This window comes from Klebsiella sp. CN_Kp104 (assembly GCF_040064515.1).
In the GTDB taxonomy this organism is placed as follows: domain Bacteria; phylum Pseudomonadota; class Gammaproteobacteria; order Enterobacterales; family Enterobacteriaceae; genus Klebsiella; species Klebsiella aerogenes.
Genome location: NZ_JBEAII010000004.1, coordinates 57,300 through 169,888 on the forward strand (window position 1 = coordinate 57,300; position 112,589 = coordinate 169,888).

Here is a 112,589-nt window from a genome sequence, read left to right on the forward strand (position 1 = left end):
CGTGATCGGAGCGCTGCATACCGATGGTCCCACCGGTGTAGGCAACGTAAATCGATTTCTTTTGCATAGCATCGCTTAGGTTGGACGTGAACAGGCGCAGTATAAAGTGGCAGGCAAAAAAATAAAGCGCTAACCCTGGGAGTTGCAGAGAAGCGCTTGAATTTAATGTCGTTGAAACGCTGCCCCACGGCGGGGGCAGACGGGGGATTAACGAATATTGGCGCAGGTCAGACAGAAGGCGTAGCGATTCTGCGGATCGTTAAATGCCGCCAGTTTATCGCTTTCCGTTTTCACAACGTCCGCGGCTGCCGCAACCGGCGCAGGCAGGTATGCTTGAATCGCGGCCGGCAGAGCCGCGCGCACTGAACCGGTCAGGCTATCCATCACCATCGCGAAGAACGTGGGTTCTTCCTGGTACCAGGTGATATGCCACTGTTTCAGTTTCGCCAGCTCCGCGGCTTTCGCCACCGCATCGTCGAAATCGCCGAGGCTATCTACCAGACCATTGGCCTTGGCATCTTCACCGGTCCAGACGTGGCCTTGCGCGATTTGGTCAATCTTCTCCGGCGTGCTCTTACGCGCATTAGCCACCAGGGTGATAAAGCGCTTATAGCCATTTTCGATGCTCAGCTGTATTAACTGCTGCACTTCCGGCGGTAGCGATTTGGTGGTTGAGACATCGGCCAGTGGCGAAGTGGCGACGCCATCGGTATGAACGCCAATCGAACCGAGCGTATTTTCCACCGTGTTAATCACGCCGAAGATACCGATGGAGCCGGTGAGGGTGCTCGGGTTCGCCACGATGTAATCCGCCGGGGTGGAGATCCAGTAACCGCCGGATGCCGCCATGCCGCCCATTGAGACCACCACCGGTTTACCCGCCGCTTTCGCCGCCGCCAGCTCTTCGCGGATGACCTCCGAGGCGCTGACGCTGCCGCCCGGGCTGTTGACGCGCAGGACGATCGCTTTTACTTTCGGATCCAGGCGCGCGTCGCGGATTTGCGCCGCGGTGGTGTCGCCGCCGACGTTACCCGGCGTTTCCTCACCGTCCATGATGGCGCCATTAGCAAAGATAACCGCAACCGCCGAACCCTGTTCAGTTGGCGCTTTGACGTTGTAATCGTAGTAGCTGATGGCGCGATAGTTGTTATCCGCTTTGCTCCAGCCAAACTGCTTAGTCAGCGCTTTTTCCACTTCCGTCGAGGTGGCCAGCTCGTCGACCAGCTTGTTATCCAGCGCGTATTTCGCGGTATCGCCATCAACTTTACGCAGGCCGTCGATCACGCCCTGAGCGCCGGGGAACAGCTGCTGCGCGGTGATCTGGCGGTTAGCGGCAATGGTGTTGAGATAGTTCTGCCACAGTTCGCCGATCCAACGGCTGTCCGCTTCACGCGCAGCCGGCGACATGTCGTCGCGAATAAATGGCTCGACGGCGGATTTGTAAGTACCGACGCGGAAAACGTGGGTCGAGACTTTTAGTTTATCCAGCAGCGACTTGTAATACAGGCCGTTGGTGGCAAAGCCGTGCAGGTCGACTTCACCCTGCGGCGAGAGCCAAATTTTATTGGCGAAACTCGCCAGATAGTATTGCCCCTGGGTGTAGCTGCTGCCGACGGCATATACCGGTTTACCGCTGTCGCGGAACTCGCGTAGCGCTTTACCGATATACTGCATCGAGGGCTGATCGCCGCCGACGAAGTTTTTCAGATCCAGTACGATACCGGTGATATTACGGTCGTCTTTCGCCTGGCGAATCGTCTGTACGATATCGAACAGCGAGTTCTCCTGCAGACGATCGGAACTGGCGCCGAACAGCTGGCGGCCGATGACCCCGAGCTTGCTGCTGGCGGAAGGCTTATCAACGACCACGCCGGTGATGTCCATCAGCAGCGCGCCGCGTGCGGTATGTTCCGCGGTGCTGCTGCTAAACTGTGCCCAGATGCCGACGCAAATCAGCACTAACACCAGGAACACCAGGTTCAGCGCGAATTGGCGAATGAAATTGAGTATTCGCCATGTCCATTTAAAAAATCCGGCAAGAAATCGCCAAAGGGTTCGCATGTATTCTCCCTAATATTTTGATGATGGGTCAGCCGCAGGGGCTGCCGCGTCTGGCTATCCTAAAGAGAGTGCCGACGCTTGTCAGCAGGAATCACCCATCGGGCTGTAACAAAATCCATGCGCATGTTAATTTTATGCAAAATGACATCACAGGAGTTACACAGATGGATGCTCTCGAACTACTGGTAAATCGCCGCAGCGCGTCGCGCCTGACCGATCCGGCTCCGGCTGGTGAACAGCTGGAAAATATCCTTCACGCGGGGATGCGTGCGCCGGATCACGGCACGTTACAACCGTGGCGGTTCTTTATTATTGCCGATGATGGCCGCGAACGCTTTAGCCAACTGCTGGAAAAAGGGGCGATGGCCGCCGGGCAGGATGAAAAAGCCATTGAAAAAGCACGTAATGCGCCGTTCCGTGCGCCGTTGATTATCGCGGTAGTCGCACGCTGCGAAGAACATCCGAAGGTACCGCTGTGGGAACAGGAGATGTCCGCAGGATGTGCGGTGATGGCGATGCAAATGGCCGCAGTGGCGCAGGGCTATAACGGTATCTGGCGTAGCGGTGCGTTAACCGAGAGTCCGGTTGTCCGCGAAGGCTTTGGCTGCCGCGAACAGGACAAAATTGTCGGTTTCCTCTACCTTGGCACGCCGCAGTTAAAAGCATCAACCACGTTTACGCGTCCGGATACCGCGCCGTTCGTCACGCGCTTCTGAGTCAGTGCTTGTTACGCCGGTGGCGCTGCCGCTTACCGGGGCTACAGCGCTGTGCGATTTAGTAGCCCGGAGAAGGCGCAGCGCGCCGCCTCCGGGAAAAAACCTTAAAAAAGTTGCAAACCGATAACAGTATCCACGGTCCGTGCGGCCTGCCTTTAATTTATTCACCATGCTGGCTGAAACTACTGGTGCTGGCTATCTCAAAATCCCCGGTGGCGCTGGCGCTTACCGGGGCTACAGCGTTTTGCGATTTGGTAGCCCGGAGAAGGCGCGTTAAGCGCCGCCTCCGGGAATGCAACGGCGATGACGTTACTTCTGCGTTTTGGCGAATTCATCCTTTGCTTTCTGCAACTGCTGTTGGAAGGCCGGGTTGGTATGCAGGGTCGCCACCACCGCCGAGCCGACTATCCGCGCCGCATCGACGTCGCTCTGCCAATGATAGCCGCAGATAACCCGGCTTTCGCCCAACTCATAGCCGCGTTTGAGAATTTCGTTTTGCCGCTGCGGATTGATCTCCGACAGTACCAGCGCGGTTGCCCAACCGATAGAGGTATGGCCGGAAGGGTAAGATCCGTTTTTCGACAGCTTGTCCTGCTCGGTAGTGTTACAGGTTGAAACGCCGTAGAACGCAAACGGGCGAATGCGCATATATTTCTCTTTCGCGCTGCGGGTGGCCAGATCGCCGGCATCCTCAATCATATTTGTCAGCAGCTTATGTAACTGCGGCGCGTCTTTTTCGGTGATGGGCGAACCAAAAGCGCTGGAGAAGGCATTCGCGACGCCGCCGGCGCTCAGGTTAGCATCTTCAGCCGCCAGCTTGCCGCGTTCGGTATTGCGCAGCAGCCGTCCTTTCTCATACATCGCCTGATCGTTTAAAAATGCGATGCTGCCAACTTCCGGCGGCGGCGGCAACAGCGCCAGACTATCGATGGCCTGTGCATTTTTCAGATAATAGAGATCCGGTTTGGTGGTTGCATCATTGCCGGCAGGGACCAGCGCGAAAGCGTTAACGGAAAACAGGCTGGCGAGGCAGAGGGCGAGAACGCGCTTTTTCATCTACATTTCCTTACGGTGTTATATGTCCAGAACAATGGTTTTGTTTTTAGTCACATTTTTGTCATCTGTAAGTAAAAGTTAAAATGGCGTTGAAAAAATTGTTCGGTATCGCAAAAACGCATATTTGTCTGCTTAATGAGCAACCACTCGCGATTTCGGACTGTCGCACTTATCACCTTGCCGTTTGGGCGCTACCATAGCGGGATTGCAATGACAGGAGATGTCCATGAGCGAGCAAGCTATTCGTTTAACGCAATACAGCCACGGAGCCGGTTGCGGTTGTAAAATTTCCCCTAAAGTGCTGGAAACCATTCTGCATAGCGAGCAGGCGAAGTTTGTCGACCCGAACCTGCTTGTCGGCAACGAAACCAGTGACGATGCGGCGGTCTACGATCTGGGTAACGGGACGTCGATCATCAGCACCACCGATTTTTTCATGCCGATCGTCGATAATCCTTTTGATTTTGGCCGTATCGCGGCGACTAACGCCATCAGCGACATTTTCGCCATGGGCGGCAAACCGATTATGGCGATTGCGATACTTGGCTGGCCAATCAACACGCTGGCGCCGGAGATTGCTCGCGAAGTGGTTGAAGGCGGGCGTTTTGCCTGCCAGCAGGCCGGGATTGCGCTGGCGGGCGGTCACTCCATCGATGCGCCGGAACCGATTTTCGGGCTCGCGGTGACCGGCGTGGTGCCAACCGAACGTATCAAGAAAAACAGCACCGCGCAGGCGGGCTGCAAGCTGTATCTGACCAAACCACTGGGTATTGGCGTGCTGACTACCGCCGAGAAGAAATCGTTGCTGAAGCCGGAACATCAAGGGCTGGCGACGGAAACCATGTGCCAGATGAACCTTGCCGGCGCCGCATTTGCCAATATCGAAGGGGTAAAAGCGATGACCGACGTCACCGGTTTCGGCCTGCTGGGGCATCTCAGCGAAGTCTGCCGCGGCGCGGGCGTTCAGGCGCAACTAAACTACGCCGATATCCCTAAACTCCCGGGCGTTGAAGCTTACATTGCCGCCGGAGCGGTGCCGGGCGGCACCGGACGCAACTTTGCCAGCTACGGTCATTTGATGGGCGAGATGCCGGCGGAATGGCGCGATCTGCTGTGCGATCCGCAAACTTCCGGCGGCCTGCTGCTGGCGGTCACGCCGGAAGCCGAAGCCGAAGTCCAGGCCGCTGCCGCGGAATTTGGCATTAAGCTTGCCGCCATTGGCGAGCTGGTCACCGCCCGCGGCGGGCGTCCAATGATCGAGATCCGTTGATTAGATGCGGTTGTTTATTGCAGAAAAACCGAGTCTCGGTCGCGCTATCGCCGATGTGTTGCCGAAACCGCATCGCAAAGGCGATGGCTTTATTGAGTGCGGCAACGGGCAGGTGGTCACCTGGTGTATCGGCCACCTGCTGGAGCAGGCGCAGCCGGATGTTTACGACGGCCGCTATGCGCGCTGGAACCTGCTCGATCTACCTATCGTTCCGGAAAAGTGGCAACTGCAACCAAAACCGTCGGTCACGAAACAGCTGAACGTCATCAAGCGCCTGCTTGGCGAGGCGCAGGAAGTGGTTCACGCGGGCGACCCGGATAGAGAAGGGCAACTGCTGGTCGATGAGGTGCTGGACTACCTGCAGCTGGCGCCGGAAAAGCGCCAACAGGTGCAGCGTTGCCTCATTAACGACCTCAACCCACAGGCGGTTGAGCGGGCGATTAACCGCCTGCGCGCGAATAGCGAGTTTGTCCCGCTGTGCGTGTCGGCGCTGGCCCGCGCTCGCGCCGACTGGCTGTATGGCATCAACATGACCCGCGCCTACACCATTCTCGGGCGTAATGCCGGCTATCAGGGAGTGTTGTCGGTTGGTCGCGTACAGACGCCGGTGTTGGGGCTGGTGGTGCGTCGCGATGAAGAGATCGAGAACTTCGTCGCCAAAGATTTCTTTGACGTCAAAGCGCATATTGTCACGCCGCAAGACGAGCGGTTTATCGCCACCTGGGTGCCGAGCGAAGCCTGCGAACCCTATCAGGATGAAGAGGGGCGTTTACTGCATCGCCCGCTGGCCGAGCATGTGGTTAAACGCATTGAAGGCCAGCCGGCAATCGTGACCGGCTATAACGATAAGCGCGATTCCGAACCGGCGCCGCTACCGTTTTCACTGTCGGCGTTACAGATCGAAGCGGCCAAACGTTTCGGCTTCAGCGCCCAGAACGTGCTGGATATCTGCCAGAAGCTGTATGAGACCCACAAACTGATTACCTATCCGCGCTCGGATAGCCGCTACCTGCCTGAGGAACATTTTGCCGGCCGCCATGCGGTACTGAATGCGATTAGCGTCCATGCGCCAGATCTGCTGCCGCAGCCGGTGATGGATCCGGAGATCCGCAACCGCTGTTGGGATGATAAAAAGGTCGATGCGCACCACGCCATTATCCCGACCGCGCGCAGCAGTCAGGTCAAACTCAACGATAACGAAGAGAAGGTATACAACCTGATCGCTCGTCAGTATCTGATGCAGTTCTGCCCGGATGCGGTGTTCCGCAAGTGCCAGATTGACCTGGATATTGCTAACGGCAAATTTGTCGCCAAGGCGCGCTTCCTCGCCGAAGCGGGCTGGCGCGCGCTGCTTGGTAACAAAGAGCGCGACGAAGAGAACGACGGTACGCCGCTGCCGGTGGTCGCCAAAGGCGATGAGCTATTGTGCGAAAAAGGTGAAGTGGTGGAGCGACAAACCCAGCCGCCGCGCCACTTTACCGACGCGACGTTACTCTCGGCGATGACCGGTATTGCCCGCTTTGTGCAGGATAAAGAACTGAAAAAGATCCTCCGCGCAACCGACGGTCTGGGGACGGAAGCGACCCGCGCCGGGATTATTGAGCTGCTGTTTAAGCGCGGTTTCCTGAATAAAAAGGGGCGCTATATCCACTCATCGGATGCCGGTCGGGCGCTAATCCATTCTCTGCCGGAAATGGCCGCGCGCCCGGATATGACCGCCCACTGGGAATCGGTATTGACGCAAATCAGCGAAAAACAGTGCCGCTATCAGGACTTTATGCAGCCGCTGGTGGGGACGCTGTTCCAGCTTATCGATCAGGCGCGGAGCACGCCGGTGCGCCAGTTCCGCGGGCTGGTCGCGCCAGGCGGAGCGAAAAAGTCGTTTAGTAAAGGGAAAGGCAAGCCGAAAGGGAAAAAGCCGGCGGCGGACATCGCGCCGGAAAGTCCGCAATAATTTTCTTCGCCCCTCGCCACGAGGGGCTTAGCTAAAACGCACTTCCGCCTGAGGGCGCTAAACCCGGATGAGGGTTTTCCCACATATCATTTCCGCCTCCCTGCTCTAAAATAGGGTTATTGATGTTAAAGAAGGGATGAAAAGGAAAAGATGATGAGCGAACAAATCAGTAAACAACCGCAAGTTGACCACGCTGAAGAGAATGCTTTTTTCCCTTCAGCCTACTCCCTTAGTCAGTTTACCAGCCCAGTGTCCGATCTCAGCGGCGCTGATTATGCATCAGGGTATCGCGGGCGGCGGAAAGTGCTGGTTATCGCCGCCGATGAACGTTACCTGCCTACCGATAACGGCACGCTCTTTTCGACCGGTAATCATCCGGTAGAGACGCTGCTGCCGATGTACCATCTGCACGCCGCAGGTTTCGATTTTGATATTGCGACGCTCTCCGGGCAAATGGTCAAGTTCGAATACTGGGCGATGCCGCGCGAAGACCAAAAGATTATGCCGTTCTTCGAGCGTTATCTGCCGCAGTTCCGCCAGCCGCTGGCGCTTTCAGATGTTGTGGGGCAACTGGGGGCTGATAGCGACTATGCGGCGGTATTTATTCCCGGCGGCCACGGTGCGCTTATCGGCCTGCCGGAGAGCGAAGCCGTCGCCGAAACGCTGCGCTGGGCGCTGCGGCACGATCGGTTTGTGATTTCGCTCTGTCACGGCCCGGCGGCGTTTCTCGCATTACGTCATGGGGAGAATCCGTTAAACGGTTATGCCATTTGCGCGTTTCCGGATGCCGCCGATAAACAAACGCCGGATATCGGCTATATGCCAGGTCACCTGACCTGGTATTTTGGCGAAGCGCTGAAAGCGATGGGGCTGGAAATCGTAAACAGCGATATTAAAGGTCGTGTGCATCAGGATCGTAAAGTGCTGACCGGGGACAGTCCTTTTGCGGCAAATGCGCTCGGTCAACTGGCGGCAAAAGCGTTGCTCGACGAATATGCAAAGTAACAGCAATCTGATGAGGGGGAGCAGTGAAATATATCTCAATTAGTCACCCGGGCGGCCCGGAGGTTCTTCAGATTGGTGAAGGCGACATCCCTTCGGTTGGTGATAACGACGTCCTGATCCAGGTGAAAGCCGCTGGCGTCAATCGGCCGGATATCTTACAGCGGCAGGGCGTTTATCCGATGCCGGAAGGAGTAACGCCGATACCCGGGCTGGAAGTCGCTGGAGTGGTCGCGGCGGTAGGATCGCAGGTGACGGATTTTCATCCCGGCGATAAAGTTTGCGCTCTGACCAACGGCGGCGGCTATGCGGAGTATTGCACGGTACCGGCGGGGCAAACGTTGCCAATACCGCCTGGGCTGAGCTTTAGCGAAGCGGCGGCGATACCTGAAACTTTCTTTACCGTGTGGGCCAACCTGTTTCAGATGGGCAGGGCGCAACCTCATGAAAGCGTGCTGATTCACGGCGGGGCCAGCGGCATCGGAACAACGGCGATCCTGCTGTGTCATGAGTTAGGTATGAAAGTCTATACCACCGTCGGGCAGGAAGAAAAAGTGGCGGCGCTGCGTCCTTATGCCACGGCTATCAATTACAAAACCGATGATTTCGCTGAGAAAATCAATCAGCTGACCGATGGTAAAGGCGTCGACGTTATTCTCGATATCGTGGGTGGCCCCTATTTTAATCGTAATCTGGAACTGCTGAAGCGAGATGGGCGGCTGGTGATTATTGGCTTTATGGGGGGACGAATCGCCCATGATGTTGATATTCAAACCTTGATGCTCAAGCGCGCGACCGTGACCGGTTCAACGATGCGAGGACGAAGCGCGGAAGAAAAAAGGCAGATCGCTCAGGCGCTACAGCGCCATGTCTGGCCGCTGCTGTCGCAGGGTAAATGTAAACCGCTGATTTACGCCAGCTATCCGATGGCTGAAATCGCGCAGGCGCATGCCTGCCTCGATAGCGGTAATCACCTGGGGAAAGTGGTGATTACCATGGAGTAGCGTTGATATCCCCGACGCCGGGCGTCGGGGATAAAGACACAGATTAAATCACACCCTGCGCCAGCATGGCGTCAGCGACCTTGACGAAGCCGGCGATATTGGCGCCGCGGACGTAGTTGGTCTGCTTCTCTTCACCGCCGTATTCGACGCAGGCGTGGTGAATATCCAACATGATGTGATGCAGACGCGCATCCACTTTCTCCGCTTTCCAGCCCATACGCGCGGCGTTCTGCGCCATTTCAAGGCCGGATGTGGCGACACCGCCGGCGTTGGCAGCTTTGCCCGGCGCGAACAGCACGCCAGCATCGAGGAATAGATCGGTGGCGGCAATGGTGGTGGGCATGTTAGCGCCTTCGGCAACCGCTTTAACGCCATTGGCGATCAGCATTTGCGCGGCATCGACGTCCAGTTCGTTCTGGGTCGCGCACGGCAGCGCAATATCTACCGGCACTGACCACGGCTGCTGGCCTTCGAGGTAGGTTAGACCGAATTCGCGCGCGTAATCGGCAACGCGACCGTGGCTGCGCTCTTTAATGTCGATCAGACGGGCCAGTTTTTCTTTAGTGAAGCCGGCTTCGTCTACCACCGTACCGTTGGAATCGGAAGCGGTAATGACGCGCGCGCCGAATTCCATGGCTTTCTCAATGGCGAACTGCGCCACGTTGCCGGATCCGGATACCGCGACGCGCATCCCTTCGAAGCCCAGGCCGTGGCGCTTGAGCATCGCTTCTGTAAAGTAAACCAGACCGTAACCGGTAGCCTCCGGGCGGATGAGACTGCCGCCGAAGGAGAGACCTTTGCCGGTGAAGACGCAGGCGCTATTGTTGGAAAGCTTGCGCATCATGCCGGCCATAAAGCCGACTTCGCGGCCGCCAACGCCGATGTCGCCCGCGGGTACGTCGGTGTCCGGGCCGAGGTGACGATACAGTTCCGTCATCAAGGCCTGGCAGAAGCGCATCACTTCGCCGTCGCTTTTACCTTTCGGGTCGAAATCGCTGCCGCCTTTACCGCCGCCCATCGGCAGCGTGGTGAGGGCGTTTTTGAAGGTCTGTTCGAAGCCCAGGAACTTAAGGATCGACAGGTTGACCGACGGGTGGAAGCGCATGCCGCCTTTGTACGGGCCAATCGCGGAGTTGAACTGCACGCGCCAGGCGCGGTTAACCTGAACCTGATTGCGATCGTCAACCCAGACGACGCGGAACTGGATGACGCGCTCCGGTTCGACCAGGCGTTCCAGCAAATTGAGCTGACGATAGCGCGGATTCTGTTCAAGGAACGGCCACAGAGTGGTCATCACTTCGCGGACGGCTTGGGCGAATTCAGTTTGATGCGGGTCGCGCTGTTGAACGCGGGCGAGAAAACTTTCCAGAGTACACGCCTGATCCATAGATGTAATTTCCCCTTACGGTTGTGGTTGCTTGTTATTTTTTATACACGGCCTTGAAAAAGCCGATTTTCCGACTATAACACCGGAAATAGTTAGGCTGACAAGGAAAAATTGAGTGCGGAGAAAAATTTATAATCCGACAAGGGTCATAACTAAAAACGATGACCCAGGCCGAAGATGGGGGGAAGAAACTAACCTGCCTGTTGAGCGATAAAGGCATTCAGCAGAGGAATATCCGCCGGCGCCAGATCAAATTCTAATGCTTGCGACGGCGTACACCAGCGCAGTTCGCTATGGTAATGAGCGACCGGTTCACCGCTAAACTCGCCAATCCACCAGGCATGCAGGTGGATCAAACGTCCGGAGACTTCCCGTTGATGGCTGGCGATATAGCGGGTTGGCCTCGCAACGATAGCCAACTCCTCTTCCAGTTCGCGCGCTAACGCCTGCGGCTGGCTTTCGCCATGTTCGACTTTGCCGCCGGCGAACTCCCACAGCCCCGGCTGATCGGCATGCGGCGGGCGCTGCGCCAGCAGGATTTTACCGTCGCGTTCGATAATCGCGGCGACAACATCAATGATTTTTTGCATAGTTGTCCTGAATCATTCAAATACCGGCCTTGCTTATAATGGCGTATTATCTCCGTCTTTCCCCTGTCCCGACAACCTTTTAGCCTGATGGAGCGACACCGTGCTTGATAGCCGCCTGCATCCCCGATTGAAGCCCGTACTGAATGCCATCGCCCGCGTGCTCGATCGTCCGGGGATCTCCCCTGACGGCCTGACGCTTTTCGGTTTTGCTATCGGCGTGCTGGCGCTGCCGTTTCTGGCGCTCGGCTGGTACGGCGCCGCGCTGGCGGCCATTGTGCTGAACCGGTTGCTGGATGGCCTGGATGGCGCGCTGGCGCGGCGGCGCGGCCTCAGCGACGCCGGCGGATTTCTGGATATCTCGCTCGATTTTTTGTTTTACGCGCTGGTGCCGTTCGGTTTTATTGTTGCCGACCCGGCGCAAAATGCACTGGCGGGCGGCTGGCTGCTGTTTGCGTTTATCGGCACCGGCAGCAGCTTCCTGGCGTTTGCGACCCTCGCGGCAAAGCATCAAATTGCCAATCCGGGCTATGCGCATAAATCATTTTATTATCTTGGCGGGTTGACTGAAGGAACGGAGACGATCCTGCTATTTGTGCTGTGTTGCCTGTTTCCTGCGCACTTCACCTGGCTGGCGTGGTGTTTCGGCGCGTTATGCTGGCTGACGACCTTCACCCGTATCTGGAGCGGCTACCTGACGCTGAGGGAGGCGCAAAGCCAGCACCTCCCTCAGTAGGCGGATTATTTGCTGCTGTCCGGGCCGCGTTCGCCGGTGGCTACCGGATTTTGCGGATTACCGCTCCATTCGTACCAGCCGCCGTCGTAAACGGAGACGTTTTTCCAGCCCATCGCTCTGGCGTACATGAAGGTCTCCGAGGCGCGCCAGCCTGTGCCACAGTAAAACGAGACCTGCTGGTTGGGCAGAATGTTCCACTGTTTCCACATCGCCGCGATATCATCGGCGCTGCGCATGGTGCCGTCCGGATTATGGAAGTCTTCCATATGGGTGGAATCGCTGCCGGCATGACCCCAGCGGGCGCCAGCAATATCGCCCTTCGGCTTGATGTAGCTATAGCCGCTGGTGGTGCCGATAAATTCCGGCCATGAGCGTACGCTGACCAGCGACGCATCCTGGCGGTGTAGTAACCCACGCGCCTGTTCGGTATCGAGCATTAACTGCGGCTGACCGGGGATCGGCGCGCCGAAATCGGTCACCGTTTTTTCTTTCGCTGGCATGCCGCGCTCGACCGGCAGATTCGCGTCGGACCAGCTTTTCCAACCGCCGTCGAGCAGGCGGACATCTTTCACCCCGGCATACAGCATGATCTGCGCGACGCGCGCGGCGGCGTAGACGTCGCGGCCGTACAGAATCACCGTGGTGTCATGGCGAATACCGTGTTTAGCCAGCATCGCTTTTAGCTGTTCATCGGACACTTTGTTCCACAGCGGCTCGCTTTCCACTTCATTGGTATCGATATAACCGGCGCCGGGAATGTGATTCAGCAGATAAAATTTCGGCGCCCCCCAGGCCACTTCAAACAGTTTCCAGTCGCCCTGCGGGGCGGCGGTAACGGTTTTACCTTGCTGTAAATCGTGGATCCACTGCGGATATACCAGCTGCTCAAAGTGCGGCAGCTTCTGCAGGCGCTCGCCCTGACTGAAGGCGTCGCTAAGCGTGCTGAGTTTGGTGAATCCGGCTTCTTTCAGGCGCGCCGCAACCCTGGCGTTATCGTCAGCGCCGCCATATAACGCGATTGGCGTATCGGCCTGCAGCCGGTGCTGAGTAGCCCAGGCACGCAGTTGTTCGTCGCTCATTGCGCCAAGCCAGGTAGCGGAGAGGTTTAGCGCCTGCGGTTCATGGCCCTGTGGGCCGTTGGCGCTTTGCGGCCAACCGTTATAGAAAGCGCTGAGGCGGGTGTCTATCGCTACGCCGTGCAGCTGTTGCAGCGTTGAAAAGTCCAGCGTTGGCATGGTATCAGCAGCGAAAGTAGAGGAAGCAGCAAGCCCCATGAGCAGGGCGAGTGCGGTCAATTGAGAAACACGTTTCATCGAAATGCCCGACGGTAGAAAGAGGAGGGCTCATTCTCTGCTCCTGATAAGGGAATTTCTTTGCGATAACGCAGGTTAGGCGGAATTTGCCTGCCAGGCGGCAATATTAATACAGCGTCCGCCCGGCGGGAGATCCTGACTGTCGTGAGTCACCAGCACCGCCGGGATTGCCAGCCGGTCAATTTCCGCAAACACCCACTGGCGAAAATCGGCGCGAAGTTCTGCATCCAGGCGATTAAAAGGCTCATCCAGCAGCAGCGCTTGCGGCCTTGCCAGCAGGGCGCGCAGCAGGCTGACGCGCGCGCGCTGTCCGCCGGAGAGCGTGGCCGGATCGCGCGAGGCGAAGCCCGGCATGCCGGCGCGCGCCAGCGCTTGCTCAACTTCAGCCTGGCGCGCCGCGCCGCGGATTTCAGCGGGCAGGGCGAGCTGTAAATTGTGCCCCACGCTGAAGTGGTCAAACAGTAGCGCATCCTGAAACAGGATGCCAATGCGTCGCGCTTCAGTGGCGAGCCCGTCGCAGCGGCGTTTGTTGAGCCATAATTCACCTTCGGCGCGAAAGGTGTCGGCAAGCGCGCCGATCATCCAGGCGAAAAGGGTTGATTTACCGCAGCCGGAAGGGCCCATCAAGGTCAATACTTCGCCGGGGGCGACAGAAAAATTTACCCCACACAACAGCGGTTGGCGGTGGAGGGTTAATGTCAGATTGTGAACGGTTAGCATTAGCGTAATCCCCGGCGGCGACGGCCTATACACCAGGCTATCAGCGCAGTAACCATAAAACAGATCGCCGGTAGCAGCAATTGCCACAGCGCTTGTGCGGCAAGCCGCGTACTGTCGCCGCCGCTGCTCAGCGCGACCGCTTCGCTGGTCAACGTCGGCGTCCGCCCGCCGCCGAGCCACACGGTCGGCAGATATTGCGCGATACTCACCGAAAACCCGACCGCCAGCGCGGTAAGCAGCGGTCGTGCCATTGACGGCAGTTTGACCCACCAGAACTGGCGGCCGCGCCGCCAGCCAAGCGTACGGGCGATCAATAGCAACCGTGGATCAAGATTGCGCCACGCCGGGGAGAGGATAAACAGCATCCATGGCACGACCCATAACAGATGCCCCCATAATACCGTCATCAATTGACCGTCGAACCAGCCCACGAGCGCTAATTGATATTGACCATCGGCTAGCGGCAGCGTCGGGATGATTAATGGCAGCCAGAGTCCGTTATATCTGGCGGGACCGAACTCCAGCCACAGCAGGCACAGCGCGGCCCCCAGTATCGCCGCGCCTAACGCCAGCCAGAGGCTGTTGCCGATCGCCTCAGCCGTTGGCTGCGTCCATTGTGAAATGCCAGCCAACAACAACGCGCAAACCAGACCGCAGGCGGGTACCGCCTGCGCCAGGATATGTCCAGTCGTTGCGTTGGCGGGGGCGGCGCGCTTGCCGCATAGTGCGGGAATAGTTTGCCGCCAGCGGCGCCAGCCTACCGATGCGATGGCCGCGAAGATTAACGTGAACGCCAGCAGCAGCAGGCTGGCCAGCGCGCCTTTCGCCTGTTGCAGCGGATCGCCCTGATTAAGCCATTGCCACGCCAGTACCGCCAGCGTTGGCGGATTTCCCGGACCGATCACCAAAGCGACATCCACCGCCGACAAACTCCAGGCGACGGTGGCCAGCAGAACAAGGCTCATCGATGGCAGCAGTGCCGGCACAATAATCCACTGCAGACATTGCCAGCGGTTGTAGCCGAGGGTTTTCATGACTACGGTTTGGGCCGCCAGCTGTTTTTCACCCAGTACGCCATACGCCACCCACAGTAAAAAAGCGCTCTCTTTAACCGCCATTGTCAGGCCCAGCCCGATACCGTAGCGATCGACCGGTGGGCTCAATGCGGGAAACAGACGATACAGCCAGCCGCCTTCGGCAAATAGCAGCAAGGCGGCGGTGGCGAAGGCGACATGGGGTACCGCCAGCAGCAGCGGTAATCTTCTCGCCAGGCGCTGCCAGCCAGTAGCTGGCCATAATGCGCCAATCACCATCAGGGTGATGAACAGCGCGCCGCCCACCGCCAGCAGCGTAGAGACTAGCGTCGCCGCCAGCGCCTGCGGCAACTGCGGATCGCTAAATAGCGCCCGCCAGGCCGCGGCGTCGACGGCAGGTATCGCCATCAGCGCGGCGGCGGGAAGCAGAGGGAGATAGATAAGCGCTATCGCTCCCCACGTCAGCGCAATTAGTGGGTACCGTAGCGGCGCAACCATTCCTGCTCCAGCGCGTCAACCCAGGCGGCGTGCGGTTCAGCCAGCATCGGCGGCGTCGCTTTCGGCTGCACGGCGTAAAATGCGGCGCGCTGGGCGTCGTTGAGTTTTTCGGGATCGAGTACGCTGGGATCGCCCCAGATTTGCGGATCGGCTTTGCGTAGCTGAGCCTGTGGCGATAGCAGGAAGTTGGCCACCACCTGTGCGCCTGCCGTCGCGCGGGCGTTGGCGGGGATAGCGACAAAATGCACGTTGCCGAGCATCCCTTGTTTAAAACCGAAGCTATAACTGTCTGGCGGAAGTTCGCCGCTGGCGGCTTTTTGCTGCGCATGCAGCGGATTGAAGGTCAGCGATAGTTGTAGCGTGCCTTGCGCCAGCATCGCGTCCATCCGCGCCGGCGACAGCGGAAAATCGCGACCCTGGCGCCAGAGGTGGGGGTGTAGCCTGTCGAGATAGGCCCATAGCGGCGCGGTCACCGCGGCGAAACTTGCCGCCTGCGGCGGCTGGCGCAGGGCCTCCGGCCGATCGGTCAGCGCGATCAGCAGCTGCTCAAGAAAAGCGGTGCCGGTAAAATCCGGCGGCCGCGGATAGGTGACGCTGCCTGGATGCGCTGTGGAGAAAGCCAGTAGCGCCTGTGCGCTGTCCAGGGGGGCAGACAGCTGCGATCGGCGGGCGATAAAGGTCAGCTGCGCGCTGCCCCACGGGGATTCCGCGCCGTCGGTGGCGATGGAGAAATCTTCTCGAACCGGTTTTCGCGTATCGACGTAGCGCCAGTTAGGCAGCTTCTCGGCCCAGTCGCTGCGAAGTAAATTCGCCTGCTTCAATGTGCGGAAATTCTCGCCATTAATCCACAATAAATCGATTGAACCGCCGTGGGAACGCCCGGCACGCGCCTCGGTCTGAATACGCTTGACCGCATCGGCGGCATCGGCGATATGTACAATACGCAGATCGACGGCGTAATCCCGTTTCACCTCGGCGCTGACCCAGTCGAGGTAACGGTTAACCGCCGGGTCGCCGCCCCAGGCGTTGAACCACACCGTCTGGCCGCGCGCCTGCTGGCTGATGCTCTGCCAGTTCTCGTCGGCGTTGGCGAGAGTCGGGGCCAGCAGCAGTGCGGCAAGCCAAATTAAACAATAACGCAGACTGCGCATATTGACTCCTTAGGGATGAGTGTCGAAAACATCGGGCTTCGGGATTTGGCACAGGCCTTGCGCCGGGATCGCCAGCGCGGAATTAAAGCGTGCGGATAAATTTTGCAGGCCGATCAGCGCGGTTAGTTCGGTTAACGCCTGAGCATCGAACTGCTGCGCCAGCCGGGCGCGCAGTGCATCATCGACGGCGGGCGGCGTCATGCTCGCCGCTTCGGCATATTCCAGCGCCAACCGTTCGCTATCGCTGAATAATCCGCTATTGCGCCAGTCGTTAACCGCCAATAGTTTTTCGCTGCCGCCGGCGCGCTGCGCCAGTTTCATGCTGGTGATATCAATGCAAAATTCACAGTGACACAGCTGGGCGATACGGGCGCTCACCAACGAGCGTAGCAGCGGATCGAGCGGCGAGCGTCGGCGTTCCAGATATCCGACAAACATGGAGACCAGATAAAACGCCAGCGGGATGCGCCCCCACCAGCGGATAGGGCTGAGCACCGCGCCATAATGGCGACGGTGTAGCCACGCCTGCGGGCGCAGGATCAATGGAATCGACGTTAACGGCGGTAGATTCATGGCGATTTCCTGTTGTGATGCGCAACGTATTGCGCTTTGACTATCGCGACTACGATAGCTAAAGCGAACAAAATAGATAAACCGCTGAGCAGCCAGAACAGCCCCCCCGTCAGCAGGCTTCCGGCCCACGAGTAGACGATAGTCGCCGGTAATTGGCCGACGCCGGTGGCAAACATAAAATGGCGAAAGCGGATTGAGGTTAGCCCAGCGGCGTAACTCACCGGATCGAAAGGGACGAAGGGCAGCAGGCGGCAAACCAGGATGGTGTGCTTGCCGTAGCGCCTAAAAAAACCATCTACGCTCTGTAATACCGCCTTGCCGGTTAGTTTTTCTACCACTTCACGGCCCAGTACGCGGGCAATAAAAAAGCACAACGCCGCGCCAGCCATCGCGCTGACCCATGACAATACGCCGCCCCACAGTGCGCCGAACAGCGAAGCGTTGGCAAAGGTAATTAAAAATGCCGGCAGCGGCGCGACAATCGCCTGCAGGATCATCAGCCCGAAAGAGACCAGGGCTGCCAGCGGACCATAAGCGTGAATAAAACGCTCCAGCGCTTGCTGATCGAGGGTGGCAAACGCGCTGAAGCTATGTTGCACAAAGGAGCGTACGCCCGGTATTAACCACCAGCCGACGAGCGCTGCCAGTGCCAGCAGGATGATAGCGCCGCGTAAGAGCCACAGCCGTTTTCTGTTATCCATTTTTATCGCTTACCGCGGATGTTGCGACACTAATGCGTTTATAGCGGCCATAACGTCTGGCGGCCTGAGTTAATACAAAGAGCATCAGGCCGGCAATGCTGAGTTTGCCAATAAAAGCCAGGGTGATGCCATCGCGGGCCAGTTCGCTGGCCATAAAAGTATAAATAAACAATCCCGGTAGGGTGGCGATGGTGGAGATAAACGTAAAGGACCAGAAGGGGATCGCCGTCAGCCCATAGGCATAATTCTGCAGATTATAAGGGAACAGCGGCACCAGCCTGGTGAAAATCAGAAAATCGCAGCCGCTGCGGGCAATACCGCGCTCGAAAGCCTGAAAAACGGCGTGGTGACCGCAATAGCGCTGCAGCGCTTCGCGGCCCAGCCAGCGGGCCAGCAGGAACGACAGCGATGAGGCGACAGTCGCGGCGATAAGCGAGAGTAGCGTGCCCAACCAGGGGCCGAATATCATACCGCCGACGATGACTAACGCGCTGCCTGGCATCAGACATAAGGTGGCGATGATAAACAGCAGGATATAAAGCGCATAACCTGCGCTACCGCTGTGCAGAATAAGCAATTGAAGATCGTGAAGGTGGCTGAACAGTCTCGTCAGCCCGGCGTGCTGAACAAGCCATGCCAGCAGGGCAAACAGGAGTACGGCAAACAGCAGTTTATAGCGTGTCGGGTAACGGCTTCTTTTGCATGAGGGTCTCCTGTCTTCGTTTTGTCCGGCAGGAAACGCCGGGTGCGCGCGACAGTATAGTAAATTGCCGCGAGCGACAATGTATACCGTTCACTTTATTGATTTTGCTCAGGATAGCGGGGCTCCGCGCCGGAGCCCCAAAGAAGAGTTATGGTTTAAAGGTTGCCCATACCGGCGCATGATCGGAAGGCTTTTCCATCCCGCGGATGTCGTAATCGATGCCGGTTTCGACGCAGCGCTGAGCCAGCGGCGAGCTTGCCAGCAGCAGGTCGATACGCAGACCGCGATTGTCATCGAAACCTTTAGAGCGGTAATCGAACCATGAGAAGCGGTCATGATTATCCGGGTTGGCGTGACGCCAGGTATCGACCAGGCCCCAGCCCAGCAGGCGATCCATCCATTCACGCTCTTCCGGCAGGAAGGAACATTTACCGGTGCGCAGCCAGCGCTTACGGTTCTCTTCGCCAATGCCGATATCAAGGTCGGTAGGGCTAATGTTCATATCGCCCATGATAAGCACCGGATTTTCTTTGTTCAGCTCGGTATCGAGGTAGTTCTGCAGATTCTGATAAAACGCCGCTTTCGCCGGAAATTTAGTCTCGTGGTCACGGCTCTCTCCTTGCGGGAAATAGCCGTTAATTACCGTGATATTACCAAATGGCGAGGGGATTTCCGCCATGATGATGCGGCGTTGCGCATCTTCGCCGTCGCCCGGGAAGCCGCGACGCACGGCTATCGGAGTCTCTTTGGTCAGCAGCGCGACGCCGTAATGGCCTTTTTGCCCGTGGTAAAAGACGTTGTAACCCAGCTTCGCCACCTCTTCGAGAGGAAACATATCGTCGTGTACTTTGGTTTCCTGGAGGCCGATAACATCGGGCTGATGTTTATCGACGATGGCGGCCAGTTGATGGGGGCGGGCACGCAGGCCGTTGATATTAAAAGAGATGAATTTCATAGTCGCTGCCACTGTGCAAGGTGAATAGTGCAAGGATGTTAGCAGAATTTCATCATGGTGGCTGCCGGCAGGTGGTTAATTCTACCGATTACTGCGGTTGGCGAGCGAATCGCACAAATTATGCACCGTTTTGGCGCATGTCGCGCCAAAAAAGCGCAGATATCTACGATAAATTTCGTAGAGGATCACAATTACAGAATTATATCTTATCGCTGCATAACTTCTCGTCGTTTTCCTCTATCCAGCGCCGTTTATTTGATGACTATTCACTAATTATGCATTTTTATTGAATAATTAGTGTATGTAACTCATTGATATCGCGTGATTGAGCTCAATTTATGCATTTTTGCCTCTGGCTGGCACGATGCGTGCAATCTACATTTACAGCGTAATAACTCATAAATTTTAACATTGTGCTTACTTTTAATTTACCGGAAGAGGTCGATATGTCTCAGTCAATTACGCGTAGCAATTTTGATCAATGGATGATGCCGGTATATGCGCCGGCGGCTTTTATTCCGGTACGCGGCGAAGGTTCACGGTTGTGGGATCAGCAGGGGAAAGAGTATATCGATTTTGCCGGCGGTATCGCGGTGAATGCGCTGGGACACGCTAATCCACAGCTAGTAAAAGCGCTGACCGAGCAGGCGGGAAAATTCTGGCATACCGGTAACGGCTATACCAACGAACCGGCGCTGCGCCTTGCCAAACAGCTGATCGACGCCACCTTTGCCGACCGCGTTTTCTTTTGTAACTCCGGCGCCGAAGCCAACGAAGCGGCGCTGAAACTGGCGCGTAAATACGCCCACGATCATTACGGCAGCCACAAAAGCGGCATTGTCGCGTTCAAAAACGCCTTCCACGGGCGCACTTTGTTCACCGTGTCCGCTGGCGGCCAGCCTTCCTATTCGCAGGATTTTGCGCCGCTGCCGCCGCAGATCCAACATGCTACCTATAACGACCTCGACTCGGCGCGGGCGCTGATTAATGACGATACCTGCGCGGTGATCGTCGAGCCGATGCAGGGCGAGGGCGGCGTGGTGCCTGCGAAAGCGGAATTTTTGCGCGGCCTGCGTGAACTGTGCGATCAGCACAACGCGCTACTGATTTTTGATGAGGTTCAAACTGGCGTCGGTCGTACCGGCGAATTGTATGCCTATATGCACTACGGGGTGACGCCGGATGTCCTGTCGACGGCGAAAGCGCTGGGCGGCGGCTTCCCGATCGGCGCGCTGTTGGCGACGGAAAAATGCGCCAGCGTGATGACCGTCGGCACCCATGGCACGACCTACGGCGGTAACCCACTCGCCACCGCTGTTGCCGGGGAGTTACTGTCTATCGTCAATACCCCGACGCTTTTGAACGGCGTTAAACAGCGTCACCAGTGGTTTAGCGAACGCCTGAGCGCGATTAACGCCAAATACGGCCTGTTCAAGGAAATTCGCGGACTGGGGCTGCTGATTGGCTGTGTACTGAACGACGAATATGCCGGGAAAGCTAAAGCCATTAGTACCCAGGCGGCGGAAGACGGGCTGATGGTACTGATTGCCGGGGCAAACGTCGTTCGCTTCGCTCCGGCCCTTAACGTGAGCGAGGAAGAGGTGAACACCGGTCTCGATCGCTTTGAGCTGGCCTGCCGTCACTTCCTTGCGGGAGTTTCATCATGATGGTGATCCGACCGGTTGAAAAAGCCGATTTGCCGGGGCTGATGGCCCTGGCGGGAGAAACCGGCGGCGGCCTGACGTCGCTGCCGGCGGACGAACCCACGTTGGCTGCCCGCATTGAACGCTCCCAGCGGACCTGGCGCGGCGAACTGCCTAAAAGCGAGCAGGGCTATGTCTTTGTGCTGGAAGATAGCGTCAGCGGCGCGGTCGTTGGGATCTGCGCGATTGAAGTCGCCGTTGGCCTCAACGATCCCTGGTACAACTATCGGGTCGGCACGCAGGTACATGCATCAAAAGAGCTCAACGTTTATCACGCGCTGCCGACGCTGTTCCTTAGCAACGATCACACCGGCTGTAGCGAACTCTGCACGCTGTTTCTCGATCCGGCATGGCGTAAAGAGGGTAACGGCTACCTGTTGTCGAAATCGCGATTGCTGTTTATGGCCGGTTTCCGCGACCACTTTAATGACAAAGTGGTTGCCGAGATGCGCGGCGTGATTGATGAGCATGGCTATTCGCCGTTCTGGGAAAGCCTCGGCAAGCGCTTCTTCGCGATTGAATTTTCCCGCGCCGACTATCTCTCCGGCACCGGTAAAAAAGCGTTTATCGCCGCACTAATGCCAAAACATCCGTTATATATCGACTTTCTCTCCGATGAAGCGCGGGCGGTCATCGGCCAGGTTCATCCGCAAACGGCGCCTGCGCGTGCGGTACTGGAAAAAGAAGGCTTCCGTTTTAACAACTACATCGACATTTTCGACGGCGGCCCGACGCTGGAGTGCGAAATCGACCGGGTGCGGGCGATACGCAAAAGCCGCCTGCTGACGGTGGAAGAAGGGCAGCCTGCGCCGGGAGAGTGGCCGCAGTGTCTTGTCACCAACGAGCAGTATCAACAGTTCCGCGCCATCCTGGTCCATGCCGACCCGGATAGCGAAACGTTGCTGCTGAGTGCGCGTGAGCTGGATACGCTGAAATGCCATCCAGGCGACCGCGTACGGATGGTCCGCCTGATCCCGGAGGAGAAAGCATCATGAGTTTATGGATTAACGGCGAATGGCAAAGCGGGCGCGGCCCGCAGCGCAGTAAATATAACCCGGTCAACCAGGCGCTGCTGTGGCAGGGAAATGACGCCGACGCCGGGCAGGTCGCGCAGGCGGTTAGCGCCGCGCGTCAGGCCTTCCCCACCTGGGCGCGTCAGCCATTTAGCGCGCGTCAGGGGATCGTCGAGAAGTTTGCGGCGCTGCTGGAAGCGAACAAAAGCCAGCTGACGGCGATTATTGCCGCCGAGACCGGTAAACCACGCTGGGAGGCGGCCACGGAAATTACCGCCATGATAAATAAGGTGGCAATCTCAGTGCGCGCCTACCATAGCCGCACCGGCGAGAGCGAGACGGCGATGGCAGACGGCGCTGCCACGCTGCGCCACCGCCCCCACGGGGTACTGGCGGTGTTCGGGCCGTATAACTTCCCGGGCCATTTACCTAACGGACACATCGTACCGGCGCTACTCGCCGGTAATACCATCGTCTTTAAACCCAGCGAGCTTACGCCGCAAAGTGGCGAAGCGGTGGTTAAACTGTGGGCTGAGGCGGGCTTACCCGCTGGAGTCGTGAATCTACTGCAGGGCGGCCGGGAGACCGGCGAGGCGCTGAGCGGGCAGGCGGATATCGACGGTCTGTTGTTCACCGGCAGTTCCGCGACCGGTTTCCAACTGCATCGTCAACTGGCCGGGCAGCCGCAAAAAATCCTCGCCCTTGAAATGGGCGGCAATAACCCGCTGATTGTTGACGAGCCGCAGGATATTGACGCAGCGGTTCACCTGACTATCCAGTCGGCATTTATCACCGCCGGGCAGCGTTGTACCTGCGCGCGCCGCCTGTTGGTCAAGCGCGGCACGGCGGGCGACGCGTTTTTGCAGCGTTTAGTGACGGTGTCACAACGTCTTATTCCCGGCGAGTGGGATGCGCAGCCGCAGCCGTTCCTGGGCGGGCTGGTATCGCCGCAGGCCGCGCAAAAGGTGCATCAGGCCTGGCTTGGGCACGTGGCGAGCGGCGGACAGACGTTACTGGAGCCGCGTCTGTTGCGCGACGGCACTTCGCTGCTGACGCCGGGGATCATCGACATGAGCAACGTGCAGCAGGTGGCGGATGAAGAAGTCTTTGGCCCGCTGTTGTGCGTGTGGCGCTATGACGATTTCGCGCAAGCGATCGCGATGGCTAACGCCACCCGTTTTGGTCTCTCCTGCGGATTGATTTCCTCCGAGCGCGATAAGTTCGAGCGCCTGTTGCTGGAAGCCCGCGCCGGGATAGTCAACTGGAACAAGCCGCTGACCGGCGCCGCCAGTACCGCGCCGTTTGGCGGAACCGGCGCCTCGGGAAATCATCGTCCAGGCGCCTGGTACGCCGCCGATTATTGCGCCTGGCCGATGGCCAGCCTGGAATCTGCCGAACTGGCGCTACCGGAGACGCTCAGTCCGGGTCTGGATTTTTCATCGCAGGCAAGTTGATGAAAGTTCGCGGGGCCGGGATTCTCGGCCCTGCGAGTTTTCCTCGATCCGTTTCAGTAATAGAGGAGGCGTCGTGGACGACTTTCTGGCACTAACTCTGGCGGGGCGCTGGCCGCATCATTTTCATGGCGAAACCGCCCATTTTCGTTGGCACTGGATCGATTGCGGCATCCTGCTGCTGACCCCGCATGCGCGCTGCGAACGTTCACTGGTACTCTCCTGCGGTATTCACGGCAATGAAACCGCGCCGGTGGAGATAGTCAACGCTTTGCTTCAGCAGTTGTTTAGCGGCGAACTCCCGCTGCGCTGGCGTGTGTTGGTGATATTCGGCAACCCGCCGGCGCTGCGGCAAAATAAACGCTATCTCGATAGCGATATGAACCGCATGTTCGGCGAACGCTGGCGCAAGTTCGCGCCCAGTGGGGAAACGGTGCGGGCGCGGCAGTTGGAAAGCGCTGTGACGCGTTTCTTTAGCGATAGCCATGGCGTGCGCTGGCATCTGGATATGCATACCGCTATTCGCGGCTCGCTGCATCCGCGCTTTGGGGTGTTGCCGGCACGCGAGGAGCCGTGGAGCGAAGATTTTCTCAGCTGGCTTGGCGCGGCCGGGCTGGAGGCGCTGGTGTTCCATCAACAACCGGCGGGAACCTTTACCCACTTTAGTTGCGAACGTTTTGCCGCGCTGGCCTGTACGCTGGAGTTGGGCAAAGCGCTGCCTTTTGGCGACAACGATTTAACCCAGTTCTCAGCGACGCAGCGGGCGTTAAGCAGGCTGTTGGTGGGCGATTTGGCGGTGGAAGAAGCGACTGCGCCGCTGCGCTACCGGGTGGTGCAGCAGATCACGCGCCACAGTGACCAGTTCCAGTTGCATATGTCGGGGGAGACGCTCAATTTTACGCCGTTCAGCGCCGGGACGCTGCTGGCGGAGGATGGCGAAACGCGCTATGTCGTCGAAAAGGCGCAAGAGTACGTGCTGTTTCCCAACCCCGGCGTGGCGCCAGGGCTACGGGCTGGGCTGATGCTGGAGCGGTTGTAATTTCCTTTCTTAACTATTCACAGCCGTTGTCGTTCGCGGTTGTGAATATCGAGTGAAATATCACTGCGCGCCAATCTTATTTATTTGTGCCATTGATATGGTTTGCAGATTATTCCTGGTTAAATGCTTTGTTTTTAATCTCCACTGTTTTATAATCTTCACAGTTTCCTTATAAAACAGCCTGTTATTTATTTTTTGTTGCATATCCCTCCTCATTTTCCTTATTTTCTCCACAATTGGTGAGAAAATGTTTTTTACACTTTCATTGTTTTACGCTTGCACTGACTAATTGACGATAAAGCGCGTAAAGTTAATCTCGTCAACACGGCAATGCGCCGTCAGAATAACTGATAGTAAGGACATAACCATGAAGAAGATTACTGCTCTGTTTGTTGCCTCTACGCTGGCTCTGGGTGCTGCTAACCTGGCTCACGCAGCCGATACTACCGCTACCACCCAAACCGACAGCAAACTGATGATGCACCATAAAGGTATGCCGGGTCATCACGATATGATGTTCAAAGACCTGAACCTGACCGATGCGCAAAAGCAGCAGGTTCGCGACATCATGAAAAGCCAACGCCAGAACATGAAACGTCCGTCCCTTGACGAACGTCGCGCCATGCACGATCTGATCGCCAGCGATACTTTCGACAAAGCGAAAGCCAGCGCGCAGATTGATAAGATGGAAGCACAGCATAAAGAGATGATGCTTTCCCGCATGGAAACCCAGAACAAGATTTACAACATCCTGACGCCAGAACAGAAAAAACAGTTCAATGCGAATTTTGAGAAGCATCTGACAGAACGTAAAGCGCCGGAAGGTAAAATGCCTGCACCTGCTGAGTAACTCAGCGCGCGGAATGAAGACCGCCGGTCTTGCCCAATCATTGCCATTAAGGCTTTGGGCAGGGCCGGCGGTTTTTTACGTTTGCCATATCATTAGCCAAGAAGGTGCAGCGGATACTCACCGCTGAGCAATGGCTTACAAAGAATCTTGTAGCCATCGTGATCGAAACCGGCAGGCAATGTGGTGAGTTCAGCGGCTTGCGCCAGTGAATCTACCGCGCCCAGCCACAGCCAGTTATGAATGATATGGTACTGAACCATATCCGGGCCGCGCTCTTCCAGCGCCACCGGACCCGCCCACGGCCAGCATACCAGCTGAAGCTTACTCATTTGCGCCAGCAGCCGCTGGTTATGATCTTCGACGCTCTCTTTACCACAGCAGGCGCCGGCGCAGCGCCCCAGTGCGGAACGAAAACAGGCGCGCCCGCGACTCAGCGGCTCCAGCCCCAGAATGCCATAACACAGGCGGTGCTCATCGGCGATGGTTTGTAGCGCCTGTAATGCCGCGCGGCGGTTAGCGAACAGGCCGTACAGGTGCTGCTGATGGGAGAAATCGACTTCTCGCGCATACACAACTTGCGGTTTACCCGACTCCAGCAGCCAGGAGCAGAGCTGTTTATTACGCCGCAGTCGTTTATTAAACAGCGGCTGCTGTTCTTTAATTAACCGCGCTTCAAGTAACAGCGCGCCTAATTCACCGGCGGTGCGTTGCCAACTGATGCGTCGCGCCTGGCGCAACATGGAGGCCTCATCTGCGGTACGCAAATGCGACAGCACACGGCTGCGGATATTCACGCTCTTACCGATATAAAGCGGCAGCGTCTCGCTTTCACCATGGAACTGATACACCCCAGGCAGCTTTGGCAGGGCCTCCAGCCATGGGCGCAAATGTTCGGGATACTCATAGATTGCCGCCGCTTCAAACTCCAGACGCGGGGCAGATTGTTTTCTGGCCACAACAACTCCTGATACTGTTCATGCATCCAGTATAGCAGGCGAGTTTTGCGGCGAAAAGGACAAAAAATAACCCCGGCGCTGGCCGGGGTGTCGGGAAGTCGTTACTTCTTCCAGAAATCGTCGAAGACGGTGATTGGCGGGCGGCGCTTATGCTCGGTTTTCAGATACCAGCCTTCGATGGTTTTGGCGATGTTCTCATCCAGCGTTTTGCCTTCCAGATAGTCATCAATATTTTCGTAGGTTACGCCCAGCGCGACTTCATCCGGCAGAGAAGGGCGGTCATCTTCGAGGTCGGCGGTCGGCTGCTTCATATAAAGGTGCTCAGGACAGCCCAGCTGAGCCAGTAGCTGTTTGCCCTGACGTTTATTGAGACGGAAGATCGGGTTAATGTCGGTACCGCCATCGCCGTATTTGGTAAAGAAGCCGGTGATCGCTTCTGCGGCATGGTCTGTTCCCACGACCACGCCTTTGGTCATGCCGGCGATACTGTATTGCGCTTTCATTCGCTCACGGGCTTTCTCGTTGCCGCGAACAAAGTCGCTCAGCTCAATACCCGCTTCACGCAACGCCTGCTCGCTGGCCAGCACCGCGCCTTTGATATTGACGGTCAGCACACGGTCAGGCTGGATAAATTCGATGGCATCCTGGCAATCCTGCTCATCGGCCTGGATGCCATAAGGCAGGCGTACGGCGATAAATTGCAGGCTCCGATCGCCGCTTTCAGCCCGCAGCTCATCGATCGCCATCTGGCATAGTTTGCCGGTAAGGGTGGAATCCTGGCCGCCGCTAATGCCGAGCACCAGTGATTTAATGAACGGATAGGTCTGCAGATAGGATTTCAGGAAATCCACGCTGCGTCGAATTTCGCCTTCGACATCAATCTGCGGCTTCGCGCCCAGCGCCTGGATAATTTGTTGTTGAAGCGTCATTACGCCCTCCGGAAAGTGAGCCTGTATGGCAACCAGCATGGTCTAAAACTACCTCTTTGCTGCCGAAACGACAAGGCTGGTACCGCTGACTGACGGAAAAGAAGGCAACCAATGGCATAGCATTTATTTATGGTGCGGGAAAACATCGGTAGTGGAGTACGTTCCGTCGCTGATTTTTTGCTCACATCTGGTTACCAGAAAAGTTCTGAATTTACATGAATTCGACGTTTGGCTTGAAAAATAACGCTTTTTATTCCAGGCTTAAAACACGCCGATTACATAATGAGGACGGAATATGAACAAAAAATTAGCAGGATTGATGGGCGCAGCAGCAGTATTAACCATGCTGGCAGGGTGTACGGCCTATGACCGCACCAAAGACCAGTTCACACAGCCAGTTGTTAAGGATGTCAAAAAAGGCATGACCCGCAGCCAGGTTATGCAGATTGCCGGTAAACCGTCGTCTGAAGTCACCATGATCCACGCGCGCGGAACCTGCCAGACTTATATCCTGGGTCAACGGGATGGTAAAATTGAAACCTACTTTGTCGCGCTGGACGAGACCGGCCACGTGATGAACTCCGGCTACCAGACCTGCGCCGAGTACGACACCGATCCGCGTAACAACAAATAACTACGCGTCACAAGCTGAGAGCTACGAAAGCCCGACCATTGGTCGGGCTTTTTTATGGCGGCTAATGCTTATTTAATTGCGCGAATTATTTGGGGGAAATGTGAGGGTAGTCAAAACGCGAGGTCAATGAGAGACAATTCTGTTCAACAGGGAATTATCCTGCCGCCAAATGTTGCCGTATACTCAATGCATAAACAAAACTAACCGAAAGTTACCAGTCTTACCGGCTCTCAGCCATTGCTGAAGCCCAGGTCCTACACATTGAGGAAGCGTTCATGGAAAAGAAACATATCTATCTGTTCTGCTCGGCTGGCATGTCCACTTCATTACTGGTCTCCAAAATGCGCGCCCAGGCGGAAAAGTATGAAGTCCCGGTAATTATTGAAGCGTATCCTGAAACGCTGGCCGGTGAAAAAGGGCCGGAAGCTGATGTCGTATTATTAGGGCCACAAATTGCGTATATGCTGCCGGAAATCCAACGTTTGCTGCCGAACAAGCCGGTAGAGGTCATTGATTCCATTCTGTACGGTAAAGTTGATGGCTTAGGTGTATTGAAAGCGGCCGTCGCGGCCATTAAGAAAGCTGCTGCACAATAATTTTATTTTTTAAACTCGCGATATTCTGGCGTCTGGTCGTTAATTAATACTAGCCGCCACTATATTCAACAGTTTATTTTCCCGTCAAAGAGTAATTTCATACATCACCGCCGTAATGTTTTATTGCGGCTTTTAAGGGTATTGACTATGAGTAAAGTGATCGATTCGCTTGAAAAGGTACTCCTTCCTTTTGCAGTTAAAATAGGAAAGCAACCGCACATTAATGCGATTAAAAACGGCTTTATTAAATTAATGCCGCTGACCCTCGCCGGGGCCATGTTCGTATTAATCAACAACGTTTTTCTGAGCTTTGGTGAAGGTTCTTTCTTTTATTCAATGGGGATTCGCCTGGATGCCTCCACCATTGAAACATTAAACGGCTTTAAAGCCATCGGCGGTAATGTTTACAACGGTACGTTGGGCATTATGTCGCTGATGGCGCCGTTCTTTATCGGCGCCGCGCTGGCCGAAGAGCGTAAAGTCGACCCCATGGCTGCTGGTCTTCTGGCGGTCGCCGCTTTTATGACCGTCACGCCTTATAGCGTGGGTGAAGCCTACGCCGTCGGCGCCAACTGGCTCGGCGGGCAGAACATCATCTCCGGGATGATTATCGGCCTGGTGGTGGCGGAATTGTTCACCTTTGTCATACGCCGCAACTGGGTCATCAAACTGCCGGATAGCGTGCCGTCATCGGTATCGCGCTCCTTCTCGGCGCTGATCCCGGGCTTCCTGATTTTGTCGGTCTTCGGCATTATTTCGTGGATTCTGTCAAACTACGGTAGCAACTTCCATCAGATCATCATGGACTCCATCTCCACGCCGCTGGCGGCGATGGGCAGCGTCGTTGGCTGGGCGTACGTTATCTTTAACTCCCTGCTGTGGTTCTTCGGGGTGCACGGTTCGCTGGCGCTGACGGCGCTGGATAACGGCATTATGACGCCGTGGGCGCTGGAAAACATCGCGCTGTATAACCAGTATGGCTCTGTCGACGCGGCCATTGAAGCCGGCAAACAGTTCCACTTCTGGGCGAAGCCGATGCTCGACTCCTACATCCTGCTGGGTGGTTCCGGTGCGACGCTGGGTCTGATTATCGCCATCTTCATCGCTTCTCGCCGCGCCGATCATCGTCAGGTGGCTAAACTGGCGCTGCCGTCAGGCATCTTCCAGATTAACGAACCGATTCTGTTCGGCCTGCCGATCATCATGAACCCGGTCATGTTCATCCCGTTCGTGCTGGTACAACCGATTCTGGCCGCGATTACGCTGGCCGCTTACAGCCTGGGCATTATCCCACCAGTGACCAACCTGGCGCCGTGGACGATGCCAACCGGTTTGGGGGCCTTCTTTAACAGTAACGGTAGCGTTGCTGCCCTGTTGGTCGCGCTCTTCAACCTTTGTGTCGCTACTGCCGTGTACCTGCCGTTCGTCATCCTGTCGAACAAAGCGCAGAGCACCATCGAGCAGGAAGAAAGCGAAGAAGATATTGCTAACGCACTGAAATTCTGATGTCGAGCGGTACGGGCTCTCCCCGTACCGCCTGAGAAACGAGGGAAATATTATGTTTGATCTGGATAACATCGACGCGGTAGAAACCCCGGAAAATGACCTCGAAGAGGTGGTGATGGGGCTGATTATCAACTCCGGACAGGCGCGTAGCCTGGCCTATGCGGCGCTGAAGCAGGCGAAGCAGGGAGATTTTGCCGCCGCGAAATCGATGATGGAGCAATCGCGGATGGCGCTGAGTGAAGCGCATCGCGTCCAGACCCAGCTTATTGAAAGCGATGAAGGCGAGGGCAAGATGAAGGTGAGTCTGGTGCTGGTTCATGCGCAGGATCATCTGATGACCTCAATGCTGGCCCGTGAACTGGTGGCCGAATTGATCGAGCTGCACGAGAAGGTACAATAGGCTATCCGAACGATGAGGCAGCCGAAAATGATGACCACAGAGATCAGTACCGCCAGGGAACAACAGCTCTTCAACGGGAAAAACTTTCATGTGGTCATCTATAACAAAACGGAGAGCGTGAGCGGGCTTCACCAGCATGATTACTACGAGTTCACTATCGTTTTAACCGGGCGCTATTATCAGGAAATTAATGGCAAACGGGTGCTGCTGGAGCGCGGGGACTTTGTCTTCATCCCAATGGGGTCGCACCATCAGAGCTTTTATGAGTTTGGTGCGACGCGCATTCTTAACGTTGGCATCAGCAGACGCTTCTTTGAGAAACATTATCTGCCGCTGCTGCCGTTCGGGCTGGTCGCCTCTCAGGTCTATGCGGTGCAAAGCGCCTTTCTCAGCTATATCGAGTCGGTTATTGCTTCACTAAATTTTCGCGAGACTGAATTTGACGAATTTATTGAACTGGTCTCGTTTTACACCATTAACCGCTTGCGTCATTATCGTGAAGAGCCCGTTGAAGATGTGATCCCTCACTGGCTGAAAAATACCGTAGAGGATATGCACGATAAAAATAAATTTGGCGAAAGCGCGCTGGAAAATATGGTGCAATTGTCCGGGAAAACGCAAGAATATTTAACCCGGGCGACCCAGCGCTATTATGGTAAGACGCCGATGCAGATCATTAATGATATCCGCATCAATTTCGCGAAAAAACAGCTGGAAATCACCAACTATTCGGTCACTGATATTGCGTATGAATCAGGATATAGCAGCCCAAGTCTGTTTATTAAAACGTTCAAAAGGCTGACCTCATTTACGCCAAGCAGTTATCGCAAACAACTGACCAATATTAATTAACTCGCAGCGGTATTTACCGCGCGGTTTATTCATTCAAGTTAACTGTCCGCATTTATGCGGAGAGCGGTCTACGTCTACGCGTAGCGCCTAAGGGAGAAAGATATGAGCCAGAAATTAAAAGTCGTGACTATCGGCGGCGGCAGCAGCTATACCCCGGAATTACTGGAAGGTTTCCTCAAACGCTATCATGAGCTGCCGGTAACGGAACTGTGGCTGGTGGACGTGGAAGAGGGGCAGGAAAAGCTCGATATCATCCATGCACTGTGCCAGCGGATGGTGGAAAAAGCCGGCGTGCCGATGAAAGTCTACAAAACTCTCGATCGCCGCGCGGCGCTGGAAGGGGCGGATTTCGTCACCACGCAACTGCGCGTTGGCCAGCTGAAAGCGCGTGAAAAAGATGAACGTATCCCGCTAAGCCATGGCTATCTTGGCCAGGAAACCAACGGTGCGGGCGGTCTGTTTAAAGGTCTGCGTACCATCCCGGTGATTTTCGATATCGTCAAAGATGTGCAGGAAATTTGCCCCGATGCGTGGATCATTAACTTTACCAACCCTGCGGGTATGGTCACCGAGGCGGTATACCGCCATACCAATTTCAAACGCTTTATCGGCGTGTGCAACATTCCAATCGGTATGAAGATGTTTATTACCGATGTGCTGCAACTGAGTCCGAGCGATGAGTTAAATATCGATCTGTTCGGTCTCAACCACCTGGTGTTCGTTCGCGATGTGCTGGTCAATGGCGTGTCGCGCTTCGATGAACTGCTGGACGGCGTGGCTTCTGGCCGTCTGACCGCGAACTCGGTGAAAAATATCTTCGACCTGCCGTTTAGCGAAGGGCTGATTCGCTCACTGCGCCTGATCCCATGCTCATATCTGCTTTATTACTTCAAGCCGAAAGAGATGCTGGCGATTGAGATGGGCGAGTACTACAAAGGCGGCGCGCGCGCTCAGGTCGTACAGAAGGTTGAAAAGCAGCTGTTCGAACTGTACAAAAATCCGGATCTGAACATTAAGCCGAAGGAGCTTGAGCAGCGCGGCGGCGCTTACTACTCTGATGCCGCCTGCGAGGTGATTAACGCCATCTACAATGATAAACAGGCCGAGCACTATGTGAATATTCCGCACCATGGCCATGTTGATAATATTCCGGCCGACTGGGCGGTAGAAATGACCTGCACGCTGGGCCGCGACGGCGCGAAGCCCACGCCGCGAATCACGCATTTTGATGAAAAAGTGTTGGGGCTGATTTATACCATCAAAGGCTTTGAAGTGGCGGCCAGCCAGGCGGCAATGAGCGGTGAGCTCAATGATGTGCTGCTGGCGCTCAATTTAAGCCCGCTGATTCATTCAGATCGTGATGCCGAGCAGTTGGCGCGGGAGATGATCCTCGCCCATGAGAAGTGGCTGCCGAACTTTGCAGCGACTATCGAAAAACTGAAACAGTAACGGGAGCGGCCGATGGAACGCGTATTGATCGTTAACGCCGATGATTATGGCCTGAGCAAAGGGCAGAATTACGGCATTATCGAAGCCTGCAAGAATGGACTGGTGACGTCGACTACGGCGTTGGTCAACGGCGCGGCTATCGGCCACGCCGCCCAATTAAGCCGTAGCCTGCCTGAGCTGGCGGTGGGCATGCACTTTGTGTTGACGCTGGGCGAGCCATTATCGGCGATGCCGGGGTTAACCCGCGACGGGCGGTTGGGCAAATGGATTTGGCAGATGGCGGAAGAGGACAGCCTGCCGCTGGATGAGATCGCCCACGAACTGGAGTGTCAGTACCGGCGTTTTATCGAACTGTTTGGTTGCGAACCAACGCATATCGACAGCCACCACCATGTGCATATGATCGCGCAGATCTATCCCATTGTCGCCGCCTTTGCGCGCGAAAAGGGCGTCGCTTTGCGTATCGACCGCCAGGTGGCGGCGCTGAATGGCCTCGACCAGGATGCGGCGCGCAGTAGCGATGGCTTCAGCAGCGAATTTTACGGTGAAGCGGTTTCACAAGCGCAGTTCCTGCAGACGCTGGATGCGTCGATTGAACGGCAGGAAAACTCGCTGGAAGTGATGTGTCATCCGGCATTTGTTGATAACACCATTATGGGCAGCGCTTACTGCTATCCGCGGCTGACCGAACTGGACGTGCTGACGTCCGGCGAACTGAAATACGCTATTGCGGAACGTGGCTACCGGCTCGGAAACTATCGCGACGTATAAAGAGAGGAAAGCCCGGCAGCCATAAACTGCCGGGCTTTTTGTTACGCGGGTATGGCCGCAACTTTACTGCTTCTTGACCAGACGCGATGCGCGGCCAGTAGCGTCAGCAGTTTATCGACGCTAAGTGTGTTAATCGCGTCGCATTCGATAACCCCTTCTTCACCCGTAGCGGGCACCTGTAGCAGCGAACTAAACTGCCGCGCATCGCCCGCCAGTAAAATGGGCTTCAGATGCTTATAGGCTTCCAGCAGATAGTAGCGGGCATCGCCGTTATCGCTGATGCTGGTTAGGTCGCCGCCGGGAACGATAACCGCGTCAACCGTCAACGACGGCGAGCCGGCGAAGGTTCCGGCGATGGGTAGCTGCGATCCATCATCGGCGCTGACTTCGCCCATACGCGAATAGAGCAGTTTGCTGTGAACGCCTCTGGCCTGTAGCGCCTGTAGCAGGTTGAGTACATCCTGCGCGCAGGTCTTCTCGTTGAGTAATACCGCGACAATTCGTCCTTTTACGTCGCCATCGCCATCGGCGTAAAGGCTGAGGGTCGGGTCTTTCTCCACGCCGTTAACCGGCGCAGGCGGCGCTATGTTACGCTGCTCATCGCTCAGTTCGATACCGAGATTGTTGGCTACCGCTTCCGCCAGCCCGATATCAATATGCGCCAGATGATCGACCACCCGCTCGCGGATCCAGACTCTGACCACTTTGCTCAGCTCAAAACTAAAGCCGCCGATAATGTGCTGCTGCTCAATCGGCGTCTGGCTGAGCCAGAATAGGCGAGGATGGGCGTAGTACTCGCCAAACGAGGGACTACGGTTACGGATTTTCTCGCCATCAACGCGTTCCGCCAGCGATTCAAAGCCGCCGCGTTTCGGCGCCGGCGGCGTTTCACGGGGCCAGTTATCGTTTATAGAGTTTGGCTCATAGTTTGCCGGATTGGTATCAATCTCCATTCGGTGCATGCCGTCACGCTGGAAATTATGATACGGGCAGGTAGGGCGGTTAATTGGAATTTCGTGGAAATTTGGCCCGCCGAGGCGGCTAATTTGCGTATCGGTATAGGAGAAGAGTCGCCCTTGTAACAGCGGATCGTTACTAAAATCGATACCCGGCACAATATGACCCGGATGGAATGCCGCCTGTTCGTTCTCAGCGAAGAAGTTGTCGGGGTTACGGTTAAGCACCATTTTGCCGACTCGTTGCACGGGCACCAGCGCTTCCGGAATGAGCTTGGTCGGATCCAGCAGATCGAAGTCAAAATTGAACTCGTTTTCCTCCGGAATTAACTGCAGGCCGAGCTCGAATTCCGGATAATCGCCAGCCTCGATGGCTTCCCACAGATCGCGGCGATGGAAGTCCGGATCGCGGCCTGTTAATTTCTGCGCCTCATCCCATACCAGTGATGCTTTACCGGCCACCGGCTTCCAGTGGAAACGCACAAAGGTGGCTTTGCCTTCAGCGTTGATGAAACGGAAGGTATGAATACCGAAGCCTTCCATTGTGCGATAGCTGCGCGGCAAGCCGCGGTCGGACATGGCCCACATCACGTTATGCAATGTTTCCGGCTGCAGCGAAACATAATCCCAGAAGGTGTCATGGGCGCTTTGTCCCTGTGGGATTGCCCAGTGCGGTTCGGGTTTCACCGCATGGACAAAGTCAGGAAATTTAATCGCATCCTGGATAAAGAAAATCGGCGTGTTATTGCCCACCAGGTCGAAAATGCCCTCTTCGGTATAGAATTTGGTGGCGAAGCCGCGGATATCACGCACGGTATCGGCCGAGCCCGCGCCGCCTTGAACGGTGGAGAAGCGGACAAAAACGGGGGTGATTTTTTCCGGCGCGGACAGAAAATCGGCTTTGGTAATTTCTTTCAGGCTTTTGTAAGGCTGGAAATAGCCGTGCGCGGCGGAACCGCGAGCATGAACGATACGCTCGGGAATGCGTTCATGGTCAAAGTGGGTAATTTTCTCACGTAAGATAAAATCTTCAAGCAACGTTGGTCCGCGGTTGCCGGCGCGTAACGAGTTTTGATCGTCGGCGATGCGTACCCCCTGATTGGTGGTCAGCGGAAAGTTTTCACCGCCTTTACGCTGTGGCTCGAGGGTATCTAATTTTATGCTGTGAGTATCCGGCGCTTTCAGGCTGCCCGGCGCCGTCGGTTCCTCCCCGGGCGCGGTTGGCTGGGGGGTAGGGCGCCATTCACGGTCTTCCGGCGCCAGTGAATCGAGGCCCGGTTTTGCTTCATCACTATCATGTACCGGAGCCTGTCGGCTGTGTGGGTCGTGGTGCTTATCTGACATCTGCTCGTCTCCTGCTTTCATTGCTAAAAGTGGTCGTTGCTAAACCAAAACCCTTCTAACTATAGAACATTGTGCTGAGGATGCTGCTCAGGCAGGAATAGAGTTATCCTAAAATGCGCATCGTGCCAGGAGGGGCGACGAAAAGGGGGGCAATCGGCTATGATAGGGGTTTATGTTCCCGCTTTGCTTAGTGAATCCATCTGTTATGAAATCATTGCGCCAACAAAATCGCCCTATCATTAGCTACGTGCCGCGCGTCGAGCCTGCGCCGCCGGATCATGCCGTTAAAATGGACCATTTTCGCGATGTCTGGATATTGCGGGGCAAGTATGTCGCCTTTGTACTGATGGGCGAGCGTTTCCGCCGTTCACCGGCGTTCACCGTGCCGGAATCGGCGCAGCGCTGGGCTAATCAGATACGCCAGGAAGGTGAAATAGAGGCATGACCTCGTGGGTAAAAAAAAGCCGCTGAAATTCAGCGGCTTTTTTGTGGCTGTTAACGTTAGCGATGCGCCAGTTCGGCGTCTTCTTCGCTATCGAGGATGGCTTTATCCGTCTGGCGCAGCCACTGACTGGTCAGCGTGCCGGCGGTCATTGAACCGTTAACGTTGAGGGCTGTACGGCCCATATCAATCAGTGGCTCGACGGAAATCAGCAGTGCGACCAGCGTGACCGGCAGACCCATCGCCGGCAGCACGATCAATGCCGCGAAGGTGGCGCCGCCGCCAACGCCGGCTACGCCCGCGGAGCTCACGGTGACGATACCCACGAGGGTGGCAATCCACATTGGATCCAACGGGTTGATGCCAACGGTCGGGGCTACCATTACCGCCAGCATTGCCGGATAGATACCGGCGCAGCCGTTCTGACCAATCGTCGCGCCGAATGAGGCGGAGAAGCTGGCAATGGATTCCGGTACGCCCAGACGGCGCGTCTGCGCTTCCACGTTCAGCGGAATAGAAGCCGCGCTGGAACGGCTGGTAAAGGCGAAGGTAATCACCGGCCAGACTTTACGGAAATACTTCAGCGGACTGACGCCATTGACGGCTAACAGCAGACCGTGCACCACAAACATGATGCCCAGCGCGATGTAAGAAGCCACTACGAAACCGCCGAGCTTGATGATGTCGTGCAGGTTGGAGCCGGCAACCACTTTGGTCATCAGCGCCAGCACGCCGTATGGGGTCAGCTGCATCACCAGACGCACCAGCTTCATCACCCAGCCCTGCAGCGTGTCGATGGCGGTCAGGACGCGTTGGCCTTTCTCCACATCGTCTTTCAGCAGCTTCAGCGCCGCGACGCCAAGGAACGCCGAGAAGATAACGATACTGATGATCGAGGTCGGGTTCGCGCCGGTCAGATCGGCAAACGGGTTTTTCGGCACAAACGACAGGATCAGCTGCGGAACGCTCAGATCTGATACTTTACCGACATAGTTGCTCTGGATGGCGTTCAGACGGGCGGTTTCCGCGCTGCCCTGTACCAGGCCTTCAGCGGTGAGGCCAAACAGGTTGGTCACCAGTACGCCGACCAGCGCGGCGATAAGGGTGGTGAACAACAGCGTACCGATGCTCAGGAAACTGATTTTACCCAGCTGTGAGGCATTGTGCAGGCGCGCCACCGCGCTCAGAATAGAGGCGAAGACCAGCGGCATAACGATCATCTGCAGCAGTTGCACATAGCCGTTACCGACGATATTAAACCACTGAATAGAATCTTTCAGAACCTGGCTGTCGGAGCCGTAAACCAGCTGCAGGCCGAGACCAAAGATAACGCCGATAACGAGACCGACCAGTACTTTTTTAGCGAGACTCCACTGTTTGTGGCGGGTTTGAGCCAGCGCAAACAGTAAAACCGCGAACACGACAACGTTCGCTATTAATGGAAAATTCATCCCCGTTCTCCTGATATCTTGTTACCTGGGTTGGTCTGAAACCAACTCTTATGGCGCCAAGAGTAGCAGAAGGCCTTATTGCTTTCTTATACTCAAATGGAATGGGTTATAACCAAAAAATCATTTAGCGTATTTATCGTTCAGCCTGATGGCTAATAAAGCGATTAAAGGTTATTTGCAGCGAATTAATCATATTGGATGACCAGCGCACGGCGCTATTTTCGGCCATGCTCTGCGGCATCCAGACGGCGTAAATGAACAGCGCCATGCACAGCGCGCGTTCTAATTGATTGCCTTTGCGCGGCGCGAGGATCGGTAGGCGGAACCGCCAGCGGCAGGGCCACAACAGCGGTACGCCGGCCGGGGTGAGCATATCGGCGAGTATATGACTGAGGTAGCCGAGCACTAAACCCTGCAGCGCATCGGCCGGGATAATCCAGCTATCAGGCACTTTAAGATAGAACAGCGCCAGCGCGCCGAATACCGCCAGCAGGCTGTGGGTAAAACCGCGATGGCCGAAGGCGCGGGCTACCGGTTTTGAGACCCAGCTTAAACGCTGCCCGAGGAAAGATTTCGGATGATCGATATCGGGCAGCAGGCAGGTCAGCACGGCGGAAGGAACGATATGCCACCAGTCCCCCTGCGCCAGCACGGGGGTTAATTCTGCATTTTTTGCAAATACCGCACAGGCGATAGAAAAGAAGAGGTGGCCTTCCGCCGTCATGATAAAAACCCTAAACTGTCAATTCATACAGTATAGGGTTTTTATACAGTATACGGAAGAGGTGACGGTGTAACTCTTTGTCACAAGGTTGACACATTTTGACGACGCCAATGTCAGCGCACGCCGCTTAGCCGCGCAGATCTGCTACCGTCAGCTGCTGCAGAGACGTCAGTTTCACATCGGCCAGTACAAAACGCGGATCGCGGCTGTTTTCTGCTTCCGGAACCACAATTGAGCGCATTCGCGCCGCTTTGCTGGCGATCATGCCGTTAACAGAATCCTCCAGCGCCACGCAAGACATCGGCGCGATGCCAAGCTTAGCGGCGCAATCGAGATAGACCTGGGGGTGCGGTTTGCTGTATGGCAGATGTTCGGCGGAAGCCAGCGCGTCAAACTGGTCGCGTAGTTCAAACATTTCCAGCACTTTTTCCAGCATATGCAGCGGCGACGCCGAAGCGAGACCGATTTTTAGTCCCTGGGCTTTACACAGCGCCACGGCTTCACGCACGCCGGGCAGCAACGGCCGCGACTCCTCGACCAGTTGAATGGCGCGGCGGATAATGCTGGCGGTTACCTCTGCGCGGTCCGGGCCGCGCCAGGGCTGTTGCGCAAACCACAAATCGACCACCAGGTCGATGCGCAGCCCCAGCAGGTCCGGCAATTCATCACGGCGGCTAATATCCACTCCGAGGCTGTCCAGTACCTCCAGCTCTGCGCGGTCCCATAGCGGCTCTGAATCGATAAGCAGGCCATCCATATCGAAAATAGCGGCAAGAATCTGACGCTTCGCTGACATAAGTTCCTCTCCATTGGCGTAAGTAGATAACGAAATTGTCCATATGGTATATCATACCGCGCTGAAGCAGGCGAAATTCGCTGACGAAGATAGACTTATACCTGACTCTATGGCGGCATGGAGAGTCTGGCGTTTTAAACAAGGGGAACTCATGACGTATCAACAAGCTGGACGCATTGCGGTCATTAAACGCATTTTGGGATGGGTCATCTTCATTCCAGCCGTGCTGTCTACGCTGATTTCCGTACTGAAATTTATGTACGAGCATAGCGAAAAGAAACCGGGTATTGATGCGGTGATGATGGATTTCGCCCACCTGATGATTGAGATGGTGCGTTTTAATACGCCGTTCCTGAATTTCTTCTGGTACAACTCGCCGCTGCCGGAGTTCAAACATGCGTTGAACATCGGTTTCTGGATTATCTACGCGCTGGTGTTTGTTGGCATGGCGTTGCAGGCTTCCGGCGCGCGGATGGGCCGCCAGGCGAAGTTTCTACGCGAAGGGGTGGAAGATCAGTTGATTCTGGAACAGGCTAAAGGAGCGGAAGGCCTGTCTCGTGAACAGCTTGCCGAACGTATTGTCGTACCGCGTCATACCATCCTGAAGCAGTATTTCACGCTCTACGTGATGCCGATTGTGGTGATTGTGATTGGCTATGTTTTCTTCTCACTGCTTGGCTTCCTGTAAATAGACAAACGGCCCGGGTAACCGGGCCATTTATCATTCGGCAGGCAGCGCTCGCGGCTTGCCTTCATTGTCTACCGCCACATAAATAAACAGGGCTTCCGTCGCCTTGTAACGCTGGCCCAGCGGTTCCGTCGATACTTTTTTCACCCATACCTCAATATTAATGGTGATTGAGGTGTTGCCGCGTTTTACGCAGCGGGCATAGCAGCACACGACATCGCCAACGGCGACCGGGCGTAAAAAAGTCATACCATCAACACGGACGGTCACAACGCGGCCGCGGGCAATCTCTTTGGCCATAATCGCGCCGCCGATATCCATCTGCGACATCAACCAGCCGCCAAAAATATCGCCGTTCGCGTTGGTATCCGCCGGCATGGCCAGGGTGCGTAAAACCAATTCGCCCTTCGGGGCGAGATCTGTTGTTGTCATTCTATACTCTGTACTAGTCAAAGAAGATCAGGCGCGATGCTACTATGAAAACGGCGCAGAGAGAATAGGGGAATACGCCCGTCGGTACGGTTAAAACGGGGTTTTGGAAAAGGTCGGGACGCGAGTTGATAAAAGAAGGCGGTACGCGCCGGCCAGCGCGTACCGTTGAGAGGGATTAGTGCTTATCGTCCTGCGGCATGTGGCGGTAGATATAGACGCCGCTCAACAGGGTAAAGACCAGGGTCAATGCCGTTAAACCGAAGACTTTGAAGTTGACCCAGATATTTTGCGGCAGCCAGAACGCGATGTAGATATTGGCCAGCCCGCAGAGAATAAAGAACAGCGCCCAGGCCAGATTCAGCCGTGACCACACCTGCTGCGGCAGCGTCAGCTCTTTGCCAAGCATGCGTTGGATAAGCGGTTTTTTCATTACCCACTGGCTGAACAGCAGGGCGCCAGCAAACAGGGCGTAGATGACGGTCACTTTCCACTTAATGAATTCGTCGTTGTGGAAGAAGATAGTCAGACCGCCGAAGACGGCGACCAGCACAAAAGTGATCAGCGCCATCTTTTCAACTTTACGATAGCGCACCCAGCTATAAATGAGGACCACCGCGGTGGCGACGATCAGCGCGGTGGTTGCGGCGTAGATATCGTAAATCTTATAAAAAGCGAAGAAGACTACGAGCGGTAAAAAATCGAGAAACTGCTTCATACATCAATTCCGTCGTTCAGGAAGGGCCGGAATACCCGGCCCAGATTAAAGTTAGTTGCGAATAAGCATATACAAGCGGAACAAATAGATCAGCAACAGCGCAGAGAACAGATTGCTGATGGTATTAATGACCACCGCGGCGACGTTTGGCGACAGCGTTGCGAAGCTTGAAGCAAGCAGCAGCAGCGCCGTTTTTGCCAGCAGCCAGCCCAGTACCGCTGGCGCCACCAGACGCATATTAGCCCACGCCAGACGCATACTGCCGCGCATTGCGCTAAAGATGCCGATTTTATCCTGCACCAGCATCACCGGCGCGAACGCCAGGACAATCGCCAGCAGCACGCCCGGCACCAGCACCAGCATCATCCCCATCTGTACCACGAAGGTGGTGAACAGGATAAGCAGCAACAGTTTCGGCAGAACCGGCGCCGCGGCGCCGATCGCCCGCAGCGCGCTGACGCGATGCCCGGCGGAGATCAGCTGGATCAGCAACAGTACGCCGCCGACGAGGATGGCATTCCCCACCAGCCCCGAGAAGGTTGAGGCTGCCGACGCGCGCAGCAAGATCTGCTGCTGTTCCGGCGTCATGTTCTGCACCAGCTCAAACAAGCCGGCGCTGCCCGCCAGGTTATCGCCTTCGCTGAGGATCGATAACTGCTCGTCACTGGGCGAAAAGGCATGACCAATGACTACCGTGATGAACGCGCATAACAACGCAATCAGCAGAATAGTAACGAACTGATTACGAAAAAAATTCCCCGTGTCACGGTAGACGGACTTCGCCGTGATAGACATGCATTCTCCTTGAGTCTTGCAGGTGTTTTAACTAGCCGGGGATTGTACCGCAAAACGTGGTTGGGTAGCAGTCTCTGCCGCTGTCACGGTAAGTATATCTTTGTAAAGAGTTCCCAGCGGCGGCAGGCCGTAGCGGGCACGGGCGCGATCGCACGCTTCGTTGAGTTCGCCGCCTTCGCCTGACATAGCAAACTCGCGGCAGGGGGAAGGCCGCTGATGATAGATGGTGCAGTGCACCGATTCGCCGATTTCGCCGCTTAAGGCTGTGCAGCGGCTTTGCCGCTGATTGGTGCCGCTCATGCAGCGCAGAAAAGGGGTAAGGGGTTCGGTGAGCTGCGTAGGTACCACGCCGCCGGCGTCGTCGGCTTCAGCCCAATAGAAGGAGACTCGAAAATACGCACAACAGGCACCGCACGTCATGCACGGGTTGATTTCACTCATAATTACACCTGAAAAAAACGCATCAACACAAATTGTCGGCAATTAAATTAGCTATCCGCACGATCGGCGACAAGAGGGGGAAGCAAAAATTTTTCTCACGGGTAAAAATTGATGTAAAGACAAATCAGAACGTTACTGAGTGCTGCAAAAATTAATCTGGATCAATAAATGTTAAATCTAATGGCCTGGTGTGATCTAAAACAGATCAAAACTAACTCATTGTAGGTATATTTGCTGCCGCTGATAAAAACCATAATGGGGACATGGATATGAAGAAAATTGCAGCGGCGGCATTGATCTTAGGTACGCTTTCTGGTGGTAGCGCCTGGGCGCATGAAGCGGGGGAGTTTTTTATTCGCGCGGGTTCGGCGACGGTTCGCCCGACTGAGGGTTCTGACAACGTACTGGGTAGTCTCGGCGGTTTTAACGTCAGTAATAACACCCAGTTAGGTTTAACCTTTACCTATATGGCGACCGACAATATCGGTATCGAACTGCTGGCGGCAACGCCGTTCCGCCACAAGGTCGGTACCGGGCCGACCGGCACCATCGCTACCGTACACCAGTTGCCGCCGACGCTGATGGCGCAGTGGTACTTTGGCGATGCGCAAAGCAAAGTGCGCCCGTATGTCGGCGCCGGTATTAACTATACAACCTTCTTTAACAATGATTTCAACGATACCGGTAAGGACGCCGGGCTTTCCGACCTGAGCCTGAAGGATTCATGGGGCGCGGCAGGACAGGTTGGCCTGGATTATCTGATTGACCGCAATTGGCTGCTGAACATGTCAGTGTGGTACATGGATATCGACACCGACGTGAAATTTAAAGCTAACGGAGAGAATCAGACCGTCAGTACCCGCCTGGATCCGTGGGTGTTTATGTTCTCTGCCGGTTATCGGTTCTAATGGTTTAAAAAAACTGGCCGTTCGCGGCCAGTTTTATCCTCTTCAGACCAGCCGATGAGCGTGCAGTTTGGCGCTTTCCATAATGCTATCCATTATCACCTGCACGCGATGCGGCAACACGCCTCGTTGACGATAAATCAACCACGCCTGCATATTCACGCCGCGTTCTCGTGGCAGACAGGGCTGTAGCGTACCCGCTTCTAATTCCGCCGCGACGGAGTAAAAAGGGGCATATACGATGCCCAGGCCCTGCTTGGCAAGCTCGATAGCCGGCAAAATGTTATCGCATACGCTGGAACCGTTGACCTCTACCTGAATACTCTCACCCGCGGCGTTATAGCAATGCCAACTGTTGCGGATCCCGCCCAGCGTACGCAAAGTGATGCAGCGGTGCTGCGCAAGCTCATCAACATCGTGCAGAGGCGACTGCACAATATAATCCGCGCAGGCAAACAGCCCCATGCGAAAGCGAGTGAGTGGCCTTGCGATCAGGCTTTCGTCCTGCGGTTGGAAAAAGCTAATCAGCAGATCGCAATCGCTATCGAAAAGCGTCCCGTGTTTCTGTTCGCGCTCGTCGGGATTGCGGGTGAGAATATTGACGGTTAATTCCGGCGCCGAACGTAGCACCGGCGGCAAAAGGTATCGGGCAAGGAAAGCCTGAATGCCGATCGGCGCGCCGAGCGTCACCATGCCGTTGAGGCTGCGTTTCCAGGTACCGGACATATCAAGCAGATCATTATGCTTATCCAGCAGAATATCCGCCCGGCGCAGGAACTGCTCGCCAAACTCGCTCAGGATTAACGCCCGTGGATGGCGGATAAAGATCTCTAACCCCAGGCGCCGTTCCAGCGCATTCAGCGCCCGCGACACATTCGACTGCGGCATGTCAAGTAGTTGGGCGGCTTTGCTCACGCTTGCCGTTTCGGCAATCATGCGAACGATGCGGAGTTCGTCAATGCGCAGGTCTTTTTCTTTCATAAGGTTGGTTCTTTTGGTTTGCTATATCAAAAATGATATACATCTTTGCCGTCATTGTCATATGACTTCTGGCCAGTAGCTGGGTATTATTTGCGTGGATTATTTATTACAGCCGAAAAATACAGAGAAATAATTCGATGAAAATAACAACAATGGCTGCGTTATCTGCAATTTTGCTGCTGGCGGCGTGCGCTTCCAGCGTAACCGAAAAAGAAAAACATATTGAATATGACGATATTATCAAGGGACTATCGGTTTCGGCGGAAGAGATATTATACCGGAAAGATAAAAGTACTGATTTTTACCGTTATCAATATTTGGTCTATCAGTCGGAAAATGATTATTCTCGGAACAGCCGCACTATTACAGTGAGTGGCATTGCTAATTATAAAACAGCGTAGTTAGTACGGTTTACCTTTTTTATTACCAGGTGTTATTATGTTTCTCGACTACTTCGCCTTAGGCGTGTTAATTGCCGTGTTTTTAATTTTATTTTACGGCATTATTATTATTCATGATATTCCCTATTTATTGGCCAAGAAACGCCAGCATCCTCATCAGGATGCAATTCATGTCGCCGGCTGGGTGAGCCTGTTTACCCTGCATGCGATTTGGCCGCTGTTATGGATCTGGGCCACGCTGTATCGCCCCGAGCGCGGGTGGGGAATGGCGCATAAAGTCGAAGATAGCGCCGAAATGCATCAGCGAATCAGGCAACTTGAAAGCGAGCTAAAGCGTCTGCAGGAGCAACAGATAACTGTAACGACAAACTCGTCAAATAACCGCTGAGGCCAGTGTATGGATTTACTCATTATTCTTTGCTATGTGGCGTTGGCCTATGGCGTATTTAAAATTTTCCGTATCCCGGTAAATAAATGGACGGTGCCAACGGCAGTCCTTGGTGGGGTGGTTATTGTCGGTGCGCTAATTCTGACCATGAATTATAATCACCCGTATACCGACCGCGCGCAAAAAATAGCATTGTCGATCCCGATTGTACCGCAGGTGTCGGGGGCCATCGTAGAAGTTACCGATAAAACGAATGTGTTATTACGCAAAGGCGAGGTGCTGTTTCGTCTTGATGATAGCCGTTATCGTGCGCGACTGAATAAACTGGAGGCGGATCTCAGTGCCGCCGAAGCGGATATCAGAACCCGGAAAGCGGCATTAAGTGAATCCGCCGCCAACGTCCAGCGGATGACGGCGGAATATGAACGCGCCCGTCAGGATTATCAGCGCTATGCGAAAGGCGCAGCGATGCCGGTAAATCCTTTTTCCGAGCAGGATGTGAATCACGCCGAGCAGCAATATCAAGCGCAATCTGCGGCCCTGCGGGCGGCTAAAGCCCAGTATCAACAGGAGTTCGAAAGACTTTCGGCGCGTTTCAATGGCGAGGATGCGCAAATCGCCAGCCTGAAATCGCAGATTGCCGAGGCGCGTTATGACCTTGAACAGACGGTATTCCGCGCGCCCAGCGATGGTTATGTCACTCAGGTGCTGGCACGTCCGGGAACCACGGCAGTTCGTCTGCCGTTCAAACCGGTGATGATTTTTATTCCGCAGCAAAAACGCCAGGTGGTGGCGGTATTTCGCCAGAACGCCATCCTGCGCCTGGAGCAGGGGGACGAGGCAGAGGTTGTGTTTAATGGCTTACCGGGGCAGGTGTATGCCGGCAAGGTCACAAAGGTACTGCCAACCATTCCCGACGGTAGTTACCAGGCGAGCGGCGCATTACAGGGTTTAAGCGCCACGCCCGGTCGGGAAGGGGTTTATGTGATGATTGACCTGGCGGCGAGCCGCGATCTTGCCCATTTACCGGATGGGGTCAGTGCCCAGGCGGCGGTGTATACCGACCATTTTGCCCACGTGTCAGTGATGCGTAAGGTGCTGTTACGGATGACCAGCTGGTTGCATTATCTGTATCTCGACCACTAAAAGCTGAAGTTGAGTCAAAAAAAAGCCCGCGATAAACGCGGGCAAAAATACTGGAAGCAATGTGAGCAATGTCGTACCGAATACCTGAGTTGTTCACTCAACTATTCGGTAATGAGAAAGATAATATTTCTCATTTAAGATATCAACCCCAGAGTTTGTGCGGAGGCGCATTTTTTTAATCAAGGGTGAAAACCGTGCGTTTCTGGCTGTTATCACGCGGCCATGCCGCAGCGACATCGCGGAGCGGCTGCGGCGTGGTGGCGATGGTAAAATGACCGGGAACCGCCGCCTGCAGCATCTCCCCGGTTGCCGCCAGTAGTTGCGGCATGGTCAGGCTGCCGATGCCGCTACCCATGAGCTGTAGCGGCGCGGCGCGAAGCACCGCGCCATTTAACGCGATATCCGCCCCGGCAAGGGAACCCACCTGCACATAACGTACCGGCTTATCGCCAGGGGTGTATTTCGCCAGCATAGGCAGCAGCAACTCTGCGCTGCGGCCCCACAAATAATCCACAACCACATCTATTTGCCCGGCGCTGGCGGCGGCAAACTGCGCGTTTAGCGTCTGCTCATCGGCGGTTAAATCAATACACTCATCGGCTGCGAGGGCAGCCAGCGCCTGCGTATTACGCCCGGTAGCAATGATTTTTTTTGCGCCGAGGTAGCGGGCAATTTGTACTGCCAACTGCCCGGCGCTGCCGGTGGCGCCGTTAATCAGTACCGTTTCTCCGGCCTGGAACTGCGCCCGTTTGACAAGCGCAGCCCAGGCAGACATGCCCGGATTGGCCATGGCCGCAGCGCTGATGTCATCAAGTGCATCCGGAAGCGGCAGGCAATTCTGCAGCGCGACCGGCGCGCGTTGCGCCATACTGCCGAACGGCGCACTGGGGAAAGCAAAATAGACGCGCTGACCGTCAGAGGTCATACCGACGCCATCGATACCGACGACAAACGGCAGCGTGCCGTCAAAACTATAATGACGTCCCGATGCCCGGCCATTAACTACGTGGCTAATAGCGGCGGCGCGAACGTCGATCAGCGTGTATCCGGCTGCAGGCTGCGGTTCGGTAAAATCGGCCCATATCGGACCTTCGTTAAGATCAAACACCACGGCGGCTTTCATAACATTATCCCCTGATGATAATTATGTGTAATATGCACATATTCTTCAGGAGCACTATACGCGGTTAACTAATATATGCAAGATGCACATAATAATTACGACATCACCGACTTTCACGGCGCGCTGTTAGACATCATCAGCGTGATGAATCAACCGCTGCGCGATGAGCAAATATTGCAGGCGGCAGGGGTACAGCTTGAACAGATGCTGTTTCCACTACTGGTGGCGGTATGGCGCTATGGCCCGGTGGGGGTAGTTGAGCTGGCGGATCATTTAGGCCGCGATTACACCACCGTCAGCCGGCAGGTGAAAAAGCTGGAGGCTCAGGGCCTTGCCTGCAAGCAGGCCAATGCCAAAGACCGGCGGATTAGCGAGGTGACGCTTAGCGAAAAGGGGCAGCGGATGATCGACGTTATTGCCGTTGCGCGGCGGCGGTTAATGAATCAGGTGCTGGCTGGATGGTCAGAAGATGAGGTGCTGGCGCTGTTTCGCTTAACGCGAAAATACGCTAACAGCCTGCAGCGGAAATAGCCGCCCGGCGTGAGGCCGGGCGACAAAGGGTCAGGCGGTTTTGGTCGCTGCTTTCAAACTGTGCACGAAGGTTTTTAGCTCTGCGAGCATGTTTTGCGGCTGCTCAAGATTGCGCTCGATAATCTTGACGATGGCCGAGCCGGATATTGCCCCGGCGGCGCCGGCGTCAATAGCGGCCGAAACCTGCTCCGGCGCCGAGATGCCAAAGCCCTGTAGCGGCGGCGCGGCGTTGTATTCCGCCAGCTTTTCAATCAGATGATGCAGCGGCAGCGCGGCGCGGTTTTCCGCGCCTGTCACGCCAGCGCGCGATAGCAGGTAGGTATAGCCGCGGCCATAGGAGGCAATCTGGCGCAGTAAATCGTCATCGGCATTTGGCGGGCAGATGAAAATCGGCGCAATGTTATGACGCAGCGCTGCCTGGCGGAACGGGGCGGACTCTTCGACCGGCACGTCGGCGACCAGCACGGAATCCACGCCGACACGCGCGCATTCGGCGTAGAACTCATCAATCCCCGGGCTGAACACCAGGTTCGCGTACATCAAAAGGCCGATTGGGATTGTCGGATGCTTGTGACGGATTGCCGCCAGCATTTCGAAGCACTGCGCCGGGGTGACGCCGGCGGCAAAAGCGCGCAATGTGGCGCCCTGAATCGTCGGGCCGTCGGCCAGCGGGTCGGAGAAGGGGATCCCCAGTTCCAGCGCATCGGCGCCGGCTTCAATCAGCGCATCGATGATTTTCAGCGACTGCTCCGGCCCCGGATCGCCGAGGGTGACGAAGGGAACAAAGGCGCCTTCCTGGCGGTTTTTTAACTGTGCAAATAGCGTCTCGTAACGTTCCATCAGATTTCCCCTCGCGCTTTCAAAATGTCGTGTACGGTGAAGATGTCTTTATCGCCGCGGCCGGACAGGTTAACCACCAGCAGCTGCTCTTTATCCGGATTCTCGCGCATCATCTTCAGCGCGTGCGCCAGAGCGTGGGACGATTCCAGCGCCGGGATAATGCCTTCATGGCGGGAGAGCGCTTTAAAGGCATCCAGCGCTTCGTTGTCGGTAATTGACACATACTCGGCGCGCCCGGTGCTGTTCAGGAACGCATGCTGAGGCCCCACTGACGGGAAATCCAGCCCGGCGGAAATAGAATAAGATTCTTCGATCTGCCCGTCGGAAGTTTGCATCATCGGCGACTTCATGCCGAAGTAAATGCCGACGCGACCGTGCTTCAGCGGCGCGCCGTGCTCGCCGGTTTCGATACCGTGGCCGGCAGGCTCGACGCCAATCAGGCCAACGCGGGATTCATCAATGAAATCAGCGAACATGCCGATGGCGTTAGAACCACCGCCAACGCAGGCGATCACCGCGTCCGGCAGGCGTCCTTCTTTCTCAAGGATCTGCGCTTTGGTTTCTTCGCCGATCATGCGCTGGAATTCACGCACGATAGTCGGGAATGGATGCGGGCCAGCGGCAGTGCCGAGCATGTAGTGCGCCTTCTCGTAGCTGCCGGACCAGTCGCGCAGCGCTTCGTTACAGGCATCTTTCAGGGTGGCGGAACCGCTGTGCACTGGAATGACCTCCGCACCCATCAGGCGCATGCGGAAGACGTTCGGCGACTGGCGCTCGACATCTTTGGCGCCCATATAGATGCGGCATTTCAGACCGAGCAGGGCGCTGGCCAGCGCCGAGGCGACGCCGTGTTGGCCGGCGCCGGTTTCGGCGATAATTTCCGTTTTGCCCATGCGTTTGGCAAGCAGCGCCTGTCCCAGCACCTGGTTGGTTTTGTGCGCGCCGCCGTGGAGCAGATCTTCACGCTTGAGGTACAGCGTGGTGCGGGTGCCTTCGGTCAGATTGCGGCATTTGGTCAGCGCCGTCGGACGACCCGCGTAGTTTTTCAGCAGGTCGGTGAATTCAGCCTGAAACTCAGGATCTTTTTGCGCGCTGACGAAAGCTTCTTCCAGCTGGCGCAGGGCGGGCATCAGGATCTGCGGAACGTACATACCGCCGAATTCGCCGAAATACGGGTTCAGTAAAGTGCTCATTATTGCATTGCTCCTTAATATGCGCGCAGCGTCTGGAAAACGGCAGCCACCAGGCTTGCCTCTTTTATTCCCGGCTGCGACTCTACGCCTGAGTTGAAATCGAGTCCGGCACAGCCGCTTTTCGCGGCTTCTACGCAGTTATCGGCGCTAAGGCCGCCTGCCAGCATCACGTTACGCAGGTCCTGGCCCTGCAGCAGCGACCAGTCGAAGCGTTGACCGCTCCCGCCCTGACCGTTGTCAAAGACATATCTGTCCACATGATTGAGGTTACGCGGCGGTAAACTTTCGCCGACGCTCAGCGCCTTCCAGATTTGGATCTGCTCCGGCAGCGCCGCGCGCAGGGCATCAATCCAGGACTGGTCTTCGCTCCCATGAAGCTGGACCGCGGCGAGTTTCAATTTGGTCGCGCGGGTGACGACCTCTTCAACGGCTGCATCACGGAACACGCCAACGTAGCTAAGCGGCGCGGCGGCCATTACCGCCTGTGCCTGCTGATCGTTAACGGCACGCGGCGAACTATCGACGAAAATCAGGCCGCCGTAGATGGCGCCCGCCTCCCAGGCGACTTGCGCATCCTGCGGACGAGTCAGGCCGCAGACCTTGTTCTCACCTAACAGCACGCGCTTCACCGCAGCGCTGAGGTCCGGTTGTTCCATCAGCGCCGAGCCAATCAGGAAGCCGTTGGCGAAGTGGCTAAGCTCGCGGACTTCGCCATAGGTATGGATTCCGGATTCGCTGATCACGGTGACATCCGGGCCGAGACGCGGCGCCAATTGCCGCGTGCGGTTCAGATCAATCGACATATCGCGCAGATCGCGGTTATTAATGCCGACGACTTTGGCCTTCAGCGCAATCGCGCGCTCCAGCTCCTCTTCATTGCTGACCTCGGTCAGGACGCCCATATTGAGACTGTGGGCGACGGCGGCGAGCTGGCGATATTGATCGTCATCGAGCACCGAGAGCATCAGCAGGCAGGCATCGGCCTGGTAGTAACGCGCGAGATAAATCTGGTAAGGATCGATGGTGAAGTCTTTACACAGAATCGGCTGCGGCGCGACTTTGCTGACAATCGGCAAAAAATCAAAGCTGCCCTGAAAATATTTCTCATCGCACAGTACTGAAATTGCCGAAGCGTAGTGCTTATAAACCCCGGCGATGGTCGCCGGGTCGAAATCTTCACGAATCAGTCCCTTCGACGGCGACGCCTTTTTGCACTCGAGAATAAAAGCGGTGCGGGCGCCGGCCAGCGCATCGTAAAAATGGCGTTCGGACGGCACGATATCATTCTGAAAACTGGCTAACGGTTGTTGTTGTTTGCGGGCTTCTACCCAAATCGCTTTGTCAGCAACGATTTTTGCTAAAACGGTCTGCATTATTTACCCTCTTGCCGCTAATGCGGTCACTCTGTCATAGGCCGCTCCGCTGTGCAGCACATCCAGCACCTGCCGGGCGTTGGCTTTCAGGTCTTCATGCCCGTGTAAACGCATCAACATGGCGACGTTGGCGGCGACGGCGGCTTCATGAGCGGCTTCACCTTTACCTTGTAGCAAGCGCGTGAGAATGTCACGGTTTTCTTCCGGCGTGCCGCCGGCCAGTTGATCCTGATGATATGGCGTCAGGCCGAAGTCGGCGGCGGTCAGCTGATAGCTCTGGATTTCGCCGTTATTGAGTTCGGCGACCACGGTCGGCGCATGCAACGAGACTTCGTCCATGCCGCCGCTGTGTACCACTGCGGCGCGTTGATAACCGAGTACGCGCAAGGTTTCTGCAATCGGCAACACCAGTTCCGGGCTGTAGACGCCAATCAACGCCAGCGGCGGGTGCGCCGGGTTGATAAGCGGCCCCAACACGTTAAACAGGGTGCGCGTTTTCAACTGCTGGCGGACCGGCATCGCGTGGCGGAAACCGGTGTGGTATTTCGGCGCGAACAGAAAGCAGACGCCCAGTTCATCCAGCGCGGCGCGCGATTTATCGGCATTCATATCCAGGTTGATGCCAAACGCGGCCAGCAGGTCGGACGAACCTGATTTACTGGAGACGCTGCGGTTACCGTGTTTCGCCACTTTTAAACCGCAGGCGGCGGCGACAAAGGCGCTGGCGGTTGAGATATTGATACTGTTGCTGCCATCGCCGCCGGTACCGACGATATCGGCAAACTGATAATCCGGGCGCGGGAACGGCGCGGCGTTTTCCAGCAGCGCGGTAGCGGCGCCGGCAATTTCCTGTGGTTGTTCGCCGCGCACTTTCATGCTTACCAGCGCGGCGGCCAGCTGTTCCGGCTTCACTTCGCCGCGCACGACGGCGGAAAACAGCACGTGGCTCTCCTGCTGGCTCAGCGTCTCGGCCTGGTACAGTTTTTCCAGAATCGGCTGTACGACATTGGTCTGCTCCAGTTTCTGCAGCGCCCATGCCAGCGTTTGCTCCAGCAGTAGCGCTCCCTGGGTAGTCAGAATCGATTCCGGATGGAACTGGAAGCCGCAGACGCGATCGGCGTCGTGGCGAACCGCCATCACCATACCGTTGAAATTGGCGTTAATGGTGAGCCCGGCCGGAATATTGCTGCCGACAAGAGAATGGTAGCGGGCCACCGGCAGCGGGTTGGCGAGACCGGCGAACATCGCCTGGCCGTCATGCTCAATGCTTGACGCTTTGCCGTGAAGGATTTCTCCCGCCTGGCCGACATAGCCGCCGTAGGCTTCCACGATGGCCTGGTGGCCGAGGCAGATACCGATAATCGGTAACTTGCCGCGCAGGCGGGTCAGCAGCTCGGGCATGCAGCCGGCTTCGCTTGGGGTTCCCGGCCCCGGAGAGAGCATCAGCACCGGATTATCCATGGTGCCGATACGTTCAATCAGCGATTGCGCCGGTACGGTATTACGATAAATAACCACGTTGTGGCCGTTAGCCCGCAGCTGGTCGGCGAGGTTATAGGTAAAGGAGTCGATATTATCGAGCAGCAGGATGTCGGCCATTAGAAAGTCTCCTTCGCGTGGTGGGCCTGAGCAATGGCGCGCAGCACGGCGCGAGCTTTATTACGGGTTTCATCCGCCTCGGATTGCGGAACGGAATCGAGCACGATACCGGCGCCCGCCTGCACGGTGGCAATGCCATCCTCAACGTAGGCTGAGCGGATCACGATGCAGGTATCGAGGTCGCCATGGGCGGTAAAGTAGCCGACCGCGCCGCCGTAGCTACCGCGACGCTTGCCTTCCGCGGCGGCGATTAGCTGCATGGCGCGAACTTTCGGCGCGCCGCTAAGGGTGCCCATATTCATGCAGGCGCGGTAGGCGTGCAGGACATCAAGGTCGCGGCGCAGTTCGCCGACCACGCGGGAAACCAGATGCATCACAAAAGAGTAGCGATCGACTTTGGTCAAATCTGCTACGTAGCGGCTACCCGGGGTACAGATGCGGGCCAGATCGTTACGGGCCAGGTCAACCAGCATCAGATGTTCAGAAAGCTCTTTGTGGTCGGTACGCATCTCCAGCTCAATACGGCTATCGAGATCGCGATCCAGTGAACCATCGGCGCGGCGGCCGCGCGGACGGGTGCCGGCAATGGGGTAGATCTCAATCTGGCGGCTGACGGCGTCGTATTTCAACGAGCTTTCCGGCGAGGCGCCGAACAGGGTGAAATCGTTATCCTGCATAAAGAACATATACGGGCTGGGATTGCTCTTTTTCAGCACATCGTACGAGGCCAGCGGCGACGGGCAGGGAAGTGAGAAACGGCGCGACGGCACGACCTGGAAAATTTCGCCCGCGCGAATGGCGCGCTGCATTTTGCGCACCACGGCGCCGTACTCTTCATCGCTCTGATCGACGTCGCAGCGCATTTCGGCAACCGTCGTTACCGGCAGCGGCGCGGGCGGTTCATTTAACTGCTGGCGAAGCTGGGCGATACGTTGCAGAAGACGCTGTTTTTCATTCTCCAGCGGCGTGAACAGGCTCGCCTGAATGCGGGTGCTTTTGGTCTGGTGATCGATAACCAGCAGCGTTTCCGCCAGGTAGAAACAGTAATCCGGGCAGGAGGTATCGGTATTGAGCGGTGGTAAATCCTCAAAACCGGCCACCAGGTCGTAAGCGAACAGGCCGCCAAAGAACATCGCTTCGCGCTCGGCCTGCGGGACGCTGACCAAATCCTGTAACAGACGAAACGCATCGAACACCGATAACGAGCACAGGCGAGCGTCTTCATCCAACAGGGCGCTAACCGGTGGGAAGGTGAGTACCCGGCTGTTCGGCTGGCGCAGATTCTCAATGCCGGACGGCAATGCGTTATCCAGCAGTTCAAGCAGCGCGGCGCCGTTCGCTGACAGCGCCTGAACAGTGACGGTATTGCCAAGAGCGGTAATGCGCAGGGCGCTATCGACCAGTAGCAGGCTTTTTAAATCGTCTTTACTATCGATGTCGGCCGATTCCAGCAGCAAGGTTGCCGGGCGCGCGCCGCATAATTGATGGAATAACGCCGTCGGGTTTTCGCGATAGATGGCGTCGCTGGTGAGAAGCTCGAGCGCTGGTTTTGATGTTTGCATTATCATTCTCGCCTGTTCTGTTCATTATTTTGTTCAAAAAAAAGCCCGCTCAGTGGCGGGCCCGGTATCTGTTTGCTGAGTGCAAAACGCGATCACGCCGCCCGATTCCAGGAACGACGCCACCAGCTATGAAGAGTAATAATTTGCGCTTTCATCAGAGATACCCGTTGTGTGAACTTGCGTACTAGTTAACTAGTCCATGAAAATAAAGTCAACCCTTGTTTGCAGATTTTCTTTCTCAGTCGTTATCATAATGCGCTTATTTCAGTTCAGGTCCACCAGGAGCCATTTTGAGCGACACTAATTACGCGGTCATTTATGACCTGCACAGCCATACCGTCGCCTCCGATGGGCGATTGACTCCAGAAGAGCTGGTACATCGCGCGCATGAGATGCGGGTGGGGACGCTGGCAATCACCGATCACGATAGCGTGGCGGCAATTCCGGCAGCGCGTGCCGAAATAGCGCGGGCTGAACTGCCGCTCACGCTTATCACCGGGGTAGAAATTTCCACCCTGTGGGAAAATCACGAAATTCATATCGTCGGACTGAATATTGATATCAACCATCCGGCGATGACGCAACTGCTCTGTGAACAGAAAGAGCGGCGCAACCAGCGCGGGCAGATGATTGCCGAACGGTTGGAGAAAGCGCGTATCCCCGGTGCCTGGGAAGGGGCGTTAAAGCTCGCCAATGGCGGCGCGGTCACCCGCGGCCATTTTGCCCGCTTTTTAGTTGAAGCCGGCTTTGCGAGCAATATTGCCGATGTATTCAAAAAATATCTCGCCCGCGGGAAAACCGGATACGTTCCGCCGCAGTGGTGTACAATAAAACAAGCGATTGATGTCATTCATCATTCTGGCGGCAAAGCGGTGATCGCCCATCCGGGGCGTTACGATCTTTCCGCCAAATGGTTGAAACGGCTGTTGGCCCATTTTAGCGAGCAGGGCGGCGACGCGATGGAGGTCGCCCAATGCCAGCAGGCGCCGCATGAGCGCGCGCAGCTGGCGAGCTACGCGAAACAGTTTGGTTTGATGGCGTCGCAGGGTTCGGATTTCCACCAGCCCTGCCCGTGGATTGAACTGGGGCGCAAACTTTGGCTACCCGCTGGCGTGGAAGGGATCTGGCGCAGTTGGGAAGTGGCCGCTGAACAAATTGAGAGGGAAGTATGAGCCAGTTTTTCTATATCCATCCCGATAATCCGCAGGCGCGGTTGATTAATCAGGCGGTGGAAATTGTGCGTAAGGGCGGGGTTATCGTTTATCCAACGGACTCCGGTTATGCCCTGGGTTGCAAAATCGAAGATAAAGGGGCGATGGAGCGGATCTGCCGTATCCGTCAGTTGCCGGATGGCCACAATTTCACCCTGATGTGCCGCGATCTCTCCGAGTTATCGACCTACGCGTTTGTCGATAACGTGGCGTTTCGTCTTATCAAAAACAATACGCCGGGCAACTACACGTTCATTCTTAAGGGAACGAAAGAGGTGCCGCGCCGACTGTTGCAAGAAAAGCGTAAAACCATTGGGATGCGCGTGCCGGCGAACCCTATCGCCCAGATGCTGCTGGAAACGCTTGGCGAACCGATGCTCTCGACATCCTTGATGCTGCCGGGTAATGAATTCACGGAGTCCGACCCGGAAGAAATTAAAGACCGTCTGGAGAAGGTGGTCGATCTGATTATTCACGGCGGTTATCTCGGCCAGCAGCCGACGACGGTTATCGACCTGACCGAAGACGCGCCGGTGGTGCTTCGTGAAGGCGTTGGTGATATCAAACCGTTCCTGTGAGGCTTCTCGCGGGTGGCGTTTCACGCGTCGCCCGCGGCTTAAATTTATTTTAAAATTCTTTCCGCATTGAGTCGCTCCTTTCTTATTTATATTATTAGTCCGCTTACGATATCACTCACTGATATTGCTTCCAGAAAGAAATTCAACATTATGCATAAGCTGACTATTCAACCCTCTGACGCGTTTAAGAGGAAGAAAGTACTGTTAAATTTTTTCATGCTTTCTAGTGTTACCGTTAATATATGCCAAAGCTGACCCCAAATACCTATCCCATCACCCTGGTAAAAAGCGTGCTGGTTGTTTCACTGCTGGCGCTAATACTGATTATTATCAGTTTGACTGGCTTGTTTAACTATCAGTCGCGTCAGGTCAGTAGTGCCATTGATAAAAAAATCATTGGTTCTCAGTATACGTTTATTCAGCTTAAACTTGAGGATGCTGTCGATCGCCCACGACAAATAACGAATCTATTTTTACAATATATTCAGGGCGAAAGTAACAACATCGATAAGGATACTTTAGTTCCTGAAATGGTGTATTTGACGGCGAGCGCGTTTAAAACCATGCCCGCCTTCCAGAGCCTGTCGTGGTTTGCGGAAAATGGCTCCAGTATTGCTGTTATTCGTGACAATCATAGTAATCAAATTTATTTACAACGAACCCAGCGCGATAATCATCACTCCCTGGTTAAATACAGCGGGTTAAGCCCGCAGACCAATATTGTCCACGTCAATAACGCGTTTAATGTTGTTGATTTACCGCAGTTTCGCCGCGCTCGCCAGCAAACGCACGGTTTCTGGCAACGCTCTCTCTCTACCGGCAGTTTGATCATGAGCTGGAACCAGCCAGTGTACGATAAACAAGGCCGCTTCGTCGGGGCGATCGCCAGCGGCGCCACACCTGCAGATATGACCGCTTATTTACAGAGTCTCCTGCCGGATAAAAGCTATGCTCTTCTGCTTATCGATGACAACAATCGCATTGTCGCGCGTTCCGGCAACCAACATAAATGGCAGCAGGACCGCCAATTGATAGCAAAGCTTACCTCGGTGCAGCCGTCGCCGACGTCATTTTCCTTGCGTACTGAGGACGAGTCTTTGTTGGCGACCGCCTTTAGCGTGCAGGACCGCCAACATCTGCTGAACTGGAAGGCGGTACTTATCGCGCCACAGCATGCGGAAATGGCGGAAATGAATAAACAGCGTCTACTTGTGACCTTCGCCACGACACTGTTTATTTTTATTCTGATGTTGATTCTGATGATGATTATTTCTCATTTCACCGGCGCCTTAAAGGACGTTGCAGATAAAGTGCGTCTGGGGTTAATGCCGTGGAAGAAACCAACTAAACGCGTATTTCCGGAAATAGCCTCGTTGGATGCAGCATTGAGCAACCTGTATGCAATTATTCCAGACACTTTCGAATCTAAACGCCGGAAGCTGGAAGAAGATAGCGAAACCGGTTTTTTAACCCGTAGCGGTTTACTGCATTGTGAGTCGCTGTACCGTCATCGCAATATGCTGGCGATGGTATACGTTAACAACTACAACTCGGTTAAGAATGTGCTCGGTACGACTCAGGCCCGACAGTTTATTCACCAGTTTACTTTACGCCTTCGCAAAATATTGCCTGAAGGGGCACTATGTTGTCGTGATCGAGAAGACTTGTTCATTATCGCTTTTGATGGCATGTATGCCGAAAAGGATGTCGACTGGTACAGCGCGCTACTTGCTTCTGTTTTTCGTATGTCTGCTTCTGATATGCCCGGCGAATCGCATATATTTACTGGTCATATTGGCATGTTGATTGAATCATTAACCCCAGAGAACATCGGCGAATGTCTGATGAATGTTAGTCTGGCTTTACAGCATGCCCAGATGCAGCGTAGCGGTACGGGTAAACTTTTCACGGCCGCCATGCGTGAAGAGGAAGTGAATAATCTACGTCTGCATCAGGCGTTATGCGACGATCTCCATTCGGAAGGTTTCCATCTCGTTTTGCAGCCGATCGTTTCATTTGAATCGCAGCGGCCTTGTAAAGAAGGTGAATGCCTGATCCGCTGGCAATCAAATGTGTTGGGCTTCGTGCCGCCCGACAAATTTATCGCCCTTGCCGAGCACACCGGCATGATTGTGCCGTTAGGGAAATGGATAATTGAAACCGCCTGTCGTGAACTTGCCGCGTTTATCACGCGCGGCGCGGCGCGTGATTTTAAACTGCACGTCAATATCTCGGCAATTCAGCTTCAGCAACCTGATTTTGCTCAGCATCTGCTGGAATCAATTCACGCTAATGATTTGATGAACAGCAATATTTGTCTTGAAATCACCGAAAGCGTCTTGCTGCATGACACGTGGCGAATTGTCGAAATACTGGCTTATCTACGTCGTCTTGGCGTATGTATAGCGATTGATGATTTTGGTTCCGGTTATTCCAGCCTCTCGTATCTGCATTCGCTGCCATTTGATTGTCTGAAGATTGACCGCGGGTTTGTCAGCAATGTGCTTGATGATAAAAAAAACGAAGCGGTTATCGCCTCGGTGTTAATGTTGGCGCGAAGTTTTTCCGTGCCGCTGGTGGCCGAAGGCGTTGAAACGCGCGAAATGGCAGAAAAACTGCAGGAGATGGGCTGTGATTTGGCCCAGGGATATTATTATTCCCGGCCGAAAACGTTTGATAGTTTTGACGTCGCCAATGGGTTTTTCGTTGTTGAACCGGAATGATGAGATATACCAACGGCGATAATAACGATGCAAATATTAAAAAAACAGCTTTCGGTCAACAGCTACCCGTTCACCCTAACTCAGGCCATCATATTTACCTTAGCCACGACAATTCTCGTCGTGCTGCTGACGACATATGCTTTTCTCTACTACGAAGGTTATGCTTTTTTTGATGAGGTGAGTGAGGATATTTTGCGTGCGAAAAGAGTCAATATCGAGGAAGTTATCCACGATTATATTGATGTTCCCGCGCAATCGAACGCGATACTGGTTCATGCGATCGGACGTCAATCCAGTACTGCGATCCCGGTTCGCAGCCTGATCGGCGAAATGGTCAATACCACCAATAACGTCTTCAGCAACAAACATTATTTGAATCTGGTCGGATTTGGCGCGGTCAATGGCGATTTTATTCAAGTGGCGCGCGGACAGGCCGAGTCGAATGATTATCTTGCGGTAAAAGATGCGCAAACAGATCACCATCTGACGGCGTATAGTCACCTGACGGTGAATTCATTAGTAAAAGCGGTGCTTGCGGATTATCAAATAACGCAGCGCGAATGGTATGCGGCGGTTGCCAAAGACCAGCGTCCGCACTGGACAAAACCCTTTCGCGATTATGAATATGAAAATGAAATTGGCGTTGCGTTCAGCTCACCGGCATTCAATCGCCAGGGACAGTTTGTTGGCGTCGTCGCCAGCGAGTTGCACCTCAACGAACTAAATAAAAGTCTGGAAAAATTCAAACCCCATCCTGAAAGTATTCTGCTGATTGTTAATGAAAAAAATGAGCTCATTTCTTCATCAGTGCCATCATTGACGCGAAATATGCTGGCCGGGGGAAAACACTCACGGCTGAATCTACAAACGCTTGAAAACACTCATTTACCGGTTGTTGTGGCAGCCAGTCGCACGTTAAAAGCGAATCACCATACGGGATTGCAGTTTTTCAGTTCCGGCAAAGAAGAATATTATGTTGATGCTTTTCCAATCACCGACCGTGATGACATATTGCACTGGACGGGAATTGTGATTAGCCCGGCGAGAATGATTACCCATACCATCATTAAATATATAGCCATTACCATGATCATGCTGTTTGTCATTTTTGTACTTGGTCTGCTGGTGGTTTTCTATGGCCTGGCGAAGGTGGTAAAACCGCTGCGGGATATTGTCCGTAAAGCGGATCAGCTTGCGACGCACCGCTGGACGCCGCCAGATAATAAGCGTCATTTCCCGGAAATAGCCTCTCTGGAAACCACATTTATGGCGTTATCGCATAAGCTGGCAGAAAGTTTCGACGCCCAACGGCGCGAAATAGAAGAGGATAAAACCACCGGGTTATTCTCGCGGACAGGGTTACTGCGTCAGACATCGCTATATCAAGGTAGAAACCTGCTCGCGCTGGTGCATATCAGTAATATGAACGCTATTATCAATTCCTTAAGTACGGAGTATGGTGAAAAATTTATTAGCGATTATATTCTTCGCCTGCATAATTTACTGCCGACGAATACGCTGATTGCCCGCGATACAGTGGATAAGCTTATCGTGGTTTTTCCAGGACAAACTCAGCCAAAAGAGCGTCAGCGCTACAGAGAACTGCTCTCCTCACTATTTATCGACGTCAATAATGAAGCGTCTCCTACGGCAAGCAAATACGTTTATACCGGCAATATTGGCCTGGTGACGACTGAGATCCATGCAGAGAATATTGAACAAACGTTGCGTGAGGCATGGATTGCATTACGCCATGCGCAGAAACAGGGAAACGGCGTTGCGACGTTTTACAGCTGCGAGATGCATGAGGCTGAGCTTTATAATATCCAACTCCATGAGCATCTTCATGATGCGATCCAGCAAAATGAATTTCATCTGATGCTACAGCCAATTGTGGATTTGCAGGATCAAAGCGCTTTTCAGGAAGGAGAATGTTTGCTTCGCTGGCGCTCCGAAACGGTAGGCGAAATTCCTCCCGATCGTTTCCTCCCCCTGGCGGAAGAGAGCGGGTTGATAATCCCGCTGGGACGCTGGATTATTGAACAGGCCTGTCGGGAGCTTTCCGCGATGATTCTCCGCGGGGCGCCGGCGAACTTTATTCTGCATATCAACGTATCGGCGATTCAACTCCTGCAACAGGATTTTGCCTGGCATTTAATGGATGCGATTTATCGTCATGGGCTGGTCACGGGCAATATTTGTCTTGAGATAACCGAACGGTTACTGATGGATTCTGCTGCCAGAATTAGTCGAATGATTGCTTATCTCCGCCGCCATGGTATTGCCGTCGCGCTGGATGATTTTGGCGTCAATTTATCCAGTCTGCCTTATTTACACACGCTGTCATTTGATAGCATCAAAATTGACCGCCGTTTGATTTGCCAATTTGCCGATGATGATAAAGCAGAATCGATGATTGCATCGCTGATTGTGCTGGCTCAGGGGTTTAAGGTACCCGTCGTTGCTGAGGGTATTGAAGATGAGGCGATAAAAAACCAGTTACGCGACCTCGGTTGCCAGAAAGCGCAAGGTTATCTGTTTGGTCACCCGGCGCCATTTGCCGACTTTCCCTTCCTGGCAAGTGCATTGACGGCGAGCGATAATCTATAGACAGAGAAATGTATCGCAGGTAAGCATTCATTTTGAAGTTAGTGTAGTACGTTCGCCCACGCAGGCGCGCGCGCTGCTGTACAGCGCTGACGAATGGCGCCTTAAAATGTGGAAAGTATTTATATAACAACAGGTTGGTGGTTTTAGATGGCCTGTTGTTGCCAAAGCTTATCAGAGGCCTGGGAATGCGTACATGTAAAACAAAAACACATTATATATCAAAGCATTAAATTTATTTCGTTTATGGTAACCATCATGTTGTGTGACAGGTTTAGCTGCACTTTGTATCCCCTCTATAACGTACATAATTTTTGAGTCTTTGACTGTCTCAACTATCTGGCGGTTCTGGCCATCTCCATATCACCAACGGCGCTTTATGGCTTCTATTGCCTGTTGCGGAGTTGTAAAAAAATCAGTAGCATAATCTCTTTCGGAGTTAGGAAATGTCTGTCACTGATTCACTTCTTACTTATACTCTTGCTGCAACACTTCTAGCGTTAACCCCTGGTCTTGATACTGCCCTCATTCTACGTACTGCCACTGTCGAAGGTGGTCGAAAAGCTTTTCATGCTGCTTTAGGTATTGATACAGGATGCTTTATCTGGGGTGCACTGGTGGCCTTTGGTTTGGGGGCGCTATTGGCGGTTTCTGAGGTCGCCTACATGCTGCTGAAATGGTGTGGGGCGGCATATCTTTGCTGGTTAGGTATTCAATTGCTATTGCGCCCACGGCAGCAATTTTGCTTGAAGCAAGGGGGTAACGATCCAGCGAATAACTGGTTCCTGCGTGGTATGTTGGGGAATGTACTCAATCCCAAGATGGGTATTTTTTATGTTTCGTTCCTACCTCAATTTATCCCTGTGGGGCATTCTCCCTTTATCTGGACATTCCTTCTGGTCTCGATTCATGTGTTGATTGGTACGCTATGGTCACTAATTCTTATTTCAGCCACACATTATGCCTCTGGGATTTTGAAAAAACCTGATGTTGTGAAATGGATGGATCGCAGCACTGGGGGCTTGTTTCTATTGTTTGCAGCAAAACTGGCAATGAGTAGAAGATAAAAAAGGGGGCATTGCGCCCTGACCTGTTCCCCATTGATTAATACACCGCGATGTTAGTAATGTCTTTATAAGCCACATGAGGACATCCCCATGAAGAAGCGTTTTTCCGACGCCACCTATTATACCTGGCGTAAGAAGTATGGCGGTATGGAGGTTAAGCGCCTGAAGTCGCTTGAGGAAGAGAACGCCAGACTCAAGAAGCTGCTTGCCGAAGCCATGCTGGATAAGGAGGCACTTCAGGTGGCTCTGGGGCGAAAGTACTGACGACAGACCATAAGCGGGAAGCCGTGGTATTGATGTGTGATGCGACCGGTCTGTCGCAACGTCGTGTCTGCATGCTTATAGGCTTGTCCCTGTCTACCTGTCGCTATGAGGCTCAGCGTCCGGCGGCTGATGCGCATTTATCAGGGCGCATCATTGAGCTGGCACTGGAGCGCAGGCGTTCAGGTCACGCGGATCTGATTCATGATCACTTCAGCTTGTTTTTGACTGTCAGTACCAAGACTCAGACGTACAAAACTAGTTGAATCATTTAGTCTAAAATTCGTGTAGTATGTGCGCCCACGAATCATAGTGTGTGACATGTTGTTTGCCATACTGTGTACCATGAAATAGTTACAGATCAGTGAGTTAAGTTGATTTTCAATCTAACTCATTGTTTTTAAAAGTATACCAGACGCCTGGGAAGGCGACACCTAAAGGAAGCTCTATGAGCGAGAAATTACAGAAAGTGCTGGCTCGTGCTGGCCATGGCTCCCGCCGCGAAATTGAAACTATCATCGAAGCTGGACGCGTCAGCGTGGATGGTAAGATCGCAACCCTCGGCGATCGTGTTGAAATCGTACCTGGTTTGAAAATCCGTATCGACGGTCATCTTATTTCGGTAAAAGAATCTGCCGAGCAAATTTGTCGGGTATTGGCCTATTACAAACCAGAAGGCGAACTCTGCACCCGTAACGATCCGGAAGGACGCCCAACGGTTTTCGACCGTCTGCCGAAACTGCGCGGCGCGCGCTGGATTGCGGTAGGTCGCCTCGATGTGAACACCTGCGGCCTGCTGCTGTTTACCACCGATGGTGAACTGGCGAACCGTTTGATGCACCCAAGCCGCGAAGTTGAGCGTGAATACGCCGTCCGCGTTTTCGGCCAGGTCGATGAAGACAAACTGCGCCAGCTGGCGCGTGGCGTACAGTTAGAAGATGGCCCTGCAGCGTTTAAAACGATTAAGTTCACCGGCGGTGAAGGGATCAACCAATGGTATAACGTTACCTTGACCGAAGGGCGCAACCGCGAAGTGCGTCGCCTGTGGGAAGCCGTCGGCGTTCAGGTCAGCCGTCTTATCCGCGTACGCTACGGCGATATTCTGCTGCCGAAAGGCCTGCCGCGCGGCGGCTGGACTGAACTGGATCTGGCGCAGACCAACTATCTTCGTGAACTGGTGGAGCTGCCGGCGGAAACCGAAAGCAAAGTAGCGGTGGAGAAAGATCGCCGTCGTATGAAAGCGAATCAAATCCGCCGCGCCGTCAAGCGTCATAGCCAGACCAGCGGCAATCCTCGCCAGGGGAATAACGGCAACCGCCGTTCCAGCACCCGCAACAAGACTAACGGCTAATGCTGTACATTCCGGCGGGTTCCCGCCGGAATGTTCCTCTTTTCCCTCGCTTGTGACATTTTTCACACTTTCGCATAAAGACAAGAAACAGGAATTACGCAGACAAATAACGCAAAGTGATGTTATTAGCGTCGCCATATACTGTCGGCACTGATTACAAAACAGGTAGCCCGCAATGAGTACAACAACAAAGTTATCGGCAAGCTATGTGGTCATCGGCGTAAAAGAAAAGATAGGCTATGGCTTAGGCGATTTCGCCTCTAATTTATCGTTCGGTTTTGTCTCGTTATTCTTACTGTTTTTTTATACTAATGTTTATGGCATCAGCGCGGTACAGGCGAGTCTGATCTTTGTGATTGCCCGGGTGATTGACGCAATTTTTAATATCCTGATTGGTTTTGCAATTGATAAAACGCAGAGTAAATATGGCAAATTGCGTCCCTGGCTATTATATGGTGCGATACCGTTAGGCTTTTTAACCGTGTTGTGTTTTGTGCCATTTGGCGGGGAAGCTAAATTTTATTTCGCGCTGGCCTCCTATACCATCTATTGCCTGGCCTATACGGCGGTTAACACACCTTATTCGGCATTGACCAACCGCTTGACGCAGCATGAGGCCTCGCGTTCGTCGCTGTCGGTATATCGCTTTGTGTTGGCTATTGTCGGGTATCTGATTGTTTCCACAACGGCAGACTGGCTGATTTCGCCCTTTAACGACAAACAAATGGGCTATGTCTTTGCCGTTTCCTGCTTTGCGCTGTTAGCGACTTTTATGTTTCTTGCCTGTTTTGGCATGACCAAAGAACGCGTTGGCGAAGAGGATAAAATGAATGCGCCGACGCTTCGCGAAATGTTCCGTGCGGTATTAGGTAATGCACCACTGATTCATCTTTCATTATTTACCGTGTTTTTCTATATCGCCTATACCGTATGGATGGCGATCGCTATTTACTTTATTAAATACATTATCGGTAGCGAAGGGTTTACCGCTACTTTCTTCATGATTCAGTCTGGCGCTTATATTATTGGAACCATTATCTCTGAGAAAGTGATTGCGTTAATGGGGAAAAAGAAAATGGCGCTTCTGGCGTTGTTAATTGGCGTGCTGGGGGTGCTGATGCAATATTTCATCGCTGGTAATAACCTGTGGCTGATAATGATCGGCGTGTGTCTTTACAGCATTACGCTTGGCATGGGCTTTGTCGCCATGTGGTCGATGATTGCCGACACCGTCGAATATGCTGAATGGCATCACGGTGTACGCTCTGAGGGCGCCATCTACGGTTTCTTTAACTTCATCACCAAAATTGCGATGGCGATTGGCGGCGGCTGCGCGGGCTGGATGCTGGATCTCTATCACTATGATGCGGGTAATGTGACCAGCGATGCGATTAATGGCATCAATATTCTGATGACGCTTTTCCCCGGCGCAATGTTCGCCATCAGCGCCATCTTCGTGGCCTGCTATGCGTTAGATGAAAATACCTATCGCGATATCGTGCAGAAAATCAGCCTGCGTAAGCAAAACGCGCTTTAACCTCAAGGAGTCAGAGAGATGAACAACGATTTTAGTACCGTTATCGCCGCCATGTCGGTAGAGGAAAAAGTGGCGCTGCTGACCGGCAGCGGCCTGTGGCGCACGGCATCGATGCCGCAGCACGGTATCCCCGATATCGTGATGACCGATGGTACCTACGGCGTGCGCTATAGCAGCGCGCAAATAGATGGCAATGAAAAGTGGAGCATGGATGACTTCATCGCGGTGATTACCCAAACCGCCGACCAGGCCAGCGCCGACGAGCCTGTCGCCAAGGGCGGCAGCGAAGCGTTGTTCAGCGCCTCGCTGCCGGCCACCTGTTTTCCGAATGGCTCCAGTCTGGCCTGTAGTTGGGATGTTGAACTGGTACGGGAGATGGGCGAAGCGCTGGGTCGCGAATGCCAACAGACGGGGGTGGGTATTCTATTGGGGCCGGGAATTAACATTCGGCGCACCCCGCTGGCTGGACGCGGCTATGAATACTATTCAGAGGACCCGGTCGTTAGTGGGGATATCGCCGCGGCGCTGATTAACGGCTTACAGGCCGAAGGCGTCGGCGCCAGCCTTAAACATTTTGCCGCCAATAACTCCGAGTATCGGCGTACCGAAATGGATTCGATTATTGAGGAGCGGGCGCTGCGTGAAATCTATCTCGCTGGATTTCAACGAGCGATCGCCAAATCCCAGCCCTGGACGGTGATGTCTTCTTATAACCGTCTTAATGGCGTTCAAACATCGCAGGATCCGTTCTTACTGACCCAGGTATTGCGTGATGAATGGGGGTATGACGGTCTGGTGATGTCCGACTGGTACGGTATTAAAGATCGCCCGGCATCGCTGCTTGCCGGCAACGACCTGGCAATGCCGGAAACCCGCCGGGACAAACAAACCCTGCTGGCGGCAATCTCCTGCGGGGAGGTACCGATGCCGGTGGTCGACCGGGCGTGTCTGCGGATGCTGGAACTGGTTGATAAAGTGCAACGACATCGCCGGCCGCACACGCGTGCTGACTTTGCCGCACACCATGCGTTATCGCAGCGTTTAGCGGCAGAATCCATCGTATTACTGAAAAATGAAGACAACCTGCTGCCGCTGAAGCCACACAAAACGCCGCGCATCGCGGTGATCGGTAAACCCGCTCAGGAGCCGGTTATTCAGGGCTCGGGTTGCGCCACTACGGTTCCCTATTTACTCGACCGTCCGCTGGATGAGATTTTCGATCTTGCCGGGGATGACTTTAAGGTCACGTGGGCGCCGGGCGCGCCAGACGACAATCAAAGCGACGAGCAGGCGCTGGCGCAGGCGCGTGACGTCGCCGGAGCCGCCGATGTGGCAGTGATTTTTGTCAGCACGGCGGTCGGTGAAGATGGCGAGAATGGCGATCGCCAGGATCTGAATATTCTTCCCGCGCACGAACAGCTGATCCGTGAGGTCGCGGGGGTACAGCCAAACGTGGTTGTGGTGTTGGCTAACAGCGATGCGGTGGTGATGCCATGGCTTGGCGAATGCCGGGCGCTGCTGGAAACCTTCTTCGCCGGACAGGGGATGGGGCGCGCCGTGGCTGAAATTCTCTTCGGTAAGCGCAACCCCTGCGGTAAGCTAACCGTCACGGTGCCAAATACTCTCGAAGAGACGCCTGCCTGGCTGCAGTATCCAGGGGAAAATCTGCGTCATCACTATGGCGAGGGTCTGTTTGTCGGCTATCGCTATTACGATAAACGCCTTCTTTCGCCGCGTTTCCCGTTTGGCTTTGGCCTGAGCTATACCCAATTCAGCTATGCCAATCTTGCGCTTTCCGCATCGCGGCTTGCCGAAGGCGAAACCCTGCGTGTCGCCTTTGATTTAACGAATATCGGCGATTGCGAGGGCAAGGAGATTGTACAGCTGTATGTTACGGCCCCGAAAGGGGAGCTGATCCGCGAGGTTCGCGCGCTGAAAGCCTTTAGCAAAGTGTCGTTGCTGGCAGGGGAAACGCGTCGCGTTGAGCTTGCGCTGCCCGTCGCTGATTTAGCCTGCTATCATCCGGGGCTGGCGGATTGGCTGGTGACCCCAGGGCAGTGGCAAATCTACGTGGGCGCCTCGTCTCGCGATCTTCCCTTAACGGCGAGCGTTGAGATTGATTGCCCTGCGCGCTACGTACCGCTGCGCGACGACAATTCTCTGCAGCAGCTTATTCAACAGCCAGAAGCCTTTGCCCGCGTGGTGGCGCTGATATCGGCTAAGAGCGGGGTAGCGCCAGACCTGGTACGTGAAAAGCTTATCCGCCTGGCGCCAGATCTGTTCTGTGGTTTGCTGATTGCATTGACTGAGTTCCTGGCGCTGGATATCGATCGCGACGAACTCAATGCCGTGCTGGCGGGTCATTAATCAACAAAAGTTCAGGAGGTACTCCGTGTTCCCGTTTTCAGTGACGCATCCCCGTCAGGTGACACAAAGCGGGCAGCCGGCGACCAATAGCGGCTACGAGCTGATCGCCTTCGACGCTGAGAAACTCAACGTCTTCGCCGCCGAGGTGCGCTACTGCGAACCTCACTGGCACCCGGCGCCGGAGCTTATCACCGTCCTGCATGGCGGTTTCACGCTGGCCGTCGGCCAGCGGGAGTGGCAATTGCGCGCGGGCGATATGTTGTATATCAACGCGGAGGAAGTGCATTCGCTCAGCGCGGAGATGCCCGGTAGCCAACTGGTCACCGTGCAGTTTTCGCCGGGTCTGTTTGATGAAATGCATCCCTCTCCGCGGCTGGAGTGGTGTACCGCCGGGCGTACTGCGCAGAGCGCGGATTGGCAGGTGCGCCAGCGGTTAACGGCGCTGCTGCAACAGCTTGTCGATAACCGTACGCCATTCCAGCGTATCGCGGCGATATATTTGCTGCTTGATGCATTGGTGACGGCAGGAGAGCCTCAGGAGCGCGAGGAGAGCTCGCTACGCGAAGAGTCGATGATTAAAAAAGGCATTGATTATATTAATCTGCATTACGACCGGCCATTGACCTTGAGCGAAGTGGCCGAGCACAGCGGCATGAGCTATTCGTGGTTTTCCCGGCTGTTTAAGCGGGTGAGTCGTTACAACTTTAAAGAGTATCTGACCCTGGTGCGGCTGAATAAGGCTCGCAATCTACTGCGTGATACGCGTACGCCGATCACCGAAATCAGCCATAGCTGCGGTTTTCAGGAGCACAAATACCTGATCGCCGCCTTTAACAAATACTGCGGACTGACGCCGACCGAGTACCGCAAACGCTTTGTTTCGCGGCAAAACGTTCTCGACCAGCAGCTGGCGCTCGGCGAGGACTGCGTATGCCTGCCATTAAACGGCCAACTGCTGGCGAGGCTGGCGGTTAGTAATCAATCCCCATCTGCGCTTTGACCCCGGCGTCAAAGGCGTGCTTTACCGGGCGTAGTTCGCTGACGGTGTCAGCTATCTCGATAATCTCGCGGTGGCAGCCGCGGCCGGTAATCATCACCGTTTGATGCGCTGGGCGGTTGCGCAGCGCCGTCAGCACCTCTTCCAGCGGCAGATAGTCGTAAGCCACCATGTAGGTCAGTTCATCCAGCAGTACCAGATCCAGGCTATCGTCGGCGAGCATTCGGCGCCCGTGCTGCCAGACATCGAGACAGGCGGCGGTATCGCTGTCGCGATTTTGCGTATCCCAGGTAAAGCCGGTGGCCATCACCTGGAACTCGACGCCGTGCGGCTCCAGCAAATTACGCTCACCGTTAGGCCAGATACCTTTGATGAATTGCACCACGCCGGCTTTTTTACCGTGTCCAACCGCGCGGGTGACGGTACCGAAGGCGGCGGTGGTTTTGCCTTTGCCGTTACCGGTAAATACCATGATCAACCCGCGTTCTTGCTGGGCGGCGGCGACCCGCGCATCGACTTTGTCTTTTACCCGCTGCTGGCGCTCGCGGTAGCGTTGATCGCTCATTGGGAGATCCCTGGTTTACGCCCCGGCTGGGCATCGAAGGTCATACCGGTTTTGCGCCGGCTATCGTCGCCCATCAGCCATAAATAGACCGGCATGATATCGGCGGGGGTTTTCAGCTTTTGCGGATCTTCTGTCGGGAAGGCGCTGGCGCGCATTTTGGTACGCGTCCCGCCGGGATTAATACAATTTACCCGCAGATGACGGCTTTGGTACTCTTCGGCCAGGACCTGCATCATCCCTTCGGTAGCGAATTTAGAGGCCGCGTAGGCGCCCCAGTTGGCGCGGCCCTGGCGGCCAACGCTGGAAGAGGTAAACACCAGCGAGCCGGAATCGGACTTGAGTAATAAAGGAAGAAGCGCCTGGGTGAGCATAAACGTGCCGTTAACGTTTACCTGCATCACCTGCTGCCATACCTCAGGATCCTGCTGGTCCATCGGGCAGACGTCGCCAAGCAGGCCGGCATTGTGCAGCACACCGTCAAGGCGCGGGTAGTGAATCGCGATTTTCTGCGCCAGCTGCTGGCACTCCTGCGGCGTGCAGGTCAACAGGTCGAGGGTGAACCAGCGTGCCGCAATACCGCCAGCCTGTTCAATTTCTTGCGCGACCCCGCGCAGTTTTTCTTCATTGCGACCAACCAGGACCACGCTTGCGCTGTAGCGCGCATAGGTGAGGGCGGCTTCACGGCCAATGCCGTCGCTGGCGCCGGTGACCAGAATGATACGGTCTTTAAGTAGGTGATATTGCGGTTGATAGTGCACGGCGACTCCTCTGCTGGCCTGCGTACGGCCATGTCTTATTCGGTATCTTACTTTTGCGCTTTATGCCTCAAACGATTGATGATTGCAATCAGTCAAAGGGAAACTCTTCGCAGAATTAATATCTTGCAACGATTTCATTGCGGCAAAAAAAAACGGGAATGCGCCTCGCAGCGCACGGAAAGCGCAGAGACTTGATGATAAAGGCTGATGTACACTGTGCGTCAACGTCAGTGCTTTACACAAGGTGAAAACGTGGAATTACTTGCTCAGTACGGCTTATTTTTAGCCAAGGCTGCGACTATCGTCGTCGCCATTGCGGTTATCGCCGCCATAATCGTTAATCTGACTCAGCGTAAGAAGCAGCGCGGCGAGCTGCGGGTAACGAATCTTAGCGAGCAATATAAGGAGATGAAAGAAGAGCTGGCGGTGGCGCTACTGGATGGCCCGCAGCAAAAACTCTGGCATAAAGCGCAGAAGAAAAAACATAAGCAGGAAGCCAAAGAGGCCAAAGCGCGGGCAAAATTGGGTACCGCGGAACCCAGCGGCAAGGCGCGCGTCTGGGTGCTGGATTTCAAAGGCAGTATGGATGCTCACGAGGTAAGCGGCCTGCGCGAAGAAATTACGGCGGTGCTGGCTTCGGCGAAGGCGCGCGACCAGGTGGTGGTGCGTCTGGAAAGCCCTGGCGGAGTGGTTCACGGCTATGGCCTGGCGGCTTCGCAGCTGCAGCGCTTACGTGATAAACAAATCCCGCTAACGGTCGCGGTCGATAAGGTCGCTGCCAGCGGCGGCTATATGATGGCCTGCGTGGCGAACAAAATCGTCTGCGCGCCGTTTGCTATCCTTGGCTCGATTGGCGTAGTGGCGCAGATCCCCAACATCAATCGCTTCCTGAAAAACAAAGACATCGATATTGAACTCCATACCGCCGGGCAATATAAACGCACGTTAACCATGTTGGGCGAGAACACTGAGGAAGGTCGACAGAAGTTCCGCGACGATCTCAATGAAACCCATCAGCTTTTTAAAGATTTCGTCCATCAGATGCGCCCGTCGCTGGATATCGAAAAGGTGGCGACCGGCGAGCACTGGTACGGCGTGCAGGCGCTGGAAAAAGGGCTGGCGGATGCGGTACAAACCAGCGATGAACTCCTGTTGAGCATGATGGATAATCACGATGTGATTAGCGTGCGTTATCAGCAGCGTAAGAAATTGCTCGATCGCGTTACCGGGAGCGCGGCGGAAAGCGCTGACCGTCTATTGTTGCGCTGGTGGCAGCGTGGACAAAAACCGTTAATGTAATAAAAACAACGCGAGGCTGATACCTCGCGTTGTTGTTTCTGGCTGGCTTAAGCCGAGAGCCGGCCCATCAATGACTGGCGGTTAATCAACCAGGTGATACTTATCTGACAACTCATGAGCGAGATACTTGAACATGTTAAATACGGCAGTGCTCTTCGCTGTCGGCAAACCTTGTTCATCAAGATAAAACTCGCCGCTGAACACCAAAACCCCGTTACGCTGAACGACGTTGGTGGCTTCAATTCCGGCTAACGTATCTTCATGATCGCGAATGAGTTGGTTGGCAATTTCAAGTAACGCCTGGCGTTCGATGGGTTGGGTTGTACCTTGCATAACGGACTCCTGTAGTTCTTCGCCGGTAGTCTACGCCGCGAGAGGGCAACGGGCAAATTTTCCATTGATTGTGCAGGGGTAATTGCAACTGGCTAAGAAACATCACTTTACTGGCGGAGTTAGCTTTTGCATGCTAATAAAGTTGCGTAACGAATTTTATCAGGTACAGTGTGACGCTTTCAGCGATCTGGCAACAGATTTGCTTGACATTCGGCCAAAAATTCTTCGTGCTATGCAACCTGGCTCGCAAAAGCCAGCAAACTCAGCTATCTGGTTTTATGGATGTGAAACTGGGCGTGCAGAGGGTTGATATCCATCGACGTGGCCGCAACATATCAGGCACGTCGCTAGTGGATGGTGAATCAATGTGCGATGTATTCCTGGATGAATTAAATTAGGTAAAGGTGAATATGGGTAAAGCTCTCGTTATCGTTGAGTCCCCGGCAAAAGCCAAAACGATCAATAAGTATCTGGGTAATGACTACGTGGTGAAATCCAGCGTCGGTCATATCCGCGATTTGCCGACCAGTGGCTCAGCTTCCAAAAAGAGCGCCGACTCTACCTCCACCAAAGGGGCTAAAAAGCCTAAAAAGGATGAACGTGGCGCTCTGGTCAACCGCATGGGCGTGGACCCATGGCACGACTGGAATGCGCATTATGAAGTACTTCCGGGTAAAGAAAAGGTAGTTTCAGAACTCAAACAGTTGGCGGAAAAAGCCGACCACATCTATCTCGCAACCGACCTTGACCGCGAAGGGGAAGCCATTGCCTGGCACCTGCGGGAAGTTATCGGTGGTGATGAGCAACGGTACAGCCGCGTGGTGTTTAACGAAATCACCAAAAACGCGATTCGTCAGGCCTTTGAGAAGCCGGGCGAGCTGAATATCGATCGTGTTAATGCCCAGCAGGCGCGTCGCTTTATGGACCGCGTGGTGGGGTATATGGTTTCTCCACTGCTGTGGAAAAAAATTGCCCGCGGTCTGTCCGCAGGACGCGTGCAGTCTGTCGCAGTCCGCCTGGTCGTTGAACGCGAGCGCGAAATTAAAGCCTTCGTTCCGGAAGAGTTCTGGGAGATCGACGCCAGTACTACCACGCCGGGCGGCGATGCATTACCGCTGCAGGTGACTCACAAGAATGACAAGCCGTTCCGTCCGGTTAACCGCGACGAAACCATGGCTGCCGTCGCGCTGCTGGAAAAAGCGCGCTATAGCGTGCTGGAGCGCGAAGATAAGCCGACCAGCAGCAAGCCGGGCGCGCCGTTTATCACCTCCACGCTGCAGCAGGCCGCCAGTACCCGTCTTGGCTTCGGCGTGAAGAAAACCATGATGATGGCCCAGCGTTTGTATGAAGCCGGCCATATTACCTACATGCGTACCGACTCAACCAACCTGAGTCAGGATGCGCTGAACATGGTTCGCGGCTATATCGGCGATAACTTCGGCAAAAAATACCTGCCTGAAAACGCGAATCAGTACGCCAGCAAAGAAAATTCGCAGGAAGCGCACGAAGCGATTCGTCCTTCTGACGTGAACGTGATGGCGGAATCGCTGAAAGACATGGAAGCCGATGCGCAGAAATTATATCAACTGATTTGGCGTCAGTTCGTTGCCTGTCAGATGACGCCGGCAAAATACGACTCAACCACCCTGACGGTACAGGCTGGCGAGTTCAAACTGAAAGCCCGCGGACGTACGCTGCGCTTTGACGGCTGGACGAAAGTAATGCCCGCGCTGCGTAAAGGCGATGAAGACCGTACGTTACCGGTGGTCAATCAGGGCGACAGCCTGAGCCTGGTGGAACTGACCCCAGCGCAGCACTTCACCAAACCGCCTGCGCGTTTCAGCGAAGCCTCGCTGGTGAAAGAGCTGGAAAAACGCGGCATTGGTCGTCCGTCCACTTATGCGTCGATCATTTCGACCATCCAGGACCGCGGCTATGTACGCGCCGAGAACCGTCGTTTTTACGCTGAAAAGATGGGTGAAATCGTCACCGACCGTCTGGAAGAGAACTTCCGCGATCTGATGAACTACGATTTTACCGCCCAGATGGAAGACCGCCTCGATCAGGTGGCTAATCATCAGGCCGAGTGGAAACAGGTACTGGATAACTTCTTTGGCGATTTCACTTCTCAGCTACAGACTGCTGAGAAGGATCCTGAAGAAGGCGGCATGCAGCCGAACCCAATGGTGCTGACCAGCATCGACTGCCCGACCTGCGGGCGTAAAATGGGCATTCGTACCGCCAGTACCGGGGTATTCCTCGGCTGCTCTGGCTACGCGCTGTCGCCGAAAGAGCGTTGCAAAACCACTATTAACCTGGTACCGGAAAACGAAGTCCTCAACGTGCTGGAAGGCGATGATGCCGAAACCAACGCGCTGCGCGCTAAACGTCGCTGTCAGAAATGCGGCACCGCGATGGACAGTTACCTTATCGATCCGAAGCGCAAACTGCATGTCTGCGGCAACAACCCGACCTGCGATGGCTATGAGATTGAAGAGGGCGAGTTCCGTATCAAAGGCTATGACGGCCCTATCGTGGAGTGTGAGAAATGCGGCTCCGAAATGCACCTGAAAATGGGGCGTTTTGGTAAGTACATGGCTTGTACCAACGACGAGTGTAAAAATACGCGTAAGATCCTGCGTAATGGCGAAGTGGCTCCGCCGAAGGAAGATCCGGTGCCTTTACCGGAACTGCCATGCGAGAAGTCCGACGCTTACTTCGTCCTGCGCGATGGCGCGGCGGGCGTTTTCCTGGCGGCAAACACCTTCCCGAAATCACGTGAAACGCGTGCGCCATTAGTGGAAGAGTTGTACCGCTTCCGCGATCGCCTGCCTGAAAAGCTGCGTTATCTGGCCGATGCGCCGCAGCAGGATCCGGAAGGCAATAAAACGCTGGTACGCTTTAGTCGTAAGACCAAGCAACAGTACGTCTCCTCCGAGAAAGAGGGCAAAGCGACCGGCTGGTCCGCTTTCTTTATCGACGGCAAATGGACTGAAGCGAAAAAGTAACCTTCTGAATGGGCCGCAATGCGGCCCATTTTCTCACCGATTATCCACGCGCACCGCCTCGTCGCTCCCGCTTTATAACCGACTTATTATTTTTTGTTACCATCTATACACTGTAGATATAAATGATATAGTGGTTATAGCGAATCACTTTTTTATTATCAAATCGTCTTATACATCATCGGTTTCAGGACGCGTTGTGGCGCTGGTTCGGCGCGCCGCAGGGAATGTCTGGCATTTTGCCGCCAGCAGGCAGCAGTCTGAACATAATGTGTATTAAGCGGATTCATTTTACGCGTTTACGGATATCAGCCATGAAACTACAGCAACTCCGCTACATCGTTGAGGTTGTTAACCATAACCTGAATGTCTCCTCTACCGCCGAAGGCTTGTATACTTCGCAGCCAGGCATCAGCAAGCAGGTGCGGATGCTGGAAGATGAGTTAGGGATTCAGATATTTGCCCGCAGCGGCAAGCATTTAACTCAGGTCACTCCAGCCGGGCAGGAAATTATCCGCATCGCGCGCGAAGTGCTGTCCAAAGTTGAGGCCATTAAATCCGTGGCAGGGGAGCACACCTGGCCGGATAAAGGCTCATTGTACGTCGCCACCACCCATACTCAGGCGCGTTACGCGCTGCCTGGGGTGATTAAGGGCTTTATTGAGCGTTATCCGCGGGTCTCTTTGCATATGCATCAGGGGTCGCCGACGCAGATTGCAGAAGCGGTTTCGAAGGGCAATGCCGACTTTGCCATTGCTACCGAAGCGCTGCATCTGTACGACGATTTGGTGATGCTGCCGTGTTACCACTGGAACCGCTCAATTGTGGTGACCCCGGATCACCCGCTCGCTTCTAAAGGCTCGGTGACCATTGAAGAGCTGGCGCAGTACCCGCTGGTGACTTATACCTTCGGCTTCACCGGACGTTCCGAACTGGATACCGCATTTAATCGCGCCGGGCTCACTCCGCGTATCGTCTTCACCGCGACTGATGCCGATGTTATCAAAACCTATGTGCGTTTAGGGCTTGGCGTTGGAGTCATTGCCAGCATGGCGGTCGATCCAGTGTCCGATCCGGACCTGGTAAAACTTGATGCCAATGGTATTTTCAGCCACAGCACCACCAAGATAGGCTTCCGCCGAAGTACCTTCCTCAGAAGTTATATGTATGATTTTATTCAGCGTTTTGCGCCACATTTGACGCGGGATGTGGTAGACACAGCCGTGGCGCTACGTTCGAATGAGGATATAGAGGCGATGTTCAAAGATATTAAACTGCCGGAAAAATAATCGTATTGCTAAATGGCATTTCCTCCGGGGAGTGCCATTTTCTATTATGGACCTTATCAGAACTTATAAACCTCGTTGTAATCACATTTCTGCGTATTTCACTTCATTACTTTTTCATTATACCCGCTGCGATCAAAATAACGGCTAAAAGCCTTTTACCTGTTCCTGAATTAGCTGGATCTATCTTATATATCTTATTAAGATTTATCTGTACCTGATGATTTTAGCAATTGGTGGTGATGAAATGATAAACAATATCGATTATACAAAGCTCGCGATGTCATACCAACGTGACAAAGCGGAAATCGATCCAACGCTGCGCAGTCAGGTCTGGGGCTCACTGCTGGTGGGGCTTAGCGCTTTCTGGTGCATCGTTGCATTATTCATCTGGATTATTAGCTAAAGCAGTTTATCAGAGAAGGTTATATTTCACTTTTGTGACAAAAGGAGGTTGGTAAAATTAGCACCCGGAATTGTGAAACAATGTGGAAGAAATTATTTTCCGACTTATCAGCTTTAAATGTTAATCCATCCTGAGCTAATCACGGCTTGTCGTGATTAGCTCTTTTTCTATTCCCGCTCAGTGAACAGCTTCGGAACTTACTTACTCTCATCAAATATATCCGCGCTGTAATACTATTCTCGTCAAAATTTCTGAATTGTACGGTTTTGTCAATTTTAGCAATTTGAGTTGTTATCAAAGTGTTATGTCAGGTTTGTGTTATCTTTAATAAAGACCCTGAGGAGTTCAGGGCATGCATCCCTGTGATAAAGGAGGAGCTATGTCGTCAACATTACGAGCAGCCAGTAAGGATACGCTACAGGTCAAAGACAAAACCTACCATTACTACAGCCTGGCGCTGGCCGCTAAACAACTGGGCGATCTCACCCGACTGCCCAAATCTCTCAAAGTTCTGCTTGAAAACCTCCTGCGCTGGCAGGACGGCGATTCGGTCACCGAACAGGACATTCAGGCGCTGGCCGGCTGGCTGGCGACAGCGCATGCTGACCGCGAAATCGCTTATCGCCCGGCGCGCGTGCTGATGCAGGATTTCACCGGCGTACCGGCGGTGGTCGATTTAGCTGCCATGCGCGAAGCGGTAAAACGTCTGGGCGGCGATACGGCGAAAGTGAATCCGCTCTCGCCGGTTGACCTGGTGATTGACCACTCGGTGACGGTGGACCGTTTTGGTAATGAAAACGCTTTTGAAGACAACGTGCGTCTTGAAATGGAGCGGAACCACGAGCGTTATGCTTTCCTGCGCTGGGGACAGCAGGCCTTTAGCCGCTTTAGCGTCGTGCCACCGGGAACCGGGATCTGCCACCAGGTGAACCTGGAATATCTCGGCCGTGCCGTCTGGAGCGAACTGCAGAATGGCGAATGGGTGGCGTACCCGGATACGCTGGTGGGTACCGATTCGCACACCACTATGATCAACGGCCTTGGCGTATTAGGGTGGGGCGTCGGTGGGATTGAAGCGGAAGCCGCGATGCTTGGCCAGCCGGTATCCATGCTCATTCCCGATGTCGTTGGTTTCAAGCTGACCGGTAAACTGCGTGAAGGGATCACCGCGACCGACCTGGTGCTGACAGTGACCCAGATGCTGCGCAAACACGGTGTGGTAGGCAAGTTCGTTGAATTCTACGGCGATGGTCTCGACTCGTTACCGCTGGCCGACCGGGCGACCATTGCGAATATGTCGCCGGAATATGGCGCGACCTGCGGATTCTTCCCGATCGATGCAGTGACCCTCAGCTATATGCGCCTGAGCGGGCGCAGCGAAGAGCAGGTGGCGTTGGTTGAAGCTTATGCCAAAGCGCAGGGTATGTGGCGGCAGACGGGCGATGAACCCGTTTTCACCAGTACGCTGGCGCTGGATATGGGCACGGTTGAGGCCAGCCTCGCCGGGCCGAAACGACCGCAGGATCGCGTCGCGTTGGGCGATGTGCCGAAAGCGTTTGCCGCCAGTAACGAATTGGAAGTGAATCAAACGCAAAAATCGCGCCAGCCGGTTGATTATACGCTCAATGGGCAACGCTATTCGCTGCCGGAAGGCGCGGTGGCGATTGCGGCAATCACCTCATGTACCAATACCTCCAACCCGAGCGTGCTGATGGCCGCCGGCCTGCTGGCGAAGAACGCCGTTGAGCGCGGCCTGAAACCGCAGCCGTGGGTGAAAGCCTCGCTGGCGCCGGGTTCGAAAGTGGTTTCCGATTATCTGGCGCATGCCGGGTTGACGCCTTATCTTGATGAGTTGGGCTTTAACCTCGTGGGGTACGGTTGCACAACCTGTATCGGTAACTCCGGGCCGCTGCCGGAACCTATCGAAGAGGCAATCAAAAAAGGTGACCTGACCGTCGGCGCAGTGCTCTCCGGCAACCGTAACTTCGAAGGTCGTATCCATCCGCTGGTGAAAACCAACTGGCTGGCGTCGCCACCGCTGGTCGTGGCCTATGCGCTGGCTGGCAATATGAACATCGATCTGACCCATGAACCGCTCGGCGTCGGTAAAGACGGTAAGCCGGTGTTCTTGAAGGATATCTGGCCGAGCGGCGAGGAGATTGCTCGCGCGGTGCAGCAGGTTTCCACCGACATGTTCCATAAAGAGTATGCCGAAGTCTTCGAAGGTACCGAGGAGTGGAAAGCCATTCAGGTTGAGCGTTCCGACACCTATGGTTGGCAGGATGACTCAACCTATATTCGCCTGTCGCCGTTCTTTGATGAGATGGGCGTTGAGCCGAAACCGGTAGAAGATATTCACGGCGCTCGGATCCTGGCGATGCTAGGCGATTCAGTGACCACCGACCATATCTCTCCGGCAGGAAGTATAAAAGCAGACAGCCCGGCAGGACGTTATTTGCAGGAGCACGGCGTGGCGCGCGGCGATTTCAACTCTTATGGGTCGCGACGCGGTAACCATGAAGTCATGATGCGCGGCACCTTTGCGAATATCCGTATCCGCAATGAAATGGTGCCGGGCGTGGAAGGGGGGATGACGCGTCATTTGCCGGACACGCAGCCTATCGCCATCTACGATGCGGCTATGCTGTACAAAGCTGAAGGTACCCCTCTTGCGGTGATCGCCGGCAAAGAATATGGCTCAGGCTCCAGCCGCGACTGGGCGGCAAAAGGACCGCGTCTGTTGGGCGTGCGGGTGGTCATTGCCGAGTCCTTCGAGCGTATTCACCGCTCCAACCTCATTGGCATGGGGATATTACCGCTGGAGTTCCCGCAGGGCGTGACGCGTAAAACGCTACAGCTGACCGGCGAAGAGCGGATCGATATCAGTAACCTGCAGGCGCTGCATCCTGCGGCAACGGTTCCAGTCACGATTACCCGCGCCGATGGACAGCAGGAGGTCATTCAGTGTCGCTGTCGTATCGATACTGCGACAGAACTGACCTACTACCAGAACGACGGCATTCTGCATTATGTGATTCGTAATATGCTGTAAAAGAAAGGGCCAGCGAATGCTGGCCCTGATTCATTCTGGAGCTGATTTATTTATTCAGCAGATGCCCCATCTTGGCAGCTTTGGTATCGAGATAGTGTTCGTTTTTCGGGTTACGCCCGACGATCAGCGGCACGCGCTCGACGATATTGATCCCCGCTTCAGTCAGAATTTCGACTTTCTTCGGGTTGTTGGTCAACAGGCGAACCTGCTCTACGCCGAGCAGTTTGAACATGTCGGCGCACAGCGTAAAGTCGCGCTCATCGGCGGCAAAGCCGAGCTGGTGGTTGGCTTCGACGGTATCGTAGCCTTGATCCTGTAGCGCGTAGGCGCGAATTTTATTCAGCAAACCGATATTTCGGCCTTCCTGACGGTGATAGAGCAGGATCCCGCGCCCCTCTTCAGCGATGTGCGACAGCGCCGCTTCCAGCTGAAAACCGCAATCACAACGCAGACTAAAAAGGGCATCGCCCGTCAGACATTCTGAGTGTACGCGAGCCAGTACCGGGGCTTGCCCCGAAATATCGCCATACACCAGCGCGACATGATCCTGCCCGGTTGCCAGTTCTTCAAAGCCCACCATCAGGAAATCGCCCCAGGGGGTTGGCAGTTTGGCTTCTGCCACACGTTTAAGCTGCATGTGATTCTCCAGATTCTGACAGCACCTGAATGTGCTTTCTGTTTACTACTATTTTGCCACAACGCCGCGACGTTCTCCTAATTACCGACGACCGCCTGCGCGGAAAGCGCACAAACGATCTACTTTCCGTTATGATATTCAGAAGGAAAGAGAAGGAGATACGATGCTGTTAATTGCCAAAAGGACCGCCATCGGGGCGGCGCTATTGCTTGTTATGCCCGTTATAGTCTGGCTCTCCGGCTGGCAGTGGCAGCCGGGTCAAGCACCGGCCATGTTGAAAATGTGGTACTGGGTGACTGAAACCGTCACCCAGCCGTGGGGAATAATTACTCACGTAGCGCTATTTGGCTGGTTTTTGTGGTGTTTACGATTTCGTCTGCGTGAAGCGCTGGTGCTGTTTCTCATTCTCGGCGCCGCTATCCTGGCAGGACAGGGGCTTAAATCCTGGATCAAAGAACGGGTGCAGGAACCACGGCCGTTTGTGATTTGGTTAGAAAGAACCCAACAGGTTCCGGTGGCGCAATTCTATGAGTTAAAACGTAAAGAACGCGCTAAACTGGTGCATGAGCAATTGGCTGAACAACAGACAATACCGGGGTTCTTGCGTAAACACTGGCAAAAAGAGACCGGCTTTGCCTTTCCGTCCGGCCATACTATGTTTGCCGCCAGTTGGGCGCTGCTGGGGGGCGGGCTGTTGTGGCCGCGCCGGCGCTGGGTAACTATCGGTTTGCTGTTGGGTTGGGCTACTGCGGTCATGGGCAGTCGTCTGGCGTTGGGTATGCACTGGCCGCAGGATCTTATCGTGGCGACCAGCCTTTCATGGCTGCTGGTTACCGCGGCGACCTGGCTCACGCAGCGTTTTTGCGGCCCGTTAACCCCGCCTGTTGAAGAGGCGAGCGATATCAAAAAACGCGCAACCTGACGGCGTTTATGTTGAATTTCGCGGCATCTGGCCGCATATCATGATGGGTGTCATGCTTTTCCATTTCACCACTGCGGTGAAAATGATACTTTATAGGGCTTGAACGCGTTTTACTCGCGCCACCCACAGAACGGGAAGTCATGTGAAATATTTACTTATTTTCTTACTGGTATTAGCTATCTTCGTCATCTCTGTGACGCTGGGCGCGCAAAATGACCAACTGGTCACGTTCAACTATTTGCTTGCCCAGGGTGAGTTCCGTATCTCCACGCTGCTGGCGGTACTGTTTGCTGGCGGATTTGCCATTGGTTGGCTGATCTGTGGTCTGTTCTGGCTGCGGGTACGTGTGTCGTTGGCGCGCGCCGAGCGTAAAATTAAACGCCTGGAGCAGCAGATCGCGCCAGTGGCCGCGGCGCCCGCTGATGCCGGCGTCCCTGCGGTCAAGGAATAACCTTCTATGCTGGAGTTGTTGTTTCTGCTTCTTCCCGTTGCCGCTGCCTATGGATGGTATATGGGGCGCAGGAGCGCACAACAGTCCAAACAGGACGATGCTAGTCGCCTGTCGCGTGATTACGTGGCCGGGGTCAACTTCCTGCTGAGCAATCAGCAGGACAAAGCCGTAGATCTGTTCCTCGATATGTTAAAAGAGGACACCGGCACCGTCGAAGCTCATCTGACGCTTGGCAACCTGTTTCGTTCCCGTGGCGAAGTTGACCGCGCCATCCGTATTCACCAAAGCCTGATGGAGAGCGCCTCGCTCACCTACGATCAACGCCTGCTCGCCGTCCAACAGTTGGGACGCGATTATATGGCCGCTGGCCTGTACGATCGCGCGGAAGATATGTTCAAGCAGCTGGTGGATGAAACCGACTTCCGCCTGGGCGCGCTACAACAACTGCTGCAGATTTATCAACTGACCAGCGATTGGCAGTCCGCCATCGAAGTCGCCGAGCGGCTGGTAAAATTGGGCAAAGAAAAACATCGCAGCGACATCGCCAACTTCTGGTGTGAACTGGCGCTACAGCAGATGGCCAGCAACGATCTCGATAAAGCGATGACGCTGCTGAAGAAAGGCGCGTCTGCGGACCGCAACAGCGCCCGCGTCTCGATTATGATGGGGCGCGTGTGGATGGAAAAAGGCGACTACGCGAAAGCGGTAGAAAGCCTGGAACGGGTGATTGGCCAGGATAAAGAACTGGTGGGTGAAACCCTGGAAATGCTGCAAACCTGTTATCAGCAGTTGGGTAAGCATGCGGAGTGGGAAGCGTTTTTGCGCCGCTGTGTAGAAGAGAACACCGGTGCGACGGCGGAACTCATGCTGGCGCAGATTATCGAGCAGCAGGAAGGGGCGGAAGCGGCGCAAAGCTATGTAACTCGCCAGTTGGAACGCCACCCAACAATGCGCGTGTTCCATAAACTGATGGACTACCATCTTAATGAGGCGGAAGAAGGGCGCGCGAAGGCGAGTCTGGGGGTTTTGCGTAACATGGTTGGTGAACAGGTGCGGAGCAAACCGCGCTACCGCTGCCAGAAGTGCGGTTTTACTTCCCACACCCTGTACTGGCACTGCCCGTCCTGCCGCTCGTGGGCGACTATAAAGCCGATTCGCGGCCTGGATGGTCAGTAACTACTAAAAAAAGCCAGACTTTAGTTACAACATACTTATCTGGGTTTTACCATGCCCAATCCTGTTGCCGCGTGCCCGTTTTTGTCTGTAGAGGGGCAAAAGCAGCCTGTCATTTTCCCCACTTCGCAGGTAGAATGCTGCCCGTTTACCTTTTTTGCGCCCTGGCGGCGCTCATCCACAATTAAGGTCCGGTCATGACGTCTACTGCTACCTCTTCTCCTCGTGTTATCACATCCTCTCCCGTCGTTGTTGCGCTTGATTATGATAACCGTGACAAGGCGTTAGCCTTTGTTGATCGAATCGATCCCCGCGACTGCCGGTTGAAAGTAGGTAAGGAGATGTTCACGCTGCTGGGGCCGCAGTTTGTTCGCGACCTGCATCAACGCGGCTTTGAAGTGTTCCTCGACCTGAAATTCCACGATATTCCTAATACCACCGCACGTGCGGTCGCCGCTGCGGCGGAACTCGGCGTATGGATGGTGAACGTTCACGCCTCAGGCGGTGCGCGCATGATGACGGCGGCCCGCGAGGCGCTGTTGCCGTTTGGAAAAGAGGCGCCGTTACTGATTGCGGTCACCGTATTGACCAGCATGGAAGCCAGCGATTTGCAGGACCTTGGCATCACGCTTTCTCCTGCCGATCATGCCGCTAAACTGGCTGCGCTAACCAAACGCTGTGGTCTGGACGGCGTAGTCTGTTCCGCGCAGGAAGCCGTCCGCTTTAAGCAGGAGTTAGGGCAGGAATTTAAGTTAGTCACGCCAGGGATCCGCCCCACAGGTAGCGATGCAGGCGATCAGCGCCGAATCATGACCCCGGAACAGGCGCAGCAGGCGGGGGTTGATTATATGGTCATTGGCCGCCCGGTTACCCAGTCCGCCGATCCGGCGGCAACGCTTGCCAGTATCAACGCATCGCTGAAGCAGGGGGCGTAATGAGTGATTCAAATAGCCGCCTGGTTTACTCCACCGATAGCGGCCGTATCGAAGAGCCGAAAGCGGCGCCGCAACGAGCGAAAGGCGATGGCATCGTGCGTATTCAACGCCAGACCAGTGGGCGCAAAGGAAAGGGCGTCTGCCTGATTACCGGCATCGATCTGGATGACGACGCGCTGGCGAAGCTGGCCGCTGAGCTGAAAAAGAAATGCGGCTGCGGCGGTTCACTCAAGGAGGGAGTGATTGAAATTCAGGGGGATAAACGCGACTTGCTGAAATCGCTGCTGGAGGCCAAAGGGATGAAAGTGAAATTAGCGGGTGGCTAAGATAATTTCTATGAAATAAACAACAAGGCCACGGTATTTACCGTGGCCTTAATTATTTGTAGATGCGTGAGTCAGTAACTACGAAATTATTATTAATTTAATATGCGGGGTGGTTATTTGCCAACCTGGTGGCCAATGATGCCGCCAACCGCTGCGCCGCCCAGGGTCCCCAGGGTGCTGCCATCAGTTAATACCGCGCCGCCCAGTGCGCCGGCGCCGGCGCCGATTGCGGTGTTACGGTCGCGTTTAGACCAGTTAGAGCAAGCGCTCAGAGACATTACTACAGTAACCGCCAGTACGGCCGCAGCCATTTTTTTGCTCATCGAAGTCATCATTTTATTCTCCTGAATAATCTATTCATGGATACAACTTCCTTTAAGCATAGCAACAGGCTATGACTTACGGGTTATTCCATGAAACTTAAGTTGCGCAGGTGTTGCTCTAATCACGCAGGTGATAGTCACTTCCTGTTATATCGCTAATAATAATTCTACTTATTTTAAAATTTAACGTCAGGTAAAAAATCTTAATTGCGGGTCGGAATACTCTCAGACGCAGAAGGGACGCCAACGCCATTTTATCGGGCGCTGGCGGAGGCGATCAGGCGCGGTTAACAATATCGACGGTTAAACCGCTGTCGGTGAGTTGCTGGCGGATAGTGTCGTGCAAATTATTATCGGTAATGATGCGATTGAAACGGGAAATCGGGCCCAGCGGATAGGGATGCACAACGCTGAATTTCGAGCTGTCGCTCAGCACAATGGCTTCGCACTGTTTTTCCAGCACCGCATTAACCACATCGGCGCGCATCATGTCGCGGCCGGTGAAGCCGGTTTCGCTCTGCCAGCCGTCAACGCCGATAAATGCCTTGCTAAAGTGTACCTGCTGAATGCACTGGCGGGTTAACGGGCCGACCATGCTTTCACTGCGCTTCTGATAAATACCGCCCAGCAGAATCACCTCGCCCGGCGTTTCCTTGAGTAAATGCGCGATATAGCTGCTCACGGTGATGATGGTGATATCGCCGCGTTCCGCCAATGTGCGAGCCAGAAGGGCGTTTGAACTGCCATTTTCGATGAACACCGTCTCTCCGGCTGCCACCAGCGACGCGGCGCGCGCGGCGAGTTCACGCTTAATGGCAAAGTTGGTCATCATCCGGGTTTCGACGTCTTCACTATCCAGCGGTACCGCAAAGCCGTGGGTACGGCGCAGGTAGCTTTGTTTTTCCAGCGAATTCAGATCCTGACGAATAGTGACTTCGGAGACACCGGTCATCCTGGCCAGATCGGCTACGCTCATACGGCCTTTATCGATGACCATTTGCAAAATACTTTGTTGTCGGGCGTTCATAGCTACATCACAGTTAGAGGTCTATACGGCGCCCAGCAGGCCTTAAGGCGTGCTGGGGGACAGGAATGAATTAGATTTCCCACGGCGCTTTCGATTGCCCTGAGTCCTTCTCTGGCTCGTCGTGAGACAACGCCTGCAGCTCGGCTTTGAGGATCTCCAGATTATGGATCGCCGAGTGATAATCTCCGGCAACCAGAATATCCAGCACGGTATCGATACGTTGGGCGAGCAGGCGGGCATTCAGATCAGACATAGCATTATCCTGGTTACAAAAATGAATGAAATCAATGATGCAAAAAACAGTTGCAAAAGAGAAGCGAAAAAAACGCACATCCTTGCGCGGCTGGCGATATTCACTCAAAACGAGAAATGTATGGCCCCTGGGCAGGGGCCATAAAAGCGTTACGCCGCCGGACGGGCGATGACGCTGCGGGTTTCCATACGAACTTCAGCGATAGTCACGTCGATAACATCGGTGACTTTGTAAACGACTTCACCTTTAATCTGTACGGTTCCGTTCTCCTGGCTGCAGACCAGTTCATCGCGCACCGCGTGCAGGAAAGGTGCCGGGATAAAGGCGACAGCGCCGTTATCGACCAGGCGCACGCGCATGCCGCCGCGGCTGACATCAATGATTTCTGCCGCGTAGCGGGTATCGGTTCCGGCTTTATCATTGAGGAAGCGAGCATACAGCCAATCTGCGACGTCGCGTTCCGCCATCCGGTTCAGACGACGGCGTTCCGCCATCTGCACGGTGACGTCATCCTGCGGGCGACCAATGGTCTCGCCTTTGATGACGGCTTTTAACAGACGGTGGTTGATCATATCGCCGTATTTACGGATTGGCGAAGTCCAGGTGGCGTAAGCTTCCAGCCCAAGGCCGAAGTGTGGGCCTGGCTCGGTACTGATTTCGGCGAACGACTGGAAGCGGCGGATGCGGCTATCGAGGAAACCGGAAGGTTGAGCATCCAGTTCGCGGCGTAGTTTACAGAAACCGTCGAGTGTCAGGACTTCCTGCGGATCGACGTGTACATCGTGCGTCTTCAGCAGCGCGGCCAGTTGCTCGGTGTTAGCCGGATCGAAACCGGTGTGCACGTTATAAACGCCAAAGCCCAGGTTATCTCGCAGCACGCGTGCCGCGCAGATATTAGCGGCAATCATTGACTCTTCAACGATGCGGTTGGCGATGCGGCGCGGTTCGGCAACGATATCCAGCACTTCACCTTTCTCACCCAACACGAAGCGATAATCAGGGCGGTCTTTGAATACCAGTGCGTGGGTTTGACGCCATTCGCTGCGGCGCTGGCAGACTTCCTGCAGCAGTTTGATTTGCTGCGCGATAGCGTCATCAGCAGGCTGCCATGAGCCGATATTTTCCAGCCAGTTGGAGACGTCGTCATAAGCCAGTTTGGCTTTAGATTCGATAGTTGCGGCGAAGAATTCGATATTATCTTCAATGGCGCCGTCAGCCGCCAGAGTCATGCGGCAGGCGAGCACCGGGCGCACTTCGTTGGCGCGCAGCGAGCACAAATCGTCAGACAGCTCGCGCGGCAACATTGGGATATTAAAGCCCGGCAGATAGTTGGTGAAGGCGCGGATTTTCGCCGCGTTGTCCAGTTTACTGTCCTCGGCAATCCACGCTGTCGGATCGGCGATAGCGACGGTCAGCAGCAGGTTACCGTCGTCCGTGCGCTCGACATACAGCGCATCGTCCATATCTTCGGTGCTGGCGCTGTCGATGGTTACGAACTCAAGCGCCGTCAGATCGCGGCGTTCCAGTCCTTCATCGAGCATCTCGGTGGCAACGCCATTCGGCGCTTCTTTTTCCAGGTTATGACGCGCCAGCGTCACCCACCACGGCACGAAATGATCGTCGCTAAAGGTGATGAATTGCGTTAATTCGGCATAGAAACCGCGGTCGCCTTTCAGCGGATGGCGACGCATTTCAGCCACCGCCCAGTCACCCTGTTTGAAATCATGTTCTACGCCGCGCGCGGCACGGCAAGGGATGGCGTCTTTCAGCAGCGGATGATCAGGAACGATAGACAGACGATCGTCTTTTTTCTGCACTTTACCGACAAAACGGGTCAGGAAAGGCTCAACTAGCTCTTCCGGCTCGGCGCTTTCACGTTCTTTTTCGGTATGGACCACGGCGATAATACGATCGCCATGCATCACTTTTTTCATTTGCGGCGGCGGAATGAAGTAGCTTTTTTGCGAGTCGACTTCGAGGAAGCCAAAACCTTTTTCCGTACCTTTAACGACCCCTTCAACGCGCGGAGTCTGGGAATGCAATTGCTGTTTAAGCTGCGCTAGCAGCGGGTTGTCCTGAAACATAATTAGGTTTTTTCGTGGCTAAAAGAGCGGCTGACATTTTTACGCGAATATGCCTGCCTCAGCAAGCGCTGTTTCAGCATTTTACGTCGCTTGACGTACCTCACCGAGGGCGATTTTAAGCCGGTTCAGCCAGCCGCAGAGGCCGCACCACGCCAGCAGATCGATAGCCTCAACGCGGGAAAGCCCATATTCAGTGAGGGGAGTTAGCTGCGCGGCGCTAAAACGGTCCGGCGCACGAGTCAATAGCTGCGCCGCCTGTAGGAAAACGTGTTCCAAAGAATGGCTTCGCGCCCAGTGCTGAACCGTTCGTTCATCGCCGCGCAATGCCTGCAACAATCCGTTGTCACCTGTCCAGCGAGCTCTCCAGGCGTTAAAACAGCTGACGCTGCCGTTGATTCGCGCCGCGAGTAACGCCGCCATTGCGCCTAAGGGCTGCGCAGAGTTATCCAGTTGATTCAGCAGTTGATGCAGCAGGGCTAACGCGCCTTCATCCGTTGCCAGAAGGGGGGCGAGAGGCTGCAGGCCGGGATGACGGTTCCATGCGGCGAGCCTGACTTGCTTGTCATCACTGGCGTAACGCAGGTCGGCATCATCGATATCCAGGGACCACTCTCCAGTAACATCAGTAAAGCGTTCTGCCGGGGCATCATTCTGCTGCGGCATACCGGGAAGCCAGCGTACCGGTTGGCCGAGCGCGGCCTGAAATGCGGCCACCGCGCGGGCCTGAAAGCCCACGAAGCCGATAATTTGGTTAATTAACACAATATCGCGGCTGGTCAGCCCGACCTCCTCAAGCTGGCGGCGGGAGACCTCGTTGATAACCGAAGGAGAACTGGCTAACTGGCGGGCGTACTGGGTTATCTGCGCCAACCGGTGATTACTTTCTCGTGAGGAGTCAGGGCCAGGCAACGGCGCCAGACGGGCGGCGTAGTGGTTACACAAGCGCTGTACGCCGTAGACCTGAGCGACGGTCAGGGCGGTGCTAAGACGGTCGTAGGCGCTGAAGGTTTGTAATCGGGTTACCGTGACGTTGTCCGGGAAAAGGACCTTTGTCAACTGACGCGCGGGCGCCAGCCAGCCTTCATGAGGGTGGCTGAGATCGGCTGCGAGTGGCAGATCGAGCAAAAAACGGTCATCAACGTCAGCGGCCTCCGGGACCAGAGGAAGAATCTCGACCGGGCTATTGGTTGACTGGGTCTCGTGATACCAGTGGTTTTTGCCATACACGCGGCGTTGCTCCATGGGCGTTCCTTGTTCGGTAGGTGGCGAACCGCCGTTTCGCGGTACCTCTATGCACAACTATCCTGGCGTAACCCTGAAGCAGGAGAAAATATTGATACGTACTAACAAATAGCGGATTGGAATAACAGAAGAGAAGCGTAAGCAGAGAAAGGAGAGAGATCCTCCTCACCGGGGTGAGGAGGATAGGGAACTTATTTCAGTTCCAGTTCGTTCATCGCAGCGATGCTGAAACCGCCGTCAACGTGAACGACTTCACCGGAGATGCCCGCAGACAGGTTAGAGCACAGGAAGGCCGCGCTGTTGCCGACGTCTTCGATGGTGACGGTGCGACGGATCGGGGTGACCGCTTCGCAGTGCGCCAGCATTTTACGGAAATCTTTGATACCGGATGCCGCCAGGGTGCGGATCGGACCCGCGGAGATGGCGTTAACACGAATACCTTCCGGACCCATCGCGTTCGCCATATAGCGTACGTTGGCTTCCAGAGACGCTTTTGCCAGACCCATCACGTTATAGTTCGGGATAGCGCGCTCAGCGCCCAGATAGGAGAGGGTCAGCAGCGCGGAGCCCGGGTTCAGCATCGAGCGGCAAGCTTTCGCCATTGCCACGAAGCTGTAAGCGCTGATGTCGTGGGCAATTTTGAAACCTTCGCGGGTGACGGCATTGACGTAGTCGCCATCTAACTGGTCAGCCGGCGCATAACCGATAGAGTGCACGAAACCATCAAATTTCGGCCATACTTTTTCAAGCTCAGTGAACAGCGCGGTGATGCTTTCGTCTTCAGCCACGTCGCACTGCAGCACAATGTTAGAACCCAGCGCAGCAGCAAACTCTTCTACGCGGCCTTTCAGTTTTTCGTTCTGATAGGTGAATGCCAGTTCAGCCCCTTCACGGTGCATTGCTTGCGCAATACCGTAGGCGATGGACAGTTTACTGGCCACGCCAGTGATCAGAATGCGCTTACCGGAAAGAAAACCCATAGCTTTAATCCTTATCGTTATTGCTTATTTTTACTCTAACAATCAAACGGTTAACGTTGTTATTTCAAAATAACTCAAATTTAGCCGGGAATTATATCCCACTGAAGACCCCTTGTGTCACGATTTTTTGTGCCGCCTATCGCAACGCAGCGCGTAATGATAAATGCGCTTACCCCAGTATATCACCGGATAATCACTACGTTTTACCGTGAGATCACGACGCGTTACCGATATTTCTGCGGTTAACGGCGCACGATCGTGGTGAGTAACAGTAGGGCGTCCGTCGTGAGCGGCGCGAGTTCGCCCGGCATTTGCTGATGCCAGAAAATACCCGATTGCGCTTCACATTGCCGTTCACCAAGTTGCCAGCGCCCCTGTAATACCCAAGCGACGCCTTCGTCGCCGGGAGTCTGTATATCATCAACGACCCGTACCTCGGCGGCGGCGCGGTTGCGCTGGGTCATGATATTAAAGTCGAGACCGGCTTCGCGGATCCCTTCGCTACGCAGCGGCCACTCGCCGGCAAAAGCCCAGGGTTGCCAAAGCGTTAAAGCGTGATCGATAGCTTCGCCTTTCAGGCGCAGCGGCTGCCCGGCCAGTAGAGTAATGACCCGGTCGACGCCGGGAAAGCAGGAAAACGGACCATCATTTTGCAGAGTGGCAATGCTGGCTCGCCATAAAAAAGGGGCGTCAGGAGAGGGGACACAGACTATCTCACGGGTCTCGCCTGCGCCATTTTTCCAGGGCGTGACGGGCAGAGTGGATAGTTGGACGGGAACGATCATGAGCGTTACACCTCGGTTTAGCGCGGTATGCGCAGGCGTTATCAACGTTATTGTTATGGTTTTGTTACTTTTTGCAATACAAAGAATTTACATATTCATCACAAAAATAGGATGCGTGCGGTGCGGGCAGTTGTCAATGCTTGTATATACAGGATCGGTCAGATGGGGAGTGAATAAATAATAATAGCGAGGTACCTATGTCTTCTTTTTCATCTACAGATGGGCAGTCAAAAAATAGTCAGGCTGGATTAAGTGAAACGCGGTCGATCGATTACATCCCCGAGCGCGAGAGGCATGGGCATCCGTTTAGCCAGTTTACCCTGTGGTTTGGCGGCAACCTGCAGATTACCGCTATTGTCACCGGCGCTTTAGCCGTGGTGCTGGGCGGCGACGTGGTGTGGTCGCTGATAGGTCTTCTCCTCGGTCAGGTGCTGGGGGCGGCGGTAATGTCGCTGCATGCGCTGCAGGGACCACGGCTGGGTTTGCCGCAGATGATAATCAGCCGCGCCCAGTTTGGTGTCTTTGGCGCGGTAGTGCCGCTGGTATTGGTCTGCATCATGTATGTTGGCTTCTCCGCCAGCGGTACCGTACTGGCCGGGCAGGCGATGGCAAAGCTGTTGAATATCAGCAATGTCGCTGGAATGTTGCTATTCAGCGCGATTATTATTGTCATTGCGGTACTGGGTTATAAGGTGATTCATAAGCTGGGTAAACTGGCGAGCATTATCGGCATTCTGGCCTTCGTCTATATGTTCGTTACGCTACTGATGTCGGCGGATCTCACGGCCCTGGCGCAAAATAACCATTTCTCCCTGCCGATGTTCCTGCTGGCGGTGTCGCTGTCCTCGTCGTGGCAAATCGCTTTCTGCCCGTATGTGTCCGACTATTCGCGCTATTTGCCACGCAATGTATCGGCAACGAAAACGTTTTGCTCGGTGTTTTTCGGTACCGTATTGGGAACCCAGACATCTATGACGCTGGGGGTGTTTACCGCCGCGATTGCCGGCAGCGCTTTTCCCGGTCATGAAGTGAGTTATCTGGTGGGATTGGGTAAAAGCCAGGTGATGGCGATGGTTATCTACTTTGCTATTTGCTTTGGCAAGATCACCTTCACGACGCTTAACGCCTACGGCAGTTTTATGTCTCTGACCACCATTGTTTCCGGTTTCCGTCGCCAGACGGCGTTGTCGCAGAAATGCCGCGTTGCTTTCGTCGTCCTGATGGTCGCGGCTTCGTGTATTATCGCGCTGCTTAGCGAACCGGCTTTCTTAAAGCACTTCACCCATTTCCTGTTATTCCTGCTGGCCTTTTTCGTTCCCTGGAGCGCCATCAGCCTGACCGATTACTACATTATTTCTAAAGGCGCGGTCGATATTCCGGCGCTTAGCGATCCGCATCAGCGCTATGGTTTCTGGAATTTGTATGCCATTACCATTTATATCATTGGCGTGCTTATTCAACTGCCGTTTATTGAGAACCCGCTGTTCCATGGTTCGCTGACGTGGATATTCGCCGGCAATGATGTGTCATGGATTATCGGCTGGGTAGGTACCGGATGGTTGTATTATGCGCTGCGCCGCTTTGACCGCCGACCATTACCGGCGCAGAGTGTGTTTCCGCAGTGATAAATAGCAGGGGCGGCTATTATGCCGCCCCTGAAGGAAGGTTAACGCTATTTACCATCTTTTCGCCAGGCGTCGGCAGTCAGCGCCTCGCCGAAATGGCCGGCGATCAGCCGCTTGGTCAGTTCGTGGAGCGGCGAGGCCAGCACATCGGCGGTGCTGCCGCGTTCGACCACTTCACCCTCATGCATTACCAGCACCTGATCGCTGATATGCTTCATCATCCCCAGATGCTGGGTGACATAGATGTAGGATATTCCCTGTTTTTCCTGCAGTTCCAGCATCAGGTTGATTAGCTGCGAGCGCATCGACATATCCAACGAGGCCAGCGCCTCATCGCAGATAATCACTTTCGGACGCAGGATCAAGGCGCGAGCAAGCCCCAGGCGCTGTTTTTGCCCCGGCGCCAGCATATGCGGATAGTAGCTGACGTGGTCCGGTAGCAAGCCCACCATGCGCATCGTCTCGATAATCTGCTTTTCCCGGGCTTCTGGTTCAAGATCGGTATTGAGACGCAGCGGGAAATCGAGGATCTGCGAAATACGCTGACGCGGGTTAAGCGAGGTCGAGGGATCCTGAAAAATCATGCGAATACGCTGGCTGCGGAATGAGTAGTCGCCAAACTCCAGCGGATGATCGTCAATCAACAGTTCGCCGGTGGTCGGCTCAACCATCCCGGCCAGCATTTTGGCCAGCGTTGATTTACCGGAGCCGTTTTCACCAATAATCGCCAGCGTCTGACGCTCGCGCAGGGTAAAGCTCAGCGGCTTCACCGCCTCTACCGTCTGACGGTGGAACCAGCCGGTGCGATAGCGAAAGGTCTTACTCAGATTGCGAACTTCCAGCAATGTTTCGACCATTTCACTCTTTCTCCATGTTCAGCGGGAAATGACAGGCGTACAGATGATTACGCGCGCCGGTCAAACGCGGCGTGACGATACACTCGCGTTGTGCATAGGGACAGCGCGGCCCCAGCCGACAGCCGATCGGCAGTTGTTCCAGCAGCGGAATGGCGCCGGGCAGGGTATTCAGTCGGCTTTTATGCGGCATTGAGCTGCCGAAATCCGGGATGGCGCGAATCAGCGCTTGAGTGTAGGGGTGATGAGGGATGGTCACCAGCTCCTCGCTCGGCGCGGTTTCCACCGTCTGCCCGCAATACATGACGTTAATTTTATCCGCCCATTTGCTGAGCATCTGCATATCGTGACTGATCAGCAAAATAGTGGTGTTGTTATTCTGGTTGAGCCGGGTCAACAGGCGAATAATCTGCGCCTGGGTGGTTGGCTCCATGGCGTTAGTGGGTTCATCAGCAATCAGCAAGCGCGGCTGGTTAGCAAGCGCGATGGCGATCATGACCTTCTGACATTCGCCGTCGGTCAGCTCGTAGGGGAAGCTGCGCATAATATCTTTGTGATCTTTAATTCCCACCCGGTGCAGCAGTTCAATAGCGCGGCGCTTACGCCAGCCAAAGCGTTGCCACCAGTGGCCTTTAAAGGTCCAGCCGGGGATATTTTGCATCAACTGCAGCCCAATACGCTCGGAAGGATCGAGACAGGATTGCGGCTCCTGGAAGATCATCGATACGTTGTGGCCAATCAGTTTTCGGCGCTCGCGGTTAGAGAGGCGCAGCAGATCGATATCATCAAAACGCATACGGTCGGCGGTGACCCGCCAGTTATCTTTGGTGACGCCGCAAATCGCCTTGGCGATTAAGCTTTTGCCGGAACCTGATTCACCGACAAGACCACGGACTTCACCTTCAGCCAGCGTCAGGCTGACCCGATCGACGGCCTTTACCCAGCCCTCGTTGGTTTTAAACTCAATGGTGAGATTACGAATATCCAGTAACGGCATTATTGAACCCCGGCAATAATTGCGCGGCGAATACCGTCGCCCAGCAGATTGATGAGCAGTACGCTTATCATGATGGCCGCTCCCGGCAGCATGACCGTCCAGGGGGCGACGTAAATCAATTCCAGCGCGTCGCCGAGCATGGCGCCCCATTCCGGAGAGGGTAGCTGAGCGCCGAGGTCGAGAAAACCGAGCGCGGCAATGTCGAGGATCGCCATCGACAGCGCGCGGGTAATTTCGGTGACCAGTCCGGCGGTAATATTAGGCAGAACTGCAAACCAGAGAATATTGAGCGTGGAAGCGCCGTCAAGGCGGGCGGCAATCACGTACTCTTTTTCCAGTTCATCGTGCACCATGCTGTAGACCGAGCGCACCATGCGCGGCAGTAGCGCCAGCCAGACGGCGAACATCGCATGGCTCAAATGCGGCCCGGCGAAAGCGACGACGATAATCGCCAGCAGCAGCGACGGAATCGACAGCAGGGTGTCGAGAATGTGGTTCATTACCGCTGAACGCAAACCGTGGGTGGAACCGGCAATCACGCCAAGCACCAGGCCGAACAGCGCGGCGCCGAGCGTGACCACAAAGGCGCCGCCGACGGTCGGCGCCGCGCCGCTGAGCAGGCGACTTAGCACATCGCGACCAAGGTCGTCGGTGCCGAGGAAGAACGACACTTCGCCATAGCGCGACCACGAAGGCGGCAGCAGCTGGTAGCCGAGGAACTGCTGATCGATGCCATAGGGCGCGAACCAGCCGCCGAATACGCATAGCAGCACCAGCGCGCCGCAGCCGTATAAACCAATCATCGCGGTGGTATCGCCGTAGAATTTACGCCATACGGTGCGCAATGCGCCGGGCGGGCGCTTTTCGAGATAGACGCTATCGTAGGGCATATGAATCCGTTTTAAGTTTGTTAGTCATGCTTAATTTCTTTTCAAGAATCCCGCTATTATCAACGCCTTGCCAGTATGTAACGCTTTATTTTTGTGTGTTCTTCATAGATTTGAAGGTTATCAATTTACGCATAATGTGTACACTGATGTGTATATCTTCTTCCGGAGTGTACACATTGCTTACCGACACAAAATTAAGAAAAGCTCTTGGCAAAAAAAGAGACCAAATCGAGGTCATTTCAGACGCACATGGTCTGAATGTCAGGTTGTCTACATCCGGCAGTATAACATTCTTTTACCGCTACAGATGGAACGGGAAAGCCGCTCAACTAACGATTGGTGATTATCCAACCACCTCATTAGCTCATGCGCGAGAACGTAGGCAGCAGTTCAGGGCTTGGCTAGCGGAAGGGCTTGATCCTAGACGGCAAGTAGTACTCGAGAAACAGAAAAAAGTAGAAGCGCTTACAGTGAAAGAAGCATTCGATTACTGGGAGAAGTACTACTGCATCCCTGAAGGTCTGGTAAAAATCAAAGTTAACCGCCGCGACTTCAATAATCATATAGCCCCAGTGCTCGGAAATATGATTGTAGATCAGACAACTAAAGCTCACTGGCTAAATCTTTTTGACGGTATGGGGCGAAGAGTGGTTACAGGGCAAATGCTCGGTTTGATGCAGCGCACATTTCGTTTCTGTTCCAACCGTGGGGTAATTAACGTGAACCCTATTGAAAGCCTTAGACGATCAGATGTAGGGCTCACAGCAGCTGTAAAAGATCGCAGGTTAAGTGATGATGAAATCATTACAGTTTGGAATGCCCTGCCTGAGATGAAATATAGGCAGCAATTGATAATGAAGTTTCTCATTATGACTGGCTGTCGAAGTACAGAGATCAGAACAGCAAAATGGGAATGGTTTGATTTCAAGGAACAAACATGGACTATCCCGGCAAGTGACTATAAAACTGGGAAGTCGGTGAGAAGGGCGCTTCCTGAGGCTGTAATACAGATGATGGTAGCTGAAAAAGAAACATCAGTTTCAAAACATGTTGTGACGTTGTCACGATACAGGGGGCCAGAAGATGACAGGCCGCCACTTCAACCAAACGTGGCTCTGTTCTCTGCGCAGATAATTGCAAAAACAGGGATGAAACCTTGGTCGCTTCATGATTTGAGAAGAACAGTGGCGACGCGCCTTTCTGAATTAGGTGCGCCACCACATGTTGTGGAAAAACTACTAGGGCATCATATGTCTGGAGTCATGGCGCGGTATAACCTCCACGATTATTTGGATGATCAGCGTCATTGGCTTGCTGTTTGGCAACGTCATCTTGAGAAGTTGATTGGCCAGCCTCTGGTTTGATACCCATGTTGTCTTCCCAAGCAAGAAGGTCTGACAAACGCCATCTTTTAGGACTGCCATTTATTTTTGGCTTCGGAAACGGCTGAGAAAAGTACGATGGCATCCGGGATGGTGTGCTCCAGAAATACAGTGTGCTGCGCGAAATTTTGTATCTGGACAGAATGTCACTGGTTATCAATATTTCATCTTGGAAATGAGATGCGTTATTCATAAAAGCCCCTTAGTTACATTGTCCAGGAAGATGCTGCAGCCTACGGGCGCAGCTCATGGCCGTCGCCACATAACTGCATTTTCTGTTTACAACTTCTACAGTGATCTTTGAGCCTTGAACCACCACCGTATAAGTTCTCTTCGTTTTCTGTCGCCCGTAGGCGCCATAAAGCTCAACATGTTTTGCCAGTGCGGCATCACAAGCCTGGCGGCCCAGCGGTGATTGCTTGCTTCGGTTTATCAGTCGCATATCCACCTCACACAAATACATCAACTGGATCGCCAGCTGCGCGCGCGTTGTCGTTCGCCTCCCGACGGAGGCCGAGAACATAGCCAACGGGATCCCAACTGGACAGAATTGCATTGAGCTCTTTCTGGCTGTGCCAGGTTGTCAGGCGTTTTTTAAGCTCGGTGGCGCAGGCGCGCAAGTTCTCCCGAGTAGGGCCGGCCATCTTCATGCACAAGCACAAAGTCAGAAGCAGATCCGAATATTCGTCGGCGGCCGCGCGCAATGCCGCAGGGTCGATGCTGGCTTCCAGCTCAGGTAATCGATGTTTAAGACTCATGCTGCACCGCCTTTGACGCGGGAGATGGTGTTATCAGCCTTCTGCACTTCCGGATGCTCGTCATAATCCGGAAGATAGCGGCGAGCGACAGCAGCCAGGGAAACCAGCGCCGCCAGAAGCTCGTCGCGCTGCCCGGCGACTTTCGCATGCTCAAGCGCTGCGTTTTCCAGCAGGGCCTTGTGCTTCTTGTAAGCCTCATATGCGTGCCAGGACTGGCCTTTGCTCACGCTGGTGGTAATGTCCGCTACCTGTTCAGGCGTCAGCGTGGTCAGTGGTTGCGCAGGGTAAATCAGAACCTGCCCGGCGTCCCAGTCGAATCCAGCCTGAATTGACTCTACTTCAACGGATGGCGACGCGCCGATGCTGCCAGGCGAGAGTATGAAGATGGTGATCTCCGGGTCGCGACGCTGCGTAGTTGGGTTTGACCAGATGCGGGCTACCAGCTCAGTGAATTTGGAGAATTTCATTCCGCGCTCAGTCATTCCAGGCCTCCAGTTCGTTCTCTATTTCGTCGTCGATTTCGTCGTTGGTGGCTTCTTCATTCAGGTAGTCGCGCGCTTCTTTGAGATAATGCTCTCGACGCCCGTCGTACCATGCTGAGAACTCTGGCGACCAGCAATTCCTGTTACCCACATGAGCGAAAAAATCGTGCATTGCGTTGTTGTAGGCCAAGTTTTCAACCATGCAATACGCCGTAGTCAGTGCCGCCTCACGGATGTAACCGCGGAGATCGCGCTTGTGCCAGTAGGGGCTATATTTCGAATCGCAGCGCCCTTTGAATTCAACTTTCCAGCGGCGTATGCATCGTGCGTTAAGTGATTTGCTCATATCGTTATCGGGAGGGCTAACCCTCCCGCCTCCCTTAGCCCAGGTATTCCGGTTTCATGTCGTCCAGGGTGATACGGAACTGGTCATACAGTTCATCACCCAGGTGGCGGCGCGATGAGGTCAGGGTGCTTTCTGCCTTCGCGAATAACGCTTCGGCTTCTGGATCCCCAGGGTTAGGAAGTGAATTTATGGCAGCCTCAACCTTGTTCTTCGCATCAACAAGGTAGTAGCGCTTCACCGCCTTATTTTTCAGTTCGGTATAAAGAGCAGTACCCAGCAGAGCTTTCTGTGATTCGATGTCTGCGCGAATGGCTTTGGCCTGATCCACTGAGTCAGCTGTATCAATTCGGTCGCGGAGTCCATCGGCAAGAGAATCAATGCTGATACCTGTACCCTGTTCGCTGGTGGTGGCGTCAGAGCTGCTGGTAATCTCAGCTACAGACATTCTTTGCACCGGCGCCGGATTGATTTCTCGTTCTGTTCGTTGCTCAACTTCATCCGGGCTATAAACACCCATAATCACTTCAGGGCAGTACAGGCGAGCCCAGTATTTCACGCCCAGATAAGCGATCTGCTGCTTCGGGTTAGAAACCCACAATGGTGAATTACGAGTTACAACACCCGAGAGATAAAGCGGCTCACCCCAGGTGATTTCTGACTCACCGCGAAGAATCGCGCCGACCTGAACAAACAACCCGATTTCGTCTTCATCAGTCCAGCCGCGTACCCGTTCGGTAACGGTGTATTTCCCACTTTTACCGTGTTTTTCCCTGGTGATTTCCTGCGTCCTTGTGCAACGCTCCCAATCGCCGCCGTAGCGGTAATGAAATCGACCGTTGATAGCACTGGAGCTGGCGATTACCGCGTTGACGAGCTGGGCTTCATATCCGAGTACGCCATTTACCAGATGCGTTTTTTGCGCGACCGCATAGGGATTCATGCCCCACTGCATAGCCTGCATAACGATGGCCATGCAATCGGCTGGCTTACCTGCAAGGTGAGCTGGCACTGTCACTTGTGAATCAGCCATAAGGTTTGCGAAAGCAGTTAACTGACCGAGAGCCTGAACGTTAAAGATCGCGTTGCTAGCTGAAATGGTGTTTGGTGCTTGCTGTTCGGCTGTAACAATGTTGGTATTTTCCATGACTGTTCCCCCTTATGCCTGTACGCGCAGCGCTTCAAGACGGCGCACATCAAAATCGTTAAGTTCTTCGGTGTAGTCTTCAGTGATCGGAGCCGGCCATTCGCCAGTGTCGAAACCGTTCGCGATGGCGCGCATTGCTTTGCGGTATTCCAGCATGCCGAGCTCCAGTAGCTCTTCGGATGCCTCGATAATGGCGATCCAGTGGTAGTTCTCGTCTTTGTTGACGAAAATCCAGAAGAACTGATCCAGAGCAGCGGTTTCGCAGTACATAGCCGCGCTGAGGTGGTAATCGCGCTCAATGATTTCCCTGTGCAACTTCGCGCGCAGGCCTTCCTGCTTGATGTTCCACATGCTGATGGTCTTCAGGTCCGCACCAATGCGCAGGCCGCTCATGTCTATCTCAAGGTCAGGGCGTACGCGAACTTCCAGCCCGGTTTCCTCATCTATACCGAAATAGCTCACTTCAACGGCGCGGCTCGGATGCTGGAGCAACTTGCCGGCGGTGGGGTGGTTCAATAGTGCTTTCTGAATGTCCAGCGCAGTGCTCATCTGATGGCGGGTAACCAATATTTTTCCTTCCGGGTTTTCGCGCCATGCATCCAGCAGTTCGTCGGCAAACACGGCATCCGGTTTAACCGATTTCACAGCCTGAATCAGATCCGCTTTGGTGCCTGATACTTTCAGCGGCTGCGCCTTCTGGGTTTCCTGAGCGACCATGTCAGGATTGATAATCGCCAGTTGTTCCAACATGGCATCACGGCTGCCGCTGGTTTTAACAGGCGCAGGCAGGGTGGCGTTGTATTCTTTGATGCAGGCCTTCATTGCTGACGCGGTAAAGTTTTTATCGTCACCAACGATTCGCTTGAACTCGTCAGGTAATTCCAGATACGCAATACCGATTGCATCTTTGTCGCCGCCCAGCGGTACCGGAGCGGGCAGGGTGGCGTTGTGCGCCTCCAGCAGCGCCTTGATGTCGTCAGCACTCAAAAGCGGCGGAAGACCGGCGTTGTACTCGTCGATAAACGCGCGGATCGTCGCAGTCGTGGTGAAGGCGCCTTCCGGGATTTCCGGCTCGATGCTGAATTCTTTTTCCAGCTGTTCAGGCTGCAGCGCCAGCGCATGCACCAGATTGCCCATATCCAGAACAGGAGAGCGCATTTTTTCAATGACTTTCGAGACGTGGCGTTTTTCGAAATACATCAGAGATATACGGGCATCTTTAACCTGAGTCGAACTGGTGCCGTTCGCCGCGTGGTAAACATCGTTCGGAACACCTTCATATCGACCGGGCTCGAAGAATTCAGGCCATTTTGTTGCTTCCGGCTCTGGCTCATGCTCTTCTTCTGCAGTTGCTGATTGCTGGTCCTTCAATACTGCCGCGGTAAGGTCAGGGCAGCGCTCAGCAAGAATGTCGCGCATGTTCACGGCATCTGCTTGCGGAGCAGTTGCATCAGTGCCTTCGCTTGCTGATACCGCATTATCATTTTCGTCTTCGACTGGCTGAGCCGTTTCCATCTGCACATCGCTGGTGGTTTCCCCGGAATTAGCTGGATGTAATTTTTCTTCTGCAGCGCGCTGGCGCGCCTGGTCCACGATAGAAAGTGCTGATGCTGATGCTGATGCTGATGCTGATGCTGATGCTGGCTGGCTATCCATCAGACCATCAATCGAAAAAACACCATTGCCCATGTTTGAAACTTCAGGCTGTTTGGGTTTAGTCAGGTCTTCCGTTACCCAGTTCGGCGCATCCGGATCGCTTACTCCGTCGATATATTCACCTCGCTCAGCTGCGAGAATCTTATCCACGGCTGACTGTTCAGCGACGGCGGCAGATGACACATGCCCGGCTTTCTCAAGCGTTTCAGCAGAGGGCGTTTCATGCTTATGCTCTGTCAGGTTCGCATTGATATAGGTCTGCAGACTTACCGGGAAATGATGAATATCGCTGGTGGCGCCACGAATGAGGGCAAAAATGGCAGCGCGTGAATAATCCAGGATGCCTGCGGTTTTACGCAGCGCAGCAGACCATTCTTTGAACGGGCTTTCTTTTTTCTGGACGATTTCTTTAGCCCGGCGATGAATGGATGCCGGGAAATTGTAGATATCGAAATCCATCGGCATTGTGGCCAGCGCAATCTCAACATCAAGCGTATCAAGGGTATGGGTGTAGTCAGGGTTGCGATCGGTTTTATTACCGCCGCCAGCATTCGTGCCGGTATCCGTTTTCTGAACAGCAGAAATATAATTGCCGGCAGACCATTCGCGAACGAGTATGCCGCGGTCAATGTGCGGAGTTTCAAACCACAGTTTTGCAAACTGGATACGCTTGCCCAGTTCGTGGCGCTTACCTTCAGGAAATACAGCTTTGTTGGCGCTGGTAAATTTCCACAGGGTAGGCATGTCGGCATCCTTCAACCCCTGGACGTTCTCAGCGGCGAGAATCAGATCCTGCACTGCGGAGTTATCGGTATTCATTTCCAGAACTGCGAGCTCTTTACGGTGAGGAATACTGATTTGATAGACGTGGTTATCATTCGCCATGTACTGCGCCAGCAGCTTAATGCGGAACGGCTGCTCAGCAATATTGAACAGGGCGTTTGTATCGTTTTCGTATTCAGCATTGCCGAACGATTCCACGGTATCGACATCACCAGCATCGTCAGCACTATTGTCATCAACCAACTCGCCAGTGACAGGGTCAGAGGATACCCCAGCATCATCGGTGTGATGAACGTCCATGGGCTCTTGTCCTGGCTTCAGTGCCCAGGTACGACCGTCGTCGGCTAGCTGGTAGCGTTCGCACCATGAGTAATCGAGCACGCCTTCAGCTGGCAGGTCGTTAAATACCGGGAAATCGGTACGGATTGGCTTTTGATAGTCTTTTCCGCGGCCTGTTTCAATCTCAGCATCTTCCAGGTCGACGTCCAACTGCAGCAGCGCGCGGGATTCGGTTTTTGCAGAACGCCAGATTACGGCATCGGCTTTACCCGATTTTTGAGTCGCTTTTATCAGATAAAAATATTCCATGTGATAGCCTCAATTTTGGATGTAGAATCCCTCGGGCCATTGATAGCGCCCATTCAGGGTGTTCATTGGTTTTTGGTAAATTCCGGTGGAACTTTGGTCGGTGTCACCGGACGTACAGCCCGCTTCGGCGGGTTTACGTTAGGCCTCGTTGGCCATCTGGTCGTATTGACCGCACTTCGTAGAGCAATAGGTTCTTTCCCGTGGCGCCAGTTGCGAACCGTGAATGATGAGGATGGTCATTTTTACTTCCTTGCCTTCCTCAATCGGCTTGCGGCAATAAGCGCATTTCTTCTGCATAACTCCCCCTACATTTGCGCCGTAAATGCGGCTGGGTTTTCTGCTAATACTCCCTTTAGCTGTTAACAGTTTTCTTCAACTCCCTGCTCAACAGCTGCTTTCTTACAATCCGACTCGCTGTCATATACACCGAGAAGAACGTCCTGATTTCCGCCAGTCAGCATGCCGACAGTGAGAACCAGTGCGAACATCGTGTTCATGAAGGGTCACCTTTTTGTGTGAGCATGTAACACACCCGACGAATGAATGCTGAAAGAGGGCTTAACCGAATAGCCTGCTGACGAGCGGGTTTACGTGCAAAATCGACCATTGATATAACTCCCACAGTGCGCTGATTAGCGCCGTCCAGATGAAGAGCCCGATAACTGCCGAAATGATCAGGACTCTGATGCCTTGCTTACTCATTTCAACCTCTGCCTTGTCGCCGGCCAGCGGAACGTTGCTACCTACTGCGCATTGATAATTCCACCTCATCCCGGCATTCGTATGCTCCGGGCAGCTACTTCGTGGGCGTCCTGCCTTGGTGGGTTGTTGCTGGAGTTAATTAAACACAATGTTTATTGTCGTGTCAACATTATGAGTAATTATACATAAACAAAAAGTTTATAGTGAGGGGCTGGTTAGTGCAGGGAGTATGTTTACGGGTCTATTATTTGGTTATAAAAACCTCTATGAGGGCTAATAGTATGGGTTATGAGAATGAGTGTTTTGTGGAGATGCACCCGCAAATAGCGCAGGTTATCGGGAGCGCGGTTATGCAGCTACTGGTTGAGAAGCAATAGCCGTCAAGAGAGGCGCTGATAGAGATGATTCAGGTGCTGTGGCAGGGTGAGCAGGTAGATCTGGCACTGGATGTGCTGATGCAGAGGAAAGAGTAAGGCAATAAAAACCCGGCTCGGAGGCCGGGTCAGTAAAAAAACTTAAGCGGGTAAGTAGAGATACGATTGTGGCGGTTTAATGTTTCCGCCTAAGTCAGAGATGGGGAGAGGCTCCTGATAGCGTTCGACTTCACCGATCTTTATAGCGTATGCCTTGTCTCTGCCCGAGTAGTAACTATCAAAAAACTGTTTTGATATACCAGCATATTTTTTCGTTTCTTTCCATAAAGACTCTGGCTCTCCGGAAAGGATAGTTTCTATTTGGAACTGACCAACGACTTTACCAAGAGGCATTGTGGCATAGATTACAACAATGCTGATCTCTTGATTTTTGAAAATACCTTTTCGAAACTCAAATCGTTTAGTCCCGTCCAAAATTTTTTCTGCGAATTCTGGCTTAATGGATAATAAAACTTTCATTTATACGACCTAACTCTATGATCTTAAAAAACTGCTCATCAGTAAGTTGAAAATGACTCCATCTAAATCCACGAGCACCGTTTAAACCGACCTGATCAATCAGACTAGCACGATTTGGACGTTTAGGTAAAGATATGTTATAGGAAAAGCGTATAACATAGGGATAACGCTTATCTTTGTAAAAAACTCTGAGTTCCTCTTCAGAGAATACACTAAAGCGAAGGCAGTATTCGACAAAGCTATCTTCATTTCGAAAATCATCAATGGTTTTTACTGACTCGACGACACAAACAGTGGATGCGACTGCACGGTAGTGCGCTGGGCCTTGTCCATCTCCTGTGCGATAGATAACGATAATATCGCCCCTGTTCATGCGGGTAACTGTTGGCATCCCACAAATGTATATTTTATGTATGCTGTTTGCATGCGAGATGTCTTTAACAATATCTGGTGATTCGTTAATAAGTTTGGAGTCAGGGAATAGTCTTGTATGATATTCTGGATATATAGCAAGAAGATATTTATTTACTTTCGCTGTTAATATTCTGGGATAATCCAACAGGATATCACCGTAGACATCATGCAAGGAGCGAGCATATACATACTCTTTTCCATTATGCGTTTCTTTTTCACCATGAACATAAAAACCATAGGTTTGGAAGAGTTTTATTAGGTGGGCATGTTTATCAAACACTGTGACGTATATGTCATCAGAACCAGATGAAAAAGCATGGTCAAAGGCTTTTTTTAAGAAACGCTGACCCCTAAGTGTTCCTTTTGACTCGAACTTAAATGTACCTATCTTTAAATGACGACCATGAGGCAATTTGGGGCATATGTCGTCGGCATCATCATTTTCCTTAAGGTACATGAATCCTTCAATTTTGTGATTTTCATCGTAGAGTATGTAGGCGGATTCATTAGCGTCGGCTTTTTTCTTGAGCCAATCGGGGAACTCTTTGTAATCACTCTTCAATGAATCAAAAAATGGGTCGTTATGATCAAATTGAGAGAAACTGTCATACCTTAAGCTATCCATGTGCCCTCACTTATAATCGAAAATCTCACATTATATTAATGTCCGTAAATCATTCAGATGTTTACAGTTCATTCACCGTCGCCCTTAATCCTTCGCCCCATGTACTTGGCATACAGCTCATCGAGCTCTTTAAGCCGCAGAGATACGATCCGCAGCATGTTCTGCTGCTCTTCTTCGTTGGGGAGTTGGTTATAGAGTTCCAGCAACCGTTTCTCGTCCGGGCGTAAACCATCATTTGCATCGACGTCCTGACCTAAAACCCACTCAAGGCTTACACCAAGAGCATCAGCGAGCTTTATGGCAGAGCTCTTTCCGATCGCTCCCCGCACAAACCAGTTGTTAACCGATTGCGAACTTACACCACAAATTCTCGCTATATCCGCTTTGGATATGCGCTTCATCTCAATTATTTCATTGAGCCTCTGGACCTGTGGGTTGTCGGACTGGTGCGTATTTTTTCTCATATATCACGATTTTAAACTAAATGTTTACCACCTCAACATTCATAAAGTTGACATTAAAATAAACATAATGTTTAATTTTATCTGTAACTTTAACGGAGTGGTTTATGAACGCATTAGAAAAAGCCATACAGAGCGCTGGTGACGCAACGAAGCTAGCAGAAAAACTGGACGTCTCATCTATGACAATTAGCCATTGGAAGCATCGCCATGGGGGAGCCGTTCCTCAGTCTCGGGTTTTTCAAATCTTCCGGGTAACCGGCGTTACCCCACATGAACTTCGCCCAGACCTTTACCCAAATCCAAACGACGGTTTGTCTTCACAAGAGCTGGCGGGATGATCATGCAAACACTTTCCTTACAACAAAATACCGGATTCAACCCCGGCGCTCTGATAAAGCGAAATCAGGCGAAAGTGGAAGATCACGACGGCATTCGTTCTGCCGTTCGCGCTTGGGCTGCAACTGAAGGTCAGGATGTTGTTTCGGCATACATCATCGATGAGTGGCGCCAGCAGGGGGGGGAAGAAATTGAATTTCCCGCGGACATCAGCCGCGCCCGCCAGAAGCTTTTCCGTTACCTGGATAACGAGGTCGATTCTGAAAAGTATCGCGCGAATGTGCGTCTTCTGACGCCAGCCATTATGGCCGTCCTCCCGTTGGAATACCGCCACCGCCTGTTGCCTGAAAACAATTTCATGTCCCGACTGGCTCGGCTGGAGAAAGAGACCAGCGAAGCGAAGGTTGCTGTTGCTATGGGAGCACCACGCCATCAGAAGCTGAAAGAGCTGAGTGAGGGCATTGTCGAGATGTTCCGGGTTGACCCAGAGCTAACGGGGCCGCTAATGACAATCGTCACCTCAATGCTCGGCACGTTGTAGCTGGAGGTTTACGTGAACCATATCGAATTCATTGAGAAAAACGTCCGCGAAGAGCTTATCCGGCAGGGATTTACCCAGTCAGTGGCTCAGGGGGGGCATTTCAGGCTGTCGATATGTACAAGCGCATGTCACAGGCCAGTCGTAAGGGAGGCATTTTTGATGATGTTATGCGCCACGCCAGGCTGTGGGCTGAGAAGCAAACCAGTGCTGCAGAAAAGCGAGAAGCAAAGAAATCAATCCGTAAGGGGAATAACCAGGTTGGGTTGTTCTGAGTGGGTGAAGACTGTTGTGCGCCAACACAGCCAGTCTTCGGGGTGTGAAAAAAGGACTCTTAGTTCACGGAGTGAGTATGTCAAATACCGCTGAAGTTATCAATTTTCCGATTAAAACCGAGCGTTCGGGAGGTCAAATGGCCGACCTGGCTAACGGGTATACCAAGATTGCAAACGAGATACAGAAGCTCAAGCCACGTCTGCGGATGTCTGGTCGTGAGTGGCAGTGTCTTGAGGCTGTTATCTGGCTTACCTATGGATGGAACAAGAAGCAGGACCGAGTAACTAACACGGTGATTGCTGAGCTTACAGACCTCGGAGAGTCGCATATTTCCGACACAATCAAATCTCTCGCGGAACGGAAAATTATCTTCGCTCATAAGCAGGGAGTGATGAAAATTGTCGGTATAAATACTGAGCTGTCTGAGTGGATTTTAGACAAACCGAAAACGGGAAAACTCTTCCCGGAATCGGGAAGAGTGTTACCGAAAACGGGAAAACCTTTCCCGGAAACGGGAGACACCCAATACAAGAACAAGAACAATAGTAAAAGATCTTCTTCGTCTCGGAATTCTAAAGAATCCCGAAACGAGGAAACTTTGAAGTTTCTCTCTCGTCATCCAGAAGCGTCCGATGGGATTTATACCCCTGCGGGAAAATCCTGGGGAACAGCTGACGACCTCAAAGCCGCGCGATGGATTTTCGATAAAGCCCTCACAGTGAATGCCTCACTCTCAGAACCGAACTGGGTTGAATGGGCAAACACCATCCGTCTGATGCGCATGCAGGACAAGCGCAGTCATTACGAAATCTGCGAATTGTTCAAGTGGGCCAACGAAGACAGCTTCTGGCAGAACAACATTCTGAGCCCCACCAGCCTGCGAAAACAGTGGGATAAGCTCACGACTAAACGTCAGCGCAACCCAAACCCACTACACGCGAAATCCTGTGCAGCTGCGCTGGACAATACCGACTGGATCAAGGGGGTACTTGAATGAAATCTCTCGCAGAAAGCATGCATAACTTTGACCGGAAGAACTTCCAGCGTATCGCCGCCGGCATGCCTGAAATGCAGGATGCGCATAGCTTTGCACATCAGGCGACTAAAACGGCTGAGATATTCAACGAACTGTTTCGCCAACTGCTCGCCGTATTCCCGGCACTGGCCAGCAAGTCTGCAGAAGACCTCAACGAGATGCGCCGGCAATGGCTTCTTGCGTTCAAAGAGAGCGGGATCACCACCATGGAGCAGATTAACGCCGGAATGCGTGTTGCCCGCAAACAGGAAAAACCGTTTATGCCGTCGCCGGGACAGTTCGTCGCCTGGTGCCGTTCAGAACAGGCTGTTTCTGCTGGACTGCCAGATGCGAATGAACTGGTTGATATGGTCTACCAGTATTGCCGAACTCGCGGACAGTACCCCGACGCAGAGTCATATCCTTGGCCTGAGCACAAAGTCATCCCGGCCACGCTGAAGCACAAAGCCTGCTACTGGATGGTCACGGGACTGTACACCGATATGCGCGCAAATGGCCTCAGCGATTCAGAACTGCGTCGTAAAGCATCGGATGAACTGTTGCGTATGGTTCGTCGCTTGAACGCCGGAGAAACGATTCCAGAACCGATTAAGCAGATCCCAAAACTCGGCGGACGTCCGCTAAGCAACGAGCAGGGGTTAAACAAAATTGCTGAGATTCGCGCGAAGTTCGGTTTGGGAAGAGGGCGCAATCATGGCTAAAGCATTTTCAACTGCTGAGCGCCGGGAGTATGTCCGCGCAGTGATTCGTATCACGAAACATCAGGGGCGCCTGACGACCAGCGATGCAATGAAAAAACTGGGGTTAAGCCGCGATACCGTCCTGAAGTATTTCCGCGAGGCGGAAGCCACTGGAGAAGTCGTTCGTCATGGCCGATCCGGTTTATTCCGCGATCAGCGCGCCATCATCGATTTTGACATGAAACGATTTGGTCTGGTGCCGAAAGCAGTTGTTGGGATGAATTACAGCCTGTTGGGGAGTCCGGTATTCCAACGGGTCCTGGATGTTCAGGAGGCCATTTATTCCAGCAGGCCATGCCCTTCGTACCGGGAGGGCATATGACAATTTTGAAAACTCATACCGGGATCGTAATAACCAAAGACGGTCCGAAACGGAAAAAGCTGCACGCAACGGAAAGGATGTGGGTAGTCAGCAAAAACGAGTTTTACCACAAAGAAACCGGGCGCCGTCATTTTGCTGAGAATACGCGCCGCCGGTTGTTGTTGGAAACGATTGAGGCGATAGGTGGTTCACATGACTGAGCACGTCGAAAAATACACAAACAAGGCAATAGAAATCATCGCTGACTATATCCAGCGCACTAACAAGAAAAACGAGCAGTTGCAGGAAGCGAAGGTGCGCTTGGATAAAAAAATCGCTCTGTTCGCAGACGATGAGAACTGCAACACAAACAGGCTGATGGCCGTATTTTTACCAGCAATGACCAGCCATACCCGAGATGGCTTTTTCGAAGAGATAGCCAGAGCCTTAGATAGGCTAGAGTCGGTGTGAAACAAACCACCGTATGGCGGGGAGGATGTTATAAACTATCAAGGAATGGTCGTCATGATACTCAACCTTTCCCTTCTAAATTCCAGCTAGTACAAGGCTTAGTTTAATACTAATTGAAATATTACAATGCCGTTCAGAGAGTCGCATACTGCGAAAGTCCATAATCGATACAGGTATTGAACGGAGAAGAATTGATGACTGACAACGTTCTGACTGATGAAGAATTGAATGCTATCATCGCAAAATTACAAGCACACTATGCAACAATGTCTGAATTTGGCTTGAAGAAGAAACCGAAGAGGCTAGTCAGTTACTAAGGGGGTTACGTGAATTGAGGCAGCACAGACTATTGGCTTTGCTGTGATCATTTGTATAGCGTAATAAGAGAGCATCAGTTTCCCTGCTATGAAGATGAGTATTTCTTAGGTTCAGGGCTCTTTCAAAGTTAGCAAATGCTCTTTTTTGCTGTATATTAATATAAAAATGGAAGTAAGTGAGCGAATTTTTATAACTCGATAGCATATGGAGATAGTGATGAAGAAAAAGATTGGAAACATATTACCTGTATTGCTGGCAGCGGTATTCATCGCCTCATGTAGCGCTCATGCTAAAAACGGAGAGCTCAGTTTCAGTGCAGGGGATGAAACCTTCACATTGAAAAAAGATTGTATTGATGATGTTTCATTTAAAGATGCATCCTCTCCCAGCGTTTTTATAAAAGTCAAAAAGAGTGAAGTCTGCTCTCAAAAATTCGACAAGCTTATCTCTGATAATATAGGAAAAAATCTAGTCGTCACTTTCAATAGTCAGGCTCTCCTAAATGCTAAAATTGCATCACAGATAAAAACAGAAGACGGATTTAATCTTTCCGTACCTAATAAAGATACGGCTCATAGTATTTATGGGTTTTATGAATAACATAAATGGGCACCTTGTAAAAGGCGCCCTGTATTTACTAGTTAATATTGAATGCTAATATTTTGCCCGATCGTATGGCTCTTAAAACGAATACGATCAGTTCCTGCACCATTATTATCTGTTACTTGATATGAACCAGGGCCTAAAGTATTAATCGTAACCATACCATTTGTGCCGGCATACTCAATTTGTATAGAAAAAGTTGATGGAGCTTCAGACACAGTATCAAAATTGATTGTATATACGTCAACACCAACATGCGAAGCTAAATCAACCCATGGACCCCAAGTGAGCGGAGGTGCCCATGCTTGTGTGGAGGCGCCATGATTCTGACCACCGGGTGTTCCACGAGCTTTAGAACGATTAGCGAAAGCAAATAATTGATGAAAACTATCGAAACTGATGGATAAACCATCGGTAAGAATTAAGCGCGGCTGTTGATTATGATACTTTTTCGCTAAAACAGTAATACGTTCTTCAACCTGCCCGATGGGGATATAGTTCGTTACTAATCGATATCCATTGGCAGGTGTACCATTTTCCACTACGACTTTGGTGTCAACTGGTAATGAATCAACGTCTGGTCTGATTTCACTTTTCTTCCTTTCAGAGATATCTACTGGCCACCCGTCTGGGGTAATAGCGACTGGGAAATTGACTCCTCCTTTAATGTGACCAGTCACAGGTACGTGTGGGGCATTCGAACCACCTGGAATAGATAAGTCTTGTCCAAAACTGGGTGATGCAGTGCCTGTTACAACCATGGTTTCATCAGCCATGATAATTCCTCTTTGACGTTTAAAGTTGTAAATAAAATACTGTATAAATAACCAGCATTTCTACTGTATTGTTGTTGATAATCATTGTCAACAAGTCTGGAGTTTTTTTTAGGTTGGAACAGTCATTAGCCTGTTATGCGCATCATTCAGACATTTGACCTTAAGGTTGAACAATATTATTTTTGAGTGTACTGTTTGTATATACAGTGTTTTGGGGGTGTTAATGTACACCGAACTGAAAATGAATAAGTGGATAAAGTCATCTACAGTTGCGGAACTGGCGTTATGTGAGTACGTCTGCAGGTCACTCAGGGAGGGAACGTGACGATTTGTTTTGAAACTCCTAATGATCAGGCTTGGTACGATGTAGTAAGGCGGACTGATGGGGTCGTTATATGTAGCTTTCCTTCAACGGGAAGGCATCTCGTTTATAGGTCCGATGGTATTATCTCCATGCGCCCATTATTGCCAGAAGAAGAAATATTTACCTTAAATGGATTTATGAGGTTTGCTGAACGACTCGGCTATCGTGTTATTCCACCTTCTGATAATATGAAATCAACGGCCTGAACAACCGTTACCTACTGCGCCACGGAGAGAAACCATGGCGCAATTGCACTTAATAAAACATTCTCAAGGCATCCTGATCCCCGCAACGCCGGAGACCAGCGATTTTCTACAATCAAAATGCAAACTCGGCGCCGTCCTGGAGGCCGAATATAGACTTGTCCGCAATCCGGCGTTTCACCGCCGATATTTCGCATTACTCAATCTGGGCTTTGAATACTGGGAGCCTACCGGCGGTGCAATCTCTTCGAACGAGCGCAGGCTGATTCTCGGTTATTCCAAATTCCTTGCATCCCATGGCGGCAATGAATCGGTATTCCAGGATATCGCCGAGCAGTATCTTGACCGCGTCGCAGAAAAACGAGCCGGAAGCATCAGCATCTGCAAATCCTTTGACGCCTATCGCTCATGGGTAATCGTCGAAGCTGGCCATTACGATGCGCTTCAGCTGCCGGATGGCACTCTGAAAAAGCATCCCCGTAGCATTTCCTTCGCCAGTATGGACGAAACCGAATTCCACCAGCTTTACCAGGCATCATTAGATGTGCTCTGGCGGTGGATTCTGTCCCAAAAATTCGCCAGTCGTGAAGCTGCTGAAAATGCAGCGTCTCAATTGCTCAGCTTTGCGGGGTGAGGCGATGAAATATTCATGGTTTCACCATCACGACTGCACAACCCAGCAGGCCGATGAACTGATGGATAAGTACCGCAAACGCGGGGTAAAGGTCGAACGTAGTTTAAACCAAGATTTTACGACCTGGACCGTCAGCGTTGAGCTGGTGGAAGACAGGAATCCACCGCGGCCTGATTCCCGCTGGCGCAACCGGATGTGGGGGTGAACATGGCAAAGAGACCCCAACGACGCTGCAAAATATGTCGGGTGAAATTCACTCCTGCATTCGAAAATCATCGCTGGTGCTGTCCTGAGCATGGCGCTGAATTTGCCATGCTGGAACTTGAGAAGAAACGCGAAAAGCAGGCTCAGGCGAAAGCGAAGAAAGAGCGCGCCGAATGGCGCAAACGCAAAGCCGCGGTGAAACCTCTCAGACACTGGGAGGATATGACCCAGCGTGTCGTTAACGACTAT

Annotated in this window: 113 protein-coding genes, 4 pseudogenes and 1 other annotated feature (2 of these 118 cut by a window edge); of the genes and pseudogenes, 61 read left to right on the forward strand and 56 right to left on the reverse strand. The window is 53.9% G+C overall.

All coding sequences use genetic code 11. From position 1 onward, the window contains the following. Positions 1-67 carry the beginning of an asparaginase gene (gene ansA / locus ABLU80_RS07290; protein WP_015366152.1) on the reverse strand. 950 nt of this gene lie to the left of the window's left edge, so 67 of the gene's 1,017 nt are visible here — the first part of the coding sequence; its start codon is at positions 65-67; its stop codon lies off the left edge, out of view. 140 nt (positions 68-207) lie between these two features. Beyond that, positions 208-2,061, reverse strand: coding sequence for a signal peptide peptidase SppA (gene sppA, locus ABLU80_RS07295; protein WP_015705783.1), 1,854 nt, complete (start codon positions 2,059-2,061; stop codon positions 208-210). A 164-nt stretch (positions 2,062-2,225) separates the two neighbouring features. Between sppA and ABLU80_RS07300 the strand changes: the two genes are divergently transcribed. Beyond that, positions 2,226-2,777 carry an NAD(P)H nitroreductase gene (locus ABLU80_RS07300; RefSeq protein ID WP_015366154.1) on the forward strand — a complete coding sequence of 184 codons (552 nt, stop codon included), beginning with the start codon at positions 2,226-2,228 and terminating at the stop codon, positions 2,775-2,777. A gap of 309 nt (positions 2,778-3,086) precedes the next feature. Here ABLU80_RS07300 and phoC read toward each other — a convergent pair whose 3' ends face one another. Then, positions 3,087-3,833, reverse strand: a complete 747-nt coding sequence (gene phoC, locus ABLU80_RS07305; protein ID WP_063422060.1) for an acid phosphatase PhoC — start codon at positions 3,831-3,833, stop codon at positions 3,087-3,089. 226 nt (positions 3,834-4,059) lie between these two features. Between phoC and selD the strand changes: the two genes are divergently transcribed. The 4 genes from selD (at position 4,060) to ABLU80_RS07325 (ending at position 9,063) form a co-directional block, all read left to right on the forward strand. Beyond that, a complete protein-coding gene (gene selD / locus ABLU80_RS07310) occupies positions 4,060-5,103 on the forward strand; it encodes a selenide, water dikinase SelD (RefSeq protein ID WP_045360482.1) in 1,044 nt (347 codons plus the stop codon). A 4-nt stretch (positions 5,104-5,107) separates the two neighbouring features. After that, a complete protein-coding gene (locus tag ABLU80_RS07315; RefSeq protein WP_015366158.1) occupies positions 5,108-7,057 on the forward strand; it encodes a DNA topoisomerase III in 1,950 nt (649 codons plus the stop codon). 153 nt (positions 7,058-7,210) lie between these two features. Continuing rightward, positions 7,211-8,062: a glyoxalase III HchA gene (gene hchA / locus ABLU80_RS07320; protein WP_015366159.1), complete on the forward strand. Its 852-nt coding sequence runs from the start codon at positions 7,211-7,213 to the stop codon at positions 8,060-8,062. 23 nt (positions 8,063-8,085) lie between these two features. Then, positions 8,086-9,063, forward strand: coding sequence for an NAD(P)H-quinone oxidoreductase (locus tag ABLU80_RS07325; RefSeq protein WP_348849862.1), 978 nt, complete (start codon positions 8,086-8,088; stop codon positions 9,061-9,063). Positions 9,064-9,106: 43 nt separating this feature from the next. Here the strand turns inward: ABLU80_RS07325 and gdhA are convergent, their stop codons facing one another. Next, a complete protein-coding gene (gdhA, locus tag ABLU80_RS07330) occupies positions 9,107-10,450 on the reverse strand; it encodes an NADP-specific glutamate dehydrogenase (protein ID WP_015705776.1) in 1,344 nt (447 codons plus the stop codon). A gap of 191 nt (positions 10,451-10,641) precedes the next feature. Next, positions 10,642-11,040: a pyrimidine (deoxy)nucleoside triphosphate diphosphatase gene (locus ABLU80_RS07335; RefSeq protein WP_015366162.1), complete on the reverse strand. Its 399-nt coding sequence runs from the start codon at positions 11,038-11,040 to the stop codon at positions 10,642-10,644. A gap of 100 nt (positions 11,041-11,140) precedes the next feature. On the opposite strand from ABLU80_RS07335, the gene ABLU80_RS07340 reads away from it, so the two are divergent. Next, complete coding sequence (locus ABLU80_RS07340; protein ID WP_047075641.1) at positions 11,141-11,773, forward strand: CDP-alcohol phosphatidyltransferase family protein; 633 nt, start codon at positions 11,141-11,143, stop codon at positions 11,771-11,773. A gap of 5 nt (positions 11,774-11,778) precedes the next feature. Here ABLU80_RS07340 and ABLU80_RS07345 read toward each other — a convergent pair whose 3' ends face one another. The 8 genes from ABLU80_RS07345 to xthA all read right to left on the reverse strand — a co-directional run bounded on the left by ABLU80_RS07345 (position 11,779) and on the right by xthA (position 19,421). Then, complete coding sequence (locus ABLU80_RS07345) at positions 11,779-13,086, reverse strand: sulfurtransferase (RefSeq protein WP_285177714.1); 1,308 nt, start codon at positions 13,084-13,086, stop codon at positions 11,779-11,781. 75 nt (positions 13,087-13,161) lie between these two features. Continuing rightward, a complete protein-coding gene (locus tag ABLU80_RS07350; RefSeq protein ID WP_348849863.1) occupies positions 13,162-13,806 on the reverse strand; it encodes an ATP-binding cassette domain-containing protein in 645 nt (214 codons plus the stop codon). Then, entirely contained in the window at positions 13,806-15,338 is a 1,533-nt protein-coding gene (locus tag ABLU80_RS07355; protein WP_285177715.1) for a thiamine ABC transporter permease, read from the reverse strand. Before ABLU80_RS07355 ends, ABLU80_RS07350 begins: the two co-directional genes overlap by 1 nt. Then, positions 15,311-16,489 carry an ABC transporter substrate-binding protein gene (locus ABLU80_RS07360; RefSeq protein ID WP_285177716.1) on the reverse strand — a complete coding sequence of 393 codons (1,179 nt, stop codon included), beginning with the start codon at positions 16,487-16,489 and terminating at the stop codon, positions 15,311-15,313. The genes ABLU80_RS07355 and ABLU80_RS07360 overlap by 28 nt, the downstream gene beginning before the upstream one ends. A gap of 9 nt (positions 16,490-16,498) precedes the next feature. After that, positions 16,499-17,062, reverse strand: a complete 564-nt coding sequence (locus ABLU80_RS07365; RefSeq protein ID WP_047063787.1) for a carboxymuconolactone decarboxylase family protein — start codon at positions 17,060-17,062, stop codon at positions 16,499-16,501. Further along, positions 17,059-17,763 carry a TVP38/TMEM64 family protein gene (locus tag ABLU80_RS07370; protein WP_015366169.1) on the reverse strand — a complete coding sequence of 235 codons (705 nt, stop codon included), beginning with the start codon at positions 17,761-17,763 and terminating at the stop codon, positions 17,059-17,061. The genes ABLU80_RS07365 and ABLU80_RS07370 overlap by 4 nt, the downstream gene beginning before the upstream one ends. Beyond that, the gene (locus tag ABLU80_RS07375; RefSeq protein WP_026612279.1) at positions 17,756-18,415 is read right to left on the reverse strand and encodes a TVP38/TMEM64 family protein; all 660 of its coding nucleotides are present in this window, start codon (positions 18,413-18,415) and stop codon (positions 17,756-17,758) included. The genes ABLU80_RS07370 and ABLU80_RS07375 overlap by 8 nt, the downstream gene beginning before the upstream one ends. Before the next feature lie 199 nt (positions 18,416-18,614). Then, complete coding sequence (gene xthA / locus ABLU80_RS07380; RefSeq protein WP_271032369.1) at positions 18,615-19,421, reverse strand: exodeoxyribonuclease III; 807 nt, start codon at positions 19,419-19,421, stop codon at positions 18,615-18,617. A gap of 446 nt (positions 19,422-19,867) precedes the next feature. Here xthA and ABLU80_RS07385 point away from each other — a divergent pair, with 446 nt between their 5' ends. The 5 genes from ABLU80_RS07385 (at position 19,868) to spy (ending at position 25,477) form a co-directional block, all read left to right on the forward strand. Beyond that, the gene (locus tag ABLU80_RS07385; RefSeq protein WP_045363750.1) at positions 19,868-21,088 is read left to right on the forward strand and encodes an aspartate aminotransferase family protein; all 1,221 of its coding nucleotides are present in this window, start codon (positions 19,868-19,870) and stop codon (positions 21,086-21,088) included. After that, entirely contained in the window at positions 21,085-22,119 is a 1,035-nt protein-coding gene (gene astA, locus ABLU80_RS07390; protein ID WP_032711851.1) for an arginine N-succinyltransferase, read from the forward strand. The genes ABLU80_RS07385 and astA overlap by 4 nt, the downstream gene beginning before the upstream one ends. After that, positions 22,116-23,591 (forward strand): succinylglutamate-semialdehyde dehydrogenase, encoded by a 1,476-nt coding sequence (gene astD / locus ABLU80_RS07395; protein ID WP_047079540.1) that lies wholly within the window; start codon positions 22,116-22,118, stop codon positions 23,589-23,591. Before astA ends, astD begins: the two co-directional genes overlap by 4 nt. Positions 23,592-23,664: 73 nt before the next feature. Beyond that, complete coding sequence (gene astE, locus ABLU80_RS07400; protein ID WP_015366177.1) at positions 23,665-24,627, forward strand: succinylglutamate desuccinylase; 963 nt, start codon at positions 23,665-23,667, stop codon at positions 24,625-24,627. Between the two features lie 367 nt (positions 24,628-24,994). Further along, positions 24,995-25,477, forward strand: a complete 483-nt coding sequence (gene spy, locus ABLU80_RS07405; protein WP_348849864.1) for an ATP-independent periplasmic protein-refolding chaperone Spy — start codon at positions 24,995-24,997, stop codon at positions 25,475-25,477. Positions 25,478-25,569: 92 nt separating this feature from the next. On the opposite strand, the gene cho is transcribed toward spy, so the two are convergent. Beyond that, on the reverse strand, positions 25,570-26,433 hold the full coding sequence (gene cho, locus ABLU80_RS07410) for an excinuclease Cho (protein WP_015366180.1): 864 nt from the start codon (positions 26,431-26,433) through the stop codon (positions 25,570-25,572). 101 nt (positions 26,434-26,534) lie between these two features. Further along, positions 26,535-27,362: an ammonia-dependent NAD(+) synthetase gene (gene nadE / locus ABLU80_RS07415; protein WP_015366181.1), complete on the reverse strand. Its 828-nt coding sequence runs from the start codon at positions 27,360-27,362 to the stop codon at positions 26,535-26,537. A 295-nt stretch (positions 27,363-27,657) separates the two neighbouring features. Here nadE and osmE point away from each other — a divergent pair, with 295 nt between their 5' ends. The 8 genes and pseudogenes from osmE (at position 27,658) to chbG (ending at position 33,570) form a co-directional block, all read left to right on the forward strand. Then, positions 27,658-27,996, forward strand: coding sequence for an osmotically-inducible lipoprotein OsmE (osmE, locus tag ABLU80_RS07420; protein ID WP_015366182.1), 339 nt, complete (start codon positions 27,658-27,660; stop codon positions 27,994-27,996). A 275-nt stretch (positions 27,997-28,271) separates the two neighbouring features. Next, a complete protein-coding gene (gene chbB, locus ABLU80_RS07425; protein ID WP_015366183.1) occupies positions 28,272-28,592 on the forward strand; it encodes a PTS N,N'-diacetylchitobiose transporter subunit IIB in 321 nt (106 codons plus the stop codon). A gap of 70 nt (positions 28,593-28,662) precedes the next feature. Beyond that, a pseudogene (locus ABLU80_RS07430) lies at positions 28,663-28,728 on the forward strand (hypothetical protein); the annotation flags it as partial. Between the two features lie 11 nt (positions 28,729-28,739). After that, positions 28,740-30,098 (forward strand): PTS N,N'-diacetylchitobiose transporter subunit IIC, encoded by a 1,359-nt coding sequence (gene chbC / locus ABLU80_RS07435; protein WP_015366184.1) that lies wholly within the window; start codon positions 28,740-28,742, stop codon positions 30,096-30,098. A gap of 52 nt (positions 30,099-30,150) precedes the next feature. Continuing rightward, positions 30,151-30,498, forward strand: a complete 348-nt coding sequence (gene chbA / locus ABLU80_RS07440; RefSeq protein ID WP_015366185.1) for a PTS N,N'-diacetylchitobiose transporter subunit IIA — start codon at positions 30,151-30,153, stop codon at positions 30,496-30,498. A 12-nt stretch (positions 30,499-30,510) separates the two neighbouring features. Beyond that, a complete protein-coding gene (chbR, locus tag ABLU80_RS07445; RefSeq protein WP_026612280.1) occupies positions 30,511-31,350 on the forward strand; it encodes a transcriptional regulator ChbR in 840 nt (279 codons plus the stop codon). Between the two features lie 102 nt (positions 31,351-31,452). After that, on the forward strand, positions 31,453-32,799 hold the full coding sequence (locus ABLU80_RS07450) for a 6-phospho-beta-glucosidase (protein ID WP_015366187.1): 1,347 nt from the start codon (positions 31,453-31,455) through the stop codon (positions 32,797-32,799). A 12-nt stretch (positions 32,800-32,811) separates the two neighbouring features. Then, positions 32,812-33,570 (forward strand): chitin disaccharide deacetylase, encoded by a 759-nt coding sequence (gene chbG, locus ABLU80_RS07455; protein WP_348849865.1) that lies wholly within the window; start codon positions 32,812-32,814, stop codon positions 33,568-33,570. Between the two features lie 41 nt (positions 33,571-33,611). Here chbG and katE read toward each other — a convergent pair whose 3' ends face one another. Beyond that, complete coding sequence (gene katE / locus ABLU80_RS07460; RefSeq protein WP_163331559.1) at positions 33,612-35,870, reverse strand: catalase HPII; 2,259 nt, start codon at positions 35,868-35,870, stop codon at positions 33,612-33,614. Positions 35,871-36,042: 172 nt separating this feature from the next. Here katE and cedA point away from each other — a divergent pair, with 172 nt between their 5' ends. Continuing rightward, positions 36,043-36,315 (forward strand): cell division activator CedA, encoded by a 273-nt coding sequence (cedA, locus tag ABLU80_RS07465; RefSeq protein WP_071596072.1) that lies wholly within the window; start codon positions 36,043-36,045, stop codon positions 36,313-36,315. Positions 36,316-36,371: 56 nt separating this feature from the next. On the opposite strand, the gene ABLU80_RS07470 is transcribed toward cedA, so the two are convergent. From ABLU80_RS07470 to hxpB, 3 genes are all read right to left on the reverse strand, one after another. Then, on the reverse strand, positions 36,372-37,763 hold the full coding sequence (locus tag ABLU80_RS07470; protein WP_015366191.1) for an L-cystine transporter: 1,392 nt from the start codon (positions 37,761-37,763) through the stop codon (positions 36,372-36,374). A 133-nt stretch (positions 37,764-37,896) separates the two neighbouring features. After that, on the reverse strand, positions 37,897-38,487 hold the full coding sequence (locus ABLU80_RS07475; protein WP_015366192.1) for a metal-dependent hydrolase: 591 nt from the start codon (positions 38,485-38,487) through the stop codon (positions 37,897-37,899). 127 nt (positions 38,488-38,614) lie between these two features. Next, complete coding sequence (hxpB, locus tag ABLU80_RS07480) at positions 38,615-39,283, reverse strand: hexitol phosphatase HxpB (protein ID WP_015366193.1); 669 nt, start codon at positions 39,281-39,283, stop codon at positions 38,615-38,617. Between the two features lie 151 nt (positions 39,284-39,434). On the opposite strand from hxpB, the gene ABLU80_RS07485 reads away from it, so the two are divergent. After that, a complete protein-coding gene (locus ABLU80_RS07485) occupies positions 39,435-39,971 on the forward strand; it encodes a YniB family protein (RefSeq protein WP_171830454.1) in 537 nt (178 codons plus the stop codon). 33 nt (positions 39,972-40,004) lie between these two features. On the opposite strand, the gene yciA is transcribed toward ABLU80_RS07485, so the two are convergent. The 4 genes from yciA to ABLU80_RS07505 all read right to left on the reverse strand — a co-directional run bounded on the left by yciA (position 40,005) and on the right by ABLU80_RS07505 (position 42,354). Continuing rightward, complete coding sequence (gene yciA / locus ABLU80_RS07490; protein WP_015705756.1) at positions 40,005-40,403, reverse strand: acyl-CoA thioester hydrolase YciA; 399 nt, start codon at positions 40,401-40,403, stop codon at positions 40,005-40,007. A gap of 175 nt (positions 40,404-40,578) precedes the next feature. After that, complete coding sequence (locus ABLU80_RS07495; protein WP_015366196.1) at positions 40,579-41,118, reverse strand: septation protein A; 540 nt, start codon at positions 41,116-41,118, stop codon at positions 40,579-40,581. Between the two features lie 51 nt (positions 41,119-41,169). Then, positions 41,170-41,913: a YciC family protein gene (locus ABLU80_RS07500; RefSeq protein WP_015366197.1), complete on the reverse strand. Its 744-nt coding sequence runs from the start codon at positions 41,911-41,913 to the stop codon at positions 41,170-41,172. 27 nt (positions 41,914-41,940) lie between these two features. Beyond that, positions 41,941-42,354, reverse strand: coding sequence for a YkgJ family cysteine cluster protein (locus ABLU80_RS07505; RefSeq protein ID WP_015366198.1), 414 nt, complete (start codon positions 42,352-42,354; stop codon positions 41,941-41,943). Between the two features lie 269 nt (positions 42,355-42,623). On the opposite strand from ABLU80_RS07505, the gene ompW reads away from it, so the two are divergent. Further along, positions 42,624-43,262 (forward strand): outer membrane protein OmpW, encoded by a 639-nt coding sequence (gene ompW, locus ABLU80_RS07510; protein WP_015705753.1) that lies wholly within the window; start codon positions 42,624-42,626, stop codon positions 43,260-43,262. Between the two features lie 42 nt (positions 43,263-43,304). On the opposite strand, the gene ABLU80_RS07515 is transcribed toward ompW, so the two are convergent. Continuing rightward, on the reverse strand, positions 43,305-44,240 hold the full coding sequence (locus ABLU80_RS07515) for a LysR family transcriptional regulator (RefSeq protein WP_015366200.1): 936 nt from the start codon (positions 44,238-44,240) through the stop codon (positions 43,305-43,307). A gap of 137 nt (positions 44,241-44,377) precedes the next feature. Here ABLU80_RS07515 and ABLU80_RS07520 point away from each other — a divergent pair, with 137 nt between their 5' ends. The 3 genes from ABLU80_RS07520 to ABLU80_RS07530 are packed head-to-tail and all read left to right on the forward strand — an operon-like array spanning position 44,378 to position 46,175. Continuing rightward, positions 44,378-44,641, forward strand: coding sequence for a hypothetical protein (locus ABLU80_RS07520; RefSeq protein ID WP_063446345.1), 264 nt, complete (start codon positions 44,378-44,380; stop codon positions 44,639-44,641). A gap of 37 nt (positions 44,642-44,678) precedes the next feature. Continuing rightward, positions 44,679-45,029, forward strand: coding sequence for a DUF3302 domain-containing protein (locus tag ABLU80_RS07525; protein WP_077203935.1), 351 nt, complete (start codon positions 44,679-44,681; stop codon positions 45,027-45,029). Positions 45,030-45,038: 9 nt separating this feature from the next. Next, the gene (locus ABLU80_RS07530; protein ID WP_348849866.1) at positions 45,039-46,175 is read left to right on the forward strand and encodes an HlyD family secretion protein; all 1,137 of its coding nucleotides are present in this window, start codon (positions 45,039-45,041) and stop codon (positions 46,173-46,175) included. Between the two features lie 175 nt (positions 46,176-46,350). Here ABLU80_RS07530 and ABLU80_RS07535 read toward each other — a convergent pair whose 3' ends face one another. After that, positions 46,351-47,298: a zinc-binding alcohol dehydrogenase family protein gene (locus ABLU80_RS07535; RefSeq protein ID WP_348849867.1), complete on the reverse strand. Its 948-nt coding sequence runs from the start codon at positions 47,296-47,298 to the stop codon at positions 46,351-46,353. Positions 47,299-47,373: 75 nt separating this feature from the next. Here ABLU80_RS07535 and ABLU80_RS07540 point away from each other — a divergent pair, with 75 nt between their 5' ends. Next, positions 47,374-47,829, forward strand: a complete 456-nt coding sequence (locus ABLU80_RS07540) for a MarR family winged helix-turn-helix transcriptional regulator (protein WP_047079550.1) — start codon at positions 47,374-47,376, stop codon at positions 47,827-47,829. A 30-nt stretch (positions 47,830-47,859) separates the two neighbouring features. Here the strand turns inward: ABLU80_RS07540 and trpA are convergent, their stop codons facing one another. From trpA to ABLU80_RS07565, 5 genes are read right to left on the reverse strand one after another with little or no spacing between them, the layout of a single operon-like run. Beyond that, positions 47,860-48,669 carry a tryptophan synthase subunit alpha gene (trpA, locus tag ABLU80_RS07545; RefSeq protein ID WP_015366206.1) on the reverse strand — a complete coding sequence of 270 codons (810 nt, stop codon included), beginning with the start codon at positions 48,667-48,669 and terminating at the stop codon, positions 47,860-47,862. Further along, positions 48,669-49,862 carry a tryptophan synthase subunit beta gene (trpB, locus tag ABLU80_RS07550; RefSeq protein WP_015366207.1) on the reverse strand — a complete coding sequence of 398 codons (1,194 nt, stop codon included), beginning with the start codon at positions 49,860-49,862 and terminating at the stop codon, positions 48,669-48,671. Before trpB ends, trpA begins: the two co-directional genes overlap by 1 nt. A 14-nt stretch (positions 49,863-49,876) precedes the next feature. Continuing rightward, the gene (gene trpCF, locus ABLU80_RS07555) at positions 49,877-51,235 is read right to left on the reverse strand and encodes a bifunctional indole-3-glycerol-phosphate synthase TrpC/phosphoribosylanthranilate isomerase TrpF (protein WP_348849868.1); all 1,359 of its coding nucleotides are present in this window, start codon (positions 51,233-51,235) and stop codon (positions 49,877-49,879) included. A gap of 3 nt (positions 51,236-51,238) precedes the next feature. Beyond that, the gene (trpD, locus tag ABLU80_RS07560) at positions 51,239-52,834 is read right to left on the reverse strand and encodes a bifunctional anthranilate synthase glutamate amidotransferase component TrpG/anthranilate phosphoribosyltransferase TrpD (protein ID WP_015366209.1); all 1,596 of its coding nucleotides are present in this window, start codon (positions 52,832-52,834) and stop codon (positions 51,239-51,241) included. Beyond that, positions 52,834-54,396, reverse strand: coding sequence for an anthranilate synthase component 1 (locus ABLU80_RS07565; RefSeq protein WP_348849869.1), 1,563 nt, complete (start codon positions 54,394-54,396; stop codon positions 52,834-52,836). Before ABLU80_RS07565 ends, trpD begins: the two co-directional genes overlap by 1 nt. A 35-nt stretch (positions 54,397-54,431) precedes the next feature. Continuing rightward, positions 54,432-54,527 (reverse strand) — a sequence feature (Trp leader region). Between the two features lie 159 nt (positions 54,528-54,686). Here ABLU80_RS07565 and rnm point away from each other — a divergent pair. The 10 genes and pseudogenes from rnm to ABLU80_RS07615 all read left to right on the forward strand — a co-directional run bounded on the left by rnm (position 54,687) and on the right by ABLU80_RS07615 (position 69,098). Then, positions 54,687-55,568, forward strand: coding sequence for an RNase AM (gene rnm / locus ABLU80_RS07570; RefSeq protein ID WP_020078570.1), 882 nt, complete (start codon positions 54,687-54,689; stop codon positions 55,566-55,568). Then, positions 55,565-56,185 (forward strand): L-threonylcarbamoyladenylate synthase, encoded by a 621-nt coding sequence (locus ABLU80_RS07575; RefSeq protein WP_020078571.1) that lies wholly within the window; start codon positions 55,565-55,567, stop codon positions 56,183-56,185. Before rnm ends, ABLU80_RS07575 begins: the two co-directional genes overlap by 4 nt. A gap of 242 nt (positions 56,186-56,427) precedes the next feature. Further along, positions 56,428-58,908, forward strand: coding sequence for an EAL domain-containing protein (locus ABLU80_RS07580; RefSeq protein ID WP_348849870.1), 2,481 nt, complete (start codon positions 56,428-56,430; stop codon positions 58,906-58,908). 27 nt (positions 58,909-58,935) lie between these two features. Next, positions 58,936-61,518, forward strand: coding sequence for an EAL domain-containing protein (locus tag ABLU80_RS07585; RefSeq protein ID WP_348849871.1), 2,583 nt, complete (start codon positions 58,936-58,938; stop codon positions 61,516-61,518). 443 nt (positions 61,519-61,961) lie between these two features. Further along, positions 61,962-62,582, forward strand: a complete 621-nt coding sequence (locus ABLU80_RS07590) for a LysE family translocator (RefSeq protein WP_047079556.1) — start codon at positions 61,962-61,964, stop codon at positions 62,580-62,582. A gap of 105 nt (positions 62,583-62,687) precedes the next feature. Then, a pseudogene (locus ABLU80_RS07595) lies at positions 62,688-63,034 on the forward strand (transposase); the annotation flags it as partial. 257 nt (positions 63,035-63,291) lie between these two features. Then, positions 63,292-64,194: a 23S rRNA pseudouridine(2605) synthase RluB gene (gene rluB / locus ABLU80_RS07600; RefSeq protein WP_015366215.1), complete on the forward strand. Its 903-nt coding sequence runs from the start codon at positions 63,292-63,294 to the stop codon at positions 64,192-64,194. Positions 64,195-64,369: 175 nt separating this feature from the next. Continuing rightward, on the forward strand, positions 64,370-65,731 hold the full coding sequence (locus ABLU80_RS07605; RefSeq protein ID WP_015366216.1) for an MFS transporter: 1,362 nt from the start codon (positions 64,370-64,372) through the stop codon (positions 65,729-65,731). 18 nt (positions 65,732-65,749) lie between these two features. Further along, complete coding sequence (locus ABLU80_RS07610; RefSeq protein WP_348849872.1) at positions 65,750-68,098, forward strand: glycoside hydrolase family 3 C-terminal domain-containing protein; 2,349 nt, start codon at positions 65,750-65,752, stop codon at positions 68,096-68,098. A 25-nt stretch (positions 68,099-68,123) separates the two neighbouring features. Further along, a complete protein-coding gene (locus ABLU80_RS07615) occupies positions 68,124-69,098 on the forward strand; it encodes an AraC family transcriptional regulator (RefSeq protein ID WP_020078576.1) in 975 nt (324 codons plus the stop codon). On the opposite strand, the gene cobO is transcribed toward ABLU80_RS07615, so the two are convergent. Together cobO and ABLU80_RS07625 are read right to left on the reverse strand one after the other, a co-directional pair. Then, positions 69,070-69,660, reverse strand: coding sequence for a cob(I)yrinic acid a,c-diamide adenosyltransferase (gene cobO, locus ABLU80_RS07620; protein ID WP_348849873.1), 591 nt, complete (start codon positions 69,658-69,660; stop codon positions 69,070-69,072). The genes ABLU80_RS07615 and cobO overlap by 29 nt on opposite strands. Next, positions 69,657-70,418 carry a YciK family oxidoreductase gene (locus ABLU80_RS07625; protein ID WP_015366220.1) on the reverse strand — a complete coding sequence of 254 codons (762 nt, stop codon included), beginning with the start codon at positions 70,416-70,418 and terminating at the stop codon, positions 69,657-69,659. Before ABLU80_RS07625 ends, cobO begins: the two co-directional genes overlap by 4 nt. A 252-nt stretch (positions 70,419-70,670) precedes the next feature. Here ABLU80_RS07625 and sohB point away from each other — a divergent pair, with 252 nt between their 5' ends. Further along, entirely contained in the window at positions 70,671-71,717 is a 1,047-nt protein-coding gene (sohB, locus tag ABLU80_RS07630; RefSeq protein WP_015366221.1) for a protease SohB, read from the forward strand. A gap of 81 nt (positions 71,718-71,798) precedes the next feature. Here sohB and ABLU80_RS07635 read toward each other — a convergent pair whose 3' ends face one another. After that, positions 71,799-72,050: a YciN family protein gene (locus ABLU80_RS07635; protein WP_015366222.1), complete on the reverse strand. Its 252-nt coding sequence runs from the start codon at positions 72,048-72,050 to the stop codon at positions 71,799-71,801. A gap of 410 nt (positions 72,051-72,460) precedes the next feature. On the opposite strand from ABLU80_RS07635, the gene topA reads away from it, so the two are divergent. The 4 genes from topA (at position 72,461) to acnA (ending at position 79,799) form a co-directional block, all read left to right on the forward strand. Then, entirely contained in the window at positions 72,461-75,058 is a 2,598-nt protein-coding gene (topA, locus tag ABLU80_RS07640; protein WP_015366223.1) for a type I DNA topoisomerase, read from the forward strand. 311 nt (positions 75,059-75,369) lie between these two features. Then, complete coding sequence (cysB, locus tag ABLU80_RS07645) at positions 75,370-76,344, forward strand: HTH-type transcriptional regulator CysB (RefSeq protein WP_015705738.1); 975 nt, start codon at positions 75,370-75,372, stop codon at positions 76,342-76,344. A 244-nt stretch (positions 76,345-76,588) separates the two neighbouring features. Further along, a complete protein-coding gene (locus ABLU80_RS07650; RefSeq protein WP_072057012.1) occupies positions 76,589-76,747 on the forward strand; it encodes a YmiA family putative membrane protein in 159 nt (52 codons plus the stop codon). Between the two features lie 379 nt (positions 76,748-77,126). Further along, on the forward strand, positions 77,127-79,799 hold the full coding sequence (gene acnA, locus ABLU80_RS07655) for an aconitate hydratase AcnA (protein ID WP_047079558.1): 2,673 nt from the start codon (positions 77,127-77,129) through the stop codon (positions 79,797-79,799). A gap of 46 nt (positions 79,800-79,845) precedes the next feature. On the opposite strand, the gene ribA is transcribed toward acnA, so the two are convergent. Further along, entirely contained in the window at positions 79,846-80,436 is a 591-nt protein-coding gene (ribA, locus tag ABLU80_RS07660) for a GTP cyclohydrolase II (RefSeq protein WP_015366227.1), read from the reverse strand. A gap of 163 nt (positions 80,437-80,599) precedes the next feature. Between ribA and pgpB the strand changes: the two genes are divergently transcribed. The 5 genes from pgpB to yciH all read left to right on the forward strand — a co-directional run bounded on the left by pgpB (position 80,600) and on the right by yciH (position 84,243). Next, positions 80,600-81,358: a phosphatidylglycerophosphatase B gene (gene pgpB, locus ABLU80_RS07665; RefSeq protein WP_086557432.1), complete on the forward strand. Its 759-nt coding sequence runs from the start codon at positions 80,600-80,602 to the stop codon at positions 81,356-81,358. Positions 81,359-81,500: 142 nt separating this feature from the next. Further along, on the forward strand, positions 81,501-81,809 hold the full coding sequence (locus ABLU80_RS07670) for a LapA family protein (protein WP_015366229.1): 309 nt from the start codon (positions 81,501-81,503) through the stop codon (positions 81,807-81,809). A gap of 6 nt (positions 81,810-81,815) precedes the next feature. Continuing rightward, positions 81,816-82,985 (forward strand): lipopolysaccharide assembly protein LapB, encoded by a 1,170-nt coding sequence (gene lapB, locus ABLU80_RS07675; RefSeq protein WP_015366230.1) that lies wholly within the window; start codon positions 81,816-81,818, stop codon positions 82,983-82,985. A gap of 194 nt (positions 82,986-83,179) precedes the next feature. Next, on the forward strand, positions 83,180-83,917 hold the full coding sequence (gene pyrF / locus ABLU80_RS07680) for an orotidine-5'-phosphate decarboxylase (protein ID WP_047079559.1): 738 nt from the start codon (positions 83,180-83,182) through the stop codon (positions 83,915-83,917). Then, positions 83,917-84,243, forward strand: a complete 327-nt coding sequence (gene yciH / locus ABLU80_RS07685) for a stress response translation initiation inhibitor YciH (RefSeq protein WP_015366232.1) — start codon at positions 83,917-83,919, stop codon at positions 84,241-84,243. The genes pyrF and yciH overlap by 1 nt, the downstream gene beginning before the upstream one ends. Positions 84,244-84,356: 113 nt before the next feature. Here the strand turns inward: yciH and osmB are convergent, their stop codons facing one another. The 7 genes from osmB to ABLU80_RS07720 all read right to left on the reverse strand — a co-directional run bounded on the left by osmB (position 84,357) and on the right by ABLU80_RS07720 (position 90,937). Further along, on the reverse strand, positions 84,357-84,575 hold the full coding sequence (gene osmB, locus ABLU80_RS07690) for an osmotically-inducible lipoprotein OsmB (RefSeq protein WP_032688354.1): 219 nt from the start codon (positions 84,573-84,575) through the stop codon (positions 84,357-84,359). Positions 84,576-84,843: 268 nt separating this feature from the next. Further along, complete coding sequence (locus tag ABLU80_RS07695; RefSeq protein WP_348849874.1) at positions 84,844-85,593, reverse strand: DNA-binding transcriptional regulator YciT; 750 nt, start codon at positions 85,591-85,593, stop codon at positions 84,844-84,846. Between the two features lie 70 nt (positions 85,594-85,663). Further along, positions 85,664-85,846, reverse strand: coding sequence for a hypothetical protein (locus ABLU80_RS07700; protein WP_015366235.1), 183 nt, complete (start codon positions 85,844-85,846; stop codon positions 85,664-85,666). A gap of 149 nt (positions 85,847-85,995) precedes the next feature. After that, positions 85,996-87,930: an exoribonuclease II gene (locus tag ABLU80_RS07705; protein WP_348849875.1), complete on the reverse strand. Its 1,935-nt coding sequence runs from the start codon at positions 87,928-87,930 to the stop codon at positions 85,996-85,998. Positions 87,931-88,011: 81 nt separating this feature from the next. Then, positions 88,012-89,172, reverse strand: a complete 1,161-nt coding sequence (locus tag ABLU80_RS07710) for a carboxymuconolactone decarboxylase family protein (RefSeq protein ID WP_047079561.1) — start codon at positions 89,170-89,172, stop codon at positions 88,012-88,014. A gap of 191 nt (positions 89,173-89,363) precedes the next feature. After that, the gene (gene fabI / locus ABLU80_RS07715; protein WP_015366239.1) at positions 89,364-90,152 is read right to left on the reverse strand and encodes an enoyl-ACP reductase FabI; all 789 of its coding nucleotides are present in this window, start codon (positions 90,150-90,152) and stop codon (positions 89,364-89,366) included. Positions 90,153-90,394: 242 nt separating this feature from the next. Further along, on the reverse strand, positions 90,395-90,937 hold the full coding sequence (locus ABLU80_RS07720; RefSeq protein WP_047079562.1) for a HutD family protein: 543 nt from the start codon (positions 90,935-90,937) through the stop codon (positions 90,395-90,397). Positions 90,938-91,134: 197 nt separating this feature from the next. On the opposite strand from ABLU80_RS07720, the gene ABLU80_RS07725 reads away from it, so the two are divergent. Further along, positions 91,135-92,562: a cytosine permease gene (locus ABLU80_RS07725; protein ID WP_047079563.1), complete on the forward strand. Its 1,428-nt coding sequence runs from the start codon at positions 91,135-91,137 to the stop codon at positions 92,560-92,562. Between the two features lie 47 nt (positions 92,563-92,609). Here the strand turns inward: ABLU80_RS07725 and sapF are convergent, their stop codons facing one another. From sapF to sapC, 3 genes are read right to left on the reverse strand one after another with little or no spacing between them, the layout of a single operon-like run. Beyond that, positions 92,610-93,419, reverse strand: coding sequence for a peptide ABC transporter ATP-binding protein SapF (sapF, locus tag ABLU80_RS07730; RefSeq protein ID WP_015366242.1), 810 nt, complete (start codon positions 93,417-93,419; stop codon positions 92,610-92,612). A 1-nt stretch (position 93,420) separates the two neighbouring features. Continuing rightward, entirely contained in the window at positions 93,421-94,413 is a 993-nt protein-coding gene (sapD, locus tag ABLU80_RS07735) for a putrescine export ABC transporter ATP-binding protein SapD (protein ID WP_015366243.1), read from the reverse strand. Next, the gene (gene sapC, locus ABLU80_RS07740; RefSeq protein WP_015366244.1) at positions 94,413-95,303 is read right to left on the reverse strand and encodes a putrescine export ABC transporter permease SapC; all 891 of its coding nucleotides are present in this window, start codon (positions 95,301-95,303) and stop codon (positions 94,413-94,415) included. Before sapC ends, sapD begins: the two co-directional genes overlap by 1 nt. A gap of 146 nt (positions 95,304-95,449) precedes the next feature. Between sapC and ABLU80_RS07745 the strand changes: the two genes are divergently transcribed. Further along, a complete protein-coding gene (locus ABLU80_RS07745; protein WP_047053504.1) occupies positions 95,450-96,667 on the forward strand; it encodes a site-specific integrase in 1,218 nt (405 codons plus the stop codon). Between the two features lie 220 nt (positions 96,668-96,887). Here the strand turns inward: ABLU80_RS07745 and ABLU80_RS07750 are convergent, their stop codons facing one another. From ABLU80_RS07750 to ABLU80_RS07785, 8 genes and pseudogenes are all read right to left on the reverse strand, one after another. Continuing rightward, positions 96,888-97,127, reverse strand: coding sequence for a DUF4060 family protein (locus tag ABLU80_RS07750; protein WP_072056188.1), 240 nt, complete (start codon positions 97,125-97,127; stop codon positions 96,888-96,890). Positions 97,128-97,134: 7 nt separating this feature from the next. Beyond that, positions 97,135-97,443 (reverse strand): hypothetical protein, encoded by a 309-nt coding sequence (locus ABLU80_RS07755; RefSeq protein WP_047053502.1) that lies wholly within the window; start codon positions 97,441-97,443, stop codon positions 97,135-97,137. Then, a complete protein-coding gene (locus ABLU80_RS07760; RefSeq protein ID WP_080956931.1) occupies positions 97,440-97,910 on the reverse strand; it encodes a hypothetical protein in 471 nt (156 codons plus the stop codon). The genes ABLU80_RS07755 and ABLU80_RS07760 overlap by 4 nt, the downstream gene beginning before the upstream one ends. 7 nt (positions 97,911-97,917) lie before the next feature. Then, on the reverse strand, positions 97,918-98,271 hold the full coding sequence (locus tag ABLU80_RS07765; RefSeq protein WP_348849876.1) for a hypothetical protein: 354 nt from the start codon (positions 98,269-98,271) through the stop codon (positions 97,918-97,920). A 34-nt stretch (positions 98,272-98,305) separates the two neighbouring features. Further along, positions 98,306-99,465: pseudogene (locus ABLU80_RS07770) on the reverse strand (RecT family recombinase). Continuing rightward, positions 99,428-102,442: a RecE family exodeoxyribonuclease gene (locus tag ABLU80_RS07775; RefSeq protein ID WP_348849877.1), complete on the reverse strand. Its 3,015-nt coding sequence runs from the start codon at positions 102,440-102,442 to the stop codon at positions 99,428-99,430. Before ABLU80_RS07775 ends, ABLU80_RS07770 begins: the two are co-directional and overlap by 38 nt. Before the next feature lie 138 nt (positions 102,443-102,580). Next, positions 102,581-102,739, reverse strand: coding sequence for a YdaE family protein (locus tag ABLU80_RS07780; protein WP_045419483.1), 159 nt, complete (start codon positions 102,737-102,739; stop codon positions 102,581-102,583). 62 nt (positions 102,740-102,801) lie between these two features. Further along, positions 102,802-102,939 (reverse strand): DUF1482 family protein, encoded by a 138-nt coding sequence (locus ABLU80_RS07785; protein WP_064569313.1) that lies wholly within the window; start codon positions 102,937-102,939, stop codon positions 102,802-102,804. Between the two features lie 486 nt (positions 102,940-103,425). Between ABLU80_RS07785 and ABLU80_RS07790 the strand changes: the two are divergent. Continuing rightward, positions 103,426-103,617 (forward strand): annotated as a pseudogene (locus tag ABLU80_RS07790) (hypothetical protein). 42 nt (positions 103,618-103,659) lie between these two features. Here the strand turns inward: ABLU80_RS07790 and ABLU80_RS07795 are convergent. The 3 genes from ABLU80_RS07795 to ABLU80_RS07805 form a co-directional block, all read right to left on the reverse strand. Beyond that, on the reverse strand, positions 103,660-104,037 hold the full coding sequence (locus ABLU80_RS07795; protein WP_023286273.1) for an ASCH domain-containing protein: 378 nt from the start codon (positions 104,035-104,037) through the stop codon (positions 103,660-103,662). Continuing rightward, positions 104,015-105,076: a hypothetical protein gene (locus tag ABLU80_RS07800; protein WP_058675495.1), complete on the reverse strand. Its 1,062-nt coding sequence runs from the start codon at positions 105,074-105,076 to the stop codon at positions 104,015-104,017. Before ABLU80_RS07800 ends, ABLU80_RS07795 begins: the two co-directional genes overlap by 23 nt. Positions 105,077-105,144: 68 nt before the next feature. Further along, positions 105,145-105,540: a helix-turn-helix transcriptional regulator gene (locus tag ABLU80_RS07805; protein ID WP_004190707.1), complete on the reverse strand. Its 396-nt coding sequence runs from the start codon at positions 105,538-105,540 to the stop codon at positions 105,145-105,147. Positions 105,541-105,644: 104 nt separating this feature from the next. On the opposite strand from ABLU80_RS07805, the gene ABLU80_RS07810 reads away from it, so the two are divergent. The 8 genes from ABLU80_RS07810 to ABLU80_RS07845 all read left to right on the forward strand — a co-directional run bounded on the left by ABLU80_RS07810 (position 105,645) and on the right by ABLU80_RS07845 (position 110,156). After that, positions 105,645-105,878 carry a Cro/CI family transcriptional regulator gene (locus ABLU80_RS07810; protein WP_058675494.1) on the forward strand — a complete coding sequence of 78 codons (234 nt, stop codon included), beginning with the start codon at positions 105,645-105,647 and terminating at the stop codon, positions 105,876-105,878. A gap of 2 nt (positions 105,879-105,880) precedes the next feature. Next, a complete protein-coding gene (locus ABLU80_RS07815; RefSeq protein WP_348849878.1) occupies positions 105,881-106,417 on the forward strand; it encodes a toxin YdaT domain-containing protein in 537 nt (178 codons plus the stop codon). Positions 106,418-106,766: 349 nt separating this feature from the next. Then, positions 106,767-107,687, forward strand: coding sequence for a replication protein (locus ABLU80_RS07820; protein ID WP_348849879.1), 921 nt, complete (start codon positions 106,767-106,769; stop codon positions 107,685-107,687). Beyond that, on the forward strand, positions 107,684-108,427 hold the full coding sequence (locus ABLU80_RS07825; RefSeq protein WP_058675491.1) for a replication protein P: 744 nt from the start codon (positions 107,684-107,686) through the stop codon (positions 108,425-108,427). Before ABLU80_RS07820 ends, ABLU80_RS07825 begins: the two co-directional genes overlap by 4 nt. Next, complete coding sequence (locus ABLU80_RS07830; RefSeq protein ID WP_058675490.1) at positions 108,420-108,788, forward strand: DUF977 family protein; 369 nt, start codon at positions 108,420-108,422, stop codon at positions 108,786-108,788. The genes ABLU80_RS07825 and ABLU80_RS07830 overlap by 8 nt, the downstream gene beginning before the upstream one ends. Beyond that, positions 108,785-108,988 carry a hypothetical protein gene (locus ABLU80_RS07835; RefSeq protein ID WP_192464256.1) on the forward strand — a complete coding sequence of 68 codons (204 nt, stop codon included), beginning with the start codon at positions 108,785-108,787 and terminating at the stop codon, positions 108,986-108,988. The genes ABLU80_RS07830 and ABLU80_RS07835 overlap by 4 nt, the downstream gene beginning before the upstream one ends. Beyond that, a complete protein-coding gene (locus tag ABLU80_RS07840; RefSeq protein ID WP_048228856.1) occupies positions 108,981-109,238 on the forward strand; it encodes a hypothetical protein in 258 nt (85 codons plus the stop codon). Before ABLU80_RS07835 ends, ABLU80_RS07840 begins: the two co-directional genes overlap by 8 nt. Before the next feature lie 534 nt (positions 109,239-109,772). Beyond that, entirely contained in the window at positions 109,773-110,156 is a 384-nt protein-coding gene (locus tag ABLU80_RS07845; protein WP_058675488.1) for a hypothetical protein, read from the forward strand. Between the two features lie 41 nt (positions 110,157-110,197). Here ABLU80_RS07845 and ABLU80_RS07850 read toward each other — a convergent pair whose 3' ends face one another. Further along, complete coding sequence (locus tag ABLU80_RS07850) at positions 110,198-110,935, reverse strand: colicin Z C-terminal domain-related protein (protein ID WP_072205590.1); 738 nt, start codon at positions 110,933-110,935, stop codon at positions 110,198-110,200. 321 nt (positions 110,936-111,256) lie between these two features. On the opposite strand from ABLU80_RS07850, the gene ABLU80_RS07855 reads away from it, so the two are divergent. The 4 genes in view from ABLU80_RS07855 to ABLU80_RS07870 are tightly spaced (at most 34 nt apart) and all read left to right on the forward strand, a layout consistent with a single transcriptional unit that may run on beyond the window. Continuing rightward, positions 111,257-111,505: a hypothetical protein gene (locus tag ABLU80_RS07855; RefSeq protein ID WP_072060198.1), complete on the forward strand. Its 249-nt coding sequence runs from the start codon at positions 111,257-111,259 to the stop codon at positions 111,503-111,505. A 34-nt stretch (positions 111,506-111,539) separates the two neighbouring features. Beyond that, positions 111,540-112,136: a DUF1367 family protein gene (locus tag ABLU80_RS07860; RefSeq protein ID WP_047053475.1), complete on the forward strand. Its 597-nt coding sequence runs from the start codon at positions 111,540-111,542 to the stop codon at positions 112,134-112,136. Between the two features lie 4 nt (positions 112,137-112,140). Continuing rightward, positions 112,141-112,341, forward strand: coding sequence for a hypothetical protein (locus tag ABLU80_RS07865; RefSeq protein ID WP_047053474.1), 201 nt, complete (start codon positions 112,141-112,143; stop codon positions 112,339-112,341). A gap of 2 nt (positions 112,342-112,343) precedes the next feature. Next, positions 112,344-112,589, forward strand: partial view of a recombination protein NinG gene (locus tag ABLU80_RS07870; protein WP_047053472.1) — the beginning only. Its footprint extends 336 nt past the window's final position; 246 of the gene's 582 nt are visible here — the first part of the coding sequence; it begins with the start codon at positions 112,344-112,346; the stop codon falls past the right edge of the window.

Bases quoted from the DNA above. Each gene is read 5' to 3' on its own strand.
- sppA (WP_015705783.1), bottom strand. From the start codon at position 2,061: ATGCGAACCCTTTGGCGATTTCTTGCCGGATTTTTTAAATGGACATGG.
- ABLU80_RS07300 (WP_015366154.1), top strand. From the start codon at position 2,226: ATGGATGCTCTCGAACTACTGGTAAATCGCCGCAGCGCGTCGCGCCTG.
- phoC (WP_063422060.1), bottom strand. From the start codon at position 3,833: ATGAAAAAGCGCGTTCTCGCCCTCTGCCTCGCCAGCCTGTTTTCCGTT.
- selD (WP_045360482.1), top strand. From the start codon at position 4,060: ATGAGCGAGCAAGCTATTCGTTTAACGCAATACAGCCACGGAGCCGGT.
- ABLU80_RS07315 (WP_015366158.1), top strand. From the start codon at position 5,108: ATGCGGTTGTTTATTGCAGAAAAACCGAGTCTCGGTCGCGCTATCGCC.
- hchA (WP_015366159.1), top strand. From the start codon at position 7,211: ATGAGCGAACAAATCAGTAAACAACCGCAAGTTGACCACGCTGAAGAG.
- gdhA (WP_015705776.1), bottom strand. From the start codon at position 10,450: ATGGATCAGGCGTGTACTCTGGAAAGTTTTCTCGCCCGCGTTCAACAG.
- ABLU80_RS07335 (WP_015366162.1), bottom strand. From the start codon at position 11,040: ATGCAAAAAATCATTGATGTTGTCGCCGCGATTATCGAACGCGACGGT.
- ABLU80_RS07345 (WP_285177714.1), bottom strand. From the start codon at position 13,086: ATGAAACGTGTTTCTCAATTGACCGCACTCGCCCTGCTCATGGGGCTT.
- ABLU80_RS07350 (WP_348849863.1), bottom strand. From the start codon at position 13,806: ATGCTAACCGTTCACAATCTGACATTAACCCTCCACCGCCAACCGCTG.
- ABLU80_RS07355 (WP_285177715.1), bottom strand. From the start codon at position 15,338: ATGGTTGCGCCGCTACGGTACCCACTAATTGCGCTGACGTGGGGAGCG.
- ABLU80_RS07360 (WP_285177716.1), bottom strand. From the start codon at position 16,489: ATGCGCAGTCTGCGTTATTGTTTAATTTGGCTTGCCGCACTGCTGCTG.
- ABLU80_RS07365 (WP_047063787.1), bottom strand. From the start codon at position 17,062: ATGAATCTACCGCCGTTAACGTCGATTCCATTGATCCTGCGCCCGCAG.
- ABLU80_RS07370 (WP_015366169.1), bottom strand. From the start codon at position 17,763: ATGGATAACAGAAAACGGCTGTGGCTCTTACGCGGCGCTATCATCCTG.
- xthA (WP_271032369.1), bottom strand. From the start codon at position 19,421: ATGAAATTCATCTCTTTTAATATCAACGGCCTGCGTGCCCGCCCCCAT.
- ABLU80_RS07385 (WP_045363750.1), top strand. From the start codon at position 19,868: ATGTCTCAGTCAATTACGCGTAGCAATTTTGATCAATGGATGATGCCG.
- astA (WP_032711851.1), top strand. From the start codon at position 21,085: ATGATGGTGATCCGACCGGTTGAAAAAGCCGATTTGCCGGGGCTGATG.
- astD (WP_047079540.1), top strand. From the start codon at position 22,116: ATGAGTTTATGGATTAACGGCGAATGGCAAAGCGGGCGCGGCCCGCAG.
- spy (WP_348849864.1), top strand. From the start codon at position 24,995: ATGAAGAAGATTACTGCTCTGTTTGTTGCCTCTACGCTGGCTCTGGGT.
- nadE (WP_015366181.1), bottom strand. From the start codon at position 27,362: ATGACGCTTCAACAACAAATTATCCAGGCGCTGGGCGCGAAGCCGCAG.
- osmE (WP_015366182.1), top strand. From the start codon at position 27,658: ATGAACAAAAAATTAGCAGGATTGATGGGCGCAGCAGCAGTATTAACC.
- chbB (WP_015366183.1), top strand. From the start codon at position 28,272: ATGGAAAAGAAACATATCTATCTGTTCTGCTCGGCTGGCATGTCCACT.
- chbC (WP_015366184.1), top strand. From the start codon at position 28,740: ATGAGTAAAGTGATCGATTCGCTTGAAAAGGTACTCCTTCCTTTTGCA.
- chbA (WP_015366185.1), top strand. From the start codon at position 30,151: ATGTTTGATCTGGATAACATCGACGCGGTAGAAACCCCGGAAAATGAC.
- chbR (WP_026612280.1), top strand. From the start codon at position 30,511: ATGAGGCAGCCGAAAATGATGACCACAGAGATCAGTACCGCCAGGGAA.
- ABLU80_RS07450 (WP_015366187.1), top strand. From the start codon at position 31,453: ATGAGCCAGAAATTAAAAGTCGTGACTATCGGCGGCGGCAGCAGCTAT.
- chbG (WP_348849865.1), top strand. From the start codon at position 32,812: ATGGAACGCGTATTGATCGTTAACGCCGATGATTATGGCCTGAGCAAA.
- katE (WP_163331559.1), bottom strand. From the start codon at position 35,870: ATGTCAGATAAGCACCACGACCCACACAGCCGACAGGCTCCGGTACAT.
- cedA (WP_071596072.1), top strand. From the start codon at position 36,043: ATGTTCCCGCTTTGCTTAGTGAATCCATCTGTTATGAAATCATTGCGC.
- ABLU80_RS07470 (WP_015366191.1), bottom strand. From the start codon at position 37,763: ATGAATTTTCCATTAATAGCGAACGTTGTCGTGTTCGCGGTTTTACTG.
- ABLU80_RS07475 (WP_015366192.1), bottom strand. From the start codon at position 38,487: ATGACGGCGGAAGGCCACCTCTTCTTTTCTATCGCCTGTGCGGTATTT.
- hxpB (WP_015366193.1), bottom strand. From the start codon at position 39,283: ATGTCAGCGAAGCGTCAGATTCTTGCCGCTATTTTCGATATGGATGGC.
- ABLU80_RS07485 (WP_171830454.1), top strand. From the start codon at position 39,435: ATGACGTATCAACAAGCTGGACGCATTGCGGTCATTAAACGCATTTTG.
- yciA (WP_015705756.1), bottom strand. From the start codon at position 40,403: ATGACAACAACAGATCTCGCCCCGAAGGGCGAATTGGTTTTACGCACC.
- ABLU80_RS07495 (WP_015366196.1), bottom strand. From the start codon at position 41,118: ATGAAGCAGTTTCTCGATTTTTTACCGCTCGTAGTCTTCTTCGCTTTT.
- ABLU80_RS07500 (WP_015366197.1), bottom strand. From the start codon at position 41,913: ATGTCTATCACGGCGAAGTCCGTCTACCGTGACACGGGGAATTTTTTT.
- ABLU80_RS07505 (WP_015366198.1), bottom strand. From the start codon at position 42,354: ATGAGTGAAATCAACCCGTGCATGACGTGCGGTGCCTGTTGTGCGTAT.
- ompW (WP_015705753.1), top strand. From the start codon at position 42,624: ATGAAGAAAATTGCAGCGGCGGCATTGATCTTAGGTACGCTTTCTGGT.
- ABLU80_RS07515 (WP_015366200.1), bottom strand. From the start codon at position 44,240: ATGAAAGAAAAAGACCTGCGCATTGACGAACTCCGCATCGTTCGCATG.
- ABLU80_RS07520 (WP_063446345.1), top strand. From the start codon at position 44,378: ATGAAAATAACAACAATGGCTGCGTTATCTGCAATTTTGCTGCTGGCG.
- ABLU80_RS07525 (WP_077203935.1), top strand. From the start codon at position 44,679: ATGTTTCTCGACTACTTCGCCTTAGGCGTGTTAATTGCCGTGTTTTTA.
- ABLU80_RS07530 (WP_348849866.1), top strand. From the start codon at position 45,039: ATGGATTTACTCATTATTCTTTGCTATGTGGCGTTGGCCTATGGCGTA.
- ABLU80_RS07535 (WP_348849867.1), bottom strand. From the start codon at position 47,298: ATGAAAGCCGCCGTGGTGTTTGATCTTAACGAAGGTCCGATATGGGCC.
- ABLU80_RS07540 (WP_047079550.1), top strand. From the start codon at position 47,374: ATGCAAGATGCACATAATAATTACGACATCACCGACTTTCACGGCGCG.
- trpA (WP_015366206.1), bottom strand. From the start codon at position 48,669: ATGGAACGTTACGAGACGCTATTTGCACAGTTAAAAAACCGCCAGGAA.
- trpB (WP_015366207.1), bottom strand. From the start codon at position 49,862: ATGAGCACTTTACTGAACCCGTATTTCGGCGAATTCGGCGGTATGTAC.
- trpCF (WP_348849868.1), bottom strand. From the start codon at position 51,235: ATGCAGACCGTTTTAGCAAAAATCGTTGCTGACAAAGCGATTTGGGTA.
- trpD (WP_015366209.1), bottom strand. From the start codon at position 52,834: ATGGCCGACATCCTGCTGCTCGATAATATCGACTCCTTTACCTATAAC.
- ABLU80_RS07565 (WP_348849869.1), bottom strand. From the start codon at position 54,396: ATGCAAACATCAAAACCAGCGCTCGAGCTTCTCACCAGCGACGCCATC.
- ABLU80_RS07575 (WP_020078571.1), top strand. From the start codon at position 55,565: ATGAGCCAGTTTTTCTATATCCATCCCGATAATCCGCAGGCGCGGTTG.
- ABLU80_RS07580 (WP_348849870.1), top strand. From the start codon at position 56,428: ATGCCAAAGCTGACCCCAAATACCTATCCCATCACCCTGGTAAAAAGC.
- ABLU80_RS07585 (WP_348849871.1), top strand. From the start codon at position 58,936: ATGCAAATATTAAAAAAACAGCTTTCGGTCAACAGCTACCCGTTCACC.
- ABLU80_RS07590 (WP_047079556.1), top strand. From the start codon at position 61,962: ATGTCTGTCACTGATTCACTTCTTACTTATACTCTTGCTGCAACACTT.
- rluB (WP_015366215.1), top strand. From the start codon at position 63,292: ATGAGCGAGAAATTACAGAAAGTGCTGGCTCGTGCTGGCCATGGCTCC.
- ABLU80_RS07605 (WP_015366216.1), top strand. From the start codon at position 64,370: ATGAGTACAACAACAAAGTTATCGGCAAGCTATGTGGTCATCGGCGTA.
- ABLU80_RS07610 (WP_348849872.1), top strand. From the start codon at position 65,750: ATGAACAACGATTTTAGTACCGTTATCGCCGCCATGTCGGTAGAGGAA.
- cobO (WP_348849873.1), bottom strand. From the start codon at position 69,660: ATGAGCGATCAACGCTACCGCGAGCGCCAGCAGCGGGTAAAAGACAAA.
- ABLU80_RS07635 (WP_015366222.1), bottom strand. From the start codon at position 72,050: ATGCAAGGTACAACCCAACCCATCGAACGCCAGGCGTTACTTGAAATT.
- topA (WP_015366223.1), top strand. From the start codon at position 72,461: ATGGGTAAAGCTCTCGTTATCGTTGAGTCCCCGGCAAAAGCCAAAACG.
- cysB (WP_015705738.1), top strand. From the start codon at position 75,370: ATGAAACTACAGCAACTCCGCTACATCGTTGAGGTTGTTAACCATAAC.
- ABLU80_RS07650 (WP_072057012.1), top strand. From the start codon at position 76,589: ATGATAAACAATATCGATTATACAAAGCTCGCGATGTCATACCAACGT.
- acnA (WP_047079558.1), top strand. From the start codon at position 77,127: ATGTCGTCAACATTACGAGCAGCCAGTAAGGATACGCTACAGGTCAAA.
- ribA (WP_015366227.1), bottom strand. From the start codon at position 80,436: ATGCAGCTTAAACGTGTGGCAGAAGCCAAACTGCCAACCCCCTGGGGC.
- pgpB (WP_086557432.1), top strand. From the start codon at position 80,600: ATGCTGTTAATTGCCAAAAGGACCGCCATCGGGGCGGCGCTATTGCTT.
- lapB (WP_015366230.1), top strand. From the start codon at position 81,816: ATGCTGGAGTTGTTGTTTCTGCTTCTTCCCGTTGCCGCTGCCTATGGA.
- pyrF (WP_047079559.1), top strand. From the start codon at position 83,180: ATGACGTCTACTGCTACCTCTTCTCCTCGTGTTATCACATCCTCTCCC.
- yciH (WP_015366232.1), top strand. From the start codon at position 83,917: ATGAGTGATTCAAATAGCCGCCTGGTTTACTCCACCGATAGCGGCCGT.
- osmB (WP_032688354.1), bottom strand. From the start codon at position 84,575: ATGACTTCGATGAGCAAAAAAATGGCTGCGGCCGTACTGGCGGTTACT.
- ABLU80_RS07695 (WP_348849874.1), bottom strand. From the start codon at position 85,593: ATGAACGCCCGACAACAAAGTATTTTGCAAATGGTCATCGATAAAGGC.
- ABLU80_RS07700 (WP_015366235.1), bottom strand. From the start codon at position 85,846: ATGTCTGATCTGAATGCCCGCCTGCTCGCCCAACGTATCGATACCGTG.
- ABLU80_RS07705 (WP_348849875.1), bottom strand. From the start codon at position 87,930: ATGTTTCAGGACAACCCGCTGCTAGCGCAGCTTAAACAGCAATTGCAT.
- ABLU80_RS07710 (WP_047079561.1), bottom strand. From the start codon at position 89,172: ATGGAGCAACGCCGCGTGTATGGCAAAAACCACTGGTATCACGAGACC.
- fabI (WP_015366239.1), bottom strand. From the start codon at position 90,152: ATGGGTTTTCTTTCCGGTAAGCGCATTCTGATCACTGGCGTGGCCAGT.
- ABLU80_RS07720 (WP_047079562.1), bottom strand. From the start codon at position 90,937: ATGATCGTTCCCGTCCAACTATCCACTCTGCCCGTCACGCCCTGGAAA.
- ABLU80_RS07725 (WP_047079563.1), top strand. From the start codon at position 91,135: ATGTCTTCTTTTTCATCTACAGATGGGCAGTCAAAAAATAGTCAGGCT.
- sapF (WP_015366242.1), bottom strand. From the start codon at position 93,419: ATGGTCGAAACATTGCTGGAAGTTCGCAATCTGAGTAAGACCTTTCGC.
- sapD (WP_015366243.1), bottom strand. From the start codon at position 94,413: ATGCCGTTACTGGATATTCGTAATCTCACCATTGAGTTTAAAACCAAC.
- sapC (WP_015366244.1), bottom strand. From the start codon at position 95,303: ATGCCCTACGATAGCGTCTATCTCGAAAAGCGCCCGCCCGGCGCATTG.
- ABLU80_RS07745 (WP_047053504.1), top strand. From the start codon at position 95,450: ATGTGTATATCTTCTTCCGGAGTGTACACATTGCTTACCGACACAAAA.
- ABLU80_RS07750 (WP_072056188.1), bottom strand. From the start codon at position 97,127: ATGCGACTGATAAACCGAAGCAAGCAATCACCGCTGGGCCGCCAGGCT.
- ABLU80_RS07755 (WP_047053502.1), bottom strand. From the start codon at position 97,443: ATGAGTCTTAAACATCGATTACCTGAGCTGGAAGCCAGCATCGACCCT.
- ABLU80_RS07760 (WP_080956931.1), bottom strand. From the start codon at position 97,910: ATGAAATTCTCCAAATTCACTGAGCTGGTAGCCCGCATCTGGTCAAAC.
- ABLU80_RS07765 (WP_348849876.1), bottom strand. From the start codon at position 98,271: ATGAGCAAATCACTTAACGCACGATGCATACGCCGCTGGAAAGTTGAA.
- ABLU80_RS07775 (WP_348849877.1), bottom strand. From the start codon at position 102,442: ATGGAATATTTTTATCTGATAAAAGCGACTCAAAAATCGGGTAAAGCC.
- ABLU80_RS07780 (WP_045419483.1), bottom strand. From the start codon at position 102,739: ATGCAGAAGAAATGCGCTTATTGCCGCAAGCCGATTGAGGAAGGCAAG.
- ABLU80_RS07785 (WP_064569313.1), bottom strand. From the start codon at position 102,939: ATGAACACGATGTTCGCACTGGTTCTCACTGTCGGCATGCTGACTGGC.
- ABLU80_RS07795 (WP_023286273.1), bottom strand. From the start codon at position 104,037: ATGAAAGTTTTATTATCCATTAAGCCAGAATTCGCAGAAAAAATTTTG.
- ABLU80_RS07800 (WP_058675495.1), bottom strand. From the start codon at position 105,076: ATGGATAGCTTAAGGTATGACAGTTTCTCTCAATTTGATCATAACGAC.
- ABLU80_RS07805 (WP_004190707.1), bottom strand. From the start codon at position 105,540: ATGAGAAAAAATACGCACCAGTCCGACAACCCACAGGTCCAGAGGCTC.
- ABLU80_RS07810 (WP_058675494.1), top strand. From the start codon at position 105,645: ATGAACGCATTAGAAAAAGCCATACAGAGCGCTGGTGACGCAACGAAG.
- ABLU80_RS07815 (WP_348849878.1), top strand. From the start codon at position 105,881: ATGCAAACACTTTCCTTACAACAAAATACCGGATTCAACCCCGGCGCT.
- ABLU80_RS07820 (WP_348849879.1), top strand. From the start codon at position 106,767: ATGTCAAATACCGCTGAAGTTATCAATTTTCCGATTAAAACCGAGCGT.
- ABLU80_RS07825 (WP_058675491.1), top strand. From the start codon at position 107,684: ATGAAATCTCTCGCAGAAAGCATGCATAACTTTGACCGGAAGAACTTC.
- ABLU80_RS07830 (WP_058675490.1), top strand. From the start codon at position 108,420: ATGGCTAAAGCATTTTCAACTGCTGAGCGCCGGGAGTATGTCCGCGCA.
- ABLU80_RS07835 (WP_192464256.1), top strand. From the start codon at position 108,785: ATGACAATTTTGAAAACTCATACCGGGATCGTAATAACCAAAGACGGT.
- ABLU80_RS07840 (WP_048228856.1), top strand. From the start codon at position 108,981: ATGACTGAGCACGTCGAAAAATACACAAACAAGGCAATAGAAATCATC.
- ABLU80_RS07845 (WP_058675488.1), top strand. From the start codon at position 109,773: ATGAAGAAAAAGATTGGAAACATATTACCTGTATTGCTGGCAGCGGTA.
- ABLU80_RS07850 (WP_072205590.1), bottom strand. From the start codon at position 110,935: ATGGCTGATGAAACCATGGTTGTAACAGGCACTGCATCACCCAGTTTT.
- ABLU80_RS07860 (WP_047053475.1), top strand. From the start codon at position 111,540: ATGGCGCAATTGCACTTAATAAAACATTCTCAAGGCATCCTGATCCCC.
- ABLU80_RS07865 (WP_047053474.1), top strand. From the start codon at position 112,141: ATGAAATATTCATGGTTTCACCATCACGACTGCACAACCCAGCAGGCC.